We start from the raw sequence: 115343 nt of genomic DNA, 5'->3' as shown, positions 1-115343 counted from the left end.
CTCCGTACCCCAGCAGCTCCACCCGAGATGCCCTCCCCCGACGAGAGGACCGAAGAACCGTGCTGATGGCCCACCCCGCCGTACTCCAGAAGCTCGTCGAGCAGTACGAGACCCTGCACCTGCTCCGGGCGGGCGAGGGCAGCGCCGAAGTGCGCCGGCGGATGGACGACATCGCCTACACCCTGTGCGTGTCCACGGGCACCCGCGATGTGGACTCCGCCCTCGTCGCGGCGCGGCACCGGCTGCCCGGCGCGCGGGTGGAGGACGACTCCGCCCTCACCATGTGAACCCGCGCCCTTCGAACCGCGGACGAGCCGCGCGCGTCGGCCCGCCCCGTCACCGGCGGGCCGACGTGCGGGGCTCACACGCCACAGCGCCCTAGCTTGCGTCGAGCAGCGCCATGTCCGCGTCGTCGAGGGCGAGTTGCGCCGCGGCCATGTTCTCCTCCAGGTGAGCGAGGGACGACGTGCCGGGAATATGCACGACGGACGGCGACCTGGCCAGCCCCCACGCGATGGCCACCTGGTGCGTGGTCGCACCGTGCCGTTCGGCGACCGTCATGAGGCTCGCCTCGGCCAGGGTGGCCCGGCTCCCGCCGAGCGCGAAGAACGGCATGTAGGCGATACCGGCGTCGGCGCACAGGTCGACGAGTCCGGCGTCCCGCTGGTCGATCACGCCGAACTGGTTCTGCACGGCGGCGACCGGCGCGATGGCGCGTGCCTCGTCGAGTTGCGCACGGGAGACATTGCTGACTCCGAGGTGTCGTATCAGCCCTGCCTCGCGCAGCTCGGCCAGAACGGAGAAGCGGTCGCCGACCGGCACCCCGCCCACCGCATCGAGCCGACCCACGCGCAGATACACCAGATCCAGAGTGTCGATGCCGAGTTGCCGCAGATTCTCCTCCACCAGTTCCCGCAGCTGATCGGGCCGCGCCTCGCCGTACATCTCCCCGGTCGCGTCCCGCAGCGGGCCGACCTTGGTGGCGATGGTGACGTCCGACGGATAGGGGTGGAGAGCCGTGCGGAGGATGTCGTTGGCGGAGAAGTAGAACGCCGCGGTGTCGAGGTGCCGCGCGCCCAGCTCGACGGCGCGGCGCGCCACGGCCACGGCTGCTTCCCGGGGGACGGCGGGGCCGCCCCATCGGCCGGGCAGTTGCATGGCGCCGAAGCCCAGGCGCGGGATGGTGAGGGTGCCGTCCAGCGCGAAGGTGGGCGGCGCGTCGTGATGCGTGTGAGGACTCATGCGGGATCATGCGCAGGTTTCCGGCCATATCGCAAGATCACGCACGGTCGGTCGGGGCACGGTCCCGCCAGTGGGCTCGCGGAACTGCTCGGCGCGCCGCAGGCCACGGAATCGGTCGGCGTACTGCGTGACTGGTCATCAGCCAGGAGGAACAGTGCGCGATCGCACCGGGAATCCGATACGCCGGAGGATTCCTCCGCGGGAGACCCTGCGGTCAGCGGGTGGGACCGCTCCAGTAGGCGTCGTCCCACTGGGCCGCGTCGGGGCTGAACTCGACCTCGATCCGGTCGGCGGCACCGGGCGGCAGCGAGAAGGCGTACCTGCCGACGGCTTTCCTGCCGGGCAGGACGTACCCGGTGATGACCTTCTGGCGTCCGCTTCCGTCGATCACCAGCTCCGCGGAGGCACCGTCCGCGTCGTTGACCTCGGGCAGGCCGGTCTCGACCGCGACCCGCCGGGTGCCCTGGTTGACCACGGTGACCGTGACCTGAACGGCCTTGTTGCCCTTGGCGTGACCGTGGGCGAATGAGTCCGGGGCGAACGGTGTCGGCTTCGACACCGTGACTTTCAGGCCGTCGCCGAAGGTGTACGGCTCACCGAAGGAGAGGTGGCGGCCCTTCTCTACGGCCGCTGCCGACTCCCGGGCTTCCCTGGCCTCCTTCCTGACCTCCTCAGCCTCCTTCTTGACCTTCGCGCGACTGTCGTCGACGACCTGTTTGACCGTCACCACCGTGAACACCGCACTGCAGGCAGCGATCAGCAGGCCGACGATGCCCAGGGCGAGACCACTGACGGCCAGCGCGTTGTTGGTCGCAAGGTCCTTGCGCGCGTGGCGGAGTCCGATGGCGCCGAAGACCACGGCCAGCAGGGCCGGCAGCCAGGACAGCCAGAACAGGATGATGAACAGGCCGAGGACGACACCGATGAGGCCGAGGACCAGGGCGGCGGTGCCCATGCCGTTGCGGGGCTGCGGAGCCTGCGTCGGATGCGGCCAGTAGGGCCCGCCGCCGGGCCCGGCCGGCGGAGCCCACATGCCCTGGTCCTGGCTCGGCGACTGCCGACCCGTGGGCGCGGAGTCGTCGGGGGAGACGGGTATCGGCATGCAGATCCCTTTGTCCGAGTTCGCTGAACTCATACCTTACCAAGCAATGTTCGGACTTTATTACCCCTCGGGGTTGATATCGGCTCCTCGTTCCCTGGCTGGAAGTGGGCCGATTCGGGGTAAACAGGTTCGCTGTGCGGACGGCGGGACGATGTCGCACGGCCTGCGCTCCGCACCGCACCCCCGCCGGCGCCGAGGCCCCTGGTGCCGCTCCGCGGAAGTTCGTTGAGGGGTGTTGATCAGGCGGCCTTGCCGGCGGGGTCCAGCGAAACGTGCCGGCGCGGGTGAGCGGCCGGCCCCGTCTTGGTATGCCTGGCTGCCGTCGTCCGGGTGGGGCCGTCCGGGCAGACGCCCCCGGCGCCTCCCGTAGGCTCCAGGCATGTCCTACGGGGTGGATGCGCGGGAACTGTACGAAGCCCTGGCGTGGTACGAGGGGGCGGAGCCATACGAGACGATCGTCGTGCCGTGGCTTGACCGGGCGCAGGGCGGCTACCGTGCCTGGCTGGCCACGGCGGCCGAAGACGGCTCATGGTGGGCGGAGAAGGAAACGGAGCCCGACGGCCGGGAACTCGTGTGGGAGCTCTACGCCCTGCATCGGGTCAGCGACCGGCTGCTGCTCACCTTCCAGCCTCCCTCCGACGAGCCCGGCTCATCGGACCCGCGGCCCTTGCTCTCGGAGCGCGAGTACCTCGACGCGTTCACCTCGCTCGGCATGGTGCCGTTCGAGGACGGCGACGCATTCGACCCGTTCCTCCACGAGATCGTCGAGGTCGAACAGGCCGATGACCCGCACGCGCCGATCGAGATCACCGAGGTCCTCCGGCCCGGCCTGATGCTGGGCCGGCTGCTGTTCCATCGGGCCGGCGTGCGGATCCGCGCCGGCGTCGAGCACGCGCAGCGTGGCGTCGCGGACCGCTCGCCGCTGTACTGGACCTTCCGGCGCCGCCACCGGCCGACGGTCGACCCGTCCCAGGGCTGGGGCGGCAATTCCCAGTGGCGCACCGACTTCCGCCTCGACTACCGGACCCCGGCCGGCGATCGGCTCAACGTGGCGGGCGATCGCCCGATCGACGGCAGTGCCGACCTGCACCCCGACCACCCGAGGAATCTCAGCTCCGAGGAGAGGCTCCTGACGCCCGGCGGCCGGCGCGAGCTGTTGCGCCACCGCTGCCTCCTGCGGGCGCCCGAGGCCGTCGATGCCCTGGCCGGATCGCCCGGCTGGGAGCGGGATCTGATGCCCTTCGACTGGCGGCTTCCGGACTCCGAGGCCTGACTCCGGGGCGGGCGGTATTTCGAGGGACGGGGAGGGCCGGACCGGCCTGCGCCGCCCGTCCCATGGCATCGAGGAGACCTTCCGCGGAACTCTGGCTCCGCAGGAGTCCGTTGATGTCGTCACGGGGTGCATGCAGGTCCCGAGCGGCAGAGGCGTAACCTGCAGGAGGCGAGTCAGGTACTGCTGATGCGTCGTAGCCGTCCGTGAACAACCCGGGCTGCTCCCGCACTTTGAGGTGTCAGCTGCCCCAGGAATGACCAGGAGTTGACCAGTGATCACTCTGACCGCGGTGGGAGGGGTGGCCCTGGTCGAGTTGGGCATGGCCCTGACTCCGGGACCGAACATGGTCCACCTCGCCTCACGCGCGATCACCCAAGGCCGCAGGGCGGGCCTGGTCAGCCTCAGCGGGACCGCCGTCGGGTTCCTGTGCTACCTGCTGGCCGCGGCTGCAGGCCTGTCCGCGTTGTTCGCCGCCGTGCCGGTGGCGTTCACGGTGGTCAAGTTCGCCGGGGCGGCCTACCTGGCCTACCTCGCCTGGGGCATGCTCAAGCCCGGCGGTCGCTCGCCGTTCACCCCGGAGCAGAACCTGCCCCCGGTCTCCGACGCTCGCCTGTTCTCCATGGGGCTGCTGACCAACCTGCTCAACCCCAAGATCGCCCTGATGTACGCCGCGTTGCTGCCCCAGTTCCTGGCCCCGCAGGCAGGCCCAGCCTGGGCACAACTGCTCCAGCTTGGCGGTGTGCAGATCGTCGTGGCGGTCACCGTGAACGCACTGATCATGCTGGGCGCAGCACGGGTCTCGGGGTTTCTGGTCGCCCGGCCCCGGGTCATGGCCGCCCAGCGGTTCACGGCAGGCGGCCTGCTCGGCGCTTTCGCGCTGCGCACCGCCGTGTCCCGTACCCCCGTCTCCGCCTGACCTGACCCTGACCGTGACCTGAGCGCCCGATCAGTCGAGCTGCCCTTCACGATGGTGCGGTCAACTGGTGTATCTGTGGTCGTTGAGCCACCGTCCCGCAGGAGCAGGGCGGTGGCAGGGGCGCACGGCCGGGACGCCGGACGCCCGCCTGGTCAGCCCTGCGGATCCTGCGGCTTGACCTCGACCTCGCGCAGGCTGTCGTCCTGGTGCTGGGTGCGGGCCTCGGTGCGGTGCCCGCGGGCGATGTAGTCCCGCACGACCGCCTCGACGGCGTCCTGGGGCGAGCCCACTCCGGCCAGGACCATGACCTCCACCACCAGTTCGGCGTCGAGGCTGATGTTGACCTCGGCCATGGGAACGCCCCCTTCGTCGGACGGCCGGACCCGCGCGCCGTCCTGGGCCGGCCGTGACCGTTGACCGTGACCGTGACCGTGTGGTGGCGCCGGGTGGCTCCACCGTACTCACGAGGCGCGGGCCGCTGCGGGTGATTCGCCATTCCGGGCGGATGCTGCGGAGCACCGGCCTCGGTCCGTCCGCCCTTCCGGCGGCCGGGGGCGTGGCCCCGGGCGAGGAGGGGAGCCGGTCTTCGTCTCCTGCGTGAAGACCAACTCGGCCGTGCGTCAGTGGGAATGACGCCTCATCACATCACGCCGGGAGATCGCCCGGGACTCCGCTGATCCGGACCAGGCCTTGCCTGCCTCCATCGGAGACCTTCACGTACAGCGTGTACGACAAGCCGCGCTCCCCGGCGAATTCGCGCGTCCAGAGCAGGACGTCCTCGACCGGGGAGTCGGAGATCTCGAAGTCATCGGACTGGTTGTTCACGGTGTCCAGGAACGAGACGCGGTACACCGCGTGGTCCTGCTCCCAGGAGGAGTCCCTGGGATCCACTGGCCGAATCTGCATGCGTCCACCGTACGGGCCGGGGACATGCGATCACCGTAAAGATCTTCAGGGCCCGGACCGGGGAGGGCGCCACCCGCGGCGCAGCCCCGGCGCCACCCCGGCGTGTCGGCCGCCGGGGTGGCGCGGGGGCGCGGAGAGCCTCGCTCACCGGCGCATGGGCTCCCCGCCCCGAGCGGGACCGGCCCCGTTGCGGCCGGTCCGATCCCTGCCCCGAGGGGCTTGCCGGCCGGACCGCGGTCCGGCCGGCAAGCGGCCCGGTCGTCCAGGTCAGAAGCGTTCCCGCGGCGCGACGCACAGTGCCCAGATGACGAAGCCGTACACCGCGATCAGCACGATCGACCAGAGCGGGTAGTACGGCAGGGACAGGAAGCACGTCAGGAGCAGCAGTCCGGCCAGCAGGACGCCGACGGCCCGCGCCCAGAGCGCGTCCCGGAACAGGGCGAGGCCCGCGAGCAGGGCCAGGGCTCCCAGCACGAGATGGATCCATCCCCAGCTGGACACGTCGAAGGCGAAGACGTAGTTCGGCGTGTTGACGAAGATGTCGTCCTCGGCGATGGCCATGATGCCGCGGAAGATGTTGAGGATGCCGCCAATGACCAGCATGACCGCGGCGAAGACCACCAGCCCGCTGGCCAGTGCGTCGGTACCTTCGGTGGGGTGGTCACTGCCCGCGTCGGGGCGCTCACGTGTCTGTGTCATGGGATTCCCTCGCTTCGGCTGGGATTTCAGCTTCCGACGGCGGTGCGGTGGTGTCCTCACCCGGACCGGGTGAAATCCCGTCGCGCCCCGGTGCGCCGGTGCCCCGGGCACCCGGGGCACGTACGGGCCCGGCCCCGCAGCGCGCAGCCTCCTGGGACCGGCCCGGTGACCTGGGGCTATGCCGTATTCGGCACAGCTGTGCGACCGGCCCGGAGCGCCGGTGCCGGCCCGGTCACGTGGCCTCACCCGGTGCGGGTGATGCGGGCCGTCCGAGGGGCGGGGGAAGCTGCCGGGAACGGCACCGGGAAGCGCGGCTGCCGGGCGGGCGCTGTCCCGGTACCCCGCATCCCCGTCTCCCCGCATCGACCCGAGGGGGTCCCGTGGCTGAGGACCAGGACTACGACGTCATCATCATCGGCACCGGTGCGGGAGGCGGCACCCTGGCCCACCGGCTGGCGGGGTCCGGCAAGCGGATCCTGCTGCTGGAGCGGGGCGGGTACCTGCCCCGGGAGCGGGACAACTGGGAATCGAAGGCCGTCTTCGTCGCCGGGAAGTACCGGGCCCCGGAGTTCTGGCTCGACAAGCACGGCCATGAATTCCCGCCGGAGGTCAACTACTACGTCGGGGGCAACACCAAGTTCTACGGCGCCGCCCTGTTCCGGCTGCGTCCGGAGGACTTCGGCGAGATCCGGCACCAGGACGGCATCTCGCCGGCCTGGCCGCTCCGGTACGAGGAATTCGAGCCGTACTACACCCGGGCCGAACACCTCTACCGGGTGCACGGGCGGCACGGAGAGGACCCCACCGAGGGGCCGGCGAGCGCGCAGTACGCCCACCCGCCCGTCCGGCACGAACCACGCATCCAGCAGCTCAGCGACGACCTGGAGAAGCGCGGCCTGCACCCGTTCCACCTGCCGATCGGCGTCGACCTCACCCAGGACGAGCAGGGCGAGGCGACCCGGTCCAGCGTGTGCATCCGCTGCGACCGGGTCGACGGCTTCCCCTGCCTGGTCGGCGGCAAGTCCGACGCGCAGGTGGTCTGTGTCGACCCGGCTCTGGAACACGCCAACGTCCGCCTGATCACCCACGCCCACGTCCAGCGCCTGGAGACCGACGACTCCGGACGCCGCGTCACCGGGGTCGTCGCCCGGGTTGCGGAGGAGGACACCGTCGTCTTCCGGGCGGACATCGTCGTCGTGGCGTGCGGAGCGGTGAACTCGGCGCTCCTGCTGCTGCGTTCGGCGAACGACCGGCACCCCCGCGGCCTCGCCAACAGCTCGGACGTGGTGGGACGGCACTACATGCGGCACAACAACCTGGCCCTGATGGCCGTGTCGAAGGAACCCAACGACACCCGCTTCCAGAAGACCCTCGCCGTCAACGACTGGTACCTGGGCTCGGAGGACTGGGACTACCCGCTGGGCGGCATCCAGATGCTGGGCAAGTCCGACGCCGAACAGATCCACGCCGAGGCCCCGCGATGGGCGGGGTCCCTCGCGCCGGACATGCCGTTCGAGGTACTCGCCCACCACGCGGTCGACTTCTGGCTCTGCGCCGAGGACCTTCCGCTGCCGGAGAGCCGGGTGACGCTCGACGGCGACGGCCGGGTCCACCTGGCGCTGGACGAGGGGAACAACGTCGTCGCCCTCGAGCGGCTGCGGCGCAAACTGCAGAAGATGCTCGGACACCTCGGCATGCACGAGCACCATCTGCTGTCGCACAGCATCTACCTGCACAAGGGCATGCCGATCGGCGCCACCGCGCACCAGGCCGGGACGGTGCGGTTCGGCACCGACCCCCGTACCTCTGCGCTCGACACGGACTGCAAGGCCCACGACCTCGACAACCTCTACGTCGTGGACACCAGCTTCTTCCCGAGCATCGGAGCGGTGAACCCGTCCCTCACCGCGATGGCCAACGCCCTGCGCGTCGGTGACCACATCGCCGAACGTCTGCGGTGACGGGCCGACGGGGCGACGGGCCGACGGGGCGTCACCAAGGCGAACGATGCCCGTACACCGCACCGGGCACCGTTCGCCTTGGGCCATTGGCTTGACGTCTCTCGTCCCGGCGGGCGAATGACGCGGGGTGATCCACGCCGCGCGTCCCCGGTGGTGTTCTCTTCGACCGTGGAGACCCGGGACCTTCCCGTCCACCGGTGAGGAGACGGCAGTGAGCACCAGCACCCGCGAGGACCGCAAGGACTTCTCCGTACCGCTGCTCCGCGGTCAGAAAGCACTGGTCACCGGGGCCAATTCCGGGATCGGCAAGGCGACCGCGATCGCACTCGGCCGGGCCGGCGCGGATGTCGTCGTCAACTACGTGGCCGACCGGCCCGCCGCCGAGAGCGTGGTGAAGGAGATCCAGGGGTTCGGCGTACGGTCCTACGCGCACGAGGCGGATGTGTCGCAGGAGGACCAGGTCGTCGGCATGGTCTCCCGGATGGTCGACGAGCTCGGCACCATCGACATCCTCGTCGCCAACGCCGGACTCCAGCGCGACGCCTCGCTCACGGACATGTCCCTCGACTCCTGGCACAAGGTCATCGAGGTCAATCTGACGGGGCAGTTCCTGTGCGCCCGGGAAGCGGTCAAGGAATTCCTGCGCCGCGGTGTCGTCCCCAAGGTCTCCCGCTCCGCAGGCAAGATCATCTGCATGAGCTCGGTCCACCAGATCATCCCGTGGGCCGGCCATGTGAACTACGCGTCGTCCAAGGGCGGCGTGCAGATGCTCATGGCGACCATGGCGCAGGAACTCGCCCCGCAGAAGATCCGGGTGAACGCCATCGGCCCCGGCGCCATCAAGACACCGATCAACCGCGACGCCTGGGAGACGCAGCAGGCCGAGGCCGACCTCATGACGCTCATCCCGTACGGCCGGATCGGCGTCCCGGAGGATGTCGCCGACGCCGCCGTCGTTCTCGCCTCCGACCTGCTGGACTACGTCATCGGCACCACCCTCTACGTCGACGGCGGCATGACGCTCTTCCCCGGATTCGCCACGGGCGGCTGACGGCATCTCAGCCGCGGCCGTCACCTCATCGGACGGCCCGCGCGGGCACCGGCGCCGCGGCGGACGCAGACCCGGCCGGGACGGACAAGGGAGAACAGCGTGCAGGACCATGTGTCGCCGCGGCGGGTGGTGATCGTCGGCGGCGGATTCGCCGGTCTGTTCGCCGCGCGGGAATTCCGCCACTCGCCCGTCGCGGTGACCCTGGTCGACCGCTGCGCCCACCACCTGTTCCAGCCCCTGCTCTACCAGTGCGCCACCGGCATCCTCTCCGAAGGGCAGATCGCCCGGCCCCTGCGGTCGGTACTCCGTCGGCACCCCAACGTCCGCTGTGTCCTGGCCGAGGCCACCGGCCTGGACGCCGCGGACCGTGTGCTGTACGCCGACCGGCCCGACGGGACACGGCTGGAGCTCCCCTACGACGACCTGATCGTGGCGGCCGGGGTACGGCAGTCCTACTTCGGCCACGACGAGTTCGCCGCGCACGCGCCCGGCATGAAGACCCTCGACGACGCCCTGGCGATCCGCCGCCGGATCTACCGGGCGTTCGAGCTGGCGGAAGCCGCCACGGACCCGGAGGAGCGGGACCGCTGGCTGACGTTCGCCCTGGTCGGAGCAGGCCCCACCGGGGTGGAGCTGGCGGGGCAGATCCGCGAGATCGCCACCCGCACCCTCGACCGGGAGTTCTCCGCGATCGACTCCGGCCGGGCCCGGGTGCTGCTCTTCGAGGGCGGGGACGCGGCACTCGGCTCGTTCGGACCGGAACTCGCCCGGCGCACCGAACGCACCCTGGCCCGGCTCGGCGTCGACCTGCACCTCGGCACCCTGGTCACCCGGGTCGACGACCGGGGCCTGACCGTCCGCTCCCGGGACGGCGCGACCACCGACATCCCGGCCGGAACCGTGCTGTGGACCGCGGGCGTCCAGGCCCCGCCGCTGGCCGACGCGCTGGCCCGGGCGACCGGAGCCGAGCAGGACCGGGCCGGACGCATCGTCGTCGACCCCTACCTCACCGTCCCCGGGCACCCCGAGATCCGGGTCGCAGGCGACCTGATGAGCCTGAACGGACTGCCCGGCCTCGCCGAGGTCGCCATGCAGGCCGGGCTGTACGCGGCCCGGCAGATCCGGCACAGCGTCGAGCACCGCACCGCGGCACCCCGCCCCTTCACCTACCACGACCTGGGCAGCGCCGCCTACATCAGCCGCGGCCGGGCCGTCGTCAAACGGGGCCGGCTGGAGGTCTCCGGCGTGCTCGCCTGGCTGATCTGGCTGTTCATCCACATCGCCTTCCTGACCGGGTTCCGCAGCCGGCTCGGCGCCCTCCCCACCTGGCTGATCGTCTTCCTCACCGGGAACCGCCGGGAACGCGCCTTCACCTCCGGGGCCCTCGCACCGCACCGGGCCGGGCGGCCCACATGAACCTCGCCTCGGGACTGCAGCTCGCCTCGGAACTGCACCGTGCTGCGGAACTGCACGTCGCTTCGGGACTGCACCTCGCCCCCGGGCACATCACGGGCACCGCCCCCGCCCAACTGCTGCCCGCCCGGGAGCTCATGGCCTTCACCCTCGCCTCCCACATCCTCCTCGTGCCGTTCGGCGTCGCCCTGCCGTTCCTCACCCTGCTGATGCACTACCGCGCCCTGCGCAAGGACGACGCCGTCGCCCTCCTCCTCGCCCGGCGCTGGTCCGCGATCATGGCTGTCCAGTTCGCCGTGGGCATCGTCACCGGCACCGTGCTGTCCTTCGAGCTCGGCCTGCTGTGGCCGGGGATGATGGGCCGCTGGGGAGACGTCTTCGGCATCGGATTCGGCGTGGAGGCCTGGGCGTTCTTCCTCGAGGCCGTCCTGATCGCCATCTACCTGTACGGCTGGAGCCGGCTGAAGCCGTGGACCCACTTCTGGCTCGGACTGCCGCTCCCTGCCGCCGCCCTGATGGGCGCCTTCGGCATCCTCGCCGCCAACTCCTGGATGAACACCCCGCGGGGATTCCGCCTCGACAGCTCGGGCAGCCCCGTCGACGTCGACCTGCGGCGCGCCGTGTTCACCCCCATGTTCGGCCCGCAGTACTGGCACTTCGTGATCGCGATGGTCCTCACCGCCGGATACGTCGTCGCCGGGGTCTACGCGGTCGGCTGGCTGCGCGGCCGCCGGGACCGCTACCACCGGCTCGGGTTCACCCTGCCCTTCACGGTGGCCGCCGTACTGAGCCCGGTGCAGTTCGTGGTCGGCGACTCCATCGCCCGCAGCGTCTACCAGAAGCAGCCGGTGAAGTTCGCCGCCACCGAACTGGTCTGGCGGACCGACACCCACGTACCGGAGTACCTCTTCGGCCGGATGCACCCCGACGGGTCCGTGACCGGCGGCATCAAGATCCCCCAGCTCGACTCGATCCTCGCCGGCTTCAGCCCGGACACGAAGGTCACCGGGCTGACCTCCGTTCCCGCCGACGCCCGGCCGACCGCCCGGCAGGCCACCATCGCCCACTGGGCGTTCGACACCATGGTCGTCCTCGGCTCCCTGCTGGCGCTGCTGGCCCTCTGGTACGCCTGGAGCTGGTGGCGGCGGCGGGACCTCCCCGCCTCGCGCTGGTTCTTCCGGTGCGCCGCCTGCGCCGGGGTGGCCTGCCTGGTCACCGTGGAGTGCGGCTGGATCACCACCGAGGTCGGGCGCCAGCCGTGGATCGTGTACCAGGTCATGCGGGTGTCCGAGGCGGTGACCACCACCCGCGCCGCGGCCCTGTGGGCGATGCTCGGCGTGGTGGTCGTCGTCTATGTGTTCATCTTCGGCGCGTTCCTCGCCGTCGTCCTGAACATGCGCACCCGGTGGCGGATGGCCGACGACGGCCTGGCCGGGCCCGGACCGCGCGGCGACAGCCCGGAGGACCACACGCCGTACGGGCCCGCCCCGGAACCGGCCGCGGCCCGCGCCGGCCCGTCCGGCGGCACCCCTCCCGGACACACGCCTTCCGACCGGCCCCCGGGTGGAACCCCATGATCGAGGCCGTCATCGCCTGGATTCTCCTCCTGGCCGTCGCCGCCTACGCCTGCGGCGGCGGCACCGACTACGGCGCCGGCTTCTGGGATCTGGTGGCCGGCGGAGCGGACCGCGGCAGCGCACCCCGCCGGCTGATCGACCACGCCATGGCGCCGGTGTGGGAAGTGAACAACGTCTGGCTGATCTTCGTCCTCGTCCTCATGTGGACCGGCTTCCCCGAGCTGTTCCGCATCGTGTTCTCCGCGATGTGGCTGCCGCTCGCGCTCGCCGTCGTCGGACTCGTCCTGCGCGGCGCCGGGTTCGCCCTGCGGAAGCCCACCCGGCGTCTGGCGGGACGGCGGGTCTACGGGGCGGCGTTCGCCATCTCCTCCGTGCTCACGCCGTTCTTCCTCGGCGCCGCGGTGGGCGGCGTGGCCACCGGCAAGGTCGGCACCGGAACCACCGCCTCCGCAGATGCCTGGTCCAACCCCACCTCCGTCATCGCCGGACTGCTCGCCGTCGCCTCGAGCGCCTTCCTCGGCGCGGTCTTCCTCACCGGCGACGCCCGCCGGCTGGGCGAGGACGCCCTCGTCGCGTACTTCCGCCGCCGCGCCCTGCTGAGCCTGGCGGTGCTCGCCGTACTGGCCCTCGTCGGCCTGCGCGTCACCCGCGACGACGCGAGCCACGTCCACTACGGACTCACCCACGGGACCGGACTCGTGCTCGTCGCCGTCGCCGCCGGATGCGCCGTCGCCACCGCGCTGCTGCTCCTGCGGGACGCCACCACCTGGTCCCGCGTCACCGCCCTCGGCTCGGTCGCCCTGGTCGTGGCCGCATGGGGGATCGCCCAGCGGCCGTATCTGGTGCCCACCTCCCTCACCGTCGCCGAAGGCGCCGGATCCTCGGCGACGCTGCGGTGGCTGCTCGTCGTCACCCTCGTCGCCGTCGTGCTCGTCGGCCCCGCCCTGGTGTTCCTCTACTGGCTCGACACCCACGGGAAGCTCCAGCCGCTCACCGACGCGGAACTGGCGGACGAGCCCTCATGACGGCGCCCACCCCGCCGGCCCGGGAACCGCAGCCGCCCGGCCCGGACCGGCTGCGGGAGGTGCTCCGCAGCCCCGGATACCTGCGCGGCCTGGTCTTCTGTGCCCTGATCGGCGTCCCCGTGTCCCTGGCGGCCTTCTGGTTCCTGGTGGGCATCAACGAACTGGAGCACGCCCTCTGGGACGAGCTGCCGCACGCCGCCGGATGGACGGATCCGCCCTGGTGGTGGCCGCTGCCGCTCGCCCTGGTCCCCGGAACCGTCGTCGCCCTCGTCGCCACGCGCCTGCCGGGGAAGGGCGGTCACATCCCCGCGGACGGGCTCCACGCGGGAGGCGCCACCGCCGAGGCCCTGCCCGGCGTGCTGCTGGCCGCCGCGGCAAGCCTGCCGTTCGGGGCGGTCCTGGGCCCCGAGGCACCGCTGATCGCCCTGGGCGGGGGCCTGGCCCTGCTGTTCAGCAAGCTCGTCCGGGCCGAACAGAGCACGCAGGGCAGCGCACTCCTCGGCGCCGCGGGGGCCGCCTCCGCACTCTCCGCGATCTTCGGCAACGCGCTGGTGGGGGCCGTGCTCCTGATCGAGGTCAGCGGAGTCGGCGGCACACGACTGCTGCTGATCATGCTGCCCGCCCTGCTCGCCAGCGGGGTCGGCTCGCTGGTGTTCACCGGCTTCGGCCAGTGGACCGGATTCGAGACCGGCAGCCTCGACATCGGACTGCCCACCTCCGGACTTCCCGACGTGGGCGATGTCGCCTGGGGGCTGCTGCTGGCCGTGGCCGTCGGCGCCACCACCCATCTGGTCCTCGCGGGCGGACGTCGGGCGGAGCGCTTCGTCGCGGCCCGTCCCGTCCGGCACACCCTGATCTGCGCGGTCGCCGCCGCGGCCTGCTGCGCCCTGTACGCGGTGGCCACCGGCCGCTCCCCGGCGGACGCCGCCCTGTCCGGGGAGGCCGCCCTCGCGGACATGGCGTCCGATCCCACGAGCTGGGCGACCTGGGACCTGGTGGCCGTCCTGGCGTGCAAGGCCGTGGCGTACGCCCTGTGCCTGGGCAGCCTGCGCGGTGGACCGGTGTTCCCCGCACTGTTCCTGGGCGGCGCGGCCGGACTGCTGTGTTCCCCGTTGCCCGGTTTCGGCGTCGTCCCGGCCATGGCGGCCGGCATGGCGGCGTCGGTCGCCTCGGTGCTCCGGCTGCCGGTCAGCGGTCTGCTGCTGGTGGTGCTGCTCCTCGGCGGCGTGAAGATGGTGCCGGTCGCGGTACTGGCAGCGGTGGCCGCGATCGTCACCACCGAACTGCTGCCCCGGAGCCTGGGGCGCGGGCGGGCTTCGGCTGCCGGGGGCGGTGGAGGAGGCGCGGACGCCGGAGGCGCCGGTGACGGCGGTGACGGCGGGGGGCGGCCGCAACCGGCTTGAAAGGGAGGGAGGTTCGGTGCCGCGGGATGCTGTGGCTCTGCGAGAGGCCGATGACCCGGGGCAGATCGAGACCGGCGAACCCGAAGCGCTGGACGGCGGCTGCCGCCTCGCAGACCGGCCCCGTCCCCAGCGCGCGGTGTCACTCCGCCCCGAGGCCCCCGCGCATCTCGGTGCCGGATGCCGGCTCTGCACCAGTGCTCAAGCGAGCTGCTTGTAGTAGAAGCTGCAGTCGCGGAGCGTTCCGGCCGGGTCGGTCGCATAGTCGGGGACGACGCCGTACCGGCTCCAGCCGGCGGAGCCGTAGAGGCGGTCGGCGGCGCTGTCCGTCTCGGTGTCGAGGAGCAGCAAGGTCACTCCGGTGTCGGCCGCGCCTCGTTCGGCGGTGGCCAGCAGCGCCCGGCCCAGCCCCTGCCCCTGGGCGCCGGGGTGCACCATGAGTTTGACGATCTCGGCCCGGTGACGGCCGTTCGGCTTGGCCTCCACAGCGAGGCCGACCGTGCCGGTGAGGTCGCCGTCGGGCCCCTCGGCGGCCCACACCGCGAGGCTGCCGTCGGCCACGGCGGGCTGCCGGGCGGCCCACCAGGCCGCTGCCGCACTCCGGTCGAAGGGGGTGCGGAAGCCGAGCGAGGCGCCTTCCGCGACGACATCCGTGAGCAGGCCGGCCAGGCCGCTCACCGCGGCCCGGAAGTCGTGCGGCGACAGTCGGGTGATGGAGTGATGCACGGGGGTCCCTCGGCGGGTCGGTGATGCGGTGGGGCGGGGAGCAGCGGTGGCGGGAGAGCCGACGTGGCGGGGCGGCGCGGGGGCCGGCTCGCTCCGGGCAGCCGCGCTCGCGCCCGGTGCGGCGGCCCCTGACACGGCCGTCTTCGGAGGGGTGGACGAGGCGCCGCTCACGGCAGGATCACCAGCACCGCGTACCGGACCGAACCGGGGCCGGGGTTGTGGAATCGCGACTGCCCCCACAGCCGGAAGCGCAGACAGTCGCCCTCCCGCAACGCGTGCACCGCGCCCGCGGCGGTGACGTCGAGCGCGCCGTCCAGCACCCAGATGTGCTGCTCGACGCCGGGGACGGGCGGCTCGTCGTAGGAGATGTCGGCACCCGGCCTCAGCAGGCCCTCCACCACCTCGCCTCGCAGGCCGGGAAGCGGTGGGGAAACCGAACGCCGGGTGAATCCCGACTGCCGGTCCTGCCAGACCGTTTGCTGCGCGGCCCGGACCACCTGCGGGGAGTCCGACTCGACTTCGGCCAGCAGCTGCGACATCGTCCGCCCGTACACGGCGCACAGGGAGCCGAGCAGCGTTGCCGTCGGGCTGATCTCCGCCCGTTCCAACCGGGACAGCGTGGAGCGGCTGATGTCCGTGTGCCGGGCCAGCTCCTCCAGTGACCAGCCCCTGTCCGTGCGCAGCTCGGCGAGCCGGGCGGCCAGCCGGCCTTCCAGCCCTTCGGTGCCCCGGCTCGGGGACGCGGAGTCGGTTCTCATATCTGGGACGTTATCCCGAATCTGAGAAGTTCGTGGTGGATTTCGTCGAGAAGGCTCGCGGCTCAGGTATGCAGGGGGCGGCCGGTGCCCGGGCGGAGGGCGCGGAGGCCTCGCAGGAACGCGCACTCGGAAGGCCTGGCACGCACCCCGAGGCGAAGCGGAGGGCGTGGCGGTCAGACCGTCACGGTGGTGGTGACGCGCACCAGAGCGGGCGTGCGGGGCACCGAACCGAATCCGAACCGCACGGGAGGGTCCACGGGGGCGAGGGCGCCGAGATCCCGCCCGTTTAGGAGCACGGTGGCGCTGCGGAGCCGCGCGTGGTCCCGCGCGTCGTACCGCTCCCGCCGTCCGCCTCCCGCGGTGCCCCGGGTGCGCACCCCGGGCAGCAGCAGCCGGGCGGCGCCATTCACCAGTGCGGCCCAGCCGGGCAGCGCGGCAACGGGACGGGGGACCACGCGGAGGAGGACGCCCAGGGCGCTGCGCCTGCCGACGCCGAAGCGAAGGCTCAAGGAGCCCGCCTCGACCGTCCACGCGGCCCCTTCCGCCGTGACCGTCACCGGGACCACGAGCACCCGGTCGAACACGTAGGTGGTGGCGACGAAGTCCGCGATGTCCGGGGCAGGGGCGAGCAGCAGACGCTCGCCGTCCGGCTGCTCGATCATCACGTCGCTGAACGGCCCGAAGGGCGAGCTCGACCAGCGGCCCAGCACCACACGCGTACCTGATGAAGTCCCGATCCCGACGATCCAGCCGTCGAACCGCAGGTCCCTGCCGGTCACGGGGCGCCTGCCCGTCACGGGGTCCTTGCCCGTCATGGTGGCCGGGTGCCCCGAAAGACAGGATCAACCCAGGTGTGGCAGGGCTGTTCCGGCCGATGCGGGAGATGCCGAGCCGTTCGTGGGTCATGTCGCGGGCCGCATCACCGGACGCGGCTCATCGACGGGCCCCGCGGAGTTTCGGCGCCTTTCCGATGCGGCGTCGACGGAGCGGTTTCGCCGACCGCCGCCGGGAACACCTGCCCGGCCGATACATTCGGCCTCCGGCGAAGGAAAGGGATGCGGTGGGGATCAGCGACTGGCAGCGCACCACGCTCATGCAGGTGCGGGACGGGCAGGCCGGGACCGGTCACGGCTGGGTCACCGAGAAGTCCGGCATCAACAGGGAGTCCGTCGAGGCACTGCAAAGGCTCGGTCTGTGCGAGACCGCCGACTACGCGGTGCGGGAGAGGATGGAGCCGCAGCCGGTCGAGTGGGCGGCGCGGCTCACCCCCGACGGCCACGACGTGCTGCTCTTCGCCGAGGCTCGTCGCGAGGGACCGCCACCGCACCGAACCGGGAGCGAGCCGACGCCCGGGCACCGCGAAGTCCTGCTCCGCCCGGGCGAGATGACCGCGCTGCGGGTCTTCCTCCACCTCGCCGGGCATCTCCGCCTCGACCCCGCGCCCGGCCTGGCCGACGCGGTCCGCGACGCGCGCTTCCAGAACACGGAGAACCGCTGGGCGCTTCATGTGACGCACGCCCAGATGCACTCGATCGCCCGCGCTTTCCACCTCGAACGCCTGACGGGCCACGCCACCGCGTCCAATCGTTTCGCCCGCGAGTACGGCATTCGCTATCCGCCGGAGGAGTCGTAGCTCGTTCCTCGCGACCGGAGTGGCGTCTTCGTGGCTGCGCTGGTCGAGGCATCCACGTCGGCCGGAAAGGGAGTCGATTCCCCGTTCCTTGGTGAATTCCACCGGGCAATGGGAGGCCCGGCGGATGCGGAGGGTTCCGCTCGGGGAGTTCGTGTGGACGGCGCGGGTGGGCCCTGCAACGCGGGGGCCGGTGGAGGGCGGCCATCATGCGCGCTCCGAACGGAATGTGTTCCTCCCACGTACGATGCGAACTCTGCTCGGGACGGGAGGCCCCGTGCGGACCCGGCCCGGCCTTCCGTTGCGTGACGTGCGGTGACGGTCGATCCGTCCCGGAGTGCGGGTGCCTTTCTAACGGCTCCGGCCATCCGGTCCCGGCGGGGAGGCGAGGTTCACCGAGCCTTCTCCGACGCCTTCCGGACCTCGGTGTTCCGAGTTGTGGGGCAGGCGGAAAGGGCTAGGGTGAGGTCGTCGTTCATCGACCGATTCACGGGGCAGGAAAAGAATTTGAGTATTTCACGGAAAGCTGTGACCGGTTTCGTTGCGGGCGGAGTCGCGACTGCGGCCCTGTTCGCCGGAACACCCGCGCACGCGGTGAAGAAGGAGCACACCGTTGCCGATGCGTCGAACACGCGGGCCATGGTGCTGATGGCCGACACGGCGACCGACAAGGTGTATTCCGTGTCCGGGGTGTACACCACTCCGGAGCGGGGTTCCTACTACGTGCGCAAGATGGTGAAGAAGCCCGGCGAGCCCGCCAAGGCGTGGGGCGGCTGGGAAAAGGCGAAGCGTGACGCGGAACCGGACCACCTCGGATATCCGCACCGTTTCACCTGGAAGCTCGCGGCGGACGGCGTGAAGTTCCCGAACGGGACCCGCGTCTCCGTCCAGATCAAGGGCCACGGCTCCTCGCCGGCCTTCGCGATCTGATCCGGAGCACCACGCCAGGGCCGCCCGAGCCATCGGGCGGCCCTCCGTCGTGTCCGGGTGACACGGTGGTGTTCCGGCCCTTCCGGGCGAGGCCGGGAAGTGGGCGACGGTGCCGCGCCGTTGCCGGCGCCGGACGGTGCGCCGGCCGCTGTTCCCGCATCGCCGCCGGAGTGGTCACCGGGCCGACGGCGCATCGAAACGGCGCATCGAAACGGAGCATCGGCCACCGGGGGTTCTCCCCACCGGAACCCGCCTGCTCACCCCCGGGACGGCCCGGGAGCCGTCCGGTGGACCGGTCCGGTGGGGAGCGCCATGGTCGCAGGGGCCCCGGTCCGGAAGGCTCCTGAGGCATGACAGAGACCACCGGCGCGCCATCGGACGCCCGTCGGCCGGGGGCCCAGCCGTCCGGTCCGCCGCCATCGGTGACCGCACGCCACGCCGTGACCGGCCGCCACCCCACTCCTGGGCGCCGCACCGCCGCGCCCCTTTCCTGCGGCAGCCCCGGTCCCACCCGACGCCAGGTGTTCCGCGGGCTCTCGGCATCGGCCGTCGGCGTGCTGGCCGTCGGCGCCGCCGCCGGCACCGGCCACGCCGCACCGTCCCGTACGCCCCGCGACCCGAGAGCACTCGATCGCGCCGCGGTCCGCAGGGAACTCAGCACGCTGATCGCCACCCAGAACCTGCCGGGCGCCCAGGCCGTCATCACCGATGCCGCGGGCCGGGTGACCGAGATCGGGGCCGGAGCCGGTGACCTGGACACCGGCCGGCCGTTCCCGCACCGCTCGCGGCTTCGGGTGGGAAGCAACACCAAGTCCTTCATCGCCACGGTCGTGCTCCAGCTCGTGGCCGCCGGGCGGGTCGTGCTCGACGCGCCGGTGGAGCGCTACCTGCCCGGGACGCTGCACGGCAACGGCCACGACGGACGCCGCATCAGTGTCCGCCGGCTGCTTCAGCACACCAGCGGCCTCCCCGACTTCGAGCAGGTCGTGGATGTGGAGACGCCGGGCCACCGCCGGCCGGAGCAGGTCGTGGCCCGGACGCTGCTGCGGTACCCGCCGCGCTTCCCGCCCGGTGCACGCTGGGAGTACTGCAACCTCAACTACGTCCTCCTCGGCATGCTCATCGAGCGGGTCACCGGGCACTCCTACGAGCACGAGGTGGAGCGCCGGGTCATCCGGCCGCTCGGCCTGCCCCACACCTACTGGCCCCGCTGGTCCGAGCAACGGCTGCACGGCCCTCACCCGACGCCGTACCGGCCGACGGAGAGCGGCGGTCACCGCGAAGTCACCTGCGTCAATACCTCCGGGATCGGGGCGGCAGGCGCCCTCGTCTCCACCGGGCAGGACCTCACCGTCTTCTTCACGGCACTGCTGTCCGGCGCACTGCTGCCGGCGGCCCAGCTCGCGCAGCTGCGGGCGACCGTCCCGGCGGATCTCGCCCGCGGAGCCGAGTACGGCCTCGGGGTCGCCCGCTATCCGCTGGATCCGGCCGCGGGCGGCGGCTGGTTCTGGGGACACGGCGGCACCCTCCCGGGCACCCGTACCCGGGGCGGCGTCGGGGCGGACGGCCGAGCCGTGCTCGTCGCCGTCAACGAAGCCGCGACCGGTCCCGACTCCGCCCAGGCCGTGACCGACACGGTCGGCCGGATCTTCCGGCACGTACCCCGAAAGGCAGCCGTGCACCGGCGACTTCCGACGGAAGGTGGCTCCGCATGACGGCCCCGCGCACCGCACGCATCGCGGCGGTCGGCATCCTCGCCGCGGCGACCGCGTTCACCCTGTTCCCCGGCTCCGCTCCCGCGGCGCCCCGGCCCGGGAGCGCCGCCCGGCTCGCCGGACCCTCGTCGGGCACAACGCCGCCGGCCGCCATCCGGCCGGCCGCCGCCACCGGCTCCGACTCCCTGCGGCGCTTCACGGAGCAGCGCCCCGACTGGCGCACGTGCCGGCACAAGGAACTCGACGAGGCCGGTGCCCGCTGCGCCACCATCCGGGTGCCCCTGGACTACCGGAACCCGGAAGGGCGCACGATCACCGTCGGCTTCTCCCGGATCGAGGCCACCGACACCCGGCACCGCATCGGCGTGATGATGCACAACAGCGGCGGCCCCGGCGGCATCACCCTCGACATGCCGCTGTTGTCCGTCCCCGCCATGGGTCGCGAACTGGCCGCCCGCTACGACCTGGTGGGCATGGACCCGCGGGGCGTGGGCCGGAGCAGCGCCCTGCACTGCGGAACCTCCGGGCACTGGCTCCGGTCGGCGGGCTACGACAGCGCCGGCTTCCGTGCCCAGGCCCGCTACGAGGCCCGGCTCGTCGACGGCTGCCGCAAGCGATACGGGAAGAAGGTGTCGTACCTGCGGCACTTCACCACCCGGAACACCGCCCGCGACATGGATCTGCTCCGAGCGGTGCTGGGGGAGCGGCGGACGTCGTACTTCGGCATCTCCTACGGCACCTATCTCGGCGCCGCGTACGCGAACATGTTTCCCGGCCGGACGGACCGGCTGCTGCTGGACAGCGCGATCGACCCGGCCCGGTGGAACGTTTCCACGTTCCGCGACGCCGCCCCGGCGAACGAGAGGTTCCTCGACGCCTGGGCACGGTGGGCGGCGCGCCACGACGGAACCTACGGCCTGGGACGCACCGCCGCCGAGGTCCGGGCGCACGTCGAGGGCATCGCCCGCCGGGCCGCCCGGGAGCCGCTGACCGTGGGCCGCTACACCGCCGACGGCCAGGTCGTTCCCATGGTGCTGGCCGCCACGATGGCCGACGACCGGCAGTTCGCCCGCGCGGCGGAGAACATCCGGGTGCTGTACGACGCGTCCCGGGGCCGCACCGTGCGCCCCACCGAGGATCTCGCCCTGTTCCTCGGCCGGCCCACCGCCGACATGGACACCCAGAACTCGCTGCAGCTCGCCCTGCAGTGCGGGGACGCCCGGGCACCCCGCGGCCTCGCCTGGTACCGGAGGAACGTGGAGCGCAGCCGGGCGAAGGCACCCCTGTTCGGCCCGCTGTTCAACGCCGTCAACCCGTGCGCCTTCTGGCCGGGCGAGCCGCTGGAACCACCGGTGCGCACCGGCAACGCCGCACCCGGGCTGATCGTCCAGGCCACCGGCGACCCCCGCACCAGCTACGGGAACGGGCTCGGGCTGCACCGCAGGATGCCCAACTCCCGCATGGTCACCATCCGGGCCCAGGTGCACGGGGTGTACGGCATGTACCCGAACCGCTGCGTCCGCCGGACGGTCAACGACTACCTGCGGACGGGCGAGCTGCCCGCCCGGGACGCCGTCTGCGGGAAGGACCGGGGGCGAGGAGCGGGCTGACACCCGGCAGCGGCCGGGGCCTCCGCTCCCGGCGCGGGCTCCGGTCGGCTTCCCCCCCCCAAGGGCCCCGAACAGCAAGCGTCCCGTCCACCCGGCGCGAGCAGTGCCGGGTGGACGGGACGTGCGGTGAGGTCAGCGGTTCTCGTGGAGCACCATGGCCGAGCCGCCGCCGCGGCGTTCGGGCTCGGCCACCGCGGTCATCCGCCCGTCGCGCCGGAACTCCAGAGCGGCCGCCGCCCCGATCTCCGGAGCGGGAGTGAAGGCCTTCGGCGCGAGCACGAACCTGTGGCCGAGACGTTCCAGCCGCTTGCGCTCCGGCGACTTCAGGAAGGCGGGCTCGGCCTCCGTCGCCTCCTGGTTCCGCTGGGAGATGCGCGGCGCGGCGACCGCCTCCGGCAGCGACATCCCGAGGTCGAGCCGGTTGACGAGGGTCTGGAGCACCGTGGTGATGATCGTGGCACCGCCCGGCGAACCGACGGCGAGCTGCGGCTTGCCGTCCCGCAGCACGATCGTCGGCGACATGCTGCTGCGCGGACGCTTGCCCGGGCCCGGCAGGTTCGGGTCCGGGGTGCCCTTCTCGAGCGGCGCGAAGTCGAAGTCGGTGAGCTCGTTGTTGAGCAGGAACCCGCGCCCGGGCACGGTGATGCCGGAGCCGCCGGTCTGCTCGATCGTCAGCGTGTAGGACACCACGTTGCCCCAGCGGTCCGCCGTCACCAGATGGGTGGTCGACGGTCCCTCGTGCGGCTGCTTCGTGCCGGTGCCCCGGTCGCAGCCCGCGTCGGGACGGCGCGGGTCACCGGGGGTGAGCGGACTGGTCAGCGCCTTGTCCGGACGGATCAGGCAGGCCCGTTCCGCGGCGAACCTCTTGGACAGCAGTGCCCGGGTGGGCACCTTCGAGAAGGCCGGGTCGCCCACCCAGCGGTTGCGGTCGGCGAAGGAGATCCGGCTGGCCTCCAGATAGCGGTGGAGGGCCTGGGTCCGGTCGGCCTTCGACAGCCCCTTCTTCTCCAGGATGTTCAGCGCCTCACCGACCGTGGTGCCGCCGGACGAGGAGGGTGCCATGGAGTAGACGTCCAGCCCGTGGTAGCCGGTGCGGGTCGGCTTGCGGGGGACCGGCGAGTACGCGGCCAGGTCGCGCTCGGTCATCAGGCCGGGCCGGGCCTTGTGGTCGGACCCCGGGGCCATCGGCGGCTTCCGCGCGGTGCGCACCACGTCGCGTCCGATGCCGCCGTGGTAGAGCGCGTCCACGCCGTCGCGGGACAGCTCCCGGTAGGTCCGGGCGAGATCCGGGTTGCGGAAGAGGGAGCCGACCACGGGAAGCTTCCCGTTCGGCAGGAACAGCTCCTCGGTGGACCGGAAGTGGCGGAACCGCTTCTCGTTCATGGCGGTCTGGGCCCGGAACTCGTCGTTGACCACGAAACCGTCGTCCGCCAGCCGTGTGGCCGGCCGCAGCGTCTTCGACAGGGGCATCGTCCCCCAGTCGTCCAGGGCCTTCTGCCAGGTGGCCGGGGTCCCGGGAACACCCACGGACAGACCCGAGTTGACCGCCTCCTCCGACGGGAGGGGCTTGCCCGTGGCGGGGTCGAGGAAGGAGTCCTCGCGCATCTTCGCCGGGGCGGTCTCCCGGCCGTCGATGGTGCGCACCTTCCGGGTCTTCGCGTCGTAGTACACCAGGTAGCCGCCGCCTCCCGCCCCGGCGGAGTAGGGCTCGACCACACCGAGCGCGGACGCGGTCGCCACCGCCGCGTCCACGGCGTTGCCACCCTTGCGCAGCACCTCCAGCCCGGCCCGGGACGCGTACGGGTTCACGCTGGAGACCGCGCCTCCGCTGCCCCGGGCGACCGCCTTCTTGGGCGGCGGCTCCAGCCCGGTGGCGGAGGCGGCCGGCGCGCCGTCGGCGGACGAGGACGGGGCGACCACGGTGTGGACGATCAGGGGAAGTGCCAGCGCGGTCACGGACGCGGCAACGACAACGGCACGGCGGACAGCCATGGAGCCTCCGGGGACTTCGGTCGAGGGGTGCCCGAAACCTTCGCAGCGTTGGGGCGGGCCAGCAACGTCGACGCGCAAGATTTGCGCGGGATCTGAGGTTCCCGGCGGGTAACCGAGCGGCCGGCCGGTCCCGGGAGATGTCCCCGTTTTCCGGCGGGCCGGCCCGTCCGCCACAGATTCTCCAGCCGCTCTGCCGAAAAGTGTTATCGCCGTACTGCCATCCGCTCTCCTGTGGGCCGGACCGACCGGCGCAGCACCCGAGAGAGCGAGCAGCCATGCACCACGAACACGACGACGACACCCGCACCCTGGCCCCGGTCACCGGCACCGGCGGTGACCGGCGGGCGGGACGGCGCGGCCGGCGGGCCCGCGCCCGGCGCCTCCCGGGCGGCATACCGGCGGTGGCGGGAGCCCTGGTGGTCGCCGCCGCGGTGGGCGGCGGCGCTTACGCCCTGAGCGGGCCGGACGACACCGGGCGGGACGCACCGGCCGCCGCGTCCGTGCGCAACGTCCCGGCCGCCGACGCACCGTCGAGCCCCGAGGCCACCCCCACCCCCGCCCGGACCTCCGCCTCCCCGAAGCCGCGCCCCTCCGCGAAGGCCCGGACCGAGCGGTCCGCACGGCCCACCGCGACGCCCCGGAAGCCCCGCCGCACCGCCACCCCCACGCCCGCCACCGGCGGGGACACCGCCCGGCGCACGGAACGGAACACCCGCACCCCGCGCACCACCGGCGGCGCCCCGGCCACGGGCCGTGCGGCGGAGGCCGTGACCCGGATCGTCTCCCTCGCCAACGCCGAGCGGGCCCGGGCCGGCTGCTCCCCGCTGCGCGTCGACCGCCGGGTGCAGGCCGCCGCCCAGGCGCACGCCGACGACATGGCAGCCCGCAACTACTACGACCACGCGAGCCCCGAGGGAGGGCAGGCCGACGGCCGGATGCGCGCGGCCGGCTACCCGGCCGGAAAGTGGGGGGAGAACATCCACAAGGGCCCGAAGGACCCCGCGACCGCCATGCGTGACTGGATGAAGAGCCCCGCCCACCGGGACAACATCCTCGACTGCGGCTTCAAGGACTTCGGTGTGGGGGTGAACTTCAGCGGCAACGGGCCGTGGTGGGTGCAGAACTTCGGCACCAAGGGCTGACCCCGGCGGCCCCGGGGGCGTGCGCCCGGGAGGCGGGGGCCGGCTGCGGCGCCACGGCTGACCCCGGCGGCCCCGGGGGCGTGGCGCGCACTCAGGGGTCCTTGTCCTGCCCGCCCGGGGCGCGGCGCTCATAGGGCAAGGCCCCCTCAGCCCGGCTCGGCGAGCTCCTGGACCCACAGCGTCCCCCCGGGGCCCGGCACCGCGGCGACCCCGGTGTCCCGGTACCGGCAGTCGAGCATGTTCTCCTCGTGGATCGAGCCGTCCGTCCAGGAGTCCACCACCCGGGCGGGGTCCGACGGGCCCCGGTTCAGGTTCTCCGCCCAGCGCGACCAGTCGTAACCCGCCGCCGAGATCCGGGCGTCGGCGTGTTGCCCCTCGGGGCTCGCGTGGTCGTAGTAGTGGCGGGCGGCCATGTCCCGGGCGTGCGCGCGGGCGGCCGCGGAAAGGCGCGGATCGATGCGCAGCGGCGCGCAGCCGGCGTCCGCGCGCGCGGCGTTGACCAGGGAGGTCAGCCGCTGTTCCGGCCCTGGATCCGGCTCCTGCCGTGGCGCGGCGGGGGGCGTGCGGGACCGCCGGGACGGTTCGGCGGCCCTCGGGGTCCGCTTCGGCGGCGGGGACGGGGGCCGGGCGGTGGTCGTGGACGGAGTGGGGGTGGGCGCCGGGGACTCGGTGACGGGCGTGCGGGTGGACGGTGGCGCGGCCACGGACGGACGTTCCGCCGGAGCCCTTCCGGACGGCCAGAGCAGGGCCAGGAGAACCCCGCCGGCCAGCAGCCCGCCGGCCACCGCGGCGGACCGCTTCGCCCGGCCGCCCCCGGCCGCATGCGGGCCGGACGCACCGGGTCCCGGCGGCTGGACGTCCGTCGAACCGGAGCTCGGCCGCTGGGCGTCCGTCGTGGCGGAGTTCGCCGCCGGGATCTGCGGTCCCGCGAAACCCTCCGTCGGCAGGGCCGTTCCGTGGGCGACGGTCCCGGCCGGGCCGGACAGCCACGACGGGGTGCCTGCCCCGGACAGCGGAAGGACCAGGGCCAGCCCCGCGAGCAGTCCCTCGGCGGGAACGAGATCCGTCCAGTGCCCCGCGCAGCGGCGGCAGGTACGGGCATGGCGGGCGATGCGTTTGCGCCACAGCGGTGCGGGCCGGCCGTCCCAGGCCGTGGTGACGGTGGCCAGGGTGGGGCAGCGCGGAGCGGTGGCGAGGGCCCGCACCACCACCCGGGCGACCTCCAGCTGGTCCTTCATCCGTTTGACCCGGACCGCGGTGTGCTGCGGGGCGGTGTCCAGGGCGGCCGACAATTCCGCCCGCGTCAGTGTGCCCGCCGCCTCCTGCCACCACAGGGCCAGCAGATGGCGGTCGTCGGCGTCCAGCCAGCGGGTCGCCTCCGCCACTTCGCGGCGCTGCCCGGAGAGACCGAGGCGCAGGATGGTGAGATCCGTGAAGTCGCCCGTGGGGTCCGGGGCCTCCGCCGCCAGGTCGAGGGAGGTGACGGCCGTCTGCTGCCGGGCATTCCAGCGGCGGCGTATCTGGTTCATGGCGATGGCGACGAGCCAGGAGCGGAAGCCGGTGGGCTCGCGGAGCCCGCCGAGTCCGTCCAGGGCGCGGAACATGGTCTCCTGCACCACGTCGTCCACATCCGCGTGCCCGTCCAGGGCCCGGCCCACGATGTTGTAGACCAGCGGGAGACAGTCGGAGACCAGGCGCTCCCGGGCGTGCGGGTCCCCTGCCCGGGCCGCGGTCACCAGTTCCGGTAGGGGGATGTCGTGCCTGTTCTGCACTGTGCTCGTCCTCGCTCGTTCGGCCCCGTCGTACGGAGATCCGTCGGCGTCGCGCGGATGACGGAAAACCGGGAGCCGAACCGTCCGGACGCGGCGGACGGGGTCGGCCTCCCGGACGGTTCGGTGGGACGGGCGCAGGGCGGTGGGGGCGACATCGAAGCGAGTACCGTCCCGCACGGCAGTGGTGGCCGGCCGGGAGCCCGGCCGGCCACCCCGAACGCTCCGCGGCCGGCCGTAGGGCAGGGGGTGCGGTCCGCCCCCCCCGGACCGGCGGGCCGTGCAGGTGCCGGGAGCCGGGCGGTCCAGGGCAGTCGGCGGTCCGGGGGAGACCGGCGGTCCAGGGGAGTTCGGCTCAGCCGATGACGCCTTCGATCTCCACGAGCAGGTCGGAACGGCAGATGTCGACGGTGAACCAGGCGATGTCCGCCGACGGGTGGAAGGCCTCCTCGCAGGCCTGCCGGACGCGCGCCATGTGCTCCGGGTGCCGGACATAGACCTTCACCTGGGAGAGGTCAGTGAGTTCGTACCCCTGGGAGACGCCGTGCTGCGCGAGGTTGGATCCGCTGATCAGACGCTCGATGTTCTCCAGCGCCACCTGGCACTGCTTGTCGACGCTGTCGGCGTGAACGGTCTGATGGCCGAGAATTCCGGCGGTACCCGAGATGTAGAGCAGATTCTCGTCCGGGCCCGCGCCCCGGGGAGCGAGATGGGTGGCCCGGGCGAAACTCGGCGACTTGGGCCCGTATTCGACCGGATAGTTATAGGCGGGAATCTGGCGCGGATTCTCGATATTGACCCGCGTGCCGGTACGGGAGGCGAGAAAGTAGAACGCGACGCCCCCACCGAGCGAACCGATGCCGGTCGCCGAGGGCATGTCCCGGCCCTGCGCGGTGTACTGCTCGAATGCCTGCGCCCGGCCGCGGCAGAAGTCGCGGTAGACCTCGAGCCCTTCCCCGTTGGGTTCGTTGATCCGGCCGATGAGGTTCCACATACGGAAGATGCTCTGGTGGCCGAGCCGCTCGACGAGGTCGAAGGCCGCCGCATAGGCGGCGCGGGTGGCGTCGGTGTAGAGCTGTTGCTCGGGTATGTGCCCGGCGCAGAACAGATAGTCGTCGTTGTAGGAGTAGTGCAGGCCGTTCTCGGTTCCGGTGCGGACCGGCCGGTCGACCGTCCACCGCTCCGTGCGTGCCTGGTCCGCCGTTTCCGTCATGTGGACGCTCAGGACCGGGGTATGTCCGGAGGTAAGCGGAGTCGAGACCTCCGGGCCGTACACGACGTCGCCGATCACGAACCGGCCGGACTGAATTCCGGATTCCCGGCCGGGGACGAGGTACTCGCATCGCAGCATTGCAGTTCTCCAACACGCCGCGGTCAGCGGCCCGGTGATGAGGTGGGTGTGAGAGGGAAGGCGTGGGGGTGGCACGCGGTGGCGCACGGCGAAAACCGGCCCGGGGTGCAGGACGCACGCCGACGGGCTGTCGCGCACTGACCTTACGACACCGATCGTTCTCGGACACAAAGAATGCCGACCTGGTCAACTTACCCCGTATGCCCAACAGTTGTGAAACCGGTCACAGCAGTGCCCGTCAACAGGCGTCCTCAGCAGGGGAGATGGTTCCCTCAGGGGCTCATAGGATTTCGGATCCCGATGGTGTTCGAAGCGGCGCTCGTAGGGTTACGAGCGTTGCCCGCGACGAAGGACGAGACAGCCCGATGACCGTACACACCGACCGCGACAACGCCTGGATCCAGCGATTCGGAAGCTCCTCCTCCGGTGATCTGTCCCTGGTGTGCTTTCCGCACGCCGGAGGGGCCGCGAGCTTCTACCACCCGCTCTCCCGGATGCTGCCCTCGTCCGTGAACATGCTGGCCATCCAGTACCCGGGGCGTCAGGACCGGCGCGCCGAGCCGTGCGTGGAGAACCTGGCGGAACTGGCCGACCGCGTCCACGAGGTGCTGCAGCCGCTGACCGGGCAGCCCCTGGCCCTCTTCGGCCACAGCATGGGGGCCACCCTGGCGTTCGAGGTGTCCCGGCGGCTGGAGGAGCAGGGTGTCACCCCGGCGCATCTCTTCGTGTCCGGCCGGCGCGCCCCCTCCCGGCACCGCTCGGAAGGCGTGCATCTCCGCGACGACCAGGGCCTCATCGAGGAGTTGAAGGAGCTCAGCGGCACGGACGTCAGGCTGCTCGACGACGAGGAGCTGCTCCGCATGATCCTTCCCGCGCTGCGGGGCGACTACAAGGCGGCCGAAACCTATGTCTACCGGCCGGGGGACCCGCTGACCTGCCCGGTGACGATGTTCACCGGCGACGCCGACGCCCGGGTGAGCGCGGAGGACGCCGCGGCGTGGCGCGAACACACCACCGGTTCCTTCGAGTTGATGACGTTCGACGGCGGGCACTTCTTCCTGACCGGCCACATGCAGCGCATCACCGAAGTGATCACCAACGCGCTGCGCTGAGCGGCAGGCCGAGCGTTGTGTGCGGCGGCGGTCCGGCTTCGAGGGCCGCCGCCGGCGCGGCTCGCCGGCGCCCTGTGTCATGCCTTGAGGGGGATCGTGTGGTGATGCCCCCTCCCGCCGGGGCTGAGCGGTGAAGCCCGCGGAACGTGCCTGAGGGTGGGCTGTCCCGGCCTGCGGAGCGATGCCTGAGGGGCCTTGTGAGGTGTGACGGCCCATCAATTTGCCCGCCCAGATGTCAGATCATGCACGGATGGGACCTGCGTCACATTGACTTTGTTCGACGCAAGTAAAAAAATCGTCATTTGATGGGGCCATGTCCTCATCAGGAGAAATCCGCTCGTCGGCGCCCAGGGAGGACGCCGGGCCGGTGACGGCGTGAGCGGCAACGACCGGTGAGACTGACCAGCCACCGGTCGACACGGGGGTCAGCCGTCGGAGCAGGGGCGACGGCACATCAAGGGGGATACGCAGGATGCTCGGTCGGCACGGCGTCACAGAGCTGCCGTCCCACGGCCTCGGCAGCGACGGCCGGCACCACACACCGGAGCAGGCGGTTCGGCCCGGCCGCCGCCGTGTCACCGCTCCCCGCACGCCCGGCCCCGGAGCGGGCCGCAGCCACCCGCGCCCGCACCTGACCGCCCGGACGGCCGACGGTGCACCTGCAGGGGCCACCGGCCCTGCCGCCCCCGTGGACCGGGCCCCCGAGGCGGCCTCCGCCGCACGGCACTCCTCGCGACGCTCCCACGGGCACGCAGCCGCACGTCGCGAGCACCGCCCCACACGCCTGGGCTGAACGCCCCACCGGGCTCTGCGCCCGTTTCTGCGGATTCACGAACCATGAGAGGGAAACGACGTTGCGCGCGGAGCTGATCCAGTCACTGTCCGAACTGCTGCGTGCACACGCCGAGCAGCGCGGGAACAAGGTCGCCTTCGACGACGGGCGGCGCAGCGCGACCTACCGTGACCTCGAACGCCGGACCGCCCGGCTCGGCGGACACCTCGCCGGGCTGGGGCTGGAGCGCGGCGACCGCGTGGTGTTCCTCCTCAACAACAGCGTCGAGGTCGTCGAGACCTACCTCGCCGTCACCCGGGCCGCCTGCGTCGGGGTGCCCGTCAACCCCCGCTCCGCCGACGCCGAGGTCGCCCACGCCGTCGACGACAGCGGCGCCCGCGTCGTCGTGGCCGATTCCGCACACCTGGAACAGGTCACACGCATCCTGCGCGACGGCCGCGACGGGGTGACCCTCGTCCTCGTCCAGGACCCGGGTGCCGCGCACCCGGCCACGGGCCCGCACCACTCGTTCGAGACCATGGCCACCACCGACCCGGACACGCCCGCCCCCGACGACCTCGGTCTCGACGAGCCGGCGTGGATGCTCTACACCTCCGGCACCACCGGCCGGCCCAAGGGGGTCGTGTCCACCCAGCGCAGCTGCCTGTGGTCCGTCGCCGCCTGCTACGCCCCCGTCCTCGGACTCTCCGAGGACGACCGTGTGCTGTGGCCGCTCCCGCTGTTCCACAGCCTCGCCCACATTCTCTGCGTCATCGGCGTGACCGCGACCGGGGCCACCGCCCGGATCATGGGCGGGTACGCCGCCGAGGACGTGCTTGCCCTGATGCGCGACGAGCCGTTCACCATGATGGCCGGGGTCCCGACGATGTACCACGACCTGGTACTCGGCGCCCGCGGAACGCGCCTCGACGCATCCGGACTGCGGGTCTGCCTGGTCGCGGGGGCGGTGACCACCCCCTCCCTGAGCCGCGCCTTCGAGGACACCTTCGGCCTCCGGCTCCTCGACGGCTACGGCAGCACCGAGACCTGCGGCATGATCGCGATCAACCGGCCCGACGGCCCCGCGGTCAGCGGATCGTGCGGCCGGCCGGTCCCCGGCCTCGACGTCCGGATCGTCGATCCGGACACCGGCCGCGACGTCCCCACCGGCACGGAAGGCGAAGTCCGGGTCAGCGGCCCCAGCCTGATGACCGGCTACCACAACCAGCCCCGGGCCACCGAGGAGGCCCTGCGCGACGGCTGGTACCGCACCGGCGACCTGGCCCGGCAGGACGACCACGGCTACCTGACCATCAGCGGCCGCATCAAGGAACTCATCATCCGCGGCGGGGAGAACATCCACCCCGCGGAGATCGAGGACGCCCTCCGCGCGGCGCCCGGCATCGCGGACGCGGCCGTCGCCGGCCGGCCGCACGAGAGCCTCGGCGAAGTCCCCGTCGCCCATGTGATCCTGGACGACAGCGGCACCTACAGCGGCGACGAGGTCCTCCGCACCTGCCGGGAGCGGCTGGCCAACCACAAGCTGCCCGCGGCGCTGTACGCGGTCGACTCGATCCCGCGCACCGGCTCCGGCAAGATCATTCGGCATCTGCTCGCCGAACGCCCCGCCCGCCTGCTCACGGTGGGGGACACCGGGCACGAAGCGCTGTTCCGGGTTCACTGGGCCGAGGTGCCGACCGCTGGGTCCTCCCGGGTCACCCGGGACACCGACGGCCGTGACGTCGGGGGAGCCGGATGGGCCGAGACCGGTCCCCGGCACCTGCTGACGGGCGCCGCCGGCTACCCGGACCCGGACGCGCTGCGCGTCGCCGTCGACTCCGGCACGCCCGTGCCGGACGTCGTGGTCTGCCACCTCCCGCACGCGTCGGCCGACGGGGCTCCGGTTCCGCACACCACGGTTGACGGGGCTCCGGTTCCGCAGACTCCGGCCGACGGGGCTTCGGTTCCGCACGCCACGGTCGACGGGGCCTCGGTCCCGCACGCGCCGGCCGGCGGGACTCCGGTTCTGCACGCCATGGTCGACGGGACTCCGGTTCCGCACGCGTCGGCCGGGGCCCGCCCGGCCGACGGCGCCTCGGCCGACGCCGCCGCCCGGGCCGCGCTGGACACCGCGCACAGGTGGCTGTCGGACGACCGGTTCGCCACCTCCCGACTGGTCCTCGTCACCCGCTCGGCCGTTGCCGCCGTCCCCGGCGACCCCGCCCCCGACCTGGTCGGCGCAGCGGTGACCGGTGCCGTACGGTCGCTCCTGACCGCACACCCCGGCCGGCTGATCCTGCTCGACACCGACGACCACCAGGCCTCCCGAGCCGCCGTTCGCGCTGCCGTCGCGACCGGAGAACCGCAGCTCGCCCTGCGCGCGGGCCGGGCGTTCGCCCCGCGGCTGCGTCCCGCCCGCTCCACCACCCCCGATGTCCGCCCCTGGAACCCGCACGGCACCGTCCTGATCACCGGGGCCCTAGGCACCACCGGCCGACGGATGGCACGGCACCTCGTCCGGGCACACGGCGTGCGCCATCTGGTGCTGGCCGACCCGACCGCCGACCGCGCCCCGGACGCGGCCGTCCTCCGGGCCGAACTGACCCGCACTGGAGCCACCGTCACCCTGGTCACGTGCGACGTGAGCCGGCGCGCGGAGGTGGCACGGCTCCTGGGTGAGCTCCCGCCCGAACACCCCCTCACCGCGGTGGTGCACACCGCCGGCACCGCGGACGAGGACGCGGCGGCCGCCGAACCGTTCCGGCGCCCCGGTGACGTCCACAGCGAACGTGTCGACGGAACCTTCCGTACCAACGGAACTTCCCGTACTGACGGAATCTTCCGTACCGAGGGAACCTTCCGTACCGAGGGAGCCGCCGCTCGTATCGACGGGACCTGTCGTATCGACGGTGCCCTGCACCTCCACGAACTGACCGCGGGCCTCGCGCTCGACGCGTTCGTCCTCTTCTCCGACGCGCCCGGCACCCCGGGTCGCGGCGCCGCGGCGGGCTTCCTCGACGCCCTCGCCCAGCACCGCCGGGCACAGGGACTGCCCGCGACCTCCCTCGCCTGGGGCCCCTGGGCCGGCACCGGCTCCCCGGAGGCCGCACCGGGACACGGCACGCTCTCCGCCGACGAAGGGCCGGCCCTCTTCGACCTCTCCAGGACGCTGGACGACACCGTCCTCGTGCCGCTGAGGCTCGATCACGCCGCACTGCGACTGCGCACCGCCGACACTCCGTTGGCCGCCCTCTACCGGGACCTCCTGCCCACGAATGCCGAGGACGCCGACGGCGCGACGGTGCTGTCCGCACTGCGCGGCCGACTGGCCGCCCTGTCCGACGGGGAGCGCCGTCGCGCCCTCCACGAACTGCTGCGCACCCAGGTCGGTGCCGTGCACGGCAACCTCGCCGGGAAGGCCCTCCGCACCCACCGCAGCTTCCGGGAACTGGGCTTCACCTCCCTGACCGGGGTGGAACTGCGCAACCGCCTGGCCGCCGCCACCGGGCTGCGGCTGCCCGCGACGCTGGTCTTCGACCACCCCACCCCCGAGGCACTCGTCCGCCACCTCCACACCGAACTGCTGGAGACCGCCGAACGGCGGGACACCGCGGAAGCCCCGACGGCCGCCGGAACCGCCGACACGCCCGACCGGGACGACCCGGTCGTCATCGTCGGCATGGCCTGCCGTTTCCCCGGCGGCGTGAGCTCGCCGGACGACCTGTGGCAGCTCCTCGCGTCCGCCGGCGACGCCGTCTCCGGTTTCCCGGACGACCGTGGCTGGGACCTGGAACGGCTCTACCACCCGGACCCCGACCACTCCGGCACCAGCTATGCCCGTGAGGGCGGCTTTCTCCACGATGCCGCGGACTTCGACGCGGAGTTCTTCGGGATTTCGCCCCGTGAGGCGCTGGCGATGGATCCGCAGCAGCGGCTGCTGCTGGAGGCGTCCTGGGAGGCGCTGGAGCGGGCGGGCATCGACCCGACCTCGCTGCGCGGCTCCCGTACCGGGGTCTTCGCCGGCGTGATGTACCACGATTACGCGGCCCGACTGGACACGGTGCCCGAGGACATCGAGGGCTATCTCGAAACCGGCAACGCGGGCAGCGTCGCCACCGGACGCATCGCCTACACCCTGGGCCTGGAAGGCCCCGCGGTCACGGTCGACACGGCCTGCTCGTCGTCGCTGGTCGCCCTGCATCTGGCGGCGCAGTCGCTGCGGCAGGGTGAGTGTTCGATGGCGCTGGTGGGTGGTGCCACGGTGATGTCGACGCCGGGTGTGTTCGTGGAGTTCAGTCGTCAGCGTGGTCTGGCGGCGGACGGCCGGTGCAAGTCCTTCGCCGATGCGGCGGACGGTACGGGCTGGGCCGAGGGTGTGGGCATGCTGCTGGTGGAGCGGCTGTCCGATGCCCGGCGGAACGGTCATCCGGTGCTGGCGGTGCTGCGGGGCAGCGCGATCAATCAGGACGGTGCGTCGAACGGCCTGACGGCGCCGAACGGTCCGTCGCAGCAGCGCGTCATCCGGCAGGCACTGGCGAGCGCCGGGCTGTCCGCCGAGCAGGTGGATGCGGTGGAGGCGCACGGTACGGGGACGACGCTGGGTGACCCGATCGAGGCGCAGGCGCTGCTGGCGACCTACGGTCAGGGGCGTGTGGCGGAGCGGCCGTTGTGGCTGGGTTCGGTGAAGTCGAACCTGGGTCACACGCAGGCGGCCGCGGGTGTCGCGGGTGTCATCAAGATGGTGCAGGCCATGCGCCACGAGGTGCTCCCGCAGACGCTTCATGTCGACGAGCCCTCGCATCACATCAACTGGGCAGCGGGAGACGTCCGGTTGCTCACCGAGCCCGTTGCCTGGCCGCGGACCGGCGGCCCGCGCCGAGCCGCTGTGTCGGCCTTCGGCGTGAGCGGCACCAACGCCCACGTCATTCTGGAGGACCCGGCGGCCGACACCGCGGCGGGATTGATCTCCTCGACCGGTGCTCCGGCGACGGATGGTGAACGCACCGATGCGCCCCAGCGCGAGATCCCTGCGGTGGTTCCGTTGGTGTTCTCGGCGCGGGGTGGGGAGGCTGTGGAGGCTCAGGCGGGGCTGTTGGCTTCGTTGTTGGGGTCGGGGTCTGCTGTGTCGCCGGTGGATGTGGGTTATTCGCTGGTGTGTGGTCGTGCCGGGTTGGAGCATCGTGCGGTTGCTCTGGTTCCGGGTGGTGAACCGTTGTCTGCGGCGGCGGTGTTGGCCGGTGGTGCGGCTGATGCCGGTGCTGGTGTGGTGCGCGGTGTCGTGGGCGCTGGTAGTGCTGGTGTGGTGTGGGTTTTCCCGGGTCAGGGTTCGCAGTGGGCGGGGATGGCCGAGCAGTTGTGGCGCTCTTCATCTGTGTTCCGGGGGCGGTTGGAGGAGTGTGGTGCTGCGCTGGATCCGTTGACGGGTTGGTCGTTGGCGGATGTGGTGCGGGGTGTCGACGGTGGCCCGTTGTTGGATCGGGTGGATGTGGTCCAGCCGGTGTTGTGGGCGGTGATGGTCTCCCTTGCGGAGGTGTGGCGCTCGCATGGTGTGGAGCCTGCCGCTGTGGTGGGCCATTCCCAGGGTGAGATCGCCGCGGCCTGCGTCGCGGGGGCGTTGAGTCTGGAGGACGGCGCCCGCATCGTGGCCTTGCGCAGCCGCCTGATCGCGGAGATGGCGGGGGATGGCGGGATGCTGTCCGTCGCGCTCCCGGTGGATCAGGTCACCAAGGCCCTGGCGGACTCCGGCCCGGCGGTCTCGATTGCTGCGGTGAACGGTCCGGCGTCGGTGGTGGTCTCCGGTGAGCGTGCGGTGCTGGAGGCGTTGCAGGCGCAGTGGGAAGCCGAAGGCGCGCGGGCACGGATGGTCCCGGTCGACTACGCCTCGCACTCGGTGCAGGTAGAGCAGATCGAGGACCGCCTGCGCGAAGTACTGGCCTCCATCCGTCCGGAGACCGGACAGGTGCCGATCTATTCGGCGCTGACCGGTTGCGTGGTCGACGGTGTGGAGCTGGACGGCGGTTACTGGTACCGGAATCTGCGCGAGACGGTGAATTTCGCGGGGGCGACGGAGTGTCTGCTGGCTGATGGTTTTGATGCGTTCATCGAGGTCAGTGCGCATCCGGTGCTGCTGATGGGGGTGCAGGAGACCGCTGACGCCGTCGACCGTCAGGTGACCGCCGTGGGCACCCTGCGGCGCGGTGAGGGCGGCCCGGAGCGGCTGCTGACCTCCCTGGCCGAAGCCTGGTGCGCCGGCATCGACGTCGACTGGCGCACCGTGTTCGAGGGCACCGGCGCGCGCCGGGTCGACCTGCCCACCTACCCCTTCCAACGCCGCCGCTACTGGCTCGAAGCCCCTGCGTCCGCCCACCGTCACGCCGCAGCGGATAGCACCGGCGCTGTGGAGAACACCTTCTGGGAAGCGGTCGAACGCGAGGATCTCGCCACCCTGACGTCCACGCTGAAGGTGGCGGAAGGCGAGCCGTTCCGTACGGTGCTGCCCGCCCTGTCGTCCTGGCGGCGGCAGCACCGCGAGCTGTCCACGGTGGACCAGTGGCGCTACCGCGTCGACTGGCAGCCGTTCCCCGGAGCACAGGCGCGTGCCCTCTCCGGGACCTGGCTCGCCCTGCTGCCCCGCGACGGTTCCGGAGACCGCTGGGCGGACGCACTGGAAGCGCGCGGTTCGCACCTGATCCGCCTGCCGCTCGACACGGCACCCCTGCGCGAGGAACTGGCCGGGCGGCTCCACCAGGCCGTCGACACCGCCGGGCCGGTCGCGGGCGTGCTGTCGTTCGCCGCACTCACCGACGGCGCACACCCGGTGCACACGACCCTGCCGTCCGGCACAGCCGCCACCGTGGTGCTGACGCAGGCACTGGGCGATGCCGGGATCGACGCCCCGCTGTGGCTGGTGACCGCGGGCGCCGTCGTCACCGGCCGCGCCGGTGAACTCCCCGATGCCGCGCAGGCCCAGATCTGGGGGCTCGGCCGGGTCGTCGCACTGGAGCACCCGGACCGCTGGGGCGGTCTGATCGACCTCCCGCAGACGCGGGACCCCCTGAGCCTCGACAGGCTCCTCGACCGGCTGTGCGGAGTGCTCACCGAGAGCGGGGCCGAGGACCAGCTCGCCGTCCGTTCCTCCGGTGTGTACGTCCGTCGCCTCGTCCGTTCCCCGCTGGCCGGCACTCCGGCCGTACGGAACTGGCAGCCGAGCGGCACCGTCCTCGTCACCGGCGCCACGGGAGGGCTGGGGCCGCACATCGCGCGCTGGCTGGCCCACCGCGGCGCGGAGCACCTGGTGCTCACCAGCCGGCGCGGGACGGACGCCCCGGGAGCGGCCGAACTGGCCGACGAGCTGAGCGCGCTCGGGGCCAGGGTCACTCTCGTTGCCTGTGACGTCTCCGACCGCGACGCCGTCGCGGCCCTGGCCGAGCGGCTCGCGGAAGCCGGGGAACCGGTGCGGGCCGTGCTGCACGCGGCCGCGTACACCGAGCTGGCCGCACTGGCGGACACCGAACTCGCCGACTTCGCCGCCGTGGTCGACGCCAAGGCGCGGGGCGCCGAGCACCTCGACGCGCTGTTCGGCCCGGAGGTCGACGCGTTCGTCCTGTTCTCCTCGATCTCCGGCGTCTGGGGCAGCGGCAACCACGCCGCCTACGCCGCGGCCAACGCCCACCTGGACGCGCTCGCGGAGCGGCGCCGGGCCCGGGGTCTCGCAGCCACCTCGGTGGCGTGGGGCATCTGGGACAGCGGTGCCGACCGTGAGGAGGTGCTGCCCGAGCAACTGCGCCGCCAGGGGCTGCCCTTCATCGCACCCGAGCCGGCGTTCACCGCGCTCCAGCAGGTCCTCGACCACGACGAGACGTTCGTCGCGGTCGCCGACGTGGACTGGGACCGCTTCGTCCCCGCCTTCACCATGGCGCGGCCCCGTCCCCTCCTCGACACCGTGCCCGAGGCCCGGGCCGCCGTGGAGAGCGCCGACAGCGCCGCTCTCGCGCTCGCCTCCACGGGCGGCACCGGCGATCCGGGTGAGCCGGGGGAGAGGTCCGCTGTCGGCAGGCTCGCCGCACTGCCCGCGGACGAGCGGCGGACCGCGGTCCTCGAGCTCGTACGGACGCACGCCGCCGCGGTGCTCGGCCACACCTCGGGGGAGTCCGTCGCGGCGGACCGGGCCTTCCGGGACATCGGGTTCGACTCGCTCACCGCCGTCGAACTGCGCAACCGGCTCCAGACGGCGATCGGCGTCCGGCTCCCGGCCACCATGATCTTCGATCATCCGACTCCGCAGGCCCTCGTCCGCCATCTGACCGGGACACTCCTCGGCGGCACGACGGACCGGGACGGGACGACGGACTCCGCCTCCGCGCCGGCCGGCCCGACGGCCGCGGCCGCCCCGCACGACGACCCGATCGTCATCGTGGGCATGAGCTGCCGTTACCCGGGCGGTGTGCGGTCGCCGGAGGACCTGTGGCAGCTGCTCACCGCGGGCGGTGACGCGATCTCCGGGTTCCCCACCGATCGCGGCTGGGACCTGGACGGGCTGTTCGATCCGGACCCGGATCGTCCGGGTACGAGCTATGTCCGTGAGGGCGGCTTCCTGCACGACGCGGCGGAGTTCGATGCGGGGTTCTTCGGGATTTCGCCGCGTGAGGCGCTGGCGATGGATCCGCAGCAGCGGCTGCTGCTGGAGACCTCGTGGGAAGCGCTGGAGCGTGCGGGCATCGACCCGACGACCCTGCGCGGAACCCGCGGCGGGGTCTTCGTGGGCGCCGCCGCCCAGCCCTACGGCGGCGACCCGCGGCATGCCCCGGACGGTGCCGAGGCCCACCTGGTCACCGGGACCGCGGCGAGCGTCCTGTCCGGCCGCGTCTCCTACACGCTGGGCCTGGAGGGCCCCGCGGTCACCGTCGACACCGCCTGCTCGTCGTCACTGGTGGCTCTCCACTGGGCCGTGCAGGCCCTGCGGCGGGGGGAATGCTCGCTGGCGCTGGCCGGTGGCGTCGTGGTCATGCCGACACCCGGCCCGTTCGCGGGATTCAGCCGCCAGCGCGTCCTGGCGGCTGACGGCCGCTGCAAGGCCTTCTCAGGGGCGGCCGACGGCATGGGCCTCGCCGAGGGCGTGGGCATGCTGCTGGTGGAGCGGCTGTCGGACGCCCGCCGGAACGGCCACCCGGTGCTGGCGGTGGTGCGCGGTTCGGCGGTGAACCAGGACGGTGCGTCGAACGGCCTGACCGCGCCCAACGGCCCCTCCCAGCAGCGGGTCATCCGCCAGGCACTGACGGACGCCCACCTCGCGCCGGAGCAGGTGGACGCGGTGGAGGCGCACGGTACGGGCACAGCGCTGGGTGATCCCATCGAGGCACAGGCGCTGCTGGCCACCTACGGTCAGGAGCGCGCTGCCGAGAGCCCCCTGTGGCTCGGCTCGGTGAAGTCCAACATCGGTCACACCCAGTCGGCCGCGGGTGTCGCGGGTGTCATCAAGATGGTGCTGGCGATGCGGCACGGCGTCCTGCCGCGGACGCTGCACGTCGACGAGCCGTCACCGCATGTGGACTGGTCGGCAGGGGCTGTGGAACTGCTGACGGAGCCGGTCGACTGGCCGGAGGACGGCCGGCAGCCGCGCCGTGCCGGTGTGTCCTCCTTCGGTATCAGCGGCACCAACGCCCATGTGATCCTCGAAGACGCCCCGACGGACGAGCCGCAGGCCGAAACGGTCCGTGACCACGACGGGGAAGGGGCATCGCCCCTGGTGGTGCCGTGGGTGTTGTCCGCGCGGAGTGCGGAGGCGTTGCGGGCGCAGGCGGGCCGGCTGGTTGCGTTGTTGGAGGGCGAGCCGGGTCTGTCGGTTGCGGATGTGGGCTTTTCGTTGGTGACGTCGCGGGCTGCGTTGGAGCAGCGTGCGGCGGTGGTGGTGTCGGCCGGTCGTGAGGCGGGGCTTGCTGCGTTGACCGCTTTGGCGTCGGGTGGTGTGGCGCCGGGTGTGGTGGAGGGTGTTGCGGGGTCGGGGAAGTTGGCGGTGTTGTTCACCGGTCAGGGTTCCCAGCGTTTGTCGATGGGCCGTGAGCTGTATGAGCGTTTCCCGGTGTTTGCGGAGGCGTTTGATGCGGTCTGTGGTGAGTTGGACCGGCATCTGGAGCGTCCGTTGCGGGATGTGGTGTTCGGTGCTGATGCCGGGGTGTTGGACCGGACGGGCTTCACGCAGCCTGCGTTGTTTGCTCTTGAGGTGGCTCTGTTCCGTTTGGTGGAGTCGTGGGGTGTGCGGCCGGAGTATGTCGCCGGTCATTCGGTGGGCGAGCTGAGTGCCGCACACGTAGCCGGCGTGCTGTCCCTGGCCCATGCCGCCACTCTGGTGGCGGCGCGTGCGCGGTTGATGCAGGCGTTGCCGGAGGGTGGGGCGATGGTGGCCATCGCTTCGTCCGAGGCGGAGGTGCGGATGCTCCTCGAAGACACAGCCGGTGTGTCCGTCGCTGCGGTCAATGGTCCGCAGTCGGTGGTGATTTCCGGTGACGCGGATGCCGTGCTGGCGGTGGCCGAGCGTTTCTCCGTGGCTGGGGTGAAGACGTCGCGTCTGCGGGTGAGTCATGCGTTCCACTCGGCTCACATGGACGGGATGCTGGAGGAGTTCGCTTCGGTCGTCGGGAAGTTGTCGTTCGAGGCTCCGCGGATTCCGGTCGTCTCGAACCTCACAGGTGTCCTGGCCACGGCGGAAGAGCTCTGTTCGCCGGAGTACTGGGTGCGGCATGTCCGTGAGGCAGTCCGGTTCGCCGACGGCATTCAAGCCCTCCACGCCGAAGGTGTGTCGCGGTTCCTGGAGCTGGGGCCGGACGGTGTCCTCACCGCCATGACTCGCGGCTGCCTCCCTGACGACAGTGAGGCACTGGTCCTCCCGTCCCTTCGCCGTGACCGGTCGGAGGCGGAAACGCTCCTGAACGCGGTCTCCGGCCTGCACGTCCACGGTATGGAGATCGACTGGCGGGCGGTGTTCGCGGGCACGGGTGCCCGTCGCGTCGACCTGCCGACGTATGCCTTCGAGCGTGAGCGGTACTGGATCGTTCCGGAGCCGCAGTCCGCGAGCCGGAAGGGCGACGGGGCGGACTCGGCCTTCTGGGAAGCCGTCGAACGTGAAGACGTCCGCACCCTGGCGGCGGCGCTCGAGCTGTCCGATGAAGCGTCACTGCACCACGTGATCCCCGCACTCTCTTCGTGGCGGCGCAGGAACCAGAACTCGTCCCTGATCGACAACTGGCGGTACCGGATCGAGTGGAAGCCCCTCTCCACGGTCCGGCCGCCGACGCTCTCCGGCACCTGGATCGTCGTCGTACCGACGCACCGTCCCGGCGGCGACGGCCCGGCCTGGCTGTCGTTTCTGGAAGCGCGTGGCGCGCGGTTCGTGCGCGTCTCCCCCGATGCCACCGCAGATCGCCGAACCGTCGCCGACCTCCTCCGGAATGCCGTGGGATCGCAGGACATCACCGGTGTGCTGTCGCTGCTGCCTCTCGGGGAGGACGGCTGCTCGCTCCCCGATGCCCACACCTCCGGTGTTGTGGGGTCGGTGGTGTTGGTGCAGGCGTTGGGCGATGTGGGTGTGGTGGCTCCGTTGTGGGTGGTGACGGAGGGGGCGGTGTCGGTTGGTTCCGGGGATCGTTTGGTGAGTGCGGTGCAGGCTCAGGTGTGGGGTCTGGGTCGTGTGGTGGGGCTGGAGCATCCTGATCGTTGGGGTGGTCTGGTGGATGTGCCGTCGGTGGTTGATGGTGTTGTGGCGGACCGTTTGTGTGGTGTGTTGGCTGGTTGTGGTGGTGAGGACCAGTTGGCGGTTCGTGGGTCGGGTGTGTTTGCGCGGCGGTTGGTGCGGGCCGGGGTTTCTGCGGGTTCGGTGGGTTCGGGTTCGTGGGTGCCGTGTGGGACGGTGTTGGTGACCGGTGGTACGGGTGCGTTGGGTGCTCGTGTGGCGCGGTGGCTGGTGGGGGAGGGTGCGGAGCGTCTGGTTCTGGTGAGCCGGCGTGGTCTGGAGGCTCCCGGTGCGGTGGAGCTTCAGCAGGAGCTCACGGCACTCGGCGCGGAGGTGACTGTTGCTGCCTGCGACGTCGCCGACCGCGAGGCCCTGACCGACGTGGTGGACGCCATCGCACCGGAGCATCCGCTCGATGCGGTCGTCCACTGTGCGGGCACACTCGACGACGGTGTGGTGGAAGCCATGACCGCCGAGCGCCTCGACACCGTGCTACGACCGAAGGCGGATGCGGCGTGGAATCTGCATGAGGTGACGCGTGATCTGGATCTGTCGGCGTTTGTGATGTTCTCCTCCTTGGCCAGCACTGCGGGGAGTGCGGGTCAGGGGAACTACGCGGCTGCGAATGCGTTTTTGGATGCGTTGGCGGTGGTGCGGCGCCAGGAGGGTCTGCCTGCGACGTCGGTGGCGTGGGGTGCGTGGGCCGATGAGGGGATGGCTGCTGACGGGCGTGCCGTGGAGGAACGGTTGCGGCGCAGTGGTGTGGGTGCGATGGCGCCTGATCTGGCGTTGGCTGCCCTGCGGGTGGCGTTGCAGCAGGACGACACGGTGGTGACCGTGGCGGACCTGGACTGGGAACGGTTCGCCCCGTCCTTCACCGCTGCCCGCCCCAGCCCCCTCCTCGCCGAACTCCCCGACGCGCAGCAGGCCCTGAGCTCCACGGCAGACGCGCGGACCGGCGCATCGACCGAGTCGGACGGCACCGATCTGGCGGAGCGTCTCGCCGGACAGTCCACGAGCGGACGTCGGCGCATCCTCTTGGAGGTGGTCCGCACGCAGGTCGCCACGGTCCTCGGGCACGCCTCTCCCCAGTCGGTCGAACCCGATCGAGGCTTCCTCGACCTGGGCTTCGACTCCCTGACCGCGGTCGAACTCCGGAACGGACTGCGGCGTCTGACCGGCATCGCCCTGCCGGCCACACTGCTCTTCGACCACCCCACACCGAGCGCGCTCGTCGCGCATCTGTGTGACATGACGGCTCCGAGCGACAAGGCCGACGACCCCGGGGCCGGCCCGGTGTCAGCGGACTCCACGCTCATGGAGCTCAGCAGGGTCGAGGCCGCACTGGCGTCGATGGAGTCCGACCAGGACCGTAGAGAGGTTGTCACCAGGCTGAACGACATGCTGACGAAGTGGCGCGGCGCCGTTCCCGTACCGGACGGGGACGCAGACCGGATCGACGCGGCCACGGACGAGGAAATCTTCCAGCTCATCGACGAGGAGCTCGGAGAGTTCTGAGAACCGCCGTATTCGATCCGATCACGTTGACTGTCTCGCAATTCCAGCTGGGGTGATGTGCTGTGTCCACTGAGGTACCGAACGAAGAGAAGCTCCGCGAATACCTCAAGCGGGTCACGACCGACCTGCGCCGGACCCGGCGCCGTCTTGCGGAGCTGGAGGACGGCACCCATGAACCGGTCGCCATCGTCGGAATGAGCTGCCGCTTTCCCGGCGGGGTCACCTCACCGGAAGGGCTGTGGGACCTGCTCTCGGCCGGCCGGGACGGCATGACCGCTTTCCCGGCCGACCGTGGCTGGGCACTCGATCAGCTCTTCGACCCGGACCCCGACCACCCCGGTACCAGCTATGTGCGTGAGGGCGGCTTCCTGCACGACGCCCCGCAGTTCGACGCCGACTTCTTCGGGATATCCCCGCGCGAGGCCGCGGCCATGGACCCGCAGCAGCGGCTGCTCCTGGAGACCTCGTGGGAGGCGCTGGAGCGGGCCGGGATCGACCCGCTGGCGCTGCGCGGCAGCCGGACCGGTGTCTTCGCGGGCACCAACGGCCAGGACTACCCGCAGCTCCTGGCCGACGCGGAGGACGACACGGCGGGCTACCTGGGTACCGGGAACGCCGCCAGCGTGCTGTCCGGCCGGGTGTCGTACACCCTTGGCCTGGAGGGCCCGGCCGTCACGGTGGACACCGCGTGTTCCTCCTCCCTCGTGGCCCTGCACCTGGCAGCCGAAGCCCTGCGGCTCGGGGAGTGCTCCCTGGCCCTGGCGGGTGGCGTGACGGTGATGTCGACGCCGGGTGCGTTCCTGGAGTTCAGTCGCCAGCGGGGTCTGGCGGCGGACGGTCGGTGCAAGGCGTTCGCGGATGCGGCGGATGGCACGGGTTGGGCCGAGGGTGTGGGGATGCTGCTGGTGGAGCGGTTGTCGGATGCCCGGCGGAATGGTCATCCGGTGTTGGCGGTGGTGCGGGGTTCCGCGGTCAATCAGGATGGTGCGTCCAGTGGGTTGACGGCGCCGAACGGTCCGTCGCAGCAGCGGGTGATCCGGCAGGCGCTGGAGAGCGCGGGGCTGTCCGCCGAGCAGGTGGATGCGGTTGAGGCGCACGGCACCGGGACCGCACTCGGTGACCCGATCGAGGCGCAGGCGTTGCTGGCCACCTATGGTCAGGGGCGGCCGGTGGACCGTCCGTTGCGTCTCGGCTCGGTGAAGTCGAATCTGGGTCACACGCAGGCGGCCGCGGGTGTCGCGGGTGTCATCAAGATGGTGCAGGCCATGCGGCACGGTGTGCTCCCGCAGACCCTCCATGTCGACCAGCCGTCGTCGAAGGTCGACTGGTCGGCCGGTGCGGTCGAGCTGCTGACCGAGTCGGTGACCTGGCCGGAGACCGGTGAGCCCCGACGGGCAGGCGTGTCCTCGTTCGGCGTGAGCGGCACCAACGCCCACGTCATCATTGAAGGCGTTCCCACGTCTGCTGTCACCGAGGAGCCCCGAGAGGCCACCGCTACACCTGCGGTGGTTCCGTTGGTGTTCTCGGCGCGGGGTGGGGAGGCTGCGGAGGCTCAGGCGGGGCTGTTGGCTTCGTTGTTGGGGTCGGGGTCTGCTGTGTCGCCGGTGGATGTGGGTTATTCGCTGGTGTGTGGTCGTGCGGGGTTGGAGCATCGTGCGGTTGCTCTGGTTCCGGGTGGTGAACCGTTGTCTGCGGCAGCGGTGTTGGCCGGTGGTGTGGCTGGTGCCGGTGTGGTGCGGGGTGTGGCCGGTTCTGGTGCCGGTGCTGGTGTGGTGTGGGTTTTCCCGGGTCAGGGTTCGCAGTGGGCGGGGATGGCCGAGGGGCTGTGGGGCTCGTCGTCGGTGTTCCGGGGGCGGTTGGAGGAGTGTGGTGCTGCGCTGGATCCGTTGACGGGTTGGTCGTTGGCGGATGTGGTGCGGGGTGTCGACGGTGGCCTGTCGTTGGATCGGGTGGATGTGGTCCAGCCGGTGTTGTGGGCGGTGATGGTCTCCCTGGCGGAGGTGTGGCGCTCGCATGGTGTGGAGCCTGCCGCTGTGGTGGGTCATTCGCAGGGTGAGATCGCTGCCGCCTGTGTGACTGGGGCGTTGAGTCTGGAGGACGGCGCTCGCATCGTGGCCTTGCGCAGCCGTCTGATCGCCGAGATGGCGGGGGACGGCGGCATGCTGTCCGTCGCGCTCCCGGTCGATGAGGTCACCAAGGCGCTGGCGGACTCCGGTCCGGCGGTCTCGATTGCGGCGGTGAACGGTCCGGCGTCGGTGGTGGTCTCCGGTGAGCGTGCGGTGCTGGAGGCGTTGCAGGCTCAGTGGGAGGCCGAGGGCGCGCGGGCGCGGATGGTCCCGGTCGATTACGCCTCGCATTCGGTCCAGGTCGAGCAGATCGAGGACCGTCTGCGTGAAGTACTGGCGTCCATCTGTCCGGTGTCGGGGCAGGTGCCGTTCTATTCGGCGTTGACCGGTGGTGTGGTCGATGGTGCGGAGCTGGATGGTGGGTACTGGTACCGGAATCTGCGCGAGACGGTGAATTTCGCGGGGGCGACGGAGTGTCTGCTGGCTGATGGTTTTGATGCGTTCATCGAGGTCAGCGCACATCCGGTGCTGTTGATGGGGGTGCAGGAGACTGCTGACGCCGTCGACCGTCAGGTGACCGCTGTCGGCACTCTGCGGCGGGGTGAGGGTGGCCCGGAGCGGTTGCTGACCTCTCTGGCCGAGGCCTGGTGCGCCGGCATCGACGTCGACTGGCGCACGGTGTTCGAGGGCACGGGGGCGCGTCGCGTGGACCTGCCCACCTACCCCTTCCAACGCCGCCGCTACTGGCCCCGCCGCTCCACCACCTCGCTGCACGATGTCGGTTCGATCGGTATGCGCTCCGCGGACCACCCCCTGCTCGGTGCGGGAGTCCGGCTGGCCGACACGGGCGGCTACGTGTTCACCGGCAGGCTGTCGCTCCGGACCCAGCCGTGGATCGCGGACCACGCCGTGGCCGATGCCGTACTGCTCCCCGGCACCGCGCTGCTGGAGCTGGCGGCCCACGCCGGTGACCAGGTCGGCTGCCCGCACGTGGACGAACTCACCCTGGAGGCACCCCTCGTCCTGCCCCACGAGGGCGCCGTCGAGGTCCAGGTCGTGGTCGGCGGACCCGAGACGGACGGCACCGGCACCCCCGGCACCCCCCGCACCGGCACCGCCGAGGAATCGCGGGCGCTGCACCTCTACTCCCGGCCCGGCGACGCCTCGGCCGATCAGCCGTGGATCCGGCACGCGAGCGGCCTGCTGACCGTCGGCGGCGAGGACGAGCAGGCCGTCGCCGCCGCGGCGACCGGGGCCTGGCCGCCGGCCGGCGCGGAGCCGGTCGAACTCGACGGCTGCTACGACGACCTGCGCGAGCGGGGCTACGGCTACGGCCCCGCATTCCAGGGGCTGCGACGGGCCTGGCGCCGCGGGGACGAGGTCTTCGTCGAGGTCGCACTCCCCGACGGGGTCGGCGAGGCGGACCGGTACGGCATCCACCCCGCGCTCCTCGACGCCGCCCTGCACGCGATCGGCTTCAGCTCCGGTCTCGGCACCGGAACCGGTGAGGGCCGGGCCCGGCTGCCGTTCTCCTGGAGCGGGGTCTCCCTGTTCGCCACCGGCGCCTCGGCGCTGCGCGTCCGCCTCGCACCGGCCGGCGACGAAGGGGTCGCCCTGACGGTCTCCGACGACAGCGGCCGCCCGGTGGCCGCCGTCGGCGCGCTGACCCTGCGTCCCGTCGCCCTTGACCGGCTCACTCCCGCACACGCCCACCAGAACGCCCTGTTCCGCGTGGACTGGACCACTCTGCGGGCTTCCGGCACGGCATCGGATCCCACAAGCAGCACGCCCGGCACGGATCTCACGAACCGCGCGGGGGACACGAACCTCGGGAACACCCCCGCCGGAACGGCGTCCCGCACCCCCGAAACCGGAACGGTCCTCGGCAGCACCGGCTCTGAAGACCCGCTCCGGGACGGCCGCTACGCCGTCGTGGGCGAGCTCGCGGCGATGGCCGCCAAGGCCCTCCCCGGCATCGCGGTCCACGACGACATCGCGTCGCTGAGCCGTGCTGTCGACGCCGGAGCGAGCATGCCGGAGACCGTGGTCGTCTTCGCTCCGCGCCCCGACACCGCTCCGCTTCCCGAGGGTGCCGGCGGGGGCATGGGCGAGAGCGGCAGCGCCCTCGCCGAGGCCGTCCGGCAGTCCGCGCACCGGACCCTCGGGCTGGTGCAGGCATGGCTGGCGGACGACCGGTTCGCCGCCTCCCGGCTGGTCTTCGTCACCCGTGGCGCCGTCGCCACGGAACGCGGCGAGCACCTCACCGATCTGGTCACCGCCCCCGCGTGGGGCCTGATCCGGTCGGCGCAGTCCGAACACCCCGACCGGTTCGTCCTCCTCGACCTCGACGACCACGACAGCTCCTACCAGGCGCTGCCGGCCGCCCTCGCGCTCGCCGCCGACGAGCCGCAGCTCGCCCTCCGGCAGGGCGAGCTGCGGGCTCCCCGGCTGGCCCGTGCCACCGCGGGTGCCGAGGCACGGCTGTCGCCGCCCGCCGGCGCCGCCGCCTGGCGGCTGGACATCCCGGTCAAGGGCAGCCTGGACGGCCTCGCCCTGGTCGAACACGCCGCGGCGACCGCCCCGCTCGGGGAAGGAGAGATCCGGGTCGCCGTCCGCGCCGCCGGACTCAACTTCCGGGACGTCGTCCTGGCCCTCGGCGTCGTGCCGCGCGAGGAGACCATGGGCAGCGAGGGCGCCGGTGTGGTCCTCGACGTGGGCCCCGGCGTCACCGACCTGGCGCCCGGCGACCGGGTGATGGGCCTGTTCGTCGGCGGGTTCGGACCGGTCGCGGTCACCGACCGCAAGGTCGTCGCCCGCATCCCCGACGGCTGGTCGTACGTACAGGCGGCGTCGATTCCGGTGACCTTCCTGACCGCCTACTACGCCCTCACCGACCTCGCCGCCGTACGACCGGGTGAGGCCGTCCTCGTCCACGCCGCCGCCGGTGGCGTCGGCACGGCGGCCGTCCAGCTCGCGCGCCACCTCGGTGCCGAGGTCTTCGGCACCGCGAGCCCCGGGAAGTGGGCCGCCCTGCGCGACCTCGGGCTCGACGACGCGCACATCGCCTCCTCCCGTGACGATGCCTTCCACCAGCGGTTCCTGGCCGCCACCGGCGGCAGGGGCATGGACATCGTCCTCGACTCCCTGTCCGGGGAGCTCGTCGACGCCTCGCTGCGCCTGCTGCCGCGCGGCGGACGGTTCCTGGAGATGGGCAAGACCGACATCCGCGACCCCCAGGAGGTCGCCGCCCGCCACGCGGGCGTCCGCTACCGGGCCTTCGACCTCGGCGAGGCGGGCCAGGACCGGATCGGGCGGATGCTCGGCGAGATCCTGGAGCTGTTCGAGCGCGGTGTGCTCCACCCGCCGCGGGTCACCGCCTGGGACGTGCGGCGCGCCCCCGAGGCGTTCCGTCACCTCGGCCAGGCCCGCCACATCGGCAAGGTCGTGCTGACCCTGCCGTCCGCCCCGCACCCCGAGGGAACGGTTCTCCTCACCGGCGCCACCGGTACCCTGGGCACGCTCCTCGCCCGGCACCTGGTGACCCGGCACGGCGTCCGGAACCTGCTGCTGACGAGCCGGCGCGGCCCCGCGTCGCCCGGCGCCGACGCGCTGCTGGCCGAGCTCACCGCAGCCGGCGCCCGGGTCCGGCTGGTCGCCTGCGACACCGCCGACCGGACGGCGCTCGCCGAAGTCCTCGCCTCCGTGCCGGCCGAACACCCGCTGACCGGAGTCGTGCACGCCGCAGGCGTCCTCGACGACGGGGTCGTGGAGGCCCTGACCCCCGACCGGCTCGACACCGTCCTGCGTCCCAAGGCCGACGCCGCCGTCCACCTGCACGAGCTGACCCAGCACGCGGACCTGGCGTTCTTCGTCCTCTTCTCCTCCGCGGCAGCCACCTTCGGCAGCGCCGGCCAGGGCAACTACGCCGCGGCCAACGCCTTCCTCGACGGCCTGGCACAGCACCGGCGCGCCCGGGGACTGCCCGCCACCTCCCTCGCCTGGGGGCTGTGGGAGCAGGCCAGCGACATGACCGGCCACCTCGCCGACACCGACCTGACCCGGATCAAACGGCAGGGCGCCGCCCTCCTCACCTCCGAACAGGGCCTGGAGCTCTACGACCTGGCCACCGCGGCCGACACGCCCCTGCTGGTCCCCGTACCGCTCGACACCGGATCACTGCGCCGGGAGGACGGCGCCGTGCCCGCCCTCTTCCGGGCGGTCGCCGCCGGGCACCGCCGCCCGCGCCGCGCCGCGTCCGGGCCCGCGGCCACCGACGGAACCACCCTGGTGGAGCGGCTCTCCGCTCTCCCGGCGGCGGAACGCAACGAGGCGCTCCTCGACCTGATCCGCACCCAGGCGGGCGGGGTGCTCGGCCACTCCTCCCCGGAACTCATCGACACCGGACGGGCGTTCCGGGACCTCGGCTTCGACTCGCTCACCGCGGTCGAGTTCCGCAACCGGCTGGGGACGAGCACCGGCAGGCGCTGGCCGGTGACCCTGGTCTTCGACCACCCGACGCCCGCCGCCCTCGCCGGCCACCTGGCGGCGAAGCTGTTCCCCGGTGGCGTCACCGGGGACACCGAGGGTGCCACCGGGGACACCGAGTCCGCGCCCGGCGGCCCGGACCGGCCCTCGGCGCAGGCCCCGGACGGCACCGCCCTCCTCGCGGAACTGGACCGGCTGGAGGCGGCGTTCGCCACCGCCGAGCCCGATGAGGCGACCCGCACCGGCGTCGCCGAGCGCCTGCGGACCCTGCTGTCGAAGCTCATGGAGAACCCCGCCCCGGCCGGTGCCACCGGCCCGGACGACGACGCCCCCGGGAAGTCGGTCACCGCGGAGTCACTGTTCGCCTACATCGACCAGAAGTACGGCAAGCACTGACCGTCCCGCCCCACCGCCCCGCTCGACCACTCACACAGGTGACACATCCCATGGAAAACGAAGAGAAGCTCCTGCAGTACCTCCAGCGGGTCACGGCCGACCTCGACCAGGCGCACGCCCGCCTGCGGGAGATCGAGGACTCGGCCCAGGAGCCGATCGCCGTCGTGGGCATGGGATGCCGCTACCCCGGCGGTGTCACCTCCCCGGACGAGCTGTGGGACCTGGTCACCTCGGACCGGGACGCGGTGTCCGCGTTCCCGTCCGGGCGCGGCTGGAAGCTGGACGAGCTGTTCGACCCGGACCCCGATCGTCCGGGCACCAGCTACGTCCGAGAGGGCGGCTTCCTCGACGACGCGGGCGGCTTCGACGCCGGGTTCTTCGGCATCTCCCCCCGCGAGGCCCTGGCCATGGACCCGCAGCAGCGGCTTTCCCTGGAGACGGCCTGGGAGGCGCTGGAACGGGCGGGCATCGACCCGTATGCGCTGCGCGGCAGCCGGACCGGCGTCTTCGTCGGATCCAGCGGCCAGGACTACGCGAACCTCCTGCGGCAGTCCGCGGACGACGTCGAGGGCTATGTGATGACGGGCAACACGCCGAGCGTGGTGTCCGGCCGCACGTCGTACACCCTCGGCCTGGAAGGCCCCGCGGTCACCGTCGACACCGCCTGCTCGTCGTCGCTGGTCGCCCTCCACCTGGCCTGCCACGCGCTGCGCCAGGGCGAGTGCACCCTGGCCCTGGCCGGCGGCGTGTCCGTCATGGCCGTCCCCAGTCTGTTCGTCGAGTTCAGCCGCCAGCGCGGCCTCGCTGCCGACGGCCGCTGCAAGTCCTTCGCCGCTGCGGCGGACGGCACCGGCTGGGCCGAAGGCGTCGGCATGCTGGCCCTCGAACGGCTCGCCGACGCCGAACGCAACGGGCACCGGGTGCTCGCGGTCGTCCGGGGCTCCGCGGTGAACCAGGACGGCGCCTCCAACGGCCTGACCGCGCCCAACGGGCCCGCGCAGCAGCGCGTCATCCGCCAGGCGCTGGCCAACGCCCGCCTCACCCCGCAGCAGGTCGACGCCGTCGAGGCGCACGGCACCGGCACCACCCTGGGCGACCCCATCGAAGCCCAGGCCCTCCTGGAGACCTACGGGCAGCAGCGGCCGGCCGGTCGCCCGCTGTGGCTCGGCTCGGTGAAGTCCAACTTCGGGCACGCCCAGGCCGCCGCGGGTGTCGCGGGCGTCATCAAGATGGTCATGGCGATGCGGCACGGCGTCCTGCCCCGCACCCTGCACGTCGACGCCCCCACACCGCACGTGGACTGGACCGACGGCGCCGTCGAACTGCTCACCGAGCCGGTCACCTGGCCGGAGACCGGCCAGCCGCGGCGCTCCGGCGTCTCCTCCTTCGGCGTCAGCGGCACCAACGCCCACGTCATCCTCGAACAGGCCCCCCACCAGGCACCCCACGCCGCGTCCGACGGCACCCCGGGCGCGGCCCCGTCCTCCCGCTCCGGGCAGCCCACTCTCCCCGACCCGGCCGAACACGCCGCCGCCGGCGCCGCCGCGGCGGAGAGCACCGGGACACCCGCGGACCACGACACCACCCCGGACCGCGCCCCACTGGTGCCCTGGACCCTGTCCGCACGCACCGAGGAAGCCCTGCGCGCCCAGGCCCGGCGCCTCGCCGACCACCTCGCCCGCACCCCGGACCTGTCCCCGGCGGCCGTCGGCCACGCCCTCGCGACCACCCGGACCCGCTTCGGCCACCGCGCCGCGATCGTGGCCGCCGATCGCGACCAGTACTCCGCCGCCCTCACCGCCCTCGCCGGCGGAGCGGACGCCGCCCCCGGCATGATCCGCGGCACGGCCGGCACCGGGAAGCTCGCGGTGCTCTTCACCGGTCAGGGGTCCCAGCGGCTCGGCATGGGCCGCGAACTGTACGCGCGGTACCCCGTCTTCGCCGCGGCGTTCGACGCGGTCTGCGCCGAGCTGGACCGGTACGCCGAACGCCCGCTGCGCGAGGTGGTGTTCGGTGCGGACGCGGAGCTGCTGGACCGCACCGGCTTCACCCAGCCCGCGCTCTTCGCCGTCGAGGTCGCGCTGTACCGGCTGACCGAGTCCTGGGGCATCACCCCCGACTACGTCGCCGGCCACTCGATCGGCGAACTGACCGCGGCCCACGTCGCGGGCGTGCTCTCCCTCGCCGACGCCGCCACCCTCGTCACCGCGCGCGCCCGCCTCATGCAGGGCCTGCCGCCCGGCGGCGCGATGGTGTCCGTCGCGGCCCCCGAGGACCGGGTACGGGCCGCCATCGACGAACTCACCGGCGACGGACCCGCCCGGATGGCGGTCGCCGCCGTCAACGGACCCGCCTCGGTCGTGGTCTCCGGCGACCCCGACCAGGTGCACCGCGTCGCGGAGACCCTCGCCGCGACCGGTGTGAAGACGAAGCAACTGCGCGTCAGCCACGCCTTCCACTCGCCGCACATGGACGCGATGCTCGCCGACTTCCGGCGGTTCGCCGGGATCCTCACCTACCACGCCCCGCGCATCCCGGTGATCTCGCACCTCACCGGGGACGTCGCCACCGCCGACGAACTGTGCTCCCCGGAGTACTGGGTGCGGCACGTCCGCGAAGCGGTGCGGTTCGCCGACGGCATCCGCGCCCTCGACGGCCTCGGCGTGACCCGGTACCTCGAACTGGGCCCCGACGGAACCCTCGCCGCCATGGCCCGCGACTGCCTCCCCGAGGACGGCCCGGCCGTGCTGGTGCCCGCCCTCCGCCGCGACCGGCCCGAGGAGCAGTCCCTCCTCGGCGCGGTCTGCACGCTCCACGTCCACGGCGTCACGCCCGACTGGGACACGGTCCTCCCCGGCGCCGGGGCGCACCCCGTCGAGCTGCCCACCTACGCCTTCCAGCACCGCCACTACTGGCCGACGCCGTCCCCCGACCGCACCGGTGACGTCGCCGCGGCCGGCCTGACCCGGGCCGAACACCCCCTCCTGGGCGCGGCCATCGGCCTGGCCGACGGTGACGGGCACCTCTTCACCGGACGGCTCGGCCTCGACACCCACCCGTGGCTCGCCGACCACACGATCGCCGGAACCGTGGTGGTCCCCGGCACAGCGATCCTGGAACTCGCCGTACGCGCCGGGGACCAGGCCGGCTGCAACCGCGTCGACGAACTGACCCTCGAAGCCCCCCTGGTGCTGCCCGCACACGCAGCGGTGCAACTCCAGATCTCGGTCGGCGCGCCCGACGGCACCGGGCGGCACCCGTTCCACCTGTACTCCCGGCCCGCCACGGGCGCGGCCGACCGGCCCTGGACCCGGAACGCCGCCGGAGCCCTCGGCCACCGCACCGGCACCCCGTCGCAGGACCTCGGCACCTGGCCCCCGGCCGACGCCGTCGAAGTGGGCGACATCCAGGCCGTGTACGACCGGCTCGCCGCGAGCGGCACCGCGTACGGCCCGGCCTTCCGCGGCCTGCGCGGCGTATGGCGACGTGGCGACGAGGTCTTCGCCGAGGTCGCCCTCCCGGCGGACGCCGAGGCCGACGCCGGCCACTTCGGCCTGCACCCGGCCCTCCTCGACGCGGCCCTCCACCCCGTCGGCATCGGCGGCGGACTCCTCGTCCGGGACACCGGCCAGGCCCGCATGCCCTTCGCCTGGAGCGGCGTGTCCCTGTACGCCGCCGGGGCCACCTCGCTCCGCGTCCATCTGCGGCCCGTCGGCGCCGACAGCATCGCCCTCGAAGCGGCCGACGGCACCGGAACCCCCGTCGCCTCGGTCGACGCCCTGGCGCTGCGCCCGGTCCCGGCCGAGCAGCTGACGGGGGAGCCGCTCACGGCGGGCGGGCACGGCGACTCGCTGTACCGCTTGGCGTGGCCGGCATGGGACGGGACGACGCAGGCGGCGAACCCGCACTCGAACCCGAACCCGCACTCGGACTCTGACTCGAACCCGGACCCGGCCGCGGGCTCCCGGGCCGTGCTCGGCGAGGGCGCGGAGAGCACCGCTCTGCTGGAGGCTCTGGGGCTTCCCGCGGTGTGCCCGGACCTGGACGCACTCTGCGCGGACGGTACGGCGCCGGATGTGGTGTTCTTCGCTTGCGACGCTGCCACGTTCGGTGCGGGCAAGGGAGCCGGTGCGGGCAGGGGAGCCGGTGCGGGCACGGGTGCCGGTGCGGGAATGGGCGCCGGTGTCGGCACGGGTGCCGGTGCAGGCACCGCCGACTCCGCCGTTGCTGCTGCCGGTGTTCGGGCTGCGACGCATCGCGTACTCGCGGTGGTGCAGTCGTGGCTGGCGGACGAGCGGTTTGCGTCGTCGCGTCTGGTGGTGATGACGCGGGGTGCGGTGGCGGTCGAACCGGGCGAGGGTGTCGTGGATCTGGCGCAGGCCGCGGTGTGGGGGCTGGTGCGCTCGGCGCAGTCGGAGCACCCGGACCGCCTGGTGCTGGCCGACCTGGATGCCGGCTCACTGGCGCACGACGGTGTGGGCCTGACCGGTGTGTTGGCGTCGGTGGTGGCTTCGGGCGAGCCGCAGGTTGCCCTTCGCACGGGTGCGGTGCATGTTCCGCGTCTGCTGCGTGCGGCGCCGGTGCCGTCGGATTCCGGGCCCGCCACCGCGTGGGATGCCGCGGGTACCGTGCTGGTCACGGGCGGTACGGGCGCGTTGGGTTCGGCCGTGGCCCGGCACCTGGTGGCCGAGCACGGGGTGCGGCACCTGGTGCTGACCAGCCGTCGTGGCTTCGAGGCGCCGGGCGCGGCGGAGCTGCGGGAAGAGCTGGCCGGTCTCGGCGCGCAGGTGACGATCGCGGCCTGTGATGCGGCGGACCGCACGGCCCTGGCCGCTGTCCTGGCGGACATCCCGGCCGAGGCACCCCTCACCGGTGTGGTGCACACGGCCGGTGTGCTGGACGACGGTGTGGTGTCCGCTCTGACGCCGGAGCGGCTGGACACCGTGCTGCGGGCGAAGGCCGACGCCGCGCTGTACCTGCACGAGCTGACCCAGGACAGGGACCTGTCGGCTTTCGTGCTGTTCTCCTCGGCGGCCGGACTGCTGGGTGCGGCCGGGCAGGGCAACTACGCCGCCGCCAACGCCTTCCTGGACGGCCTGGCCTCGTACCGGACGGCCAACGGCCTGCCGGGCCAGTCCCTCGCCTGGGGCCTGTGGGGCCAGAGTGGCGGGATGACGGGCGGGTTGTCCGAGGCCGATGTGTCGCGGATGGCGCGCGCCGGGCTGCGCCCGCTGTCCGAGGCGGAGGGGCTGGCGTTGCTCGACGCGGCCCGAGCGGCCGGCCACGCCGTCCTCGCCCCCGTCCACCTGGACCCCGCGTCCTTCTCCCACGGCCCCGGACTGCCCGCTGTCCTGCGCTCCCTCGTCCGCACCCCGGCCCGCCGGGCCGCGGCCCGCACGGGACCGGCTTCGAGGGGCGACAGCACCGACGCCGAGCGCTTGACGGACCGCCTCACGCGGTCCTCCGCGGCGGAACGTGACCGGATCCTGCTCGACCTGGTGCGCACCCGCGCGGCGGCCGTGCTCGGACACGACGGCCCCGACGCGGTGCCCGCCGAGACCGGCTTCCTCGACGCGGGATTCGACTCGCTCACCGCCGTCGAGATGCGCAACGCCCTGCACGCCGCCACCGGGCTGCGGCTCGACCCGACGCTGCTGTTCGACTACCCGACCCCGCTCGCCCTCGCCCAGCACCTCCGTGACGCACTCGTCGGCGAGGCGCCGGAGCCGCTGCGCCCGTCCCTGCCGGCGACACCTGCCACCGACGACGACCTGATCGCCATCGTCGGCATGAGCTGCCGCTACCCGGGCGGCGTCACCACGCCGGACGAGCTGTGGGAACTGCTGGCGGCGGGCGGTGACGGGGTCTCGGAGTTCCCCACCGACCGCGGCTGGCCGATCGACCGGCTCTTCGACACGGATCCGAACGCCGCCGGGACCAGCTATGTGCGGGAAGGCGGCTTCCTGCACGACGCGACCGAGTTCGACGCCGGGTTCTTCGGCATCTCGCCGCGTGAGGCACTGGCGATGGACCCGCAGCAGCGACTGCTGCTGGAAACCTCCTGGGAGGCCTTCGAACGGGCCGGCATCGACCCGCAGTCCGTGCGCGGCAGCCGCACCGGCGTCTTCGCCGGCGTGATGTACCACGACTACGGCGCACGGCTCCACACCATCCCCGAGGGGCTCGAAGGACTGCTCGGCAACGGCAGTGCCAGCAGCGTGGTGTCGGGGCGGGTCGCCTACACGCTGGGTCTGGAGGGCCCGGCGCTCACCGTGGACACCGCGTGCTCGTCGTCGCTGGTCACCCTGCACCTCGCGGCGCAGTCGCTGCGACAGGGGGAGTGCTCCCTGGCTCTGGCCGGTGGCGTGACGGTGATGTCGACGCCAGGAGTCTTCGTGGAGTTCAGCCGTCAGCGGGGTCTGGCGGCGGACGGCCGGTGCAAGTCCTTCGCGGACGCGGCGGACGGTACGGGCTGGGCCGAAGGAGCCGGCGTTCTGCTTCTGGAGCGGCTGTCGGACGCCCGTCGGAACGGTCATCCGGTGCTGGCGGTGGTGCGGGGTTCCGCGGTCAATCAGGACGGTGCGTCCAGTGGGTTGACGGCGCCGAACGGTCCGTCGCAGCAGCGCGTCATCCGGCAGGCGCTGGGGAACGCCGGGCTGTCCGCCGAGCAGGTGGATGCGGTGGAGGCGCACGGTACCGGCACGACGCTGGGTGATCCGATCGAGGCGCAGGCGTTGCTTGCGACCTATGGTCAGGGGCGTGTGGCGGAGCGGCCTTTGTGGCTGGGTTCGGTGAAGTCGAACCTGGGACACACCCAGGCAGCTGCGGGCGTTGCGGGTGTCATCAAGATGGTGCAGGCCATGCGGCACGGGGTGCTCCCGCAGACGCTTCATGTCGACCAGCCGTCGTCGAAGGTCGACTGGTCGGCCGGCGCGGTGCGGTTGCTGACCGAGTCGGTGGCGTGGCCGGAGAGCGGCGAGGCCCGACGGGCGGGGGTGTCCTCGTTCGGCGTGAGCGGCACCAACGCGCACGTCATCCTCGAGGCCGTTCCCGCAGCCGCCGTCCCTGCGGAAGCCGTTCCCGGGAAAGCTGCCCCCACGCCGGACCAACCGGAACACCTGGAGACGGCGGACGACCGCACCGACGGGGGCTCCGTCCTTCCGCTGGTGTTCTCGGCGCGGGGGGCGGAGGCTCTGGAGGCACAGGCGCGGCAGTTGGCCCCGTTGCTGGAGGCCGGGACCGCCATGTCGCCGGTGGATGTGGGGTATTCGCTGGTGTGTGGTCGTGCGGGGCTGGAGCATCGTGCGGTGGTGTTGGGGGCCGGTCGTGAGGGGCTGGTTTCGGGTCTGTCGGTGTTGGCCGGTGGTGATGCCGGTGCCGGTGTGGTGCGGGGTGTGGCCGGTTCTGGTGCCGGTGCTGGTGTGGTGTGGGTTTTCCCTGGTCAAGGTTCGCAGTGGATCGGGATGGCCGAGCAGTTGTGGGGCTCTTCATCCGTCTTCCGGGGGCGGTTGGAGGAGTGTGGTGCTGCGTTGGATCCGTTGACGGGTTGGTCGTTGACGGATGTGGTGCGGGGTGTCGACGGCAGCCCGCAGTTGGATCGGGTGGATGTGGTCCAGCCGGTGTTGTGGGCGGTGATGGTCTCCCTTGCGGAGGTGTGGCGCTCGCACGGAGTCGAGCCTGCCGCTGTGGTGGGGCATTCCCAGGGTGAGATCGCCGCTGCCTGCGTCGCTGGGGCGTTGAGTCTGGAGGACGGCGCCCGTGTGGTGGCGTTGCGCAGCCGCCTGATCGCGGAGATGGCGGGGGATGGCGGGATGTTGTCCGTCGCGCTCCCGGTCGATGAGGTCACCAAGGCGCTGGCGGATTCGGGTTCGGGTTCGGCGGTGTCGGTTGCGGCGGTGAATGGTCCGTCGTCGGTGGTGCTGTCGGGCGAGCGTGAGGCCCTGTTGGAGCTCCAGGCGCGGTGGGAGGCCGAGGGTGTCCGGGCGCGGATGGTCCCGGTTGATTACGCCTCGCACTCGGTGCAGGTGGAGCAGATCGAGGACCGGCTGCGTGAAGTGCTCGCGTCCATCCGTCCGGTGTCGGGGCAGGTGCCGTTCTATTCGGCGCTGACCGGTGGTCTGGTCGATGGTGCGGAGCTGGACGGCGGCTATTGGTACCGGAATCTGCGTGAGACGGTGCGGTTCGATCAGGCCACCCGGTCTGTCCTCGACGCGGGTTACCGCACGTTCATTGAGGTCAGTGCGCATCCGGTGCTGTTGATGGGGGTGCAGGAGACCGCTGACGCGGTCGACCGTCAGGTGACCGCTGTGGGTACCCTGCGGCGTGGTGAGGGTGGCCCGGAGCGGTTGCTGACCTCCCTGGCGGAGGCCTGGTGCGCCGGCATCGACGTCGACTGGGGCACGGTGTTCGAGGGCACGGGCGCGCGCCGCGTGGACCTGCCCACCTACCCCTTCCAACGCCGCCGCTACTGGCTCGACGCAGTTCAGAGCGCGGCCGACGTGGGTGCGGCCGGCATGGTTCCGGCCGACCACCCTCTGCTGGGCGCGGCCACCGAGGTGGCGGAGGCCGATTCGTACCTCTTCACCGGTCGGCTGTCGCTTCGCTCGCACCCGTGGCTTGCGGACCACGCGGTGTGGGGCACCGTACTGCTGCCGGGCACGGCCTTCGTCGAGTTGGTTACCCGGGCCGGGGACGAGATCGGTGGCGCCCGCATCGAGGAGCTCACCCTCGAAGCCCCGCTCACCATCCCGGAACAGGGCTTGATCCGATTGCAGTTGGTGGTCGGCGCCGCGGACGAAACAGGGCGCCGCACGGTGACCGTGCACTCCTGCACCGAAGCATCGGCCGAGAGCGGTGAGGAGCAGCTGTGGACCCGGCATGCCAGTGGTGTGCTCTCCGCAGACGACCGGTCCGCTGCGTTCGACCTGCGTACCTGGCCCCCCGCCGACGCCGAGGAGGTGCCCGTCGAGGGCGCCTACGAGCGTTTCGCCGACGCCGGCTATGTCTACGGCGACGTCTTCCAGGGACTGGAGCGGGTCTGGCGGCGCGGCGAGGACCTCTTCGCCGAACTGGCGCTGCCCGAGGAAACAGCGGGGGAGGCGGCCCGGTTCGGTCTGCACCCGGCGCTGCTGGACGCCGCTCTGCATGCCTTCGCGCTCGCACATGAGGGTGAGGCACACCTGCCGTTCGAATGGCGGGGTGTGTCGCTCCATGCCACCGGTGCGTCCTCGCTGCGGGTGCAGCTCTCACCGGGCGCTCAGGGTTCGTTGTCCCTGACGGTTGCGGACGCTGCCGGTGACCCGGTGGCCTCGGTCGACGCACTCTCCTTGCGTCCGGTCTCCAACGAGCAGATCCAGGCGGCGCGGCGCGGGTCGCAGGACGCACTGTTCCGCGTCGACTGGCAGCCACTGACCACGACCGAGGTCGATGCCTCGGCGCATCGTTGGGCGGTGATGGGCGCTGACGACTCCGAGCTGAGCGCGGCCCTGAGGGCACACGGCGGTTCGCCCCAACTGGTGGACGACCTGGAGGGATTTGCTTCTGGCCCGGTGCCCGATGTCGTCATCGTGCCCTGCGTCGATACCCCTTCCGGTGTCGGTACGGCGTCCGACGTGCGGGCCGCGACGCGTCGCGTGCTGGCGTTGGTGCAGTCGTGGTTGGCGGATGAGCGGTTTGCGTCGTCGCGTCTGGTGGTGGTGACGCGGGGTGCGGTGGCGGTTGATCCGGTGGAGGGTGTTGCGGATCTGACGCATGCGGCGGTGTGGGGTCTGGTGCGTTCGGCGCAGTCGGAGAACCCCGACCGGTTCGTACTGGTCGACCTCGACACCGGTCTCGACACCGACTCCGGGGCGGACATGGGTGCAGCCCTGGCTGGGGTGGTGGTGTCGGGTGAGCCGCAGGCCGCGGTGCGCGCGGGTGCCGTGCGAGTGCCGAGGCTGGTGCGGGCGGAGGCTGCGTCGCCGGCCGAGGATTCCGCGGCCTGGGACGCTGCGGGTACGGTGCTGGTGACCGGTGGTACGGGTGCGTTGGGTTCGTTGGTGGCCCGTCATCTGGTGGTGGAGCACGGTATCCGGCACCTGGTGTTGACCAGCCGTCGTGGGGCGGATGCGCCGGGTGCTGGGGAGCTTCAGCAGGAGCTCACTGATCTCGGTGCACAGGTGCGCATCGCCGCGTGCGATGCCGCGGACCGCACGGCCCTGGCCGCTGTCCTGGCGGATATTCCGGCCGAGGCTCCCCTCACGGGCGTGGTGCACACAGCGGGGGTCCTGGACGACGGTGTCGTTGCGTCCTTGACGCCGGAGCGGCTGGACAGCGTCCTGCGTCCGAAGGTGGACGCGGCGCTGAACCTTCATGACCTGACGCGGGACATGGACTTGTCCGCGTTCGTGTTGTTCTCCTCGGCGGCCGGTCTGCTGGGTGCGGCCGGGCAGGGCAACTACGCCGCCGCCAACGCCTTCGTGGACGGTCTGGCCCGGCATCGGAAAGCCCAGGGCCTGCCCGGTCAGTCCCTCGCCTGGGGCCTGTGGGCCCAGGACAGCGGTGTGAGCCGGAGCAGCGGCATGACCGGTCATCTCGATGAGGACGCCCTGCGGCGGCTGACGCGCATGGGGCTGGCTCCGCTCTCCACCGAGCAGGGACTCGAGCTGTTCGACGGCGCCTGTGCCCTGGACGAAGCCCTCGTGGCGCCCGTCATGCTCAACACCGGCGCCTTGCGCGCCCAGGTGGGAGCGTCCGCGGCTCCCGCGCTGCTGCGCGGCCTGGTGCGGACTCCCGCCCGACGGAAGGCCCGGTCCGTCACGGAAACCGGTACGTCACTGCAGGCTCGCCTCACGGCTGTGTCCGCGGCCGAGTCGGATCGCCTCCTGCTCGACCTGGTCCGTACGCATGCGGCGGCGGTCCTGGGGCACGCGTCCGCCGCGAGCATTGAACCGGACCGCGCCTTCCGGGAGTTCGGGGTCGACTCGCTGACCGCCGTCGAGCTGCGGAACCGGCTGAGCACGGCCACCGGTCTGTCGCTCCCCGCGACCCTGGTGTTCGATCACCCGAACCCCGAGACGCTGGCCGCGTTCCTCAAGGACACCCTGCTGGAATCCGCACCCGCGGCACCCGTGGCGGCGTCGGCGCCTGTCCCGGCCACCGACGACGACCTCATCGCGATCGTCGGGATGAGCTGCCGGTTCCCCGGGGGAGTCACCTCCCCCGAGGAGCTGTGGCAGCTCGTCGCGGAGGGGAGCGATGCCGTCTCCGCGTTCCCGACCGACCGCGGCTGGGTCCTCGACGGCCTCTACGACCCCGATCCCGAGAACCGTGGAACCTCCACCACGTTCGAGGGCGGCTTCCTCTACGACGCCGCCGAGTTCGACGCGGAGTTCTTCGGCATTTCCCCGCGTGAGGCGCTGGCGATGGACCCGCAGCAGCGGCTGCTGCTGGAGACCTCGTGGGAGGCGCTGGAGCGGGCGGGCATCGATCCGCACTCGGTGCGCGGCAGCCGGACCGGTGTCTTCGCCGGCCTGATGTACCACGACTACGGGGCACGGCTGCACAGCGTGCCGGAGGGCGTCGAAGGGTACGTCGGCAACGGCAGCGCGGGCAGTGTCGCCACCGGCCGGATCGCGTACACGCTGGGCCTGGAGGGACCGGCGGTCACCGTCGACACCGCGTGCTCCTCGTCGCTGGTGGCCCTGCACCTGGCGGCGCAGTCGCTGCGGCAGGGCGAGTGCTCGATGGCGCTGGTGGGCGGTGCCACGGTGCTCGCCACTCCCGATGTCTTCGTGGAGTTCAGCCGTCAGCGGGGTCTGGCCGCGGACGGCCGCTGCAAGGCGTTCGCCGGTGCCGCGGACGGCACGGGCTGGGCCGAGGGTGTGGGCATGCTGCTGGTGGAGCGGCTGTCCGATGCCCGTCGGAACGGCCACCCGGTCCTGGCGGTGGTGCGCGGTTCGGCGGTGAACCAGGACGGTGCGTCCAACGGCCTGACGGCCCCGAACGGCCCCTCCCAGCAGCGCGTCATTCGGCAGGCGCTTGCCAACGCGCGGCTGTCCGCCGAGCAGGTGGACGCCGTCGAGGCGCACGGCACGGGGACGACGCTGGGCGACCCGATCGAGGCCCAGGCCCTGCTGGCCACCTACGGGCAGGCACGGCCCGTCGAACGACCGCTGCGCCTCGGCTCGGTGAAGTCGAACCTGGGACACACACAGGCGGCCGCAGGAGTCGCCGGGGTCATCAAGATGGTCATGGCGATGCGCCACGGGATCCTGCCGCAGACCCTGCACGTCGACGCACCGACCCCCCATGTGGACTGGTCGGCCGGCGCGGTGGAGCTGCTGACCCGGCCGATGGACTGGCCGGACACCGGGCAGCCGCGCCGAGCGGGCGTCTCGTCCTTCGGAGTGAGCGGCACCAACGCCCACGTCATCCTCGAAGGGGCCCCGGTCACCGACCGACCCACGGACACCGGGCAGTCGGAAGACCTCCCGGACGCGCTGTTCTCCCCGGTCCCGTGGGTCCTGTCGGCACGTACCCCTGCCGCGCTGTCCGCCCAGGCCCGACAGCTGGCGTCGTTCCTCGCGTCGCGGCCCGACTGCGACCTCGCAGCCGTCGGCCGGGCGCTCGCCACCACACGCGCGCTGTTCCGGCACCGCGCCGTCGTGTTCGCCGATGACAGGGACTCCGTCCTCGACGCACTCACCGCGACCGCCGACGGTCATGACGCGCCCGGCGTCGTCCGGGCCGAAGCGCACACCACCGGTGGTGCGGTGTGGGTGTTCCCGGGCCAGGGGCCGCAGTGCGCCGGCGTGGCACGGGACCTGTGGGAGTCGTCCCCTGTGTTCCGGGAGCGTCTGGCGCAGTGTGCCGCGGCGCTGGACCCGCTGACGGACTGGTCGTTGACCGATGTGGTGCGCGGTGCCGACGGCAGCCCGTCGCCGGACCGGGCGGATGTGGCCCAGCCGCTGCTGTGGGCGGTCACGGTCTCCCTCGCGGAGGTGTGGCGCTCGCACGGTGCGGAGCCCGCCGCGGTGGTCGGGCAGGCCCAGGGCGAGATCGCCGCCGCGTGTGTGGCGGGCGCGCTGAGCCTGGACGACGGCGCACGCATGATCGCCCTGGGCAGCCGCCTGCGGAACGGGACGGCCGAGCGGACGGACCCGACGGCACAGGCCGCGCAGAGCGAGGAGGCGCCGACCCTCGTCCGACCGGGCACGGCACAGGTGCCGTTGTACTCGGCACTGACCGGTGGCCGGATCGACGGCGAGGAACGGGACGCCGGCCACTGGTACCGGAGCATGCACGAGACGGCGGACCTCGCCGGTGTCACCACGTCCCTGCTGGACGCCGGCTTCGCCGCGTTCATCGAGGTCAGCACCCATCCGGTCCTCCTGGAGGAACTGCGCCGGGCCGCCCTCGCCGAGGACCGGGCGGTGACCGTCATCGGCACCCTCGACGACGGCTCCGACGCCCCGCAGCGCATCCTCACCGCCCTGGCCGAGGCCCACGTCCACGGCATCACCGTCGACTGGCAGCCCCTGTTCGGGGGCGCGGCCGTGCGCCGGGTCGACCTGCCCACCTACCCCTTCCAGCGGGAGCGGTACTGGCTCGACGCCTCCGTTCCCGTCGGCGCCGAACCGACGGCCGGCCGCGGCCAGGACGCCGCGGAGAGCCGCTTCTGGGAGGCGGTGGAGCGGGAGGACGTGGCCGAACTCGCCGGCACCCTGGCGATCGACGACGGCGCACAGGCCACGCTCAGCCCGCTGGTGCAGGCCCTCTCCTCCTGGCGGCGCCGCCACCGGGGCCAGGCGGCCGCGGACGCCTGGCGGTACCGCGAGACGTGGCAGCAGCTCGGCGACGCCCCGGCCGGTGCCCTGACGGGCACCTGGCTGGTGGTGACCCCGCCCGGGCACCACGACGACGAGCTGGTCACCGCGGCCGTGCAGGCACTCACCGAACACGGTCTGCGGGTGGTCCGGGCCGAGCTCACCGAGGCCGACCTCGACCGGACCGGCCTCACCGGCCGGCTGACCGGCCTGGCCGGAGCGGAGAACGGCACGGATGCGGCCGACGGTCCGTCCGCTTCCTTCCGGGGCGTGCTCTCCCTGCTCGCGCTCGCCGAGGAACCGGTCGAGAAGCACCCGGCCACCCCGGTCGGCTTCGCGCTCTCCGTCACACTCGTCCAGGCCCTGGACGACGCGGGCATCCGGGCACCGCTGTGGTGCGCGACCCGTGGCGCCGTCGGAGCCGGTGCGCCGGACTCCGCGGTCCGGCCCGCCCAGGCTCTGATCTGGGGATTCGGCCGGGTCGCCGCCCTGGAGTACCCGCAGCAGTGGGGCGGCCTCGTCGACCTGCCCGGCTCACTCGACGCCCGGGGCCGGTCCCGGCTGCGCGGCGTGCTGTCCGGCATCGGTGCCGAGGACCAGCTCGCCGTCCGCCCGTCCGGGGTCCTCGCACGACGGCTGGAGAACGCACCGCTGGGCGCCGCCACCGCGGCACGCGCCTGGACGCCGTCGGGCACGGTGCTGATCACCGGCGGCACCGGCGCCCTGGGCGCGCACACCGCCCGCTGGCTGGCCCGCAACGGCGCGGAGCACCTCCTGCTGGTCAGCCGACGCGGACCCGGGGCACCCGGCGCGGCGGAGCTGGAGGCGGAACTCGCGGCGACCGGCGCCCGCGTCACCGTGGCCGGCTGCGATGTCACCGACCGGGACGCGCTGGAACGGCTCCTGGCGTCGGTGCCGGAGGAATTCCCGCTCACCGCGGTGATGCACACCGCCGCGGCCCTCGACGACGGCATGATCGGCACGCTCACACCCGCACAGCTCGACCGGGCCCTGGCCGCCAAGGCCCGCGCCGCCGCCCACCTGCACGAACTCACCCGGGACAAGGAGCTGTCCGCGTTCGTCCTCTTCTCCTCGGTGGCCGGCACGATCGGCGCCTCCGGGCAGGGGAACTACGCGCCGGGCAACGCCTACCTGGACGCGCTGGCCCGGCACCGCCGGGAGGCGGGACTCCCCGCCACCTCGGTGGCCTGGGGCGCCTGGGACGGCGACGGCATGGCCGAAGGATCGTTCGGGGAGAAGCTGGACCGGCACGGGCTGTCGTCCATGGACCCCGAGTCGGCCACGGCGGCGCTGCAACGCGCCCTGGACCACGACGAGACCTGCGTCATGATCGCGGACATCGCCTGGGAACGGTTCTCCGTCGCCCTGACCGCGACCCGGCCGAACCCGTTCATCGCCGGCCTCCCCGACGTCGCGCGGCTCACCGAAGCCGGCACCGGCACCGGTGCGGGCACCCGGGAGGAACGGCCTGAACTGGTACGCAAGCTGGCCGCCACCCCGGCCGCCGGACGGCGCGCCCTGCTCGTGGACGCGGTCCGCGCCCAGGCGGCGAACGTCCTCGGATACGCCTCGCAGGACGCCATCCGGGGCGACCGGGCGTTCCGGGAACTCGGACTCGACTCGGTCACCGCGGTCGAACTGCGCAACCGGCTCGGCGTCCTCACCGGTCTCCGCCTGCCTGCCGGGCTGGTCTTCGACTACCCGAACCCCGTGGCCGTCGCCGACTACCTGACCGGGGAACTCGTCGTGGAGATGGACCCGGACACCGGCGAGCAGCCGTCGTCCGCCTCGGCCCTCGACGACTTCGAACGGCTCGAGGCGGTCCTCGACGGCATGGACCGGGACAGCGCCGTACGCACCAGGATCCTGATGCGTATGCAGACGCTCGTCTCGCAATGGCGGGACGCCGGGGACACCGAGCCGGGAACGGATTCCGCCGAGGACCTGAGCGCGGCAACCGACGACGAGATGTTCGACATCATCAGCAAGAAGTTCGGCATTTCCTGACAGCGGACGCACGTCGCTGATTGACATGTCGAGATCCCACGTACGGAGATTCTGATGGGGAATGAAGAAAAGCTTCGTTACTTCCTCAAGCGAGTAACGGCCGACCTGGAACAGGCGCACGAGCGTCTGCGAGTGATGGACGCGAAGGACCAGGAGCCCATCGCGATCGTCAGCATGAGCTGCCGGTTCCCGGGCGGCGTGAGCTCGCCCGAGGAGCTGTGGCAGCTGCTCGCCGCGGGCGGTGACGGGATTTCCGACTTCCCGGACAACCGCGGCTGGGATCTGGACGCCCTGTACGACCCGGACCCCGACAACCCGGGCACCAGCTATGTGCGCCGGGGCGGCTTCCTGGACGACGCGGCCGGATTCGACGCCGCGTTCTTCGGTATGTCCCCGCGCGAAGCCGTCGCGACGGATCCGCAGCAGCGGCTGCTGCTGGAAGCCTCCTGGGAGGCGCTGGAGCGGGCCGGAATCGACCCCGGCACGCTGCGCGGCAGCCGGGTCGGCGTCTTCACCGGCACCAACGGCCAGGACTACGGAGCCACTCTGGAGCGCTCCTCCGAAGAGGCCGAGGGATACCTCATGACCGGCGCGTCCGCCAGCGTCATGTCGGGCCGGGTCTCGTACACCCTGGGTCTGGAGGGCCCGGCGGTCACCGTGGACACCGCCTGCTCGTCATCGCTCGTCGCACTGCACCTCGCGGCACAGGCGCTGCGCAAGGGCGAGTGCTCGATGGCCCTGGCCGGCGGTGTCACCGTCATGGGCACTCCCAGCATCTTCGTGGCCTTCAGCCGTCAGCGCGGCCTGGCGGCCGACGGTGCCTGCAAGTCCTTCGCGGACGGCGCGGACGGCACCGGCATGGCCGAGGGACTCGGCATCCTCCTCCTCGAACGCCTCTCCGACGCCGAGCGGAACGGGCACCCGGTCCTGGCGGTGCTGCGCGGTTCGGCGGTGAACCAGGACGGTGCGTCGAACGGACTCACCGCACCCAACGGCCCCGCCCAGCAGCGCGTCATCCAGCAGGCCCTGACGAACGCCCGCCTGACACCCGAGCAGGTGGATGCGGTGGAGGCGCACGGCACGGGGACGACGCTGGGTGACCCGATCGAGGCGCAGGCGTTGCTGGCGACTTATGGTCAGGGGCGTGTGGCGGAGCGTCCGTTGTGGCTGGGTTCGGTGAAGTCGAACCTGGGTCACACGCAGGCGGCCGCGGGTGTCGCGGGTGTCATCAAGATGGTGCTGGCGATGCGGCACGGGGTGCTCCCGCAGACCCTCCATGTCGACCGGCCCTCGGCCCAGGTGGACTGGTCGGCCGGCGCGGTCGAGCTGCTGACCGAGGCCGTCGCCTGGCCCGAGACCGGTGAACCGCGCCGGGCGGGCGTCTCGTCGTTCGGCGTGAGCGGCACCAATGCCCACGTCATCCTGGAGCAGGCACCTGGGGCAACCGAGGCGCCCGAGGCACCCGGGGCACCTGAGGCACCTGAGGCACCGGAATCGTCACCTGCCGGCGCTTCCTCCTCGGTGATGCCGTGGGTGTTGTCCGCGCGGAGTGTGGAGGCGTTGCGGGCGCAGGCGGGCCGGCTGGTTGCGTTGTTGGAGGACGAGCCGGGCCTGTCGGTTGCGGATGTGGGCTTGTCGTTGGCGATGTCGCGGGCTGCGTTGGAGCAGCGTGCGGCGGTGGTGGTGTCGGCCGGTCGTGAGGCGGGGCTTGCTGCTTTGACCGCTTTGGCGTCGGGTGGTGTGGCGCCGGGTGTGGTGGAGGGTGTTGCGGGTTCGGGGAAGTTGGCGGTGTTGTTCACCGGTCAGGGTTCCCAGCGTTTGTCGATGGGCCGTGAGCTGTATGAGCGTTTCCCGGTGTTCGCGGAGGCGTTTGACGCTGTCTGTGGTGAGCTGGATCGGCATCTGGAGCGTCCGCTGCGGGATGTGGTGTTCGGTGCTGATGCCGGGGTGCTGGACGGTACTGGGTGGGCTCAGCCTGCGTTGTTCGCTCTTGAGGTGGCGTTGTTCCGCCTGGTGGAGTCGTGGGGTGTGCGGCCGGAGTTTGTGGCCGGTCATTCGGTGGGCGAGCTGAGCGCTGCGCATGTGGCGGGTGTGTTGTCCCTGGCCGATGCCGCGGTGCTGGTGGCGGCGCGTGCGCGGTTGATGCAGGCTCTGCCGGAGGGTGGGGCGATGGTGGCCATCGCTTCTTCCGAGGCCGAGGTGTGTGAGGCGATTGCGGATGTCTCGGGTGTCTCTGTCGCGGCCGTCAATGGGCCCCGTGCGGTGGTGATCTCCGGTGACGCGGATGCGGTGCTGGAGGTAACTGAGCGCTTCTCCGTGGCTGGGGTGAAGACGTCGCGTCTGCGGGTGAGTCATGCGTTCCACTCGGCTCACATGGACGGGATGCTCGACGCGTTCCGGTCGGTGGTGGAGAAGCTGTCGTTCGAGGCGCCGCGGATTCCGGTGGTCTCCAACCTCACCGGCACTCTCGCCACTACGGATGAACTGTGCTCGGCGGAGTACTGGGTGAGGCATGTCCGTGAGGCGGTGCGGTTCGCCGACGGCATCCATGCCCTCCACACCGAAGGGGTGTCGCGGTTCCTGGAGCTGGGGCCGGACGGTGTGCTGACCGCCATGGCGCGGGAGTCCCTGCCCGAGGACAGCCAGGCTCTGCTCGTCCCGGCGCTGCGCCGCGACCGGTCGGAGGCGGAAACACTGCTGGGCGCCGTCTCCGGCCTGCACGTCCACGGTGTGGAGATCGACTGGCGGGCGGTGTTCGCGGGCACCGGTGCCCGTCGCATCGACTTGCCGACGTACCCCTTCCAGCACGAGCACTACTGGCCGAAGGACTCTCTCCTTTCGTCCGGAGACGCCACGACGCTGGGTCTGAGCGCCACTGACCACCCGCTCCTCGGGGCGGTCACGTCCCTGGCCAACGACGAAGGGCTGCTTCTCACCGGACTCCTCTCGCTCCGTACACACCCCTGGCTCGCCGATCACGCCGTGATGGGCTCCGCCGTGCTGCCCGGCACCGCGTTCTTGGAGCTCGCTGTTCAGGCCGCTGATCTGGTGGGGTGTGAGCGGGTTGAGGAGTTGACTTTGGAGGCGCCGTTGGTGTTGCCGGGGTCGGGTGGGGTGCAGGTGCAGGTTTCGGTGGGTGCGGTGGATGAGGGTGGGCGTTGTGCGTTCGCTCTGTTCTCGCGTTCTGCGGATTCTGCCGATTCTGTTGGTTTGGGTGTGGGTTCGTGGGTGCGGCATGCCAGTGGGTTTTTGGCTGGTGGTGGTGTGGTGCCGTTGGTGGATGTGGTGTGGCCTCCGGTGGGGGCTGAGTCGGTGGTGTTGGAGGGGTTGTATGAGGGTTTTGCTGGTGCGGGGTTGGTGTATGGGGAGGCGTTTCGTGGGTTGAGGGGTGTGTGGCGGCGTGGTGAGGAGACGTTTGCTGAGGTGGTGTTGCCGGAGCTGATTGCTTCGGATGCTGGTGGTTTTGGTGTGCATCCGGCGTTGCTTGATGCTGCGTTGCATGCGTTGGGTGTGGGTGGTTTGGAGGGGGAGGGGCAGGCGCGTCTTCCGTTTGCGTGGGGTGGGGTGTCGTTGCATGCTGCGGGTGCTTCGGTGCTGCGGGTGCGGTTGGCTCCGGTGGGGACCGACGCGGTTTCCCTCCACGCCGTCGACACCACCGGTGCACCGGTCTGCACCGTGGAATCCCTCGTACTCCGCCCGGTCTCACGCCACCAGATCACCCGTGGCGACAACGAGTCGCTGTACCGCATGGACTGGCAGCCCCTGAAGGCTTCTGCTGCCCCTGAGCCGTCGACTCGCAGCTGGGCCGTGCTGGGTGACGACCACCTCGGACTGGTCGCTGAGAGCGGTGCTTCCCTGGGTGCGGCCATCCCGGTCGCGGACCTGGAGAATCTTGCGGCACTCGACGAGATCCCGGACACGGTGGTCGTGACCGCCCTGGACGGCGTCGGGCATCACGCACTCTCCGGCGCGCACTCCGAGGCGCCGGAGATCGTCGCCTCAGGTCTCCGTACGGCAACCGGCCGCATGCTAGACCTGCTGCAGTCGTGGTTGGCGGATGAGCGGTTTGCGTCGTCGCGTCTGGTGGTGGTGACGCGGGGTGCGGTGGCGGTTGATCCGGTGGAGGGTGTTGCGGATCTGGCGCATGCGGCGGTGTGGGGTCTGGTGCGTTCGGCGCAGTCGGAGAACCCCGACCGGTTCGTACTGGTCGACCTCGACCTCGACACCGACACCGACACCGACCTCGGCCTCGACACCGACTCCGAGTCCGACTCCGGGGCGGACATGGGTGCAGCCCTGGCCGGTGTGGTGGCGTCGGGTGAGCCGCAGGCCGCGGTGCGCGCGGGCACAGTACGGGTCCCCCGACTGGTGCGTGCGGCGTTGCCCTCGAATCCTGAGCCTTCGACGGCCTGGGATGCTGCGGGTACGGTGTTGGTGACCGGTGGTACGGGTGCGTTGGGTTCGTTGGTGGCCCGTCATCTGGTGGTGGAGCACGGTATCCGGCACTTGGTGCTGACCAGCCGTCGTGGCGTGGATGCGCCGGGTGCTGGGGAGCTTCAGCAGGAGCTGACTGCTCTTGGTGCGCAGGTGCGCATCGCCGCGTGTGATGCGGCGGACCGCACGGCCCTGGCTGCTGTCTTGGCGGACATTCCGGCCGAGGCTCCCCTCACGGGCGTGGTGCACACAGCGGGGGTCTTGGACGACGGTGTCGTTGCGTCCTTGACGCCGGAGCGGCTGGACACGGTCCTGCGTCCGAAGGTGGATGCGGCGCTGAACCTTCATGACCTGACGCGGGATATGGACTTGTCCGCGTTCGTGTTGTTCTCCTCGGCGGCCGGTTTGCTGGGTGCGGCCGGGCAGGGCAACTACGCCGCTGCCAATGCCCTCCTCGACGCTCTCGCGCAGCACCGTCGGGCCCAGGGCCTGCCGGGGCAGTCCCTCGCCTGGGGCCTGTGGGCTCAGGACAGTGGTGTGAGCCGGAGCAGCGGCATGACCGGCGGCCTGTCGGAGGCCGATGTGGCGCGCATGGCGCGAGCGGGGATGCGTCCGTTGTCCCAGGTGGAAGGGCTGGCGTTGCTCGACGCGGCCCGAGCCACTGACCATGCCGTCCTCGCCCCCGTCCACCTGAACACTGCCGCGCTGGCCACTCAGCCGACTGTGCCGGCGATGCTCCGGTCCCTGGTACGCAAGCCGTCGCGGCGTACCGCAGCTGCCGAGCAGAGCCAGGACAACGCCCTCAGGGCACGACTGCTCGCGGCGCCCGCCGCCGATCAGGACCGGATGCTCCTGGACTTCGTCCGAACCCATGTCGCGGCGGTCCTCGGACACGGTGCACCGAATGCGGTGCAGCCTCAACGCGCCTTCAAGGAAGTCGGCTTCGACTCGCTCACCGCCGTCGAACTGCGCAACCGGCTCACCGCGGAGACAGGGGTCAGGCTTCCCGCCACGCTGGTCTTCGACCACCCGACGCCCATGGCCATCGCCGAACTCATCCGCGAGGAGCTCCTCGGCGGAGCCCTCGCCGGCGGCGCTCCGGAGCCGACCGCGTCAGCCGTGGCCGTGGAGGACGATCCCATCGCCATCGTGGGCATGAGCTGTCGCTATCCGGGAGGAGTCGGCTCGCCGGAAGACCTGTGGCGGCTCGTCGCGTCCGGCGGGGACGGGGTCTCACCGTTCCCTGTCGACCGAGGGTGGGATCTCGAAGCGCTCTTCGACACCGACACCGGCCGGTCCGACACGAGCTACGCCCGTGAGGGCGGCTTCCTGCACGACGCGGCCGAGTTCGACGCGGAGTTCTTCGGGATTTCGCCCCGTGAGGCGCTGGCGATGGACCCGCAGCAGCGGCTGCTGCTGGAGGCGTCCTGGGAGGCGCTGGAGCGGGCGGGCATCGACCCGACCTCGCTGCGCGGCAGCCGGACCGGTGTCTTCGCCGGCCTGATGTACCACGACTACGGCTCCCGCCTCACCGAGACACCGGAGGGGTTGGAGGGCTATCTCGGTAATGGCAGCGCGGGCAGTGTGGCCACCGGCCGCGTCGCGTACACGCTGGGCCTGGAGGGGCCGGCGGTCACGGTCGACACGGCATGTTCCTCCTCCCTGGTGGCACTCCACTGGGCGGCGCAGTCGCTGCGGCAGGGTGAGTGTTCGATGGCGCTGGTGGGTGGTGCCACGGTGATGTCGACGCCGGGTGTGTTCGTGGAGTTCAGTCGTCAGCGTGGTCTGGCGGCGGACGGCCGGTGCAAGTCCTTCGCCGATGCGGCGGACGGTACGGGCTGGGCCGAGGGTGTGGGGATGCTGCTGGTGGAGCGGCTGTCCGATGCCCGGCGGAACGGTCATCCGGTGCTCGCGGTGGTGCGGGGTTCGGCGGTGAACCAGGACGGTGCGTCGAACGGCCTGACGGCCCCGAACGGCCCCTCCCAGCAGCGGGTGATCCGTCAGGCGCTCGCCAACGCAGGGCTGTCCGCCGGGCAGGTGGATGCGGTGGAGGCGCACGGTACCGGTACGACGCTGGGCGACCCGATCGAGGCCCAGGCACTGCTGGCGACCTACGGTCAGGGGCGGCCGGCGGACCGGCCGGTGTGGCTGGGTTCGGTGAAGTCGAACCTGGGGCACACGCAGGCCGCCGCGGGTGTCGCGGGTGTCATCAAGATGGTGCAGGCCATGCGCCACGGGGTGCTCCCGCAGACCCTGCACGTCGACGAGCCCACGCCCCACGTGGACTGGACCGCAGGCTCGGCGCAACTGCTGACCCAACCCATGGACTGGCCCCGGACCGGTCGGCCTCGCCGGGCGGGTGTGTCCTCGTTCGGCATCAGCGGCACCAACGCGCACGTCATCCTCGAACAGGCCGCACCGGTCGACACCACGGAAACCGCCGTCACCGGCATACCGGATGTTCCGGTCGTGGTGCCGTGGGTGTTGTCGGGGCGCAGCGTGGACGCGCTGCGGGCGCAGGCGGGTCGGCTGGCGTCGCTGCTGAGGGACGAGCCGGGGTTGTCCCTCGCCGATGTGGGCTATTCGTTGGTGACGTCGCGGGCTGCGTTGGAGCACCGGGCCGCGGTGGTGGCTCCCAGCCGCGAGGACGGGGTGACAGCTCTGACCGCTCTGGCGTCGGGTGGTGTGGCGCCGGGTGTGGTGAAGGGTGCCACTGGTGCGGGGAAGTTGGCGGTGTTGTTCACCGGTCAGGGTTCCCAGCGTTTGGCGATGGGCCGTGAACTCTACGATCGTTATCCGGTGTTTGCGGAGGCGTTCGATGCGGTCTGTGGTGAGCTGGACCGGCATCTGGATCGTCCGCTGCGGGGCGTGGTCTTCGGTACGGACGCCGGGGTGTTGGACCGGACGGGTTTCACGCAGCCTGCGTTGTTCGCTCTTGAGGTGGCGTTGTTCCGCCTGGTGGAGTCGTGGGGTGTGCGGCCGGAGTTTGTCGCCGGTCATTCGGTGGGCGAGCTGAGTGCCGCACACGTAGCCGACGTGCTGTCCCTGGCCGATGCCGCGGTGCTGGTGGCGGCGCGTGCGCGGTTGATGCAGGCTCTGCCGGAGGGTGGGGCGATGGTGGCCATCGCTTCGTCCGAGGCGGAGGTGCGGATGCTCCTCGAAGACACAGCCGGTGTGTCCGTCGCTGCGGTCAATGGTCCGCAGTCGGTGGTGATTTCCGGAGACCGCGATGCCGTCGTGGCGGTGGCCGAGCGCTTCACCGCTGCCGGGGTGAAGACGTCGCGTCTGCGGGTGAGTCATGCGTTCCACTCGGCCCACATGGACGGCATGCTCGACGCGTTCCGTTCCGTGGCGGAGAAGCTGTCGTTCGAAGCGCCGCGCATTCCGGTGGTCTCCAACCTCACCGGCACCCTCGCCACCCCGGATGAACTGTGCTCGGCGGAGTACTGGGTGCGGCACGTCCGTGAGGCGGTGCGGTTCGCCGACGGCATCCAAGCCCTCCACGCCGAAGGTGTCTCGCGCTACCTGGAACTGGGCCCCGACGGAACTCTCACCGCCATGGCACGCGGCTGTCTCCCCGATGACAGTGAGCCGCTGCTCGTCCCGGCACTCCGCCGCGACCGGCACGAGCACGAGGCAGTACTCGCCGCAGCCGCAGCTCTCCACGTGGAGGGCATCGACATCGACTGGCAGGCCGCCCTCTCGGGTACCGGCGCACGCCGGATCGACCTGCCCACCTACGCCTTCCAGCACCAGCACTACTGGCTCGACGCGGATCGGCCCACGGGCGACCTCACCGCAGCCGGCCTGACTCCGGCCGAGCACCCGATGCTGGGTGCCGCACTCGGTCTGGCCGACAGCGACGGCCACCTCTTCACCGGCCGGATCGGTGTGGACACCCACCCGTGGCTCGCCGACCACCAGGTCTCCGGAATCACCGTGGTCCCGGGAACCGCATTGCTCGAACTCGCCCTCCGCGCCGCTGATCTGGTGGGGTGTGAGCGGGTTGAGGAGTTGACTTTGGAGGCGCCGTTGGTGTTGCCGGGGTCGGGTGGGGTGCAGGTGCAGGTTTCGGTGGGTGCGGTGGATGAGGGTGGGCGTTGTGCGTTCGCTTTGTTCTCGCGTTCTGCGGATTCTGCTGGGTCTGCGGTCTCTGGTTCTGTGGTTTCTGTTGGTTTGGGTGTGGGTTCGTGGGTGCGGCATGCCAGTGGGTTTTTGGCTGGTGGTGGTGTGGTGCCGTTGGTGGATGTGGTGTGGCCTCCGGTGGGGGCTGAGTCGGTGGTGTTGGAGGGGTTGTATGAGGGTTTTGCTGGTGCGGGGTTGGTGTATGGGGAGGCGTTTCGTGGGTTGAGGGGTGTGTGGCGGCGTGGTGAGGAGACGTTTGCTGAGGTGGTGTTGCCGGAGCTGATTGCTTCGGATGCTGGTGGGTTTGGTGTGCATCCGGCGTTGCTTGATGCTGCGTTGCATGCGTTGGGTGTGGGTGGTCTGGGCGGGGAGGGGCAGGCGCGTCTTCCGTTTGCGTGGGGTGGGGTGTCGTTGCATGCTGCGGGTGCTTCGGTGCTGCGGGTGCGGTTGGCTCCGGTGGGGACCGACGCGGTCTCCCTCCATGCCGTCGACACCACCGGCCACCCCGTGCTGTCCATCGAGTCGCTGACCATCCGTCCGATGTCCACCGAGCTACTGCGTGCCGCCGATACCTTCCGGCGGGACGCGCTGTTCCGTCTCGACTGGCACACGCTGCCGCCGTCGACGACCGCTGCTGGTGCCGATACGGACGCCTGGGTGGTCCTGGGCACTGCGGAGCACCTCCCCGAGGACCTGCTCGGCTCATCGACCGAAGGCCTCCGCGTGGTCCGTGACCTGGAGGCACTCCGCGCCGACAGCGAGGTGCCGAGCCTCGTCGTCGTACCGTGCGGCCTGTCCGCAGCCGACACACCGACCAGCGACACACCGACTACCGACACACCGACTACCGGCACATCGACCAGCGGCACATCGACCACCGGCACACCGTCGACCACCGACACAACAGTGCTCACCGACACCTCGCTGAGCACAGCAGAAGCCGCACGGACAGCCACACATCGCATGCTCGACCTGTTGCAGTCGTGGTTGGCGGACGAGCGGTTCGCCTCCTCGCGTCTGGTGGTGGTGACGCGTGGCGCGGTCGAGGTTGGGCCGACGGAGGGTGTCGTCGATCTGGCCTATGCGGCGGTGTGGGGTCTGGTGCGCTCGGCGCAGTCGGAGAACCCCGACCGGTTCGTACTGATCGACCTGGACCCCGGCACCGGAGCGACCGCACCGGCGGACGCGATGCAGGGGCTGCTGCCCTCGATGATCGCGTCGGGTGAGCCGCAGGCCGCGGTGCGCGCAGGCGCAATACGGGTCCCCCGACTGGTACGTGCGGCAGTGCCCTCGAACCCTGAGCCTTCGACGGCCTGGGACGCTGCGGGTACGGTGTTGGTGACCGGTGGTACGGGTGCGTTGGGTTCGTTGGTGGCCCGTCATCTGGTGGTGGAGCACGGTATCCGGCACTTGGTGCTGACCAGCCGTCGTGGGGCGGATGCGCCGGGTGCTGGGGAGCTTCAGCAGGAGCTCACTGATCTCGGTGCGCAGGTGCGCATCGCCGCGTGCGATGCCGCGGACCGCACGGCCCTGGCGGCTGTCCTGGCGGACATTCCGGCCGAGGCTCCCCTCACGGGTGTGGTCCACACAGCGGGGGTCCTGGACGACGGTGTCGTTGCGTCCTTGACGCCGGAGCGGCTGGACACGGTCCTGCGTCCGAAGGTGGATGCGGCGCTGAACCTTCACGACCTGACCCGGGACATGGACCTGTCCGCGTTCGTGTTGTTCTCCTCGGCGGCCGGTCTGCTGGGTGCGGCCGGGCAGGGCAACTACGCCGCCGCCAACGCCCTCCTCGACGCCCTCGCACAGCACCGTCGCGCCCAGGGCCTGCCGGGGCAGTCCCTCGCCTGGGGCCTCTGGGCCCAGGACAGCGGCATGACCGGCGGCCTGTCGGAGGCCGACGTGGCGCGGATGACGCGGGCCGGACTGCGTCCGCTGACGGAGGCCGAGGCCCTGGAGCTGCTGGACATGGCTCGCGCCGCCGATGAGGCGGTGCTCGCCCCGGTGCACCTCAACGCCTCGGCGCTGGCTGCGCGAGGCGCCCTGCCCGCACTGCTGCGCGCCCTGGTGCGCGTCCCGGCCCGCCGCGCCGCGGCTGCCGGCCGCGGGCCGGAATCCGTCCAGGACACCCTGCTCGCCACCCCGGAAGCCGACCGCGACCGGGTACTCCTGGACCTCGTCCGTACCCACGCCGCGGCGGTCCTCGGGCACACCCGACCGGACGCCGTGTCCGCGCGGTCGGGCTTCCTGGACGTCGGCTTCGACTCGCTCACCGCGGTCGAGCTCCGGAATTCCCTGGGGGCGGCCACCGGGCTGCGGCTGCCCTCCACCCTGATGTTCGACTACCCCACCCCGCAGGCCCTCGCCGAGTATCTGCGGGAACAGCTCTTCCCGTCCTCCGGTGCTGCCGCCGAGGCCGATCCGGAGGAGGCCGAACTCCGGGCGGCACTGGCATCCATTCCGGTCAGTCGATTCAAGCAGGCAGGCCTGCTCGACGTACTGCTGGAACTCGCCCGACCCGATTCCGGAACCGAGGAGGTTCCCGAAACGGATGAGTCGGACCTCATCGACGAACTGAACGTGGAAAGCCTGGTGCAGCGGGCACTCGGCGATGCCCAGTTCTGAAGACCACCAGGCCATTTGCGGAGGATGAAGTGAGTACTTCCACCGAGAAGATCGTCGAGGCTTTGCGGGCCTCTCTCAAGGAGAATGAGCGGCTCCGGCAGCAGAACCAGCAGCTTTCCAGAATATCGACGGAACCGATCGCCATTGTGGGCATGAGCTGCCGTTACCCGGGCGGGGTCGACTCTCCCGACGCCCTGTGGGAGCTCCTCTCCGCCGGCCGTGACGGCGTCACGGAATTCCCCACGGACCGCGGTTGGGACCTGGCCGCACTCCGCGGCCCCGACCCGCGGAATCCGGGCGCGAGTCATACGCACGAAGGCGGATTCCTCGACGGTGCCGCGCAATTCGATGCCGCCTTCTTCGGCATTTCGCCGCGTGAAGCGATGGCCATGGACCCGCAGCAGCGCCTGATCCTGGAAGCCTCGTGGGAGGCCTTCGAGCGCGCGGGCATCGATCCGCAGGCGGTGCACGGCAGCCGCGTCGGGGTGTTCGCCGGGCTCATGTACCACGACTACGCCGGACTGGTGGAGCGTTCGCCCGGTGGCGGTGACGGCTTCCTGGGCAACGGCAGCGCCGGCAGCGTGCTCTCCGGCCGCGTCGCGTACACCCTCGGCCTGGAGGGCCCGGCCGTCACGGTGGACACCGCGTGCTCCTCGTCCCTGGTCACCCTGCATCTCGCCTGCCAGGCGCTGCGCCGTGGTGACTGCTCGATGGCCCTGGCCGGCGGCGTCACCGTCATGGCGACCCCCGGTGCCTTCGTGGAGTTCAGCCGCCAGGGCGGCCTGGCCGCGGACGGTCGGTGCAAGGCGTTCGCGGATGCGGCGGACGGCACCGGTTGGGCCGAGGGTGTGGGGATGCTGCTGGTGGAGCGGTTGTCGGACGCTCGCCGCAATGGTCATCCGGTGCTTGCGGTGGTGCGGGGTTCCGCGGTCAATCAGGACGGTGCGTCCAGTGGGTTGACGGCGCCGAACGGTCCGTCGCAGCAGCGGGTGATCCGGCAGGCGCTGGAGAGCGCGGGACTGTCGCCCGAGCAGGTGGATGCGGTTGAGGCGCACGGCACCGGGACCGCACTTGGTGACCCGATCGAGGCGCAGGCACTGCTGGCCACCTATGGTCAGGGGCGGCCGGCGGACCGCCCGTTGCGTCTCGGCTCGGTGAAGTCGAATCTCGGTCACACACAGGCGGCCGCGGGTGTCGCGGGTGTCATCAAGATGGTGCAGGCCATGCGCCACGGGGTGCTCCCGCAGACCCTCCATGTCGACCAGCCGTCGTCGAAGGTCGACTGGTCGGCCGGCGCCGTCGAGCTGCTGACCGAGGCCGTCACCTGGCCCGAGACCGGCGAACCACGCCGAGCAGGCGTCTCGGGCTTCGGAGTCAGCGGCACCAACGCCCACGTCATCCTCGAACAGGCCCCCGAGGCCCCCCAGGCCACCGACGCTCCGGAACCGACCCCTGCCGACGCTTCCCCCACGACGGTGCCGTGGGTGTTGTCGGGGCGCAGCGTGGAAGCGCTGCGTGCACAGGCGGGCCGTCTGGCCTCGTTGTTGCAGGACGAGCCGGCATTCTCCCTCGCCGATGTGGGCTATTCGCTGGCCACATCGCGTGCGGTGCTGGAGCACCGCGCCGCGGTCGTGGCGTCCGGGCGTGAGGCGGGCCTTGCCGCGCTGACCGCTCTGGCGTCCGGGAGCACGGCTCCGGGACTGGTGGAACGCAGCGCGGGCGCGGGGAAGCCGGCGGTGCTGTTCACCGGCCAGGGTGCCCAGCGCTTGTCGATGGGACGCGAGCTCTACGACCATTTCCCGGTGTTCGCGGAGGCATTCGACGCTGTCTGTGGTGAGTTGGACCGGCATCTGGATCGTCCGCTGCGGGACGTCGTCTTCGGCTCGGATGCCGGGGTGCTGGACCGGACGGGTTTCACGCAGCCCGCGTTGTTCGCTCTCGAGGTGGCGTTGTTCCGCCTGGTGGAGTCGTGGGGTGTGCGGCCGGAGTATGTCGCCGGTCATTCGGTGGGCGAGCTGAGCGCCGCACACGTAGCCGGCGTGCTGTCCCTGGCCCATGCCGCCGCCCTGGTGGCGGCGCGCGCCCGGCTGATGCAGGCTCTGCCGGAGGGCGGGGCGATGGTGGCCATCGCCACCTCCGAGGCAGAGGTGCGCAGTCGGCTCCACGATGCGGCAGGCGTGTCGATCGCTGCGGTCAACGGTCCGCAGTCCGTGGTCATCTCCGGTGACCGCGACGCGGTCACCGCCGTGGCCGAGGGCTTCACCACGGCCGGGGTGAAGACATCGCGTCTGCGGGTGAGCCATGCCTTCCACTCGGCTCACATGGACGGCATGCTCGACGCGTTCCGTTCCGTGGCGGAGAAGCTGTCGTTCCAGGCGCCGCGGATTCCGGTGGTCTCCAACCTCACCGGCACGCTCGCCACCCCGGAAGAGCTCTGCTCCCCCGAGTACTGGGTGCGGCATGTCCGGGAGGCGGTGCGGTTCGCCGACGGCATCCGAACCCTCCACGCCGAAGGTGTCTCGCACTACCTGGAACTGGGCCCGGACGGCGTCCTCACCGCCATGGTCCGCGACTGCCTCCCCGATGACGGCCAGGCACTCCTCGTCCCGGCACTCCGCCGCGACCGGCCGGAGGCGGAAGCACTCCTGCGCGCGGTCTCCGGCCTGCACGTCCACGGCGTCGACATCGACTGGAGAGCGGTCTTCCAGGGCACCGGTGCGCGCCGCATCGACCTGCCGACCTACGCCTTCCAGCACGAGCACTACTGGCCGAAGCCGTCCGATCTCCGTCCCGAGGACGTGTCCTCCGCCGGTCTCGGAACCGTGGACCACCCTCTCCTGGGAGCGTCCATCGTGCTCGCCGGGAGCGACGGAGCCGTGCTGACGGGACGGCTCTCCCTCGACGCTCAGCCCTGGCTGGCCGACCACGCCATGGCCGGCGCCGCCCTGCTGCCCGGCACGGCGTTCGTCGAATGGGCCATCCGCGCGGGTGACGTGGTCGGCTGCGACCGGGTGGACGAACTCACCCTCGAATCCCCCCTCCTCCTGCCCGCCGAGGGCGCGGTGCAGGTGCAGATCGCGGTCGGCCCGGCCGATGACACCGGCCGGCGATCGCTGGAGGTGTACGCCCGGCCGGCCGCGGACACTCCGCAGCCCATGCTCGTGGACGCCTCCCAGGACGCCGCCTGGACGCGGCACGCGACCGGATTTCTCGCTCCCGCGGACACCGGAGCGTACGAACAGGGCACCGCTGCTCCTGCCGCATGGCCGCCGCAGGGCTCCACGGTGGTGGACATCGAAGGGGCCTACGAGTCCCTCGCCGACAGCGGATACGACTACGGACCGGTGTTCCGCGGACTGCGCGGACTCTGGCGCCACGGCAACGAGGTCCACGCCGAGGCCGCCCTGCCGGACACGGCCGATGCCGAGGCCCGTGCCTTCGGCATCCACCCGGCACTCCTCGACGCCGCCCTGCACGCGATCGGCCTGAGCGGACTCCTGCACGCCCCCTCCGGCGCGGAGCGTCAGGCATGGCTGCCGTTCTCCTGGCGCGGCGTGTCGTTGCGGACGGCCGGCGCCGCCGCCGTCCGCGTCCGGCTGTCCCTCACGGGGCCGAACGCCGTCTCCCTGGAGCTGACGGACCGCGCCGGACGCCCGGTGGCCCGCGTCGACGAACTGACGATGCGCGCCGTGGCCGTGGACACGCTGGGGGCCGGGCACGGCGCACCACGCGACGCGCTGTTCCGGGTGGACTGGGCGACGCTGCCCACACCCCGGGACCCGGCCCCCACGGGCTCGGACGATCACCTGATCGTGCTGGGGCAGGCCACCGGCGAACTCGCCGCCGCCTCAACCTCCCTTTCCGGAAGCGGTGTTCAGCGGTATGCGGACCTGAGCGAACTCGGGGCCCGTATCGACGCCGGTGAACTGCGGACCCCGGACGCCGTGTGGGTGGAGATCACCGAGCAGGGCCCGGAGACGGCCACCCTGCCGTCCTGGGTGCTCGAGGCCACCCGGCACACCTTGACGCTGCTGCAGTCGTGGCTGGCGGACGAGCGGTTCGCCTCCTCGCGTCTGGTGGTGGTGACGCGGGGTGCGGTTGCCGTTGATCCGGGCGAGGGTGTCGCGGATCTGGCGCATGCCGCGGTGTGGGGTCTGGTGCGGTCGGCCCAGTCGGAGAACCCCGACCGGTTCGTACTGATCGACCTCGACACCGGCTCCGATGTGAACACCGCCGTCGAGGCGACCGGTCTGCCGATGTCGCTGGTGGCCTCGGGCGAGCCGCAGGCCGCCCTCCGCGCGGGCACGGTACGGGTCCCGCGCCTGGCACGTGCCACGCCGTCCGCGGACCAGGGGGCCCCGGCCGTGTGGGATCCCGCGGGAACGGTCCTGATCACCGGTGGCACGGGCGCGTTGGGCTCGATGGTGGCCCGACACCTGGTGGCCGAACACGGAGTGCGGCACCTGCTGCTGACCAGCCGTCGTGGCGCGGACGCGCCGGGTGCTGCGGAGCTTCGGCAGGAGCTCGCCGGTCTCGGTGCGCAGGTGCGCATCGCCGCGTGCGATGCCGCGGACCGCACCGCACTGGCCGCCGTCCTCGCGGACATCCCGGCCGACGCACCCCTCACCGGCGTGGTGCACACAGCGGGCGTCCTGGACGACGGGGTCATCGGATCCCTGACCGCCGAGCGTCTGGCCACGGTGCTCCGCCCCAAGGTGGACGCCGCACTCAACCTTCACGACCTGACACGGAACCTGGACCTGTCGGCGTTCGTGCTGTTCTCCTCCGCCGCGGGCATCGTCGGCGCGGCCGGGCAGGGCAACTACGCCGCCGCCAACACCTTCCTCGACGCCCTCGCCCACCACCGCCGCGCGCTCGGCCTCGCAGGACAGTCGCTCGCCTGGGGGCTGTGGGAGCAGCCCAGTGGCATCACCGGCGGGCTGACCGGCACGGACGTCGACCGGATGGTGCGAACCGGAGCCGAGGCACTCTCCGAGGAGGAGGGGCTCGCGCTCCTCGACGCGGCGTGTGCTGTGGAGACGCCCCTGCTGGTTCCGATGCGGCTGACCACAGCGCGACTGCGCGAGCAGGCACGGGCCGGACAGTTGCCGGCGCTGCTGCGCGGCCTGGCCGGTGCCGCTCCGCAGCGCAGGGTCGCGCGGCACGACGAACCCTCCGGGCCGCGCGGACTCGCCGGTCTGAGCCCGGCTCAGCGGGAGCGTGCCCTTCTCGACCTGGTGTGCGGCGATGTCGCGGGTGTGCTGGGGCACGCCTCCGCCGGTGCGATCGACGGAGAGCGCTCCTTCCGCGACCTGGGTTTCGACTCGCTGACCGCGGTCGAGCTCCGCAACCGGCTCACCGCCGCGACCGGTCTGCGGCTGCCCGCCACGCTCATCTTCGACTATCCCTCACCGGCCGTCCTGGCCCGGCACCTGAGCACCGAACTGTCGGGCACCGACACCGTGGGATCCGCCCAGGCACCCGCCTCGGTCGCCACCGACGACGACCCCGTCGTCATCGTGGGCATGAGCTGCCGCTACCCGGCGGGCGTACGGACCCCCGAGGATCTGTGGCACCTGATCGACAGCGGAGCCGACGCCGTCACCCCGTTCCCCACCGACCGTGGATGGGATCTGGAGAACCTCTACGACCCGGACCCCGGCCACTCCGGTACGAGCTATGTGCGCCACGGCGGCTTCCTGCACGACGCGGCGGAGTTCGACGCCGCGTTCTTCGGCATCTCGCCGCGTGAGGCACTGGCGATGGACCCGCAGCAGCGACTGCTGCTCGAAGCCTCGTGGGAGGTCTTCGAACGAGCCGGAGTCGACCCGCTGTCCGTCCGGGGCCAGTCCGTCGGCGTGTTCGCCGGTGTGATGGGACAGGACTACGCCGCCCGCTTCAACCGGTTCCCCGAATCCGTGGAGGGCCAGCTCGGCAGCGGCAACGCCGGGAGCGTCGTCTCGGGCCGTATCGCCTACACCCTCGGGCTGGAGGGGCCGGCCGTATCGCTCGACACCGCGTGCTCGTCGTCGCTGGTGGCCCTGCACCTCGCGGCGCAGTCGCTGCGGCAGGGCGAGTGCACGATGGCCCTCGCCGGCGGCGTCACGGTGATGTCGACACCGGTCGCCTTCGTGGAGTTCAGCCGTCAGCGGGGTCTGGCCGCGGACGGCCGGTGCAAGGCGTTCGCCGGTGCCGCGGACGGCACGGCCTGGGCCGAGGGCGTCGGCGTGCTGCTCCTGGAGCGGCTGTCGGACGCCCGCCGCAACGGCCACCCGGTACTGGCCGTGGTGCGGGGCTCTGCGGTGAACCAGGACGGCGCGTCCAACGGCCTGACGGCCCCCAACGGCCCCTCCCAGCAGCGCGTGATCCGCCAGGCACTCACCAACGCGCGGCTGTCCGCCGAGCAGGTGGACGCCGTCGAGGCCCACGGCACCGGAACCGCACTCGGCGACCCGATCGAGGCCCAGGCCCTGCTGGCCACCTACGGCCAGGGACGCCCGGACGACCGGCCGCTGCGCCTCGGCTCGGTGAAGTCGAACCTGGGACATGCCCAGGCAGCCGCGGGTGTCGCGGGCGTCATCAAGATGGTCATGGCGATGCGCCACGGGATCCTGCCGCAGACCCTGCACGTCGACGAACCGACCCCCCATGTGGACTGGTCGGCCGGTGCGGTCGAGCTGCTGACCGAGTCGGTGGCCTGGCCGGAGACCGGCGAGCCCCGACGGGCGGCGGTGTCGGCCTTCGGCGTCAGCGGCACGAACGCTCACGTCATCCTCGAAGGGGCACCGGTCGACACCTCCACGCGGACGACCGAGCCGTCGGATCCGCCGGCCGCGGACTCCGACATGACTGCCGTCGAGTCGGGCACCGTTCCCGGCACCGAGGTCGTCCCCTGGGCGCTGTCGGCGCGCGGCGCGGACGCGCTGCGCGCACAGGCGGACCGCCTGCACACCCTGACCAGCGCCCATGCCGAGCTGTCGCCGGTGGATGTGGGGTATTCGCTGGTGCGTGGTCGTGCGGGGCTGGAGCATCGTGCGGTGGTGTTGGGGGCCGGTCGTGAGGGGCTGGTTTCGGGTCTGTCGGTGTTGGCCGGTGGCGCGGCCGGTGCCGGTGTGGTGCGTGGTGTCGTGGGCGCTGGTAGTGCTGGTGTGGTGTGGGTGTTCCCTGGTCAGGGTTCGCAGTGGGTCGGGATGGCCGAGCAGTTGTGGCGCTCTTCATCTGTGTTCCGGGGGCGGTTGGAGGAGTGTGGTGCGGCGCTGGATCCGTTGACGGGTTGGTCGTTGACGGATGTGGTGCGGGGTGTCGACGGTGGCCCGTCGTTGGATCGGGTGGATGTGGTCCAGCCGGTGTTGTGGGCGGTGATGGTCTCCCTGGCGGAGGTGTGGCGCTCGCATGGTGTGGAGCCTGCCGCTGTGGTGGGGCATTCCCAGGGTGAGATCGCTGCCGCGTGCGTCGCTGGGGCGTTGAGTCTGGAGGACGGCGCCCGTGTGGTGGCGTTGCGCAGTCGTCTGATTGCGGAGATGGCGGGGGACGGCGGGATGTTGTCCGTCGCGCTCCCGGTGGATCAGGTGACCGAGGCCCTGGCGGATTCGGGTTCGGGTTCGGCGGTGTCGGTTGCTGCGGTGAATGGTCCGGCGTCTGTGGTGCTGTCGGGTGATCGTGAGGCCTTGTTGGCGTTGCAGGCGCGGTGGGAGGCCGAGGGCGCGCGGGCGCGGATGGTGCCGGTGGATTACGCGTCGCATTCGGTGCAGGTGGAGCAGATCGAGGACCGGCTGCGTGAAGTACTCGCGTCCATCCGTCCGGTGTCGGGGCAGGTGCCGTTCTATTCGGCGTTGACCGGTGGTGTGGTCGATGGTGTGAAGCTGGATGGCGGCTATTGGTACCGGAATCTGCGTGAGACGGTGCGGTTCGATCAGGCCACCCGGTCCGTACTCGACGCTGGCTACCGCGCATTCCTTGAGGTCAGTGCGCATCCGGTGCTGTTGATGGGGGTGCAGGAGACCGCTGACGCTGCCGACCGTCAGGTGACCGCTGTGGGCACTCTGCGGCGGGGTGAGGGTGGCCCGGAGCGGTTGCTGACCTCCCTGGCCGAGGCCTGGTGCGCCGGCATCGACGTCGACTGGCGCACCGTGTTCGAGGACACGGGCGCGCGCCGCGTGGACCTGCCCACCTACCCCTTCCAACGCCGCCGCTACTGGCTCGATGCCACGCAGGGCGGTGGTGACGTCGAGTCGGCGGGTCTGCTCCCGGCCGGTCACCCGTTCCTGGACGTGGCGATCGGGGTCGCGGACGCGGACACGCACCTGTTCACCGGCCGGCTGAGCCTCGACGTCCACCCCTGGCTCAGCGACCACACCGTGACGGACACGGTGCTGCTGCCCGGTACGGCCTTCGTGGACATGGCGATGCGGGCCGGTGCCGAGGCCGGGTGCGGTCGCGTCGAGGAACTCACCCTGGAGGCCCCGCTGATCCTGCCCGACCGGGGCGGGGTCCCTCTCCAGATGTCCCTCGGCGCACCCGACGCCGCGGGCCGGCGCTCCCTCGCCGTCCACTCGCGAACGGAGGGGCGCGACGGAGCGGAATGGACCCGGCACGCCGCCGGTGTTGTGGCTCCCGCCGCGGAGGAGGCCACATACGACCTGAAGGTCTGGCCGCCCGAGGGCGCCGTCGCAGTGGATCTGGAAGGCCACTACGACCGTCTGGAGGAGACCGGACTCGGCTACGGCCCGGCGTTCCGCGGGCTGCGGCGGGCCTGGACCGCGGACGGTGAGGTGTATGCCGAGATCGCCTTCGACGGCGAGGCGGCGGCACCCGGTGGCACCTTCGCACTGCACCCGGCGCTGCTCGACGCGGCCTTGCACGCGATCGGCCTCGGCGGGCTCGTCGAGGACACCGGCCGGCCGCACCTGCCCTTCGTCTGGACGGGTGTTCAGCTGCACGGCTCCGGCTCCGGCTCCGGGGCTGCGGCGCTGCGGGTCCGGCTGACCGCGGCCGACGGGGACGGTATCGCCCTGGTGGCCGCCGACGGGGACGGGCGGCCGGTGGCGTCCGTCGCCTCGCTGGCGCTCCGTCCGCTCGCCCCCGGTCGGCTCGCCGCCGCACGGCAGCAGTCACTGTTCGAGGTGGAGTGGCAGCCGGCCGCTCCGGCGTCCGGCACCGTGCCCTCCGGCCGGTGGGCCGTGCTGGGCGACGGTTCGTCCGACGTGGTGTCGGCGCTCACGGCGACCGGGACAACGCTCGACGGCTACCCCGGCCTGGCGGCGCTGGGTGACGCGATCGGCGCCGGCCGCGACGTTCCGCAGGTGGTGCTTGCCCCGTGCCACGTCACGGGAGCCGGGCCCCTCGACGAGCCCGTCACCACCGCATCGGCACAGGCGCAGGCCGCCCGGGCCGCCGCCCACGACGCCCTGGCGCTGGTGCAGGCGTGGCTCCGGGACGAACGGCTCGCCTCCTCGCGCCTGGTGCTGGTCACCCGCGGTGGAGTGGCGGCCGGCGACGACGAGTCCGTACCGGGCCTGGCCGAGGCGACCGTGTGGGGTCTGGTGCGCTCCGCGCAGTCGGAGAACCCGGACCGGCTGGTGCTGCTCGACGTGGACGACCCGGACGGCCCCGGCGGCCCTGCCGGCACCGCACGCGCCGTACGGGCCGCGGTGGACTCCGGTGAGCCGCAACTCGCGGTGCGCGGCGGCGAGGTGCGGGTTCCCAGGCTGGTCCGGGCCCGCACCGCGGATGGCGCCGACGCCCCGTCCGCCGCTCCCGGTCGCGAACCCGGCGGCGGCACGCACCGGGCAGCCGGCCGGCTGCCGCGGTTCGACGAGCAGGGCACCGTTCTGATCACCGGTGGCACCGGGACGCTCGGTGCGCTGATCGCCCGCCACCTGGTCACCGAGCACGGCGTACGGCAGCTGATCCTCACCGGCCGCCGTGGACCGGCGGCCGACGGCGCGACGGCCATCGCCGCCGAACTCACCGCCCTGGGCGCCGAGGCGACCGTCGCGGCCTGCGACGCCGCCGACCGGGAGGCGCTCGCACAGCTCCTGGACACCGTCCCGGACGACCGCCCGCTCACCGGTGTGGTCCACGCGGCGGGTGTCCTGGACGATGGTGTCCTGCCCGCGCTCACGCCCGAGCGCCTGGACGCGGTACTGCGCCCCAAGGTGGACGCGGCGCTGCACCTGCACGACCTGACCCGCGACCGCGACCTGTCGGCCTTCGTGCTGTTCTCCTCCGCGGCCGGTGTCCTCGGCGGCGCCGGGCAGGCCAACTACGCGGCGGCCAACTCCTTCCTCGACGCCCTGGCCCAGCACCGGCGCGCCCAGGGCCTGCCCGGGGTCTCCCTGGCCTGGGGGGCGTGGGCGGAGACCAGCACCATGACCGGCGGGCTCGACGCCATCGACACCCGGCGGCTCTCCCGGGCCGGAATGGCGCCGCTCACCTCGGACGAAGGGCTGGCGCTGTTCGACGCCGCGCTCGCCGCCGACCGGGCCCTGCTCCTGCCGGCGGGGCTGAACGTGCCGGCCCTGCGCCGCCAGTCCTGGCCCGCCGGGGTTCCCGCGCTGCTGCGCGGCCTGGTGCGGGTTCCGGAGCGGCCGGTGCAGGATGACGGACACGGCGACGCGGGGGCTCTGCGGAGCCGACTGGCCGCACTGCCCGCCACCGAGTGGGACGCCGTGCTGCTGGAAACCGTCCGGGCCCAGGCGGCCATCGTGCTCGGACACGCCTCTGCCGACGAAGTGCAGGCCGATGTCACGTTCCTGGAGTCCGGGTTCAACTCGCTGACCGCCGTGGAACTGCGCAACGCGCTGAACGCCGTCACCGGGCTGCGGCTGCCGCCCACGGTCGTCTTCGACCAGGCGACACCCGGAGCGCTCGTGGCCTACACGGCGGGGCGCCTGGCGGAGGACGGCGTCGGTGGCGGGGCACCGTCACCGGCCGGCCCGGCACAGCCGACGGCCGCACCGCCACGAGCCGTCGCGGTCGAGCCGGAGCCGGTCACCATCGCGTCGCTGTACCGGAAGGCCGGCGAGGACGGAAAGATCACCGAGGCGCTGCAACTGGGCATCGCGGCCGCCTCGATCAGCCCGGTCTTCTCCTCGCCGGACGACGCGGACCCGCTTCCCGGCCCGATCCGGCTGTCCCGCGGCGAGCGGCGCCCCCTGCTGCTCTGCCTGCCGTCCTTCAGCGCCACCTCCGGCTCGCACGAGTACGCCCACTTCGCCGCCGCCTTCCGCGACCGGCGGGAGGTGTACGTGCTGCCGGAACCGGGCTTCGCCCCGGGGGAACCCCTGCCGGCGACGGTCGAGGCGCTGACCCGGGTGCACGCCGAAGCGGCCCTCCGGTGCGCCGGGGACGACCCGTTCGTGGTCGTCGGCCGGTCGGCGGGCGGCTGGGTCGCCCACGCGGTGGCGCACCGCCTGGAGGAGCTCGGGACGCCCGCGCAGGCGGTCGTCCTGGTCGACAGCTATGCCGCGACCAACGCGATGGGGACCGAGCTGATCTCCGCCATGATGGGCGGGGTGCTGCTGCGCGACGGCACCTACTCCTCGATCACCGATACGACCGTCACCGCGATGGGCGGCTACAACCGCCTCTTCATGGACTGGTCGGCGCAGCCGATCAGCACGCCGACGCTCTTCCTGCAGGCCCAGGACCCGTTCTCGGAGGACCTGCGGGAACTGCCCGGCGAGGTCTGGCACGCCCGGTGGGATCTGCCGAGCACGGTCGTCGGGGTGCCCGGGGACCACTTCACGATCCTGGAGGAGCACTCGGGAACGACGGCACAGGCGGTCGAGACCTGGCTGGACACCCTGGAGTGACCGCCTGACCGCCTGACCGCCCGGCCGCCCGCGGAAAACCCCGCGGCCGGCCGGGCCCACTCTGCTAACGTCGCAGGTATGAAGCGCGCTGCGATGACGACGACGCCGGAGACCGTCCCGGCGCGCTGACCGTTGTTCTGTCCGAAGCCCCGGGGTGAGCGCCCCGGGGCTTCGCCGTGTGGTCACTCGCCTCCCGTCCGTGAGGAGACCACGATGCACGACCACCGCAAACTGGGCCGCGAGCTCGGCCTGTTCGGCACCGACCCGCTGATCGGCGCCGGGCTGCCGTACTGGCTGCCCGACGGCGCGGAGCTGCGGCACACCCTGGAGGAGTACATCCGCGAAGCCGAGCGCCGCGCGGGCTACCGCCATGTGTCCTCACCGGTGCTCGGCAAACGCGAGCTGTACGAGATCTCGGGCCACTGGGACCACTACCGCGACGACATGTTCCCGCCGATGGACCTCGGGGGAGAACAGGTCGTCCTGCGGCCCAGCCTGTGCCCGCACCACGCCCTGATCTACCGCTCCCGCTCGCACAGCTACCGGGAACTGCCGCTGCGTATGGCGGAGTTGGGCGGCATGTACCGGTCCGAGCTCTCCGGCGTCCTCGGCGGGCTCACCCGAGTCCGCGCCATCCAGCTCAACGACGCGCACATCTTCTGCACCGAGGAGCAGGTCGCCGGCGAGACCCGGGACGCCCTGGAGCTGATCCGCCGCGCCCACCGGGCCCTGGGCATCGTGCCCGTCCGCTACCGGCTCTCCCTCCCCGGGGCCGGCGGGAAGTACGTCGCCGACCCGGCGATGTGGGAGCGTGCGGCCGCCGTGCTGCGGGACGTCCTCGACCGGTCCGGTCTGCCGTACGAGGCCGTCGCGGGGGAGGCCGCGTTCTACGGGCCCAAGATCGATGTCCAGATCTCCGACGGAGCCGGACGCGAGGCCACTCTCTCCACCGTCCAGGTCGACTTCCACCAGCCCGAACGGTTCGACCTGCACTACATCGGGGCCGACGGCGCCCGGCACCGGCCGGTCATGGTCCACCGCAGCGTCATCGGCAGCGTCGAACGGGCCGTCGCCCAGCTCCTCGAGGTGCACGGAGGTGCCTTCCCGGCCTGGCTGGCGCCGGTGCAACTGGCCGTGCTGCCCGTCTCCGAGGCCGAAGTGCCCGCGGCGGAGGAGTTCGCACGCCGCTGCCGCGAACGGGGGCTGCGTGCGGAGCTCGCCGGGCCGCGGGACGGCACCCTCGGAGCCCGGATCCGGGCTGCCCGCCTGGTGCCCTACCAGGCGGTGATCGGCGCCCGGGAAGCCGGCGACGACCGGGTCGCGCTGCGCCTCCGGGACGGGCGGCGCCTGGACGCCCGCCCGGCCACCGAGGTGCTGGACCGGGTGGCCGGCCTGGTCGGCGCGTACGGCACCGAACTGTGGGACGAGCCCGTCCCGGCCTGATGCCGGGACAGGCGCAGCGGCCCGGCCCCACTCGTCCGGTCGAGGGCCGACCGGTCCTCGACCGGACGAGCTTCGCGGCCCCGGGGTGACATCGCCGCCCCAGGCGTGGACGGGCAGGCCGTCACCGTCCGCGGTGACGGCCGTCGCCGCCTCCCGGTGGCGGGACGGGTTCCGGTGACGGGGCCGGTCTCCTGATGACGCGGCCGGAAAAGGAGTGGGGGAGTGGGGGAGCGGCATTGCGGCGCACGCCGGGGCACACCATTCCCGCTCCGCTCCTTTGCATACGGTCGTTTTGACGCCCGAACGCATCATCGGCCGTGCGCATGCGCCTTCTTCACACCCGGCCGGAACCCTACCGTCGAAGGCATCCACTATTCGACGGCAGCGTCGGCTCACCCGAACGGGAAATCCGCTGTCGCAGGGAGAAGCCATGTCCGCAGTCCTCATGCAGCAAGGAAACCCTTCGCCCCAGGGCCCCTGGTCCGACCAGGGACCGGGAGGACGGCCGGGTGACGGGGGTGGAAACTGGCCCAGATATCCCAGACTGTACGAGGCCGTTCCCGACTCGGGCCCGACCGCCGGCGGAAATACCGTCCTGCTCACCGGAGTCGGACTGGACGGCACGACGCAGGTCACCTTCGACGGAGTGCCCGTGACCATCGTGACCCAGGACCCCTCGGGCGGCTCGGTGACGGTCATCGCGCCGCCGCACGCGGCCGGCACCGTACCCGTCGTCGCCACCACCCCGCGAGGCGCGACCAACGCGGTCAGCTACACCTATCTGGTGGCGACGCCGAGCGGGCCGACGGTCAGCGCCCTGGTGCCCAGCAGCGGGTCCACGGCCGGCGGCACCGCGTTCGCCATTCTCGGCACCAATCTCATCGGTGCCACGGTGACCTTCAACGGCGTCCCGGCCACCGGGGTGTTCGTCAACGCCACCGGCACCGTCCTCACCGGCACCACCCCGCCCGGCGCGGCGGGCAACGTCCCGGTCGTGGTGACCACGCCGTCCGGCAGTGCCACGGTCCCCGGCGGCTACACCTACACGGCACCGCCGCCGACGGCCGCCACCATCACCCCGGCGTCGGGAAGTACGGCCGGTGGTACGGGGTTTGTGATCAGTGGGGCGAATCTGCAGGGTGCGTCGGTGACGTTCAATGGGGTTGCGGCCACGGGTGTGTCGGTGAATGCGGCGGGCACGGTGCTGGTCGGTCTCACGCCGGCGGGCGCCGTGGGCAACGTCCCGGTCGTGGTGACCACGCCGTCCGGTACCGCGACGGTCCCCGGCGGCTACACCTACACCCTGCCCCCGCTGCCCGTGGCCACCGCCATCGTCCCGGCGTCGGGAAGTACGGCCGGTGGTACGGGGTTTGTGATCAGTGGGGCGAATCTGCAGGGTGCGTCGGTGACGTTCAATGGGGTTGCGGCCACGGGTGTGTCGGTGAATGCGGCGGGCACGGTGCTGGTCGGTCTCACGCCGGCGGGCGCCGTGGGCAATGTTCCGGTCGTGGTGACCACGCCGTCCGGCACCGCGACCGTCCCCGGCGGCTACACCTACGTCTGAGGCCGCCGGCTCCGCGAACCGGCTCGGCCCGGCCGGGGAGGCACATCCGGAGTCCGGGTGCGCCCTCCCCGGCCCCGTGGCCGGGACAGGACCGAGAACCCCCATGGGTGAGGGACCGGACAGCAGCTGTCCGGTCCCTCACCCATGCACCGAATCGGGGGCCGGCCACCGCCCGGGCGCCGACCGCCTTGCGCCGTTGCCCGTCCCCCGGGCGCTCGGCGGAAAGCCGGATCGCCCCTGCCCGGGAGCATCGGTCCGTGCCGGGTCGCGCTGGTCCGGCCCCGCGGTCAGTCCGAACGGGACTCGATGAGCCGTGCGAAACCGTCCAGGACGCGAGCCAGCCCGAATGTGTACGCGTGCTCCGGGCTGGACGGGGCATGGTGGGCCTCGCCGGCCGCGGCTCCCACCCGCGTGGCGAGGGGGTAGCGGGACGGGTCGAAGACCTGCTCCAGCAACGGGGCGTTGGCCGCCCACCAGTCCGCGTCGGACAGGGCGGTGTCGCGGGCGACCGCCTGGGCGTCGATCGCGGCCCGGGCGGTGGACTGGACGAACGCGAGGAGATGCGCCAGCGAGGCGTCCATCTCGACATCGTCCAGCCCGAGCCCCTCGAAGGCGCTCAGCTCGTGCTCGTACTTGTCCATCGAACCGGGCCCCAGGGGCGGGCGGTTGACATTCAGCGCCGCCACCCAGGGGTGCTGCCGGAAGAGCTCGCGGTTCGCCTCGGCGACCACCTCCACCCGGGCGCGCCAGGGTGTCGTCGTCGCGTGCTCGGGGCGGGGCATCCGCTGGTGGACGGTGTCCAGCATGAGGTCGAGGAGTTCGGCCTTGCCGGGGACGTAGGTGTAGAGCGTCATCGGGGTGACACCCAGCTCCTGGGCCAGGGCGCGCATGGTCACCGCGTCGATGCCCTCCCGGTCGGCGAGGGCGATCGCCGTGCCGACGACCGCGTCGACGGTGAGGCCCTGTTTCGGTCCGCGGGCCGCCCGGCCGTGCCCGGGCATCCGCCACAGCAGTTCCAGCGTGCGGGCCGGGTCGCCGGTCCCGCTCCGGTTCTTCGCCATGCGCCCATCCTCTCCTGTCCGGCCCGGGCCCCCGCACCGCGGGTGCCTCCGCCCCGCGCTCCGGAGGAGAAACGCCACACACTGTGTACAGTGTATAGAGTACACTGTAGAGAGTTCCACTGGAATGGGTCGGCCGACGCGGCACCGGCAGCCGACCCCCTTGCGGCAGGAGAATTCGTGCAGATCACCGCCACCTCCGTAGCTCTGACCGTCGACGACGTCCGTGCCTCCGCCACGTTCCTGACGGAGCACTTCGGCTTCGCGGAGGCCATGTCCGCCGACGGTTTCGTCTCCCTGGGCCGTGCGGGAGCCCCGCAAGTGATCTTTCTGCGACGCGGGCTGGACGTGCTGCCCGAGGGATACCGCGACCGGCATGCCACCGGCGTGATCCTGGCCTTCACCGTGGCCGACCTGGAGGGGGAGTACCAGCGGCTGCGGGACGCAGGCGTCGCCATCACCCTGCCCATGTGCGAAGAGCCCTGGGGCGAGCGTCTCTTCCAGGTCACCGACCCGAACGGCGTGGTCGTCGAACTGCTCGACTGGAACGCTTCCGGTGACGAGTGACGAGTGACGAGTGACGAGTGACCGGTGACCGGTGAGGGGAGACCGGTGACCGGAGCCGGGCAGGGCCATCGGCCGAACAGTGCCGGACCCGAGGAGACCCGGACACCTGCCCCTGCCCCTGCCCCCGCCCCTGCCGCTCAGAGCGGGCCGGGGCCGGGCGGCAGCGGCAGCGCGCCGAGCACCTCGGTGGTGAACGCGTCGAGGGGGTAGAACAGTTCGATCGCCAGCTCCGAGAGGGTCACATCCGCCGGGGCGCCGAACGTGGCCATGGTGCTGAACAGCGACAGTTCACCGTGCGGCGTCCGTAGCCTCAGCGGCACCTGGATCGGGGCCGGGGCGGATGGGTCCGGGGCTGACGGCTCCGAGGAGGACGGGTCCGAGGAGGACGGGTCCGAGGAGGAGTCCGGCTCCGGGCCGGGAGGTGCCGGATAGCGGGACACCTCCTCGTACAGCACGCGCAGGTCGCCGTCCCCGGTGGCGTCGACCTGCCGGCGCAGCCGCTCCAGGAAGAGGGCCCGCACCTCACCGAGGTTGACCACCCGCGCGGCCAGACCCTCCGGATGCAGGGCGAGGCGGTACACATTCGGCCGGGGCTCCAGCAGATGGTGCGGTATGCCGTCCATGAGCACCGGCATGGCCCGGTTGCCGGTCACCACGTTCCACCAGCGGTCGACCACCACCGCGGGGTACGGCTCATGGGCGGTCAGCATGGTGCCGAGCGCGGCGCGCACCGACGCCATGGAGCGGTCGTCGAGGCTGCTCTCCCGGTACGCGGGCGCGTAGTCGGCGGCGAGCAGCAGCGCGTTGCGCTCGCGCAGCGGCACCTCCAGCGCCGAGGCGAGACGGAGCAGCATCGTCCGGCTCGGGTGGGCCCGGCCCGTCTCCACACAGGACAGATGGCGTGCGGAGACGTCCGCCAGCAGGGCGAGGTCGAGCTGGCTGAGCCGGCGGCGCCGCCGCCAGTCGCGTAACAGGGAGCCCAGCCGCGGGCGTTGATCCGCTTTCATGCCCGGAGCCTAACCGGGCCGCAGCATCGCGGCCATGACCTCCGAGGTCATTGAGTCCGGCACCGTGCCGCTGCCACGGTTCACCTCAGGGCCCGGTGCGACGGGCCGTCTCGGACCCGGCACGACCGGGCGTCCTTCGACAGAGGAGTCCCGCATGACCGTCCCGACCACAACCGCCCGGCGCCCCGCGGCCGGTGGCGCGACACCGGATCTGCTGCGCACCAGCCTGCGGATCGACAGCTGGGGAACCGCCGCGTTCGGTGTCCTGCTGCTGGTGGGCAGCCCCTGGCTCGACGGACCGCTCGGCCTGCCCGCCTCCTGGTCCGTGCCCCTCGGCATCGCCATGCTGGGCGGAGCCGCCGCCCTCGCGCTCATCGCCGGGTATCCGCGGATTCCCGAACGGCTCTCCGCGACCGTCGTCGTCGCCAATGCCCTGTCCTGTCCGCTGCTCCTGCTGCTGGCGTTCTCGGATCTCGTTCCGCTCACCGCCGCGGGCACCGTCTTTCTGGTGATCGGTGCGGTGGTCGTCGCGGTCTTCGCCGAGCTCGAGTTCGTCGGCCACCGCCGTGCGCGGGGCGACGGCCGCAGTGCCCCGGCCTGACACCTCGCCGTGCGGCGGTGCGGCCACGCCGGCGGCGCGGGAACAGCCGCCGACCGGCCGGGGCTCACCCCGGCCGGAGCTCCGCCCGACGCCGTTCCAGGAAGTCGCGTTCCGCCGCGTTGCCGGTGCGGTCGATCGCCGCCCCGTAGGCGGACGCGGCCTCCGCGTCCCGGCCCAGCCGCCGCAGCAGATCGGCGCGCACGGCATGGAACAGGTGGTACCGGTCGAGGGCCAGGCCGTCGACGAGTGCCAGCGCCGCCTCCGGTCCGTCGACCTCGGCCACCACGACCGCCCGGTGCAGTGCCACCACCGGGCTCGGCGCGAGCGCCCGGAGCTGGTCGTACAGCCGCAGGATCTGCCGCCAGTCGGTGTCCCCGGCGCTCGCGGCGTCGCTGTGCACGGCGTTGATCGCGGCCTGGATCTGGTACGGACCGGGCCGGTCACGCCGCAGACAGGCCCGCACGAGGCTCTGCCCCTCGGCGATCAGGGCTCGGTCCCAGCGGCCGCGGTCCTGGTCGGCCAGCAGCACCATCCCGCCGTCCGCGGCGCTGCGGGCGGACCGGCGGGCATCGATCAGCAGCATCAGCGCGAGCAGCCCCATGACCTCCGGCTCGTCGGGCATCAGGGCGGCGAGGAGCCGGCCGAGCCGGATCGCCTCCGCGCAGAGGTCCGTCCGCACCAGCTCCTCGCCCGAACTCGCCGTGTAGCCCTCGTTGAAGACGAGGTAGACCACCGCCAGCACGTCCCGCAGCCGGTCCGGCAGATCGGCGTCGGCCGGGATCCGGTACGGAATGCGCGCGTCCCGGATCTTCGCCTTGGCCCGCACCAGCCGCTGGGCCATCGTGGGCTCCGCCACCAGAAAGGCGCGGGCGATCTCCGCGGTGGTGAGCCCGCCCAGCAGCCGCAGGGTCAGGGCCACCCGGGCCGGTGCGGCCAGGGCCGGGTGACAGCAGGTGAAGATCAGACGGAGCCGGTCGTCGTGCACGGGTCCCTCCTCGACCGGTTCGTCGCGGGCGTGCAGCAGCGCCGCCTGGGCCTGCCGGTCCGCGCGGGACGCCTCGCGGCGGAGGCGGTCGATCGCCCGGTTCCGGGCGGTGGTGATGATCCACCCGGCGGGGCTCGGCGGCAGGCCGGTGGCGGGCCAGCGCTCCACCGCCGTGGTGAACGCGTCCTGGACCGCCTCCTCCGCGGCGTCGATGTCGCCGAGGACGCGGACCAGGACGGCGACCGAGCGGCCGTACTCCTCGCGGAACACCCGCTCGGTCTCCGCCGCGTCCACCTCCGGCCGGTCGGACGGCACCCTCAGGCTCCGTGCGACAGCGGCCTGACCTCGATCGGCAGTGTGGTGGCCCGGGCCGGCTTGCGCCCCCAGCCGAGTGCCGCGTCGAGATCGGGCGCCCGGATGACCGTGAACCCGCCGATGTGCTCCTTGCCCTCCAGGTACGGGCCGTCGGTGGTGAGCACCTCCGACTCGCCCGGCCGCAGCACGGTCGCCGTGTCCGGCGGGTGCAGCCCGCCGGAGAAGACCCAGGCACCGGCCTCCTCGAGCTCGGCGTTCACGGCCCGGACGTCCCGCATGATCGGGTCCAGCACCTCGGGCGGCGGAGGGTCACCGTCGGGCTGGTAGATGCTGAGCAGGTACTGCTGCATGACGTCCTCCATCGGTGGCGGTGCCGGCCCGGTGCCGGCCTCTCACCCCCTACACGAACGGGGACCGGCCGGATCGACAGAGAGCGCCGGCCCTGTTCAGAATTCTCCCCGCGCCGGCGCCTCGACGGGCGCCGGGGGAGCTGCGGAGCGTTCCCGGGACGTCCCGGGCACCGTGGCCCTCTGTGGTTGGTACCTGCCCGCGATCCGGCGGCCGATGGTGCGAGGAGGGGGCTGCGGCCGTGCGCTCACCCGATCAGGCGCATCATGCGAAATGCGAACGAGGCTGGGTTGCTGACTGCCGTGCGCGCGGCACGGGTGCCCGGGCGGGCTGGAAACGGACGGAGACAGGAGCACGGGCCCGGGACGGGGTCCGGCCGCGCGAGGAGAACGGGGAGACCGGGCTCGCCCCCGTAGGGGACGTTGCTACTCAGGCTTTGTCGCCATGCGCCACAGGGGCGCCTCGTACTGCCCCGGGCGGCTGTCGATCAGCAGTCGGCGCAGGGGATCGCGCTGGGAGCCGGCGAGGTTCAGGGCCTCGGTGATGCGGCGGAACGTCGTGTGGGTGACTCCCCGGCCGTGGGCCTGCATCTCGAACCGGTCGAGCTGGGGCAGCACGGCCTCGTCATCGAGCTTCACGGCCGGCTGGTTCATCAGCCGTGTGGCCTTGTCGCGCTCGTAGTCGATCTCGGAGAAGCCGCAGATCTCGCGGCTGTACGCCTCGACCTCGTCCAGCGAGGCCGTCGCCATGATGGCGCGGGCCAAGGTGTTGCGGCCCAGCGCTTCGTCCAGGTCGACCTCGTGGACCCTGGGGCCCTCGTCGGTGAGAGGTACGGGGAGGCCGGCATCTCGTACCTCACAGGTGCCCCGGACTCCTCGTGCCGTTGCAGCGAGCATCGCCGTCGCCTCGGAGGGGTGCCATTCCAGGACCGCGCTGATCGGTTCCACCTCCTTCGCCGTGAGGGCGTGTACGGCCGGCCCGAGCAGCGGGCGCAGGGCGTCCGGGGACAGTTCGCCGTCCAGGCCGGGGCCGGCAATCAGCAGGCGCACCGGGGCGCTGACCTGGCAGGTGGCAGCCAGGGTCAGGGCATCGGCGAGGGGACTCTTCAGCGTTGGCTCATTGCCTCGCGCAAGGATGTCGCCGCCGACGTCCAGGAGGTCGATCGACTCCGGCTCCAGGTGACTGACCAGCTCTTCCAGCTGCCGCGTGACGCCCAGAGCGCCCTGGTGAGGGTCAAGCAATGCGAAGGTGTGGGGGAGTTCGGCCGCGAGTCGCGGGAGGGTGGATCCCGCCGGAGCGATCGGCCGAGCTTCGGCCGGCACCGCTGAGACGGTCGGCGTGATGCGGTCGAGGCCGGTGAAGTCGTGGGCTCCTCGAGGGCCTGGCACCGGGTCGACGAGCAGGCGATCCCATGCGTAGGTGAGGATCACCGTCTGGTCGTCGTCGCTGTACAGGGTGGCGGCAAGCATGGCAGCGGTGACGGCGTCGCCCCCTCCTCCTGCTGCGACGATCAACCGCGTCATGCCAGCCAGCGTACGGGGTTCAGCGTTGGCGCTCACCCTATAGTGGCTAGCGGCCATAGCCACTTGGACTGGGAGGGAACATGCCGCAGATTGAGGAGGCTCAGCCGAAGTATCTCCAGATCGCGTACTTCATTCGTGATCAGATCCTTCGAGGAGACCTGCGGCCGGGGGACGAGGTTCCCTCGGAACGGCAACTCGCGGCAGACTGGAAGGTGTCCAGGCCCACGGCCGCCCGTTCTCTGGAGGCGCTGAGTCATCAGGGCCTGGTCGAGAAGAGGCAGGGGTCGGGCACTTTTGTCCGGAACCTCGAAGTCAACCGGCGAGCACGTGAGTTGTATGGCCGTGCCCGCCAGACCGGAAAGATCTACACGCGCGGTGAGTACGCGGTCATCACGTCTGCCGGCTGGCTGGAGGCGCCGGATCATGTGACCGAGGCGTTGGGCTTGGGCAAGGGGTGCAGGGTCGTGCATCGACGCCGCGTGACCAACAATCAGGATGGGCCCATCACGCTGTCCACCTCCTGGTTTGCTCCGGACATCGGCCAGAGGGCCCCGAAGCTCTTGGATGCGGAGCGGATCCAAGAGGGCACTCTCATGTATGTCGAAAGCGTGACGGGACGTCGGGGCAGCTATGCCGAGGACCGGATGTGCGCGCGGTCTGCGACAGACGAAGAAGCGGCTGACCTCCGACTCGAATCCGGTTCAGCCGTTCTGATCGTTCATCACGTCGTCTTCGACCTGCAGGACCGGCCGTTGGAGTTCGCCGAAGCCACTTACCCGTCACAGCGCTGGGTGTTCGAACAGGGGTACCCACTCACCTGATCTGTCGCTGTTGCGTCGATGCGCTTGCAGAGTGTGAGTGGCCAATGCCACTATCCAGTAAGTGGCTAAGGCCACCTGGGAGGAGTGCGACGTGACGTCACGGCGGCCGGAAGCGGGATTCACCATTGGCTCGCCGGGGGCGTGGTCGGAAGCGGCGCCGGCTCGCGTGCAGCGCTGCCGCGTTCCATCGTCAACGACTGCCTCTGCCGCATCGAAGCGACGGTGCCTCGACAGCGACGGCACGGACAAGGAGTGAGCGCGGATGGTCTACATGCTCGACCGTGACCCATGCCCCGAGGCGCCTCGGCTCGGAACGATGACCTTGCATCCGAGCCCCGATTCGGTGCCCCGCGCGCGACGCTGGTTTGAGAAGTTCATCGCCCCGTACTGCCCGGCCTGCTCGATCGAGGACTGCGTTCTGTTGGTCTCGGAGCTGGTGAGCAACGCGATCGTCCACGGTCGGTCGGATGAGCCTTGGGTCGTACGGGTGGAGTGGTACCGCGAGGAAACCTCGCTCCGGATCGAGGTGCACAATCCGGGATGCCCGGCGAACGTGCGGATGCGTCGGCCGGAGGATGACGACGCGCACGGGCGGGGCCTGCTCCTGGTCGACTCCATCGCTGACTCCTGGCACTCGGGTCCCAGCCGTTTCGGTGGCACCGTCGTGTCCTTCGTGATGGCTGATGCCTGGGAATGAGAGCAGCGCCCCTCGGAGGTCGCTGCCGTGGAGCGGGAAAGATGAACCCCGGGATTCATTCTCTGTGTGCCGGAATTCGGAGGGACTCCCGCCATCGCAGGGAAGGCCGTCCTGACCTCCAATGGCCTGGTGCAGACAACCTGTCGGTGAATTCCAAATCGGGAGGCGGGGCGTGCCTGCCGCGGATTTCTGTGCAATGGGAATCACATGCAGCAGTCGGACGGTGGGACGGTCGCGAGGTTCCGCGATCGGCACTCAACCGGGCTAATTGACGGTCTCTCGGCTGCTTCATTCCTCAACGAGTGGCGACCGTTCGCAATTGGCGTGTCGGGCAACATTGCCAAGAACCCCCTGTTACTCTGCGGGCCGGAATTATCCACAAAGGATTGAACGCGCCAGCCGGCGGACCATATCTGCCCCGGCCGCACACTGGCGTATCCGTCGAGAGGATACGGACCATGCACGACTTTTCTCGTCGCGGCCTGATCAGGGCGACGGCGGCCGCCGGTGTCGGCTCTGTCGTTCTCCCGGGCGCGACGGCCGCCGGCGCCCCGGCCGCGAGCGCCGCGAGCGCGGCGTCCGCGAGTACGGCGGCTGACAGCGCGGCATCCGACAGCGCGGCAGCCGGGCAGGCGCGGCTGACCGGCCGCATCGTCCGCCCCGACGACCCCGGGTACGCGGATGCGAGCCTCGGCTGGGACGAGCTCTTCGTGCACTACCCGCTGGTCATCGTCTATGCCCAGCGGACCCAGGACGTGGTCAACGCCCTCACGTGGTCGCGGCAGCACGATGTCGCGCTGCGGGTGCGCAGCGGGGGCCACAGCCTCGAGGGCTGGTCGAACGTGGACAACGGCATCGTGATCGACGTCAGCGAACTGAAGTCGGTCCGCATCGACACCGCCTCGCGCATCGCGAAGGTCGGAGCCGGGCTCAACCAGCTGGAAGCGGTGACCGCGCTCGCGAAGAAGAACCTCGCGGTGACGACCGGAACCGAGGGCAGCGTCGGCCTGTCCGGCGCGACGCTCGGCGGCGGCTTCGGATTCCTGACCCGCTACCTCGGCATGGCCTGCGACGGCCTGATCGGTGCCGAGATCGTCGTCGCGAAGGGTACGAACCGCGCCGAGGTGATCACGGCGGACCTGAAGAACAACGCCGACCTGCTCTGGGCCCTCCGCGGGGCGGGGAACGGCAACTTCGGGATCGTCACCTCACTCACCTACCAGGCGTCCCCGCTGAGGAGCGTCGCCTACGTGCAGGCGACCTGGGACGGCATCGGAAACCTGCGCGGGATCTTCGACGCCTGGCAGCGCACGGCACCGAGCGCCGACAAGCGCCTCGGAACCCAGCTCGAGATCCACCGGAACCAGATCCTGCTGTTCGGTGTTCTCGCCGAAGGGACGGAGGCGGAGGCGAAGAAGCTGCTGGCCCCGATCCTGTCGGTCGGCACGCCCGAGGTCTCGGTGGAGACCGGGAACTGGGGCGACGTCTACGAGGGATTCCAGATTCCGACCGAGGACGAGCCCGCGAACTGGAAGTTCTTCTCGCAGTTCACCACCGAGCCGTTCCCGAGGAAGGCGATCGACGTGATCGCCTCCTTCATGCGCGACGCCCCCACGGACGACAGCAACTTCTTCACCCAGGCCTTCGGCGGGGCGGTCAGGAGGCCGCCCCGCGGCGGCACGGCGTTCCCGCACCGCGACGCGCTCTTCTACTCCGAGCCCGGCGCCGGCTGGGGAACGCGTGGCGAACCGGACAGTGGTGACGAGCTCACCCCGGTCGCCCAGGCCTGGATCGCCGAGTTCAGCCAGGCGCTGCGGCCCTATGTGAACGGCGCCTACGTCAATGTGCCGAACGTCGGCATGCAGGAGTGGGAAACCGCCTACTGGGGACGGAACGTCGACCGGCTGCGCCGGATCAAGCAGAAGTACGACCCGCACAACGTCTTCCAGTACGAGCAGAGCATCCCGCCCGCGTCCTGCTGACCGGCCGGCCCTCGGGACACCGGTCCCGAGGGCCGATCGCTGCCTTCGGCGCTGCCTTCGGCGCTGCCTTCGGCGCTGCCTTCGGCGCTGCCTTCGGCCGGAGCGGGCACCGGACCGCCGGCCACGACGTTCAGGAGTCGTGCAGCAGGCGGCCCCGGTGCGAGCAGCGGCGCGCGATGTTCAGCAGCGCGTGGATCCGAACGCCCGCCTGGTCGGCGTCGGTCAGTGGCGACGGGAAGGGGAGCCGGACGTCCTGGTGGCTCCGGGCGTACTCCAGCCGCAGGGTGATGCCGTAGCGGTCGATGGCCAGCGGCACGGCGCGCAGCACGTGCTGGACCAGGCCCGGGTCGACCAGGCGCATCAGCAGCATCACCAAGTCGCTGTGATCGTCGGCCATATGGGTGAGCATCCCGGCCTCACAGGTGGCCAGCGGATCCGCGGCGGCCGCCATGAGCTCGTCGAGGCCCACCGTGGTGCGCACGCCCGCGGTCTCCAGAGCCGCCTCGGCGAACTCCATGCAGTGACTGCCGTCCGGGGACGGTCCCTCCGTGGCTTTCAGCCACCCCGACACGGTGACCCGGGCCCGCACCCGGTCCCGTACCGGGATCGGGGAGATGTCGGTGAACTCCAGGGTGGCCGGGGCCAGTTCGGGTGCGGTGGGCGCCCCTGGGGTGAGGGAGTCGTCGGGCATCAGCGGATGGAGGTGGATGTGTTCCGCCGCGCCCGGACCGGAGAGCCGGGAGACCTCGGTCCGGTGCCCCTCGGTGACCATGGTCATCGAGGTGGCGGTGGTGAGAACGGTGCGAATCCGTTCGGCGCTCGTCGGCTGCCCGGGAGGAGTGGTGAAGAGGCGCATCCGGATCTCCATCGGTTGGTTAGGTATGCCTAACCTAACTCAATCCTGGGGGTCGATGCCAGTGCGCGACCGGCCGGAACCGGGTCGGAAACCGGTGGCCGCGAGCGGGTGGCGGCGGCACCCGGGGGTGCCGCCGCCGGAGGAGAACGGCTGCGTGACGCGGACGCTCCGCCGCCGCGCCCGGGTCAGTTGCCCGATACGACGGTGTGGGTGTCGACCCCGGTCGAGGGACTGAAGTCGGCGTTGCCGCCGTAGGTCGCGGTGACGGTGTACGGGCTGCCGGCCGTGCTGGTGTAGGTGTGCGTCACCGTAGGCCGCGGTGACCGTGTACGGGCTGCTCACCGCGCTCGCGTACGGGTGTGTCACCCGCGCGACGCCGCCGGAGAGCGAGGCGGTCACCGAGGGGGTGCCGTCGCCGAAGGAGAACGTCACCGTGCCCGTCGGCGTCCCCGAACCGGGGGACAGCGCAGCCACCGTGGCGGTGAACTGCACGGGCTGCCCCACGGCCGACGGGTCCGGCGCCGAGGACACCGTGGTCCGCGTGGCGGCCGATCTGATCCGCACCGTATGGGTGTCGGTGCCGGTGGAGGGGAGGAAGTTGATGTCCCCGCTGTAGATGGCCACCACCACGTGCAGGCCCGGACCCAGAGCGCCGGTCGTGATCCGGGCCGTGCCGTCCACCAGTGGCGACGTCAGACTGGGTCCGGTGCTGATGAAGAAGGTCACCGTGCCGGTCGGCGTCCCGGCTCCAGGAGGAACCGGGGCGACGGAAGCGGTGAACGTCACCGGCCGGCCGAACGCCGAGGGCTCGGGCGACGACGACACCGAGGTGGTCGTCAGCGCCTTCAGAACGGGGTGTGAGCCGGCCCCCGTCGACGAGGTGAAACGGGAGTCGCCACTGTAGATCGCGGTGACGCCGTAGGTGCCCGGGCTCAGGCCGCTGGTGGAGACGGCCGCCCGGCCGGCGATCACGGGGGCGGTCAGCGTGGGCCCGCCGCGGATGACGAAGGTGACCGTCCCGGTCGGTGTACCGGGGCCGAGCGGAACGACGGTGGCGGTGAACGACACGGGTTGCCCGTGGACCGTCGAGTTCGGCGACGAACTGACCAGAGTGATCGTGGAAGCCATGCTGTGGCCCTCCCGGTGTGTGGCTGATCGGCCCGCTCATCGACCGGTTGCGCCGTGGCTGCACCGGGGAGCCGGAAGCGACCGGCCGATGGCGGGGCGCACATCGCCGCTGCCGGCCCGCGCCGGGACGGCAGGCCATCGGCCGATATCCCCGCGCGGGCCGGTCACCGCCACGCCATGGCCGGGACCGGCTTTCCCTTGGACGAGGGAGCGCCGAAGCGGCGCGCACAGCGCTCGGCACGCGTACGGCACCGTCGCACGACGACGGCGATTCCCGCCCCCCGCACCACCGTTGGCCCGGGAGGCCCTGTGGCCCGCGCCCCGTCCGGCTCATCGCGCGGGGGAGACGCCGGTTGAGCCGCCCCAAACGGGCCCGGCTCGGGTTCGGACCGGCCCCGGGCGGGCCCGGCTCGGTTCGGACCGGCCCCGGCCGGCCTCGGGTCCGGCCGGAACCGGGGCCGCCCGGAACCGGGGCCGGCCGGAACCGGGGCCGGCCGGGCGCCGTGATACCCGGACCGCCCGGCCTCGGGCTGCCCGGCCTCGGGCTGCCGGGCCTCGGGCTGCCGGGCCCCGGAACTTCCCGCCCCGGACCTCCCCGCCCCGGACCGTCAAGTCCGGGGCCTCAGACCTGGCTTGTCATTCCAGTGCCGTCATCACCGACCTGTTCACCACAGCCCTGTCAGCCCTGGGCGGTCACTTCCTCCCCCGGCTGATCCGGGGCCCGCCGTTCGGCACCGACCGCGTCCGCGGCGCTGTAGGCCGCCGCCTGCAGACGGAACATGCCGGCGTACTCCCCGCCCTGTTCCATCAGTTCCCGGTGGCTGCCGTGTTCGATGATGCGGCCACAGTCGAAGACGTAGATGGTGTCGCACTCGACGACGGAGGCGAGCCGGTGCGAGATCAGGACCGTGATCCGGTCGGTCCGGTGGCCGCCCCGGAGAACCGCCTGGTAGACGGCGTGTTCGGCCTTCGGGTCCATGCTGGCGGTCGGTTCGTCCAGCAGCAGCACCGGAGCGTTCTTGTAGATGCCCCGGCCGACGGCGATCTTCGCCCACTGGCCCGCCGACAGTTCCTCGCCGCCCTTGAACCGCTTGGACAGCAGCGTGGTCCAGGAGTCCGGCAGCCCGGCGATGACCCGGTCGGCGCCGGAGGCCACCGCCGCCGCGAGCGCCTGCCCGGGATCGGCCTCGGTGAGCGTGCCGCGGGAGACCGTGAGGTTGGACAGCGCGCTGAAGGGGAAGTGCACCGGGTCCTGCAGCACGGTGGCGACCCGGGCCTGGAGGGATTCCGTGTCCAGCTCCGTGACGTCCGCCCCGTCCCAGCGGATCGTCCCTCCGCACGGGTCGTACAGCCCGGCGATCAGCCGTGAACAGGTGCTCTTGCCCGAGCCGTTCACCCCGACGAACGCCACCGTCTGCCCCGCGTGCAGCGTCATGGAAATGCCGTTCAGGGCGGGGACGTCCTTGCCCGGGTAGGTGTACGACACGTCCTTGAGGCTGATCGTCCGGACCGACTCCGGTGCGGCCGGACCGCGGCGGCGGGGCAGCAGGCCCCGGCAGCGCTCCTGGAACGCGAGGAGGTCGTCGACCCACATCGCGTGCTCGTAGACCAGGTGACAGACGTCGACGAACCGGGTGAGCGACGTGTGGGCGGCCTGGATCGCCAGCACGGCTCCGGCACCGGCGGCCAGCGGCAGCCGGCCCGCGATGAGCATGGCGCCCAGCACGGTGTAGGTGATGCCGGTGCCGATACCGCCCGCGCCCCGCCCGGCCAGCGTCAGCAGTGCGGCGTTCGTGCCCAGGCGGGTGTCCTCCTCCGCGATGCGCGCGGTCAGCCGGTGGTGTTCGGCCAGGAGTGCGCCCTGCGCGGTGTCGGAGCGCAGTTCGGCCGCGGAGTCACGGTCGAGGAGCAGCCAGCTGAAGACCCGTACCCGGCGCTGCAGCGCGTTCCACCGTTTGAACGAGTGGAAGCGGGCCCGTGCCGCGCGGACCGCCGCGGCTCCCACGGGCACGACGGAGAGCGGGAGCAGCAGGAGGAGCAGCGGATGCAGCACGGCCAGGACGGCGGCGGTGGCGCACAGGCCCAGGAGCGAGGAGGCCAGGGTGACCACCTGCCCGACGATCATCCGCGCGTAGAACAGGCCGCGGTCGTGCGCCCGGTAGGCGTCGTCGTGCCAGTCGGCGTCGTCGACCACTTCCAGCCGCACATGGGCGGTCAGCCGGAGGAACTCCGTCTCCAGGGCGGTACGGATCCTCGGCGTCAGCCGCGCCTCCGCCAGCGACACCCCGGCCTCCAGCAGCGCCCGTACCGACAGGCAGGCCACCACGAGCAGGAGTTGCGGCACCGCGGCGCGCACCTTGGCCGGGGTCGGCCCCTGGGCGAACAGCTCGTGGAGCACGGCCACGGACGCCATCAGCCCGAAGGCCGCCATGGCCGCCGAGGCCAGTTGCAGCAGGACGACGGCGAGGGTGGCCCGGGGACCGGCACGCCAGGCCAGCCGGCCCACCTGCCGGACGATCCGGGGCAGCCGGGTGAGGATGCGGCCGACGCTCGCGGTGGCCGCCGCCCCGTCGTACACCGACCAGTACGCCTCGGCCATCCCGTCGGTGATGTCGTCACCGTCTCCCTCCGGCGCGACGGACGCCGGGGGCAGGGGCAGGGCCGGGCTCTCGCCCCGCGGGCCCGGCAGCTCGGCGGTGCCGGGCCGTGGGGCGTCCGGCCGGTCGGTCGCGGTCATGCCGTCCTCCTCGGTGCCGGGCGTGCCGAGGCGCGCAGGGCGGACGGGGTGACGTGCGGGGTGGACGTGACGTGCAGGGCGGACGAGGTGTGCGGGATGCGCGGGGCGGGACGCGCGGCGTCAACCCGCTGCCCGGTCCCGGGGCGGCCACCGGGCGGGCTCTCGAACACGACGTGAAGAGGAGTGCGGGCGGGCAGTGGATCCATGGGTCCTCCCGAGGCGCGTGCCGGACGTACAGGTGCTCGGACAACGCCCGCGATCAAGGACCCGTAACGGGGAATGCGGGACGAAAGGCCGTACGCCAGTTCGGATAGGCGGGGAAGCCCAAGGGGCGTCGCGGGACGGCGCGGGCGTGCCGCGTTCGATTCACCCGTGAGGGGGCGCCTCACTCCTGCGGGGGATTGCGCCGGCCCCGCGCGGGCACGCTCGCACCGGCCCGCCACCGGCCGCGAAAGGTCGCGTGGCCCCCTCCCGGCCGCCCCCGGGCAGCCCTGCAGCGTTGCCCCGGCAGCGCCGGCGGCTTCCCGCGCGGAGCGTGAGGAGCGGCGGACCGTCGGTGATGCGCGAGCCCTCAGCGGGCCCCGGATCGCGCCCCGGCTGTGACCCCCCGCACAGGAGCTGCGTCACGTTCCACCCCTGGTAGTAGGCGCCGGAGCGGCTCCCCTTCCCAGGGCACCGCTTCCCCGGCCGAGATCATGGGGGGCTTTGCTGCGAAGTGGGGTAGTACGTCACACCATTGCATCCCGCTCCGGGTCGCCCTAACCATGGCTGACGTTCCGGGGAGCCGAGTGCCGGACGGGTGATCCCCACCCGCTTCCGACCGCTCCGGCCCACTCGCGGAGTCCCGCTCCGCACTCGCCGAACCGACCCCCCGGTCGGCCTCCCCACACGTCCCCTCTGGAGAGGTGCTTCTGCATGACCGCCAACATTCGGACCAGCAACAGCCGCATCGCCCGTTTCCGTAAGCTCTCCGTCGCCGGTATCGCCACCGCCGGTGCCGCGGCCGCGGCTCTCACGCTGGCCCCCTCGCCCGCCCACGCCGCTGAGCCGGCGTCCGCGAGCGCCCCGGCGGCCACGGTCCAGGCGGCCGACGCTCCGGCCCCCAAGAAGGCCAAGAAGACGTACCCCGACAACCTCGACGGCTGGATCAAGCAGTCGCTCGACATCATGAAGGACAAGGGCATCCCGGGCACCTACGAGGGCCTGCACCGCAACATCATGCGGGAGTCCGGCGGTGACCCGAACGCCCAGAACGACTGGGACGTCAACGCGCAGAACGGCACCCCGTCCAAGGGTCTGCTCCAGGTCATCAAGCCGACCTTCGACGCCTACCACGTCGCCGGCACGGCCAATGACTCGACCGACCCGGTCGCCAACATCACCGCTGCCGCCAACTACGCGGCGGACAAGTACGGCTCCATCGACAACGTCGACTCCGCCTACTGAGCCGCAGCAGCGCGACAACCGGATCAGGAGCGGCAGCGCCACCCGCTGTCACTCCGACGGTGCTGAAACCGCAGCCCGCCCCCGAGGACTCTCTCCTCGGGGGCGGGCTGTTGGTGCCGTGCGGGACCGGGCCGTGCCCCGGTGTCGGCGGACCGGGCACCGCTCCCGACCCACTGGGCGGAACCGGCGGATGCCCCGGCAACGCGGGACCACCCCTGGGGCACCCCGCGGGGGCATCGCTCAACTCGACTGCGCCGCCGTCTCGGCGGGCTGCTCCGCGGCGGTCTCGATCCGGATGGGGGCGTAGTACACCGACTTCTGCTGCCGGATGCGCTCCGACGCTCCCTGGGCGGCCAGCGTCTCCAGGGCGGTGCGCACCGCGGTGGGGTGGAAGGTGCGCTGCGGGTGCTGCTTCTCCAGCGCCGAGGTCACCTCGGCGACCGAACTGGGCTCGCTCTGCTCGCGCAGGTGGCCGTGGACGAGCTCGCGCAGTGTGGGCCCGGTGCGCTTCCCGGCCTTCGCCGGTGCCTTGGTGCCCGCCGGGGCCTTGGCCTTCGTGGGAGCCTTGGCCGTCTTCCGGCTGCCGGCCTTGGCCTTGACCGCTCGCGGCGCGGTGTCCTTGGCGCGCCGGGCCTTGGGCACCGCCGCCGCCTTCGGCGTCGCCGCACCCGACGGCTTCTTCGTGCCGGAAGCCTGTGCGGCCCGCTCGGACCCCAGCGCACCGCGCATCGTCTGCAGCAGCTTGTGGTCCTCCTTGAGCGCGGCGAGCTGGGTCTGCAGCGCGGTCAGCTCGGAGTTGATGCGCTCCTGCTCTTCCTCGTTGCGCTCCAGATCGGCGTCGACCCGGGATGCGTACTCTTCCTTGAGGTTGCTGTGTTCCGGCTGCTCCGGCATGGGTGACCACTCTCCTCGTACCGCCGTTGGTGCCCGGATGCTACTCACCTTTTGTGGTCCGTGAAGGCACAGATCACATATCTACGCCGTGACGACGTGGTGCGGTGGCTGTCCTCCTACCCCGTCGATGCCTGCCTCAACTGTGTCTGAACAGCACCGATGTCCTCCGCCGGGGTGTGCGGCGAAAGCGGTCGGCAGCCGCACCGGGCCGTGCATGTTCCCCCGAACAGGACGGCCCGGGGATGTATGTGCCCATCCACCGCTGTGGTTCCCGTGGTGGTGACAGGTGGTTCCCACCGGACCTGCCTGCCGGGTTCCCCTCGCTCCTGCCCCGGATGTGTCGACGGCGGTGTTGCGCACGGGTGTTGCGTGGGGCTGTTGTCATCGGCAACAGCGCCGGCCCGTGGGGCGGCGGGAACAGTGTGTGGAGCGGTCACTGTTGTCGCCGAGACCGGTACGAGTGCCGTCAGGGACGTTGCGGACCGGAGGCCGTCATGGGTGAACTGCGTTCGCCGGCCGACGTTCCGGACCACGAGGCGAGGGCTCCGGCGCCGGCGCTGCGCGAGTTGTTCAGGAAGGGCCCGATCCACGGGGCCGGAAGCATGAGGTGCCGGTACGCGACCGCATCTCCACCGTGTCCACCGTGTCCACCGCGCCCGCGACTACCCGTCATCCCCTGGGCAGGGATGTCTTTCACGGGACAGCCACCCGAAGGTGTGGTGCCGCGTCCCCAGATCGTGGCCAGGGCGTTTCCCCCGCCGTCACCGGGTGAAAGTCCCGATTGCTCAAGTGATCCACTCCCAGCGTCAGGAGAACGTCATGCACGCTCGTACCTTCCTCAGCGCCGGTGTTCTGGCCGCCGTGGCCGTCCTCGGCAGCGGCGCCGCCGCCACCGCCGACTCCGGTGCCCAGGGTGCCGCGGCCGGGTCACCCGGCCTCCTCTCGGGCAATGTCGTGCAGGTCCCCGTCTCGGTGCCCGTCAACCTCTGCGGCAACACGGTCGACGTCCTCGCCGGCTGGAACGAGGCAGCGGACAACACCTGCGGCAGCGACTGACCTGCCGTCCCAGGGACACGATCCGCGCTGTGGCGGGCCCCGTGACGGGGCCCGCCACAGCGGTGTCGTGGTGCGGGCGGAGGCTTGCGGACACAGCGGCCCCCACGGGGCGGCGCCGCGCGGCCGGTGGGGCCGCTGTGACATCGGGGCCGGCTTCTCACCCGGGCGTCCCGGATCGGCACGGTATGCGGGGCATGAGTCGGGCCGTCCGAGGCAGGAGAGGGGGAGCGCCCGGTACGCGGGCGATCGATGCGCAGGGGAGGAGACCGTGGACCACACGATGTGGGAGTACCGGCCGGAGTGCGGCACCGCACTGGAGCAGTCACTGGTGGGATTCACCGTGCACGCGGCCGATGGCGTGATCGGGCAGGTGGACCGGCAGGACACCCGGCCCGGCATCCAGCATGTGATCGTGGACACCGGAATGTGGGTGTTCGGCAAGAGCGTACTGATCCCCGCCGGGGCCGTGGTGCGCATCGACAGCCAGGCCCGCACCATGACCATCGGGAACACCCGCCAGGAGATCAAGGCCGCGCCCCGGTTCACGGTGGACCGCGAGACCACCGATCTCGCGTACCTCTCCGACGTCGGCCACTACTATCTCTCGCTGAACTCCACCTCCGTGCTCTGAGCGGCTCCGGACGGCTCGGACCGCTCGGACCGCTCGGAGCGGTCGGCCCGGCCACGGTGTCCGGCACCGTGGCCGCGGCGCACGCGTGGATGCACGAGGATGGGGCCGCCCCGGTGGAGAGGCGGCACGGACACCTCACGTGCGGACCGCACCCGACGACGGGTGCGGTCCGCACCTTTCCGTTCACCCGTCCCGGCCCGCACCCGTTCCGCGTCACACAGCCCTTCCGGCCGTCCGGTCCGGTGATCCGGTCAGCTCGTGGAGGTCCGCAGTGTGCTGACGAAGTCCCTGATCTTGGTGCTCTCATGGGCGGTGCGCCAACTGACCACCGCCCGCGCCGGGGGCAGCCCGGTCAAGGGGACGAACGCCACGTCGGGGTGGCGGTAGTACTGGGTCAGCGCCGTCGAGGTGGCACAGACATCGGTGCTCGACGCCACCCGACTGAGCATCTCGTGCTGGGTTTTGACCAGCCGTCCCCGGCGGATGGGCCGTCCGGCCGGAGTCCGCTGCGGCAGGAATCCGTCGCGGATCGCCTTCGGAGCCGACTGCGGCATCTCGACCATGGTGAGCCGGCTCAGTTCCTCGGCGTCGACCGACTCCCGCGTCGCCAGCGGATGGCCGACCGCCACGGCGAGTACCCGGGGGTACTCGGCGATCACCGGGCCGCTCGTCAGGTCGGGCTCCTCGACGGGCCAGATGGTGACCTGCAGGTCCACCTCCGCCCGGCGCAGCGGCCCGAAATAGTCGCCCCAGCGGGTCTCGGTCATGCTGATCGCCCACTCCGGATGGGTCCGGCGGAAGTCGGCCACCGAGGCGTTCACGGCGCCCGCGAACGGCCCCATGAACCCGATGCGCAGCTCGCGCGCGAAGGCCCGGGTCTCCTCGATGGACTGCTGCAGCCCCTCGAAGCTCGGCTTCGCCCGCTCCAGCAGGAAGTGGCCGGTCGGCGTGAGCGTCACCCGGCGGCTCGTGCGGTCGAACAGCTTGCCGTCGACGCGCCGCTCCAGTGACTGGATGAGCTGGCTCACCCGTGGCCGGGACAGGCCGAGCCGGTCCGCCGCCCGGCCGAAGTGCAACTCCTCGGCGAGCGTCAGGAACGCTTGTATCTCTCCCAGTTCGGTAAACGTCACTTACCGATCGTACAGAAGATGGGCCTTGATGAGGACGGACCGCTTGGGAACGATGGGATCGCTCCGGTAGGCCCTCCCCACGGGGGAGGGAGGGTCTACCGACAACAGCTTCGTCCCAGGCAGCGGCAGGTGTTCGGGCCGCAGTGCCGAGGGACGGTGACGGGCCCCGGTCCGTTCCGGTCAGGGGGCAGGGCACCGGATCCCGGTCGAGCGGCCGAGGCCGTGGGACACCGTCGCGGTGCCCGTCCCGCCGGAATCCTCACCGGACGCCCCGGAGTCGGGCCCGGACGCCTTACCGGTCCCGCGGGCCCGGCCGGCGGGGTGCGCCGGAGCCGGTCCGGACGGGTCCGGGCGCCTGCGGACCGGGACGAGGCGCTGCCGGGCCCGCATCAAACGGGATGCCCAACCGGCCCCGCACCTGCAAGGGTTGGATGCATGACACATGAACCTGTGCGGACGGCGCCGCGGACCGGCGGGGACGGCGCGCCGCTGACCGTGGCCGCTGCCGCGATCGTCCAGGACGGCCGGCTCCTGGTGGTGAGCAAGAAGGCCGCGCCCGACGTCTTCTATCTGCCGGGCGGGAAGCCCGAACCGGGGGAGACCCCGCTGGAGGCGTTGGTCCGGGAGCTGGCTGAGGAGCTCGGAGCGGAACCCGTGGAGCCGTCCCTCCTCGCCGAGATCGACGCGATGGCCGCGCTGGAGGAGGTGCCCATGCGGCTGACGGTCTTCCGGGCCGGTCTCAGCCGGCCGCCCGTACCCGCGGCCGAACTGGCGGACCTGCGATGGATCTCCGGCCACGCCGGCGGCCCGACACTCTCGCCCGCCGTCCGTGACCACGTCCTGCCGCTGCTGTACGGGGTCGGCGCCCTCACCGCCTGACCGGTCCGGCAGCCGGTGCCCCGCCCGTCCGGCGCCGCCGCCCTGTACAGCGGGGGAGCGGCGGCTCCGGCAGGCCGGGGGCCGGCCGGAGCCGGGGAGGCACCGCGCTGAGACCGTGGGCCCCGCCGGACGGCACCGCGGGCCGGCGTCGGGGCGGGACGTCCGCCCTCTCAGGGCACCAGGCGCCGCCCTCCTGACGCGTGCGACCGCGGTTCCGGCCCGGTCGCCCTATGCCCCGTTCCCTGGCTTGATATGAGCGGTGGAGCCGGAGTCGTCGAGGATCAGATCGGCCGCCTTCTCCGCGATCATGATGGTGGGCGCGTTGGTGTTGCCCCGGACCAGCGTCGGCATCACCGAGGCGTCGGCCACCCGCAGTCCGCTCACCCCGTGCACCCGCAGTGCGGAGTCGACCACCGGACCCATGGCGCACGTTCCGGCGGGGTGGTAGAGCGTGTGCAGTTCACGCCGGGCGAAGGCGAGCAGGTCGCCGTCGCTGTCCGAGGCCGGCACGCGGTCGTCCGACCGGCGGTGCGCGCGCAGCGCGGGCCGGCCGGCGATGTCGAGCAGCACCCGCAGCGCCCGCACCGCCGCCGCCCGGTCCTCCTCGGTGGCGAGGTAGCGGTGCAGGATGCGCGGCTTGGCACTCGGCATCGCGGACCGCAGGGAGACCTTGCCGCGGCTGGTGGTGTCCAGCAGGACCGCGCCGTGGTGGAAGGCGTGCGCCGTCGGCCGGCCGAGGCCTTCCTCGTGGAACTGCGCCGGCAGCGCGTGGAGTTGGATGTCCGGGGCGTCCAGGCCGTCGCGGGTCCGGAGGAAGCCGCCGACCTCGCCGCCGTTCGAGGTGAGCGGCCCGCGCCCCTCGGACTCCAGCAGGGCGATGTTCTCCGGCGTCTCCGCGGTCCACAGCGACGGGGTGTCGGTGAAGTGGACGAGCGGCAGATGCGGATGGTCCTGGAGGTTCTCCCCGACGGGGAGGTCGGCGCGCGGGGTGACGCCGAGTTCCCGGAGCTCGTCGGCGTTGCCGATCCCGGACAGCATCAGCAGCTGCGGGGAGTTGTAGGCGCCGGCCGCCAGCACGACCTCCCGGTCGGCGTGCCAGTCCTCCAGTACGCCGTGCCGTTCCGCCTCGACCCCGACGGCCCGCTCGCCGGAGAACAGCAGCCGGGTGCAGTGCGCCCCGGTCAGCACGGTCAGGTTCGGCCGCTCCAGGGCGGGGCGCAGATACGCCTCGGCGGTGCTGCACCGCAGCCCGTTCCGCTGGGTGAGTTCGTAGGGGCCGACACCGTCCTGCTCGGGCCCGTTGAAGTCGGGGTTGAACGGATGCCCCGCCTCCTGGGCCGCCTCCAGATACGCGGCCATCAGCGGGCTGCGGGAGCGGCCCTCGCTGACGGTGAGCGGCCCGCCGGTGCCGTGCCACTCGGACGGCCCGGCGTGGTGGTCCTCCGCCCGCAGGAAGTACGGGAAGACCTCGTCCCAGCTCCACCCCTTGGCCCCGGCGTCGGACCAGGCGTCGTAGTCCCGGTGATTGCCGCGGATGTAGATCATGGCGTTCATGGACGACGAGCCCCCGAGCGTCCGGCCGCGCGGGAGGTACCGCCGCCGGTCGTCCAGATCCGGCTCGGGCTCCGAGATGTAGTCCCAGTCGTACTTGGTGCGGAACAGCCTGCCGAAGGCCGCCGGGATGCGGATCTCCGGGGCGTCGTCGGGCGGTCCGGCCTCCAGCAGCAGGACGCGAACGCCCGGGTCCGCACTCAGCCGTGCGGCCAGCACGCAGCCGGCCGATCCCGCTCCGACCACGATGTAGTCATGGTTCGCCTCGTGCATCGGGCTTCTCTTCCTGATCGACGATGTACCGCGCGGTGTGCCGACGGCGCGAGCGGTACGGGCCCCTCCCGTCGTTCCTTCCCGGTGCACGGCCGGGCACGAGCCGTGTCCGGTACGGCCCGGTGGCACGACCGTCCATCATGGAGGGAGCCGCCTCGGTACGGCAGGCGGACCGTCGATGTTCGGACACCGGAGCCGTCCGGTGCGCATCGGTCGACCGGCCCGCCGAGCGCCGGTACGCCTCCTCGTCCCTTCCCGGCGCGTGCCTCCGGCCGCCGGTCCGGAAGATCGCAGGAGTGCGGTGCCGCACGCAGGGTAGGGGTGGCGGCGGACGGGGTACGGGACCGTCCGCTGCCGGGTGTGATACCAAGAACAATGGGTGCAAACCCAGCAGAAGCGCATGGTTGAGAAAGGAGGCGACATGTCGTCGAAGCGACGTCGTAAGAAGAAGGCACGTCGTAAGAACGGAGCCAACCACGGTAGTCGCCCCCAGTCCTGAGTGACGGGTTCGACGGGCCCCGGGTCTCCTGCAGGCGCCCTCCGGCGCAGCGGCAGGGACCGGGACCGGACCGGGCAGCGCTGTCCCCGCCATGGTGGAGAGCCGCCCGGCGGGAGCCCCGAGTACGTGGTGTGACGGAGCGGCCGTGCCGACGGATTCTCGTCGGCACCGGCGCCGCCGGGGGGGGGGGCCCCCCCCCCCCCGGGGGGGGGGGGGGCCCCCCGGGGGCGGGCCGCGCGGGGCGCCCCCCCCCCGCC

At 72.0% G+C, this 115343-nt stretch carries 53 protein-coding genes and 2 pseudogenes; 32 read left to right on the top strand and 23 right to left on the bottom strand.

The genetic code is table 11. The features are described from left to right. Positions 1 to 59 precede the first annotated feature (59 nt). Positions 60 to 287 (top strand): DUF5133 domain-containing protein, encoded by a 228-nt coding sequence (locus ABT112_RS01450; protein ID WP_351504283.1) that lies wholly within the window; start codon positions 60 to 62, stop codon positions 285 to 287. A gap of 91 nt (positions 288 to 378) precedes the next feature. On the opposite strand, the gene ABT112_RS01445 is transcribed toward ABT112_RS01450, so the two are convergent. Together ABT112_RS01445 and ABT112_RS01440 are read right to left on the bottom strand one after the other, a co-directional pair. Then, a complete protein-coding gene (locus ABT112_RS01445; RefSeq protein ID WP_351504280.1) occupies positions 379 to 1242 on the bottom strand; it encodes an aldo/keto reductase in 864 nt (287 codons plus the stop codon). A gap of 214 nt (positions 1243 to 1456) precedes the next feature. Beyond that, positions 1457 to 2344 (bottom strand): DUF4190 domain-containing protein, encoded by an 888-nt coding sequence (locus tag ABT112_RS01440; protein ID WP_351504279.1) that lies wholly within the window; start codon positions 2342 to 2344, stop codon positions 1457 to 1459. A gap of 379 nt (positions 2345 to 2723) precedes the next feature. Here ABT112_RS01440 and ABT112_RS01435 point away from each other — a divergent pair, with 379 nt between their 5' ends. Then, positions 2724 to 3617, top strand: coding sequence for a hypothetical protein (locus ABT112_RS01435; RefSeq protein ID WP_351504277.1), 894 nt, complete (start codon positions 2724 to 2726; stop codon positions 3615 to 3617). Between the two features lie 271 nt (positions 3618 to 3888). Beyond that, positions 3889 to 4533 carry a LysE family translocator gene (locus tag ABT112_RS01430; protein ID WP_351504275.1) on the top strand — a complete coding sequence of 215 codons (645 nt, stop codon included), beginning with the start codon at positions 3889 to 3891 and terminating at the stop codon, positions 4531 to 4533. A 152-nt stretch (positions 4534 to 4685) separates the two neighbouring features. Here ABT112_RS01430 and ABT112_RS01425 read toward each other — a convergent pair whose 3' ends face one another. The 3 genes from ABT112_RS01425 to ABT112_RS01415 form a co-directional block, all read right to left on the bottom strand. Continuing rightward, entirely contained in the window at positions 4686 to 4886 is a 201-nt protein-coding gene (locus ABT112_RS01425) for a type II toxin-antitoxin system VapB family antitoxin (protein ID WP_351504273.1), read from the bottom strand. Positions 4887 to 5178: 292 nt separating this feature from the next. After that, positions 5179 to 5439, bottom strand: a complete 261-nt coding sequence (locus tag ABT112_RS01420; protein WP_351504270.1) for a hypothetical protein — start codon at positions 5437 to 5439, stop codon at positions 5179 to 5181. Positions 5440 to 5706: 267 nt separating this feature from the next. Then, positions 5707 to 6138 carry a DUF7144 family membrane protein gene (locus ABT112_RS01415; RefSeq protein WP_351504268.1) on the bottom strand — a complete coding sequence of 144 codons (432 nt, stop codon included), beginning with the start codon at positions 6136 to 6138 and terminating at the stop codon, positions 5707 to 5709. Positions 6139 to 6518: 380 nt separating this feature from the next. On the opposite strand from ABT112_RS01415, the gene ABT112_RS01410 reads away from it, so the two are divergent. From ABT112_RS01410 to ABT112_RS01385, 6 genes are all read left to right on the top strand, one after another. After that, positions 6519 to 8099: a GMC oxidoreductase gene (locus tag ABT112_RS01410; RefSeq protein ID WP_351504266.1), complete on the top strand. Its 1581-nt coding sequence runs from the start codon at positions 6519 to 6521 to the stop codon at positions 8097 to 8099. Between the two features lie 211 nt (positions 8100 to 8310). After that, positions 8311 to 9150: an SDR family oxidoreductase gene (locus ABT112_RS01405; RefSeq protein ID WP_502975219.1), complete on the top strand. Its 840-nt coding sequence runs from the start codon at positions 8311 to 8313 to the stop codon at positions 9148 to 9150. Positions 9151 to 9249: 99 nt separating this feature from the next. After that, positions 9250 to 10566, top strand: coding sequence for an NAD(P)/FAD-dependent oxidoreductase (locus ABT112_RS01400; protein ID WP_351504264.1), 1317 nt, complete (start codon positions 9250 to 9252; stop codon positions 10564 to 10566). Then, on the top strand, positions 10563 to 12140 hold the full coding sequence (locus ABT112_RS01395) for a cytochrome ubiquinol oxidase subunit I (RefSeq protein ID WP_502975218.1): 1578 nt from the start codon (positions 10563 to 10565) through the stop codon (positions 12138 to 12140). The genes ABT112_RS01400 and ABT112_RS01395 overlap by 4 nt, the downstream gene beginning before the upstream one ends. Further along, positions 12137 to 13165, top strand: coding sequence for a cytochrome d ubiquinol oxidase subunit II (locus tag ABT112_RS01390; RefSeq protein WP_351504262.1), 1029 nt, complete (start codon positions 12137 to 12139; stop codon positions 13163 to 13165). The genes ABT112_RS01395 and ABT112_RS01390 overlap by 4 nt, the downstream gene beginning before the upstream one ends. Continuing rightward, a complete protein-coding gene (locus tag ABT112_RS01385) occupies positions 13162 to 14568 on the top strand; it encodes a chloride channel protein (RefSeq protein WP_351504260.1) in 1407 nt (468 codons plus the stop codon). The genes ABT112_RS01390 and ABT112_RS01385 overlap by 4 nt, the downstream gene beginning before the upstream one ends. Positions 14569 to 14766: 198 nt before the next feature. On the opposite strand, the gene ABT112_RS01380 is transcribed toward ABT112_RS01385, so the two are convergent. From ABT112_RS01380 to ABT112_RS01370, 3 genes are all read right to left on the bottom strand, one after another. Continuing rightward, a complete protein-coding gene (locus tag ABT112_RS01380; RefSeq protein WP_351504258.1) occupies positions 14767 to 15291 on the bottom strand; it encodes a GNAT family N-acetyltransferase in 525 nt (174 codons plus the stop codon). 167 nt (positions 15292 to 15458) lie between these two features. Continuing rightward, positions 15459 to 16049 carry a helix-turn-helix domain-containing protein gene (locus ABT112_RS01375; RefSeq protein ID WP_351504256.1) on the bottom strand — a complete coding sequence of 197 codons (591 nt, stop codon included), beginning with the start codon at positions 16047 to 16049 and terminating at the stop codon, positions 15459 to 15461. A 173-nt stretch (positions 16050 to 16222) separates the two neighbouring features. Beyond that, positions 16223 to 16828, bottom strand: a complete 606-nt coding sequence (locus ABT112_RS01370; RefSeq protein ID WP_351504254.1) for a hypothetical protein — start codon at positions 16826 to 16828, stop codon at positions 16223 to 16225. A gap of 281 nt (positions 16829 to 17109) precedes the next feature. Here ABT112_RS01370 and ABT112_RS01365 point away from each other — a divergent pair, with 281 nt between their 5' ends. The 4 genes from ABT112_RS01365 to ABT112_RS01350 all read left to right on the top strand — a co-directional run bounded on the left by ABT112_RS01365 (position 17110) and on the right by ABT112_RS01350 (position 21934). After that, the gene (locus ABT112_RS01365) at positions 17110 to 17682 is read left to right on the top strand and encodes a DUF6417 family protein (protein WP_351504252.1); all 573 of its coding nucleotides are present in this window, start codon (positions 17110 to 17112) and stop codon (positions 17680 to 17682) included. A gap of 525 nt (positions 17683 to 18207) precedes the next feature. Beyond that, positions 18208 to 18609 (top strand): hypothetical protein, encoded by a 402-nt coding sequence (locus ABT112_RS01360; RefSeq protein ID WP_351504249.1) that lies wholly within the window; start codon positions 18208 to 18210, stop codon positions 18607 to 18609. Positions 18610 to 18959: 350 nt separating this feature from the next. Continuing rightward, positions 18960 to 20324 carry a serine hydrolase domain-containing protein gene (locus ABT112_RS01355; protein ID WP_351504247.1) on the top strand — a complete coding sequence of 455 codons (1365 nt, stop codon included), beginning with the start codon at positions 18960 to 18962 and terminating at the stop codon, positions 20322 to 20324. Beyond that, on the top strand, positions 20321 to 21934 hold the full coding sequence (locus ABT112_RS01350; protein ID WP_351504245.1) for an alpha/beta hydrolase: 1614 nt from the start codon (positions 20321 to 20323) through the stop codon (positions 21932 to 21934). Before ABT112_RS01355 ends, ABT112_RS01350 begins: the two co-directional genes overlap by 4 nt. 132 nt (positions 21935 to 22066) lie before the next feature. Here the strand turns inward: ABT112_RS01350 and ggt are convergent, their stop codons facing one another. Continuing rightward, positions 22067 to 23926: a gamma-glutamyltransferase gene (gene ggt, locus ABT112_RS01345; RefSeq protein WP_351504244.1), complete on the bottom strand. Its 1860-nt coding sequence runs from the start codon at positions 23924 to 23926 to the stop codon at positions 22067 to 22069. A gap of 275 nt (positions 23927 to 24201) precedes the next feature. Between ggt and ABT112_RS01340 the strand changes: the two genes are divergently transcribed. Continuing rightward, positions 24202 to 25068 (top strand): CAP domain-containing protein, encoded by an 867-nt coding sequence (locus ABT112_RS01340; RefSeq protein WP_351504242.1) that lies wholly within the window; start codon positions 24202 to 24204, stop codon positions 25066 to 25068. A gap of 146 nt (positions 25069 to 25214) precedes the next feature. Here the strand turns inward: ABT112_RS01340 and ABT112_RS01335 are convergent, their stop codons facing one another. Together ABT112_RS01335 and ABT112_RS01330 are read right to left on the bottom strand one after the other, a co-directional pair. Beyond that, positions 25215 to 26840: a sigma-70 family RNA polymerase sigma factor gene (locus ABT112_RS01335; protein WP_351504240.1), complete on the bottom strand. Its 1626-nt coding sequence runs from the start codon at positions 26838 to 26840 to the stop codon at positions 25215 to 25217. A gap of 352 nt (positions 26841 to 27192) precedes the next feature. Continuing rightward, positions 27193 to 28188: an FkbO/Hyg5 family chorismatase gene (locus ABT112_RS01330; protein ID WP_351504238.1), complete on the bottom strand. Its 996-nt coding sequence runs from the start codon at positions 28186 to 28188 to the stop codon at positions 27193 to 27195. A 365-nt stretch (positions 28189 to 28553) separates the two neighbouring features. Between ABT112_RS01330 and ABT112_RS01325 the strand changes: the two genes are divergently transcribed. From ABT112_RS01325 to ABT112_RS01290, 8 genes and pseudogenes are all read left to right on the top strand, one after another. Next, on the top strand, positions 28554 to 29300 hold the full coding sequence (locus tag ABT112_RS01325; protein ID WP_351504236.1) for a thioesterase II family protein: 747 nt from the start codon (positions 28554 to 28556) through the stop codon (positions 29298 to 29300). Between the two features lie 905 nt (positions 29301 to 30205). Further along, positions 30206 to 43315, top strand: a pseudogene (locus tag ABT112_RS01320) (type I polyketide synthase); the annotation flags it as partial. Between the two features lie 62 nt (positions 43316 to 43377). Then, positions 43378 to 50262 (top strand): SDR family NAD(P)-dependent oxidoreductase, encoded by a 6885-nt coding sequence (locus ABT112_RS01315; RefSeq protein WP_351504232.1) that lies wholly within the window; start codon positions 43378 to 43380, stop codon positions 50260 to 50262. A gap of 50 nt (positions 50263 to 50312) precedes the next feature. Beyond that, on the top strand, positions 50313 to 66095 hold the full coding sequence (locus ABT112_RS01310; protein WP_351504230.1) for an SDR family NAD(P)-dependent oxidoreductase: 15783 nt from the start codon (positions 50313 to 50315) through the stop codon (positions 66093 to 66095). A gap of 54 nt (positions 66096 to 66149) precedes the next feature. Further along, positions 66150 to 77279: a type I polyketide synthase gene (locus ABT112_RS01305; protein ID WP_351504228.1), complete on the top strand. Its 11130-nt coding sequence runs from the start codon at positions 66150 to 66152 to the stop codon at positions 77277 to 77279. Positions 77280 to 77308: 29 nt separating this feature from the next. Beyond that, the gene (locus ABT112_RS01300; RefSeq protein WP_351504226.1) at positions 77309 to 89095 is read left to right on the top strand and encodes a type I polyketide synthase; all 11787 of its coding nucleotides are present in this window, start codon (positions 77309 to 77311) and stop codon (positions 89093 to 89095) included. 132 nt (positions 89096 to 89227) lie between these two features. After that, positions 89228 to 90538, top strand: a complete 1311-nt coding sequence (gene thrS, locus ABT112_RS01295; protein ID WP_351504224.1) for a threonine--tRNA ligase — start codon at positions 89228 to 89230, stop codon at positions 90536 to 90538. Between the two features lie 430 nt (positions 90539 to 90968). After that, a complete protein-coding gene (locus ABT112_RS01290; protein WP_351504222.1) occupies positions 90969 to 92102 on the top strand; it encodes an IPT/TIG domain-containing protein in 1134 nt (377 codons plus the stop codon). A gap of 287 nt (positions 92103 to 92389) precedes the next feature. On the opposite strand, the gene ABT112_RS01285 is transcribed toward ABT112_RS01290, so the two are convergent. Next, a complete protein-coding gene (locus tag ABT112_RS01285) occupies positions 92390 to 93163 on the bottom strand; it encodes a TetR/AcrR family transcriptional regulator (protein ID WP_351504220.1) in 774 nt (257 codons plus the stop codon). Between the two features lie 177 nt (positions 93164 to 93340). Between ABT112_RS01285 and ABT112_RS01280 the strand changes: the two genes are divergently transcribed. Next, positions 93341 to 93727, top strand: coding sequence for a VOC family protein (locus ABT112_RS01280; protein ID WP_351504218.1), 387 nt, complete (start codon positions 93341 to 93343; stop codon positions 93725 to 93727). Between the two features lie 137 nt (positions 93728 to 93864). On the opposite strand, the gene ABT112_RS01275 is transcribed toward ABT112_RS01280, so the two are convergent. Further along, complete coding sequence (locus tag ABT112_RS01275) at positions 93865 to 94734, bottom strand: MmyB family transcriptional regulator (RefSeq protein WP_351504216.1); 870 nt, start codon at positions 94732 to 94734, stop codon at positions 93865 to 93867. Between the two features lie 154 nt (positions 94735 to 94888). Between ABT112_RS01275 and ABT112_RS01270 the strand changes: the two genes are divergently transcribed. Continuing rightward, positions 94889 to 95335, top strand: coding sequence for a hypothetical protein (locus ABT112_RS01270; RefSeq protein WP_351504214.1), 447 nt, complete (start codon positions 94889 to 94891; stop codon positions 95333 to 95335). Between the two features lie 64 nt (positions 95336 to 95399). Here ABT112_RS01270 and ABT112_RS01265 read toward each other — a convergent pair whose 3' ends face one another. From ABT112_RS01265 to ABT112_RS01255, 3 genes are all read right to left on the bottom strand, one after another. After that, positions 95400 to 96635 (bottom strand): RNA polymerase sigma factor, encoded by a 1236-nt coding sequence (locus ABT112_RS01265; RefSeq protein WP_351504212.1) that lies wholly within the window; start codon positions 96633 to 96635, stop codon positions 95400 to 95402. A 2-nt stretch (positions 96636 to 96637) separates the two neighbouring features. Next, positions 96638 to 96985 (bottom strand): YciI family protein, encoded by a 348-nt coding sequence (locus ABT112_RS01260; RefSeq protein WP_351504209.1) that lies wholly within the window; start codon positions 96983 to 96985, stop codon positions 96638 to 96640. A gap of 423 nt (positions 96986 to 97408) precedes the next feature. After that, positions 97409 to 98506 (bottom strand): DUF1152 domain-containing protein, encoded by a 1098-nt coding sequence (locus ABT112_RS01255; RefSeq protein WP_351504207.1) that lies wholly within the window; start codon positions 98504 to 98506, stop codon positions 97409 to 97411. Positions 98507 to 98586: 80 nt separating this feature from the next. On the opposite strand from ABT112_RS01255, the gene ABT112_RS01250 reads away from it, so the two are divergent. The 3 genes from ABT112_RS01250 (at position 98587) to ABT112_RS01240 (ending at position 102006) form a co-directional block, all read left to right on the top strand. Beyond that, on the top strand, positions 98587 to 99327 hold the full coding sequence (locus tag ABT112_RS01250; RefSeq protein WP_351504204.1) for a GntR family transcriptional regulator: 741 nt from the start codon (positions 98587 to 98589) through the stop codon (positions 99325 to 99327). Between the two features lie 262 nt (positions 99328 to 99589). Further along, complete coding sequence (locus tag ABT112_RS01245; protein ID WP_351504202.1) at positions 99590 to 100024, top strand: ATP-binding protein; 435 nt, start codon at positions 99590 to 99592, stop codon at positions 100022 to 100024. Positions 100025 to 100482: 458 nt separating this feature from the next. After that, positions 100483 to 102006 carry an FAD-binding oxidoreductase gene (locus ABT112_RS01240; protein ID WP_351504200.1) on the top strand — a complete coding sequence of 508 codons (1524 nt, stop codon included), beginning with the start codon at positions 100483 to 100485 and terminating at the stop codon, positions 102004 to 102006. Positions 102007 to 102136: 130 nt separating this feature from the next. Here ABT112_RS01240 and ABT112_RS01235 read toward each other — a convergent pair whose 3' ends face one another. From ABT112_RS01235 to ABT112_RS01220, 4 genes and pseudogenes are all read right to left on the bottom strand, one after another. Then, positions 102137 to 102862 carry a DUF2470 domain-containing protein gene (locus tag ABT112_RS01235; protein ID WP_351504198.1) on the bottom strand — a complete coding sequence of 242 codons (726 nt, stop codon included), beginning with the start codon at positions 102860 to 102862 and terminating at the stop codon, positions 102137 to 102139. 185 nt (positions 102863 to 103047) lie between these two features. After that, positions 103048 to 103170: a hypothetical protein gene (locus tag ABT112_RS01230; protein ID WP_351504493.1), complete on the bottom strand. Its 123-nt coding sequence runs from the start codon at positions 103168 to 103170 to the stop codon at positions 103048 to 103050. Between the two features lie 49 nt (positions 103171 to 103219). After that, positions 103220 to 103990, bottom strand: a pseudogene (locus tag ABT112_RS01225) (Ig-like domain-containing protein); the annotation flags it as partial. Positions 103991 to 104669: 679 nt separating this feature from the next. After that, positions 104670 to 106727, bottom strand: a complete 2058-nt coding sequence (locus ABT112_RS01220) for an ATP-binding cassette domain-containing protein (protein ID WP_351504196.1) — start codon at positions 106725 to 106727, stop codon at positions 104670 to 104672. Between the two features lie 915 nt (positions 106728 to 107642). Between ABT112_RS01220 and ABT112_RS01215 the strand changes: the two genes are divergently transcribed. Then, positions 107643 to 108173 (top strand): transglycosylase SLT domain-containing protein, encoded by a 531-nt coding sequence (locus ABT112_RS01215; RefSeq protein WP_351504194.1) that lies wholly within the window; start codon positions 107643 to 107645, stop codon positions 108171 to 108173. A 240-nt stretch (positions 108174 to 108413) separates the two neighbouring features. Here ABT112_RS01215 and ABT112_RS01210 read toward each other — a convergent pair whose 3' ends face one another. Beyond that, positions 108414 to 109067, bottom strand: a complete 654-nt coding sequence (locus tag ABT112_RS01210) for a hypothetical protein (RefSeq protein ID WP_351504192.1) — start codon at positions 109065 to 109067, stop codon at positions 108414 to 108416. An 819-nt stretch (positions 109068 to 109886) separates the two neighbouring features. Here ABT112_RS01210 and ABT112_RS01205 point away from each other — a divergent pair. Both ABT112_RS01205 and ABT112_RS01200 read left to right on the top strand, forming a co-directional pair. After that, complete coding sequence (locus tag ABT112_RS01205) at positions 109887 to 110123, top strand: chaplin (protein ID WP_351504190.1); 237 nt, start codon at positions 109887 to 109889, stop codon at positions 110121 to 110123. Between the two features lie 268 nt (positions 110124 to 110391). Beyond that, positions 110392 to 110754, top strand: coding sequence for a PRC-barrel domain containing protein (locus tag ABT112_RS01200; protein ID WP_351504188.1), 363 nt, complete (start codon positions 110392 to 110394; stop codon positions 110752 to 110754). Between the two features lie 251 nt (positions 110755 to 111005). Here ABT112_RS01200 and ABT112_RS01195 read toward each other — a convergent pair whose 3' ends face one another. Next, positions 111006 to 111884 carry a LysR family transcriptional regulator gene (locus tag ABT112_RS01195; protein ID WP_351504186.1) on the bottom strand — a complete coding sequence of 293 codons (879 nt, stop codon included), beginning with the start codon at positions 111882 to 111884 and terminating at the stop codon, positions 111006 to 111008. A gap of 435 nt (positions 111885 to 112319) precedes the next feature. On the opposite strand from ABT112_RS01195, the gene ABT112_RS01190 reads away from it, so the two are divergent. Continuing rightward, on the top strand, positions 112320 to 112763 hold the full coding sequence (locus ABT112_RS01190; RefSeq protein WP_351504184.1) for an NUDIX hydrolase: 444 nt from the start codon (positions 112320 to 112322) through the stop codon (positions 112761 to 112763). 228 nt (positions 112764 to 112991) lie between these two features. On the opposite strand, the gene ABT112_RS01185 is transcribed toward ABT112_RS01190, so the two are convergent. Beyond that, a complete protein-coding gene (locus ABT112_RS01185; RefSeq protein ID WP_351504181.1) occupies positions 112992 to 114587 on the bottom strand; it encodes a GMC family oxidoreductase in 1596 nt (531 codons plus the stop codon). A gap of 421 nt (positions 114588 to 115008) precedes the next feature. Here ABT112_RS01185 and ABT112_RS35305 point away from each other — a divergent pair, with 421 nt between their 5' ends. Then, entirely contained in the window at positions 115009 to 115086 is a 78-nt protein-coding gene (locus tag ABT112_RS35305) for a 50S ribosomal protein bL37 (RefSeq protein WP_370443954.1), read from the top strand. Positions 115087 to 115343: the final 257 nt, after the last annotated feature.

This window comes from Streptomyces sp. NPDC002055 (assembly GCF_040296705.1).
Lineage (GTDB): Bacteria > Actinomycetota > Actinomycetes > Streptomycetales > Streptomycetaceae > Streptomyces.
The sequence above is the reverse complement of the archived record's forward strand: the minus strand, read 5'-3'. Positions and strand labels throughout refer to the sequence as shown.

Coding starts and splice junctions, on each gene's coding strand:
- ABT112_RS01205 (WP_351504190.1), top strand. CDS start 109,887: ATGCACGCTCGTACCTTCCTCAGCGCCGGTGTTCTGGCCGCCGTGGCC.
- ABT112_RS01190 (WP_351504184.1), top strand. CDS start 112,320: ATGACACATGAACCTGTGCGGACGGCGCCGCGGACCGGCGGGGACGGC.
- ABT112_RS01440 (WP_351504279.1), bottom strand. CDS start 2,344: ATGCCGATACCCGTCTCCCCCGACGACTCCGCGCCCACGGGTCGGCAG.
- ABT112_RS01325 (WP_351504236.1), top strand. CDS start 28,554: ATGACCGTACACACCGACCGCGACAACGCCTGGATCCAGCGATTCGGA.
- ABT112_RS35305 (WP_370443954.1), top strand. CDS start 115,009: ATGTCGTCGAAGCGACGTCGTAAGAAGAAGGCACGTCGTAAGAACGGA.
- ABT112_RS01305 (WP_351504228.1), top strand. CDS start 66,150: ATGGGGAATGAAGAAAAGCTTCGTTACTTCCTCAAGCGAGTAACGGCC.
- ABT112_RS01415 (WP_351504268.1), bottom strand. CDS start 6,138: ATGACACAGACACGTGAGCGCCCCGACGCGGGCAGTGACCACCCCACC.
- ABT112_RS01210 (WP_351504192.1), bottom strand. CDS start 109,067: ATGCCGGAGCAGCCGGAACACAGCAACCTCAAGGAAGAGTACGCATCC.
- ABT112_RS01260 (WP_351504209.1), bottom strand. CDS start 96,985: ATGCAGCAGTACCTGCTCAGCATCTACCAGCCCGACGGTGACCCTCCG.
- ggt (WP_351504244.1), bottom strand. CDS start 23,926: ATGGCTGTCCGCCGTGCCGTTGTCGTTGCCGCGTCCGTGACCGCGCTG.
- ABT112_RS01245 (WP_351504202.1), top strand. CDS start 99,590: ATGGTCTACATGCTCGACCGTGACCCATGCCCCGAGGCGCCTCGGCTC.
- ABT112_RS01375 (WP_351504256.1), bottom strand. CDS start 16,049: ATGAGAACCGACTCCGCGTCCCCGAGCCGGGGCACCGAAGGGCTGGAA.
- ABT112_RS01275 (WP_351504216.1), bottom strand. CDS start 94,734: ATGAAAGCGGATCAACGCCCGCGGCTGGGCTCCCTGTTACGCGACTGG.
- ABT112_RS01420 (WP_351504270.1), bottom strand. CDS start 5,439: ATGCAGATTCGGCCAGTGGATCCCAGGGACTCCTCCTGGGAGCAGGAC.
- ABT112_RS01355 (WP_351504247.1), top strand. CDS start 18,960: ATGACAGAGACCACCGGCGCGCCATCGGACGCCCGTCGGCCGGGGGCC.
- ABT112_RS01350 (WP_351504245.1), top strand. CDS start 20,321: ATGACGGCCCCGCGCACCGCACGCATCGCGGCGGTCGGCATCCTCGCC.
- ABT112_RS01255 (WP_351504207.1), bottom strand. CDS start 98,506: ATGACGCGGTTGATCGTCGCAGCAGGAGGAGGGGGCGACGCCGTCACC.
- ABT112_RS01185 (WP_351504181.1), bottom strand. CDS start 114,587: ATGCACGAGGCGAACCATGACTACATCGTGGTCGGAGCGGGATCGGCC.
- ABT112_RS01310 (WP_351504230.1), top strand. CDS start 50,313: ATGGAAAACGAAGAGAAGCTCCTGCAGTACCTCCAGCGGGTCACGGCC.
- ABT112_RS01235 (WP_351504198.1), bottom strand. CDS start 102,862: ATGCGCCTCTTCACCACTCCTCCCGGGCAGCCGACGAGCGCCGAACGG.
- ABT112_RS01425 (WP_351504273.1), bottom strand. CDS start 4,886: ATGGCCGAGGTCAACATCAGCCTCGACGCCGAACTGGTGGTGGAGGTC.
- ABT112_RS01330 (WP_351504238.1), bottom strand. CDS start 28,188: ATGCTGCGATGCGAGTACCTCGTCCCCGGCCGGGAATCCGGAATTCAG.
- ABT112_RS01215 (WP_351504194.1), top strand. CDS start 107,643: ATGACCGCCAACATTCGGACCAGCAACAGCCGCATCGCCCGTTTCCGT.
- ABT112_RS01270 (WP_351504214.1), top strand. CDS start 94,889: ATGACCGTCCCGACCACAACCGCCCGGCGCCCCGCGGCCGGTGGCGCG.
- ABT112_RS01250 (WP_351504204.1), top strand. CDS start 98,587: ATGCCGCAGATTGAGGAGGCTCAGCCGAAGTATCTCCAGATCGCGTAC.
- ABT112_RS01435 (WP_351504277.1), top strand. CDS start 2,724: ATGTCCTACGGGGTGGATGCGCGGGAACTGTACGAAGCCCTGGCGTGG.
- ABT112_RS01395 (WP_502975218.1), top strand. CDS start 10,563: ATGAACCTCGCCTCGGGACTGCAGCTCGCCTCGGAACTGCACCGTGCT.
- ABT112_RS01390 (WP_351504262.1), top strand. CDS start 12,137: ATGATCGAGGCCGTCATCGCCTGGATTCTCCTCCTGGCCGTCGCCGCC.
- ABT112_RS01220 (WP_351504196.1), bottom strand. CDS start 106,727: ATGACCGCGACCGACCGGCCGGACGCCCCACGGCCCGGCACCGCCGAG.
- ABT112_RS01385 (WP_351504260.1), top strand. CDS start 13,162: ATGACGGCGCCCACCCCGCCGGCCCGGGAACCGCAGCCGCCCGGCCCG.
- ABT112_RS01290 (WP_351504222.1), top strand. CDS start 90,969: ATGTCCGCAGTCCTCATGCAGCAAGGAAACCCTTCGCCCCAGGGCCCC.
- ABT112_RS01340 (WP_351504242.1), top strand. CDS start 24,202: ATGCACCACGAACACGACGACGACACCCGCACCCTGGCCCCGGTCACC.
- ABT112_RS01240 (WP_351504200.1), top strand. CDS start 100,483: ATGCACGACTTTTCTCGTCGCGGCCTGATCAGGGCGACGGCGGCCGCC.
- ABT112_RS01285 (WP_351504220.1), bottom strand. CDS start 93,163: ATGGCGAAGAACCGGAGCGGGACCGGCGACCCGGCCCGCACGCTGGAA.
- ABT112_RS01445 (WP_351504280.1), bottom strand. CDS start 1,242: ATGAGTCCTCACACGCATCACGACGCGCCGCCCACCTTCGCGCTGGAC.